This window comes from Erythrobacter litoralis, from assembly GCF_001719165.1.
In the GTDB taxonomy this organism is placed as follows: Bacteria; Pseudomonadota; Alphaproteobacteria; order Sphingomonadales; family Sphingomonadaceae; genus Erythrobacter; species Erythrobacter litoralis.
This window is the reverse complement of sequence record NZ_CP017057.1, coordinates 2238013-2351012: the sequence shown is the minus strand read 5'-3', so window position 1 is coordinate 2351012 and position 113000 is coordinate 2238013. Positions and strand designations below refer to the sequence as shown.

Below are 113000 nucleotides of genomic sequence, written 5' to 3'. Positions count from 1 at the left end.
CAGACACGACCGCTCCTGGTGCACCCGCGCCGCCGGAAGATCCCTTCGACCAGATCGTCGACGCGCCCTTCGACGCAGCGCTCGAGGAGCGCTATCTCGTCTATGCGCTCTCGACGATCACCGCGCGCTCGCTTCCTGACCTGCGCGATGGCCTCAAACCGGTCCATCGCCGCCTGCTGTGGGCGATGCGCCAGCTGGCTTTGCGTCCAGACAGCGCCTTCAAGAAATCCGCGCGCGTCGTCGGCGACGTGGTCGGCAAGTATCACCCGCATGGCGATGTCGCCGCCTATGATGCGATGGTCCGCCTCGCCCAGCCGTTTTCGCTGCGTTACCCGCTGGTCGAGGGGCAGGGCAATTTCGGCAATATCGACGGCGATAACGCGGCCGCCTACCGCTACACCGAGGTGCGGCTGACCAAGACCGCGATGGAACTGATGGCGGGCCTCGACGAAGGCACGGTCACGTTCCTGCCGACCTATAACGGTGAGGAACACGAGCCTGAACTGATGCCCGGCCTGTTCCCGAACCTGCTCGCCAACGGGGCAAGCGGGATCGCGGTCGGCATGGCGACCAACATCCCTTCGCACAATGTCGCCGAGATCATCGACGCCACGCTCGAGCTTATCGACAACCCCCATGTCGAGCATGCCCGGCTGATGGAGTTGTTCGCCGGACCGGATTTCCCCACGGGCGGCCAGATCGTCGACAGCCCCGAGACGATTTCGGAGGCCTATGCCACCGGGCGCGGTTCGTTCCGGGTGCGGGGCGTCTTCCGTGCGCCCGAGTCCGAGAACGTGGCCGACCGCGAGGCCGGGATCGAGCGGCTGGGCGGCGGGCAATGGCAGCTCGTCATTTCGGAAATCCCGTTCCAGGTCGCCAAGGGCAAGCTGATCGAGCAGATCGCAGCGACCATCGCCGATCGGAAGCTCCCCATCCTCGAAGACGTGCGCGATGAAAGCGACGAGGACATCCGCATCGTTCTCGTGCCCAAAAGCCGCAATGTCGATCCCGACCTGCTCAAGGAAAGCGTCTTCAAGCTGACCGATCTCGAGACGCGCTTCGGGCTCAACCTCAACGTCCTCGATGCGAACCGCACCCCGATGGTGATGGGGCTCAAGGAACTGCTCGGCCACTGGGTCGCCGCGCAGATCGAGATTCTCCAGCGCCGCGCGCGCCACCGGCTCGACCAGATCGAAAAACGCCTCGAACTGGTCGAGGGCTACATCATCGCCTTCCTCAATCTCGACCGGGTGATCGAGATCATCCGCACCGAGGACGAGCCCAAGCCGGTCATGATGGCGGAATTCTCGCTCACCGACCGCCAGGCCGAGGCGATCCTGAATATGCGGCTGCGGTCCTTGCGCAAGCTTGAGGAAATGCAGCTCAGACAGGAAAAGGACGAGCTGCTGGCCGAACAGGACGACCTTACCAAGCTGCTGGAAAGCCCGGCCCGCCAGCGCACGCGCCTCAAGAAGGACCTGCGAAGCCTGCGCAAGGACTATGCCGAGAACACTGCGCTGGGCGCGCGCCGCACGCGGATCGAGGAAGCGGCGCCCGCGGTCGAATTCAGCATGGACGCGATGATCGAGAAGGAGCCGATCACCGTCATCCTGTCTCAGAAGGGCTGGATCCGTGCGGCCAAGGGTCACGTCCCGCTCGACCAGGAATTCAAGTACAAGGAAGGCGACGCGCTCGCCTTCATTGCGCATGCCCAGACCACCGACAAGCTGCTGATCGCAGGCAGCGACGGGCGCTTCTACACGCTGGGCTGCGACAAGCTGCCCGGCGCGCGCGGCTTCGGCGAACCGGTGCGGACCATGATCGACCTCGAGGCGGAAAGCTCGATCGCCAAGATGCTCGTCCATAAAGCAGGTGGAAAGCTCCTGCTGGCGGCATCGAGCGGGAAGGGGTTCCTAGCGAAGAGCGACGATCTGCTGGCCGAGACCCGCAAGGGCCGGCAGGTCGTGAATCTCAAGGGTGGGGCGAAACTCCAGGTGGTCCGGCAGGTGGCCGAGGGGCACGATCACGTCGCCGCCGTGGGCGACAATCGCAAGCTCATCGTGTTCAACATCGAGGAAATGCCCGAAATGGCGCGCGGACAGGGCGTTCAGCTGCAGCGCTACCGCGACGGAGGGTTGTCGGATGCGACGACTTTCCGGTTCGAGGAGGGCCTGAGCTGGACGATGGGCGGCTCGCAGGGGCGCACGCGGACGGAAAGCGACATCTGGCAATGGAAGGTCGCCCGCGGCGCAGCAGGGCGGATGCCGCCGCAGGGCTTCCCCAAGGACAACCGGTTCGATTGAGGAGGCGCGTGGGGTTTTGCGGCTGCTGCAGCCGGTCAGCGCTTCTCGCGAACCCGCCAACCGAAAAGGGCCGGCAGGATTGCTCCTGCCGGCCCTTCTTCATCCGACCAAACGGTACGAAAGGTCAGGCTCAGCCGCCGTGTGCGGCAGCCATGATGTCGGAATAGTTGGCGCGCGCCATGATCGTGCCTTCCTCGTCGACCCACATCAGGTTGCGCGGCAGGCTGATCAGTTCTTCCTCGACCTTGACGACGATGACTTCGCCTTCGTTCTCGATCGTCTCGACAAGCCCGAGCGGCTGTTCGTCGGCAGTCACGATCGGCGCGCCCACGACGAGAAGTTCGGCGAGCTTAGCCATCGCTTCGGCTTCGGCCTTGGCGAGTTCGGCCTTGCGCGCTTCCTCGGCGGCCTTCGCCTGCGCGACCTGCTGCGCCATCATGCCGTCGATCTGCTGCTTCGTCGCTTCGACGCGGAAACCCATGTCGCCCGCATCGTTGATCGCGCGTTCGGCGATTGCGCCGCGCGGCAGGGGCGCCTTGTAGGTGCCGGTGTCGACCGTGACGGTGCCTTCGTCGGTCACGGTGACCGTGCCGATCGGGTTGCCGTCATTGCCGTAGATCGTATCGCCCACGTCCTGCGCGGAAGCCGCGATCGGGGTCGCCGCCATGGCGGTGGCCAGGAAAGCCAGCTTGGCAAGTTTCATCTGAGATTACTCCGTTCTTCAGTTCATCGAGACGCCGCCGCAAGGAGCGGGCGACGCGGGCCGGACACGCGGCACCAAGCGGGAGGGATCAGGGCAGCGAAGCCCCGGACCGAGCCAGGTGCGAATGGATGCGCGCGAAAGCTAAATGTGCAAAACGCGCAAGCGGTTCCCTAGGGAAAAACGACGTGTGTGACAACACGATCGACCCGGTAACGCTTTTGACCTCACGGGCATGAAGCGGCGCTGAACGCGTTTTCAATCGCTTAACCGATTTCCTCGGCAAGGATCTGACGCACCCGCGCAGCATCCGGAAAATCCTCCGCAATCCAGCGTCGCTCGACCGATTGAAGAATTTTTGCAACTTGCGGCCCCGCGGCAACACCCTGGGCGACGATTTCGCCGCCCTTTAGTGGGAAGACAGGTGGCTCCCAGGCCGCGATCGGGCGAGCATCCTCGCCAGACAGGAGCAGCCGGTCGATCGCGAAATGCGTGCCCGTGCGATAGGCGAGGGCGTGAATGCGATCGGCATCGTGATCGGCGCGTTCGGCCGCATTGACGATCCGCGCGCGCTGCGCCTTGGACAGGCGCAGCCGTGCGGCGACCGTTTCGGCCACATCGGGCGAGGGCGGCAGCAGCGCGGCCAGCCGGCGCAGCGGTTCCGGCGCGAAGCCCTGGTTGCGCTCGGCCGCGATCAGCCGCGCGAGTGCCGCGACGTGAACGGTGCATGCTTCAGGCAGGATCACGCCGAGAACGCTGCGCCGCTGCATCCGCTCGACCGTCCGGTGCGGGTCGGGCAGGGCGAGAAGGGCGAGCAGCTCGTTCGCGATCCGCTCGCGGCTGAGCCCCTTGAGCGTCGCGGCCATCTCGGCGCAGGCATTCTCCGCCGCCTCGTCCAGTTCCGCGCCGAAACGCGCCTGGAACCGGTAATAGCGCAGGATCCGCAGGTGATCCTCGGCGATGCGCTCGCGCGGTTCCCCGATGAAGCGCACGCGCCGTGCGCGCAGATCGTCAAAGCCGCCGAAGAAATCGTCGATCTCGAGCGTCAGCGGATGGGCATAGAGCGCATTGATCGTGAAATCGCGCCGCGCCGCGTCTTCCTGCCAGTCGCTGGCATAGCGAATCGTCGCGCGGCGCCCGTCGGTCGAGACGTCGTGGCGCAGGGTGGTCACCTCGACCGGGCCATCCTCGAGCAGCGCTGTGACCGTGCCATGCTCGATCCCTGTCGGCACGGTCCTGATCCCGGCCGCGGCGCAGCGCTCGATCACCGTTTCAGGAACGAGCACTGTCGCACAATCGACATCGTGCACGGCAACCCCCAGCAATCCGTCGCGCACCGCCCCGCCGACCCAGCGGATGTTCTCTGCACCGAGCGCGCGCGTCAGCGCCGCGAGGCCCGCTCGCTTGGTCCAGTCGGCATGTTCGAGAGTATGGTTCACCGGGTCCGTTTCCGCGCCGGACCGATCGCGGTCCGCCTCCTGTCATCTTCACGTTGCGTTACAAAAATATGTGCGCGCCTCACAAGCTTGTCCTCAGGATCACGCGCGCCCGGCATCCGGCAGGACCTCCGCTGCCGCGATCCGCCGGGCGAGATTGGCGATGATCGCGGCGGTCACCCCCCAGATGCGGAAGCCCGAATAATCCATCTCGAGATAGCGCCGCGTCGCTCCGCGCCAGAACACCTCGTTGATTGTCCACGCGCTTTCATCGAGCAGAAGGGCGAGCGGCGCTTCGAACCACGCCTCGACCTCGCTGGGATGCGGAACGAGCGGCAGGTCGGGCGGGATGACGGCGAGAACGGGGGTGACGATGAAGCCCGTCCCGGTCTGGTAGAGGTCCGTCTCCCCGATCACGCGCACCGCCTCGCGCGGCATGGCGAGTTCTTCCTCCGCCTCGCGCAGGGCGGCGGTGACCGCGTCCTCGCCCGGGTCGAGCTTGCCGCCGGGAAAGGCCACCTGGCCCGGATGATCGCGCATTCCGCGCGGGCGCTGGGTGAGGACGACGCCGGGCTCCTCGCGGTCGGTCACGGCGATGAGGACGGCGGCCGGCGTCGGATCGCCGGTGGCGAAGCGGGCATCGGAAAGAAGGTCGTTCACGGGGCGCTCGTGCCCCCGCGCGAGGCTCGTGGAAAGCCGCTCGAAAAGATCCCCCATGGTGCGCTTCAGGGCACCAGCGAGAAGATCGCGCCCTGGCTCGAGACGATCCATTCATCGCCATTCGTCTCGAGCGCGATTTCGGCAAGCTGGGTATAGGTCGAGCGGTTGAGCCGCGCCTCGCAGCCGCGCCGCACCATCAGGTAGAGCGCAGGGGTTTCCGGATCGCCCGCGGCGCGCAGCGGATTGTCGGGCCCGGCCACGACCAGTTCGTCGGTGTTGAGGCGGAAGGCGATCTCGCCCTCCTTGAGCGCGCAGTCGACCGCAATGAAGGCGGCATCGTCGACCTCGATCGCCAGCTTCTCGAACGGGGTCATGAGCCAGTGCTGGCCGGTACTGTCGCGGGTAAGCAGCCCCGAAAAGGCGCGCACCATTGCGGGCCGGGTTATCGGACCGCCTTCGTGATACCAGGTCCCGTCGGCGGCGATACGCATCTCGCTCTCGCCGAGTTTTTCGGGCGCCCAGTTTTCGACCGGCGGGATCTTGCGGGAGGCAACCTGATCGGCGATTTCGGCGAGGGTGAGTTCGGCGAGGTAGGGGGGAGGTTCGTAAGGCATGATGGGGAAATGCGTTGCCAGATCGGCGCGTTCCCGTGAAGGGGAGTCCTTCGTTCGCTCGCTCCCATTCGCAGGCGCGTTTTCCCTGGTGCTTGCGGCGGTTGCACCTCCGGTCAGCCGCTTCCTAGTCGGTGTCGCGCGCCTGTCCGGGCCACGGCCCAAGCATCCCCTCCGCCGGCATCGCGGCAAGCGCCGCGCCGCGTGCGAGCAGCCGTTCCTGTTCATAGGGGCCGGAGCAGCGCCAGCCTTTCGTATGCGCGTTCGTGAAGCCCCAGCGGCCGTAATAGTCCTCATCGCCGATCAGGACCTGCGGGAAGCTTGCCCCGGTCCCGCCGGCGAGCCTTGCCTCGGCGTTGAGCATCGCCGCCATCAACCCCTTGCCGAAACCCTCGCCCTGCCGTTCGGGCAGGACCGCGACCGGCCCCACCATGACGAGCGGCACCGGCCGGCCGTCGGGCGTGACGAGCGCGACGGGCCAGCACTGTATCGTCGCGACCAGCATTTCCTCCTCGTCGAGCGCTGCGAAGCTGAGCGCGTCGAGCGCCTCCATGCCCGCCCTTATGCGATAGGCGGTGCGCGCATGGCGGCCCTCGCCGAAGGCACGGTCGAGCAGGTCCTCGACCATGGCGGGCGGGACCGCGGAAAGCGGGATCAAGGTGGCGCTTTCGCCGGTCATTCGATGATGCCGATCAGCGCGGGGTGAGCTTCAGCAACCGGCCATCTTCGCCGTCTTCGGCGATCCAGACCGCGCCGTCGGGGCCTTCCTCGATCGATCGCAGACGGCTGCCCATGTCGTAGCGGGCGGTCTCGCGCGCCGTATCACCTTCGAGCGTCACGTGGATGATCGCCTTGGTCTTCAGCCCGGCGATGAGCGCATCTCCCCGCCAGCCTTCGAACATCTCGCCGGAATGGATGATCATGTCGCCCGGCGCGATGACGGGGGTCCAATGGACTTCCGGCTTGGCGAAGCCGTCATCCGGACTGTGATCGGGGATCGGCGATCCGTTGTAATTGATGCCGAAGGAGCGCTCCGGCCAGCCGTAATTGGCGCCGCGTTCGACCAAGTTGAGTTCATCGCCGCCCTTCGGACCGTGCTCCGTTTCCCACAAGCGGCCTTCGGCGTCGAAATCCATGCCGAGGATGTTGCGATGGCCCCACGACCAGGTTTCGTCCGGCACGCCTTCGCGGTCCGCGAGGGGATTGCCTTCGGCGGGCGTGCCGTCGAGATTCAGCCGCACGATCGTGCCGAGCGTGTTCGAGAGGTCCTGCGCAGGCGTCTGCTTCTGCCGGTCGCCGCTCGCGACGAAGAGATGCCGGCCATCGGGCGAAACCTGGATGCGGTGCGAATAGTGACCGCGCCCCGTCACTTTCGGCGCCTGCCTCCAGATCACCTCGAAGCCCTGGATCGAGCAATTGTCGGTCGCGTTGCAATCGAGCTTGCCCCGGCCCAGCGCCGCACCGCGCGTATCGCCTTCGCCCGCTTCGGCGAAGGAGAGGTAGATCGTGCGGCCGGTGAGGTTCGTGTCGGCCTCGCCCGGCAGGAAGGCGATGTCGCCCAGTCCGCCCTGGCCGCCGTAATCGACCGCCGGCACGCCCGAGACGGTGCCGATCTCGCCTGTCGCAGTGTCCATGACCTTGAGGCTGCCGCCCTGCTCGGTCACGAACAGAACGCCCGTACCCGGCGCGAATTCGATTGCCCACGGTTCCTCGAACACCGCCATGACTTCGCTCGTGAAGGGGCGTTCCCCGCTTTCGCCGGCGGTCTGGACGGCGCTATCCCCGGAATCCGCCTGCGCGCAGCTTGCGAGAGCGAGCGCGGGGAGAGACAATGCGACGGCGATTGGGTTCAGGCATTTCATGGATACGATAACTCCCCAAAACTGCATGCGTGCCGAGAACGTTGCGACCGATATCGTCATCGGCGTGGATGAGGCCGGACGCGGGCCGCTTGCCGGGCCGGTCGTCGCGGCCGCGGTGGTGCTGTGCGAGCCGATACCGACAGGGCTCGACGATTCCAAGAAACTTGTGCCGGCACGCCGGGCCGAACTCGATCATGTGATCCGCGCGCATTGCCTCTGGGAAGTGGCGGTGGTGGAACCCGAGGAGATCGACCGGATCAATATCTTCATGGCGACCATGGAGGCGATGACCCGCTGCGTCGCGCAATTGTGCGCCGCGGTGGAGCATGCGCCGCGCGAGGTGCTGATCGACGGCAATATGACGCCCCATGGCCGCTGCTCCGGATGGAACTGGCCCGCCCGCCCGATCGTCGGCGGGGATGCGATCGAGCCTTGCATCAGCGCCGCCTCGATCATCGCGAAGGAATGGCGCGACCGGCTGATGATCGAGGCTGCGAAGCGACACCCGGCCTATGGATGGGAGCGCAACAAGGGCTATGGAACGGCCGAACACCGCGAGGCGTTGCGCCTTCATGGTCCGAGCCCGCTTCACCGACGATCCTTTGCGCCGGTCGCGCAGGCAAACCTTCTCTAGGCACTCAGATTGGGCTAGGCGCCCGTTCTCATGATCGAGGCCACTGTCTATTCAATCGTAGGGCTCGTGGGGCTTGCAGTCGGCGGCGAACTGCTGGTGCGCGGGGCCGTCGGGATCGCGCAGAAGCTGGGCGTGTCGACCCTCTTCACCGGACTTGTCATCGTTGGTTTCGCGACTTCGATGCCCGAAATGGTCGCGAGCGTGCAGGCTGCCCTCTCGGGCTCGCCCGAGATCGCCTGGGGCAACATAGTCGGCTCCAACCTTGCGAACACGCTGCTGATCCTCGGCATTTCCGCGCTGGTCGCGCCGATCGTGTTGATCGGCACCGGGCGGCGCGACGCGGTGACGGCGCTCGGTCTCACGCTGGTCCTGTGGGCGCTCGTACTGTCGGGGCTCGGCGCGCGCTGGATCGGGTTCGCCTTCCTGGCGGGGATCATCGCCTACATCGTTTGGCGCTACCGCCATCCGGGAAATTCGCCGCCTGACAGCGAGGTCGACGCGGCACCGGTTCGAACATGGCTCGCCATGCTGCTTTTCTTGGGCGGGCTCGGCATCCTCGTCGCGGGCGGTAATGCGCTCGTCTACGGAGCGATCGAACTGGCGACGATCCTGGAAGTGCCCGAGACCGTGATCGGGCTGACCGTGGTCGCGGTCGGCACGTCACTGCCCGAACTGGCCGCATCGATCGCCGCTGCGCTACGCGGCAAGGCGGGCCTTGCGCTGGGCAATGTGGTGGGATCGAACATCTACAACATCCTTCTGATCGGCGGGGCGACCATGAGCATCGCTCCGTTCCCGCTTCCCGCCGAGCTCGCCGGGGTGCAGATGGCGCTGCTCACCGCGAGCGCCGTGGTCCTGCTCGCGCTGTTGTGGCGCGCGAAGCGGATCGGGCGTCTCCTGGGCGCGCTTCTGGTCGCGGCTTTCGCCGGGAACGTGGTGCTGGTCTTCAGCTAGGCTGCGGTGCTGCTCGTGGCCGCGGGGGCGAATGCCTTGGCCGCCAATTGTTCGAGATATTCGCGCGCCCAGCGTTCGGCGGCGTCGGGATCGCTCGGCATCCCGCCTTCGGCCTCGGCCGCCGCGCCCAGTTCGTCGCGGCTGTTGACGCGCGGGAAGCGGACCTCGGGCACCGCGACACCGAGAAAGGCGCAGAGCGGCTCCCAGCCCAATTTGGGGTGGAAGACGAGCAGCCGGTCCGCCGGCAGGGTGTCGATCACCTCTTGGTTCCGCCGCGCATACCAGTCGGTCATGAAGGCGCGGTCGGTGATGTCGCCGCCGCCGAAATGGCCAAAGATCACCCTCTCCATCATCTCGCCCATCGGCGTTCCCACGAGGCTAGCCTGCATCATCGGCGAGAAGATCGTCTCGCTCACCGATTCGAACCAGCTGTCGGGATCGCGCGTCGTCAGCACGACTTTTGCGTTCGGGCAATGGGCCGCGAGTTCGCGCCAGTAGCCGGCCGAGGGATAGTCGCTGCACGCGCGGAAACCGTCGAAGATCGCATCCCAGTCGGGATTGCCGCGAGCGGCCTCAATCCATAGCGGCACCTGCCGCCGCCCGTCGGCGAAGACCTCGGTCATGTGGTGGCACGGCCCGAAGCCGAGCTTCTCGAGCGCGAATTTCATCGACAGCGTGGCGTTCCGGCCGAGGCCGGCCGCAATGACTTCAAGCGTCATGGTTCAAATCCCCTCATTTCGAACCGACCCGTCCTCCTGCCCTCCTGCCATGTCTTGGCCAGGGGGCCGAGTCCTTTCCGCAACACCACCCCATCTGGAGTCCCTGCCGCAGGTGCGGACTCCATATCTTGTGGCGGTCCCGTTTCGTTCTCAGCAGCTCACTTTTCCTTAACCATGATCGCGCAGGATTTACCGGGTTGACGGGGAGTCCGCTTGGACTCATGCCTGTGGATAACTCTGCATCCAAGGCACCGGGGAGACGAAAATTGGGCGTGATCGAGACGGCGAGAATGCGCGCGAAAACGGGTCAAAAGGCCCGCGAGGCAATGCGCGCCGATCTGCCGCTAGGCACGATCCTCGCCGGCGACTGCATTGAGGCGATGCGCTCACTGCCCGACAGTTCGATCGATTGCGTCTTCGCGGACCCGCCCTACAATCTTCAGCTCGGCGGCGGTCTCAGCCGCCCGGACGGGAGCCATGTTGATGCGGTGACGGACGAGTGGGACCGGTTCGACAGTTTCCGCGCCTATGACGATTTCACCCGCGCCTGGCTGACCGAGGCGCGTCGTGTGCTCAAGCCCGACGGATCGCTGTGGGTGATCGGATCTTATCACAACATCTACCGCGTCGGCGCGATCCTCCAGGATACGGGCTTTTGGATCCTCAATGACATTATCTGGCGCAAGACCAATCCGATGCCGAACTTCAAGGGCACCCGCTTCACCAATGCGCACGAAACGCTGATCTGGGCGAGCATGGGCGAGAAAGCGCGCTACCGCTTCAATTACCGCGCGATGAAGACCCTCAATGACGAGCTCCAGATGCGCAGCGACTGGGTGATCCCGATTTGCGCCGGGGGGGAACGGCTCAAGGAAAACGGCAAGAAGGCGCATCCCACGCAGAAGCCCGAGGCGCTGCTCTACCGCGTGCTGCTTGCCACAACGGAGAAGGGCGATGTCGTGCTCGATCCGTTCTTCGGCACCGGCACGACCGGGGCGGTGGCCAAACGCCTTGGCCGGAACTGGATCGGCTGCGAGCGCGAGAGCCTCTATCGCGAGATCGCTCTGAAACGGATCGAAAAGGAATTGCCGCTCGACGAGAGCGCGCTCGAGACCATGCAGTCCAAGAAATCCGCGCCCCGGGTCGCCTTCGGGACGTTGGTGGAAACCGGATTGATCGCGCCCGGTACGAAGGTGTTCGACAAGAAACATCGCTGGGTCGCGATCGTCCGGGCCGATGGGTCGCTCGATTGCAAAGGGCAGGTCGGCTCGATCCATGGCCTTGGCAAGGACCTACAGGGCGCGCCGTCATGCAATGGTTGGAGCTTCTGGCATTACGAGAAAGGCCACGAGATCGTACCCATCGATGCTGCGCGCCAGCTTTACCTGCTTGCTGCGGAGGATTGAACCAAGCGCTCCTTTTTCGTTCATACGTAATGACAAACGAGCCGTAAAAACGGTCTGCCGCCGTGTGACAACATCTCATCGCAAGTGACAGCGTCCGTTCAGCGTTTCCATCCGTTACTGTGTGCTGCCGTCGGATCGGCCCCCTCGATCCCATGCGGCGCATCAATGATGAGAGGAAACCAATGACAAGCATCACCAGGTTCACCGCCGTTCCCGCTGCGGCAGTCGCCCTCGCGCTGGTCCCCGCTGCCGCGCAGGCGGAAGGACCCTATGTCGGCGTTTCGGGCGGCATCGCGCTCCCCGAGGACAGCAGCAATGCGGGCGAATTCAACAGCGCCGTTCCCGCCACCGATGATTTTGACGAGATCCCGGCCGGCACGACGCTTGGCTGGGACACCGAATTCGACAACGGCTTCGCAATCGGCGGACAGGTCGGCTACGCTTTCGACAGCGGGTTGAGGGTCGAACTCGAAGGCGCGTACACACAGTATGATGTCGATACCCACTCGGGTCTGACGGTGGGCGGCGCGAACATCGATGGCGTCGATGTTGCCGTCCTCACTCGCGGCGCGCCCGATTCGGCCAATCCGACAGTCGGTGCGGTCATTGCGGACGGGCAGGGTGAAGTCACCAATTTCGGCCTTTTCGGAAACGTCTTCTACGACATCGAGACCGGCAGCGCTTTCAAGCCCTATGTCGGTGCCGGTCTGGGATACCAGTGGGTCGACGTTGAATACGTCCCATCGGGTGTAGATGTCGGCAATGACGATGACGGGGTTTTCGCCTATCAGCTGATGGCTGGAGCGAGCTTCAAGCTGACCGATACCGTCGATCTGTTTGGCCAGTACACTTATCGCGGCAGCTTCGAGGACGCGGACATCCCGCTCAACCTCGTCCCCGCGACGCTTGGGGTCGAAAGTTCCCAGTCTGTCGTTTCGGCCGGCCTGCGCTTCGGCTTCTAACGCCGCGGCTCTCCGTACAATCCTAAGAGGGGCTGTCCGCACCGCCGGGCGGCCCCCTTTTTGTGGGTCTTATGCGACAGTGCAAAGTCGCGCGCGCAGGGCTGTCCACGTCCGTGCCGAGCGGCTAAAGCCCGCGCCATGGCTGACGTCTATCTTTACCCCATCACGCTCGCCTCTGGCCCCCAGGCCGAAGCCGGCGAGCACGGGCCGGGCGCGATCCGGCTAGGCGGTTCGATGGCCTATGCGAGCCGGTTCGCGCTTGTCCTGCGCGAGGACGGCCGGGTGATCGATCGGCGCGTCTTCAGCGTCGCCGAGGCCGAGCGCGCCCTCGATGGGCTCGGTCCGCTCGAAGAGGTCGAAGCGCGCCGTCAATGGGCCAATCTCGCGCGAGTCCATGCCCCGATCCGGGCGGACGAACGGGTCATCCGGCTCGACCAGCCGCAGGTCATGGGTGTACTCAACGTCACGCCCGACAGTTTCAGCGATGGCGGGGCCTATCACGACAAGGAGGACGAGGGCCGCGCCCACGCTGCCGCCATGCTTGAAGCCGGCGCGGCGATCATCGATATCGGTGGGGAAAGCACCCGTCCGGGTGCGGAGGCGACGTTCGAGACCGAGGAGATCGAGCGAGTCGTGCCCGCAGTGCGTTATTGCGCGGCTATGGGCGCCGCGATCAGCGTCGATTCGCGCCGTGCGGGCGTGATCGAACAGGCGCTCGCGGCAGGCGCGCATATCGCCAACGATGTCTCGGCCCTGCGCTACGATCCGCGCAGCAGCGAGGTGATCGAATCCTATGGCTGCCCGGTTGTGCTGATGCACGCGCCCGGCACCGGCGAGGATTTGCACAGTGGCGGAGGTTACGAAGACGTGGTGAGCGAGGTGTTCGATTTTCTCCGGCTCGCCCGCGACAAGGCGATCGCGGGCGGCATCGCCGAGGGGAACATCGTACTCGATCCAGGCATCGGCTTTGGCAAATCGCTCGCCGACAATCTCGCTCTCCTCAATGCCTTCCCACTTTTCCACGCGCTCGGCTCGCCCATCCTGGTGGGCGTCAGCCGCAAGCGCATGATCGGCGCGCTCTCCAATGAGGAAGGCCCGAAGGACCGGCTCGCCGGGTCTATCGCGCTCGCGGTCAGGGCGATGGAGGCAGGCGTGCACATCCTGCGCGTCCACGACGTCGCAGAAACGGTTCAGGCGCGCAATGTATGGCGCGGGCTGCGGGACGCGGCATTGACCGATTTCAGCCAGTTGCCTCCGCTTTCCTGAAAGCCCATTGCGCGCTGTCGCAATTGCGTCATGGAGCCCGGGCAAGCACCCTTTCCCTACATTCATGACAAGGAACACGCCATGCGCCTTCCCCTGCTTCTCGCCGCGGTCGGAACCGCCGCAATCGCCTCCATCGCCCCGCTTTCGGCCAATCCGGAGGTGGAGCTTGCGGCCGAGGACATGCTCGCGCCCTATTACGCCAAGCTCGAACGCGAACTCGACCTGCCGGTCGCGCCTGCCGGGGCGGGGCTGGCTGAGGATACGGTGCTGACCCGGATCGGGGTGGGCAGCTGCAACCACCAGAGCCGCTCGCAGCACATGTGGGCGAAGATCGCGGCGGCGGACCCGCAGCTTTTCCTGTTCATCGGCGACAATAATTACGGCGACAATGGCTGGGAAGGCGACGCCGCGCTAGGATCCTTGCGGGCCGCCTATGCTAAGCAGGCCGAAACGCCCGAACTGGCCACCTTCCGCAAGGCCGTGCCGATGATGGCTGCGTGGGACGACCACGATTACGGCTTCAACGATGCGGGTGCGAGCTTCACTCCGCGGCGCTGGTCGGAAACGCTTTTCGAGACTTTCTGGGGCTCCACCGAGGAGGTCCGCTCGCGCCCCGGGATCTACGACTCGCGCATCGTGGGCGAAGAGGGTCGGCGCACGCAGATCATCCTGCTCGACACCCGCTTCTTCCGCTCCGATCTCGAGGCAATGCCCTATTCGGAGACCCGCCCGCCGCTCGGCCCCTATGTGCCGAGCACCGACCCCGACAAGACCATGCTGGGCGAACAGCAGTGGAAATGGCTCGAGGCGGAGCTCGCGAAACCGGCCAATTTCCGGATCGTGGCGAGCTCGATCCAGGTGCTGACCGATGCGCATGACTACGAGGCGTGGGAGAACCTGCCGCTTGAACGCGCCAAGCTATATCGCCTGCTTGCAGGGCGCGAGGAAAGCGGGCTGGTGCTGCTTTCGGGCGACCGGCACGCGGGGGGGATCTACACCGATACGCCGGATGAGACCGGCGGCGAGCAGCTTTGGGAGCTGACCAGTTCCTCGCTCAACCTCGCCTTCAATAACACGGCGAGCAATACTGCGCGCGAACCCGATCCGAAACGGCTCACCGATTTCATCTCGGAGGAGAATTTCGGGCTGGTCGATATCGACTGGGCTGGCCGCACATTCACCATGACCCTGCGCGGGAACCAGGGCGAGGAGCGCGTGAGCCGGACGGTAAGCTGGTAGCCAGCCTAGAGCGTGTAGCCGCCGTCCGATACCATCACGTGACCCGTGACGTTGGCGGCGGCGTCGCTCAGGAGGAACAGGATCGTCTCGGCCATTTCCGCGGAACTCGCGAACCGGCCCGAAGGCGTGGTCTTCGCCATCGCCTTCAGGGTCGCCTCGCGCCCATGCGCCTCGACCGAGCGCTTGAAGTCCTCGGAGGAATCCCAGATCGCGGTGTCGACGCCGCCCGGCGCGATCGCGTTGACGCGGATATTCTGCGCCGCGCCCTCAACCGCGGCGATGCGCGCCATGTGGGCGACGGCGGCTTTCGACACGCCATAGGGGCCGATGCCAGGAACGGGCTTGAGGCCGGTGGTCGAGGAGATGACCACTGCGCTTCCGCCTTTTCCGCGCATCGCCCGCATCGCGGTGGAAAGCGTGAGGAAGGACCCGTCGAGATTGACTTCCATGACCCGCCGCCAGGCCGCGAGGTCAAGCTCCATGAGCGCTCCGCCCGCGCCGATTCCGGCATTGACGATCGCGTGGTCGAGCCCGGCGAGGTCTTCTTCGAGATCAGCCCAGAGCAGCGGGTCGGCGACGCTACCGATGATCGGCACAACTTCGGATCGGCCGAGAGCTAGCCCGTCCAACCCTCCGGCGTCGATGTCGTTCAGGAACAGCTTCGCAGCCCCGCGCGCGGCGAGCGCCTGCGCACATGCCGCGCCGATGCCCGATGCGGCCCCGGTCACGAGCGCGCTGCGCCCCTCGAAATCCCGTCGTGTGTCGTCCATGCCCGAGGCGCTAGTGCGGAGGCGCGTAGCGATCAAGCGGCCCGTTCAGGCGGCGTTATCGATGCCGAGGTCCGAGAGCTTGCGATAGAGCGTGGAGCGCCCGATGCCGAGCCGGCGCGCAACCTCGGTCATGCGCCCGCGATAATGCCCGATGGCAAGCCGGATCACGTCCGCCTCGATCTCCTCGAGTGGGCGCAGATTGCCGTCTTCGGTATAGAGCATCACGCCTGCGCCTTCGTGGAAGGCAGGGGCCGGAGCTTCGCCGCGATCGCCGACCACTTCGGACAATTGCGGAAAGTTTTCCGCCGTCAGCGTCTCGCTCTCGCAATAGACGGCGGCGCGGAACAGCACCGATTGCAGCTGGCGGACATTGCCCGGCCATTCATAGGCCGCGAGCAGCGACAGCGCGCTGTCCGAGACGGACAGGTGGAGGAGCCCGGGCTGTTCGCCGATCCGGGCGAGGAAATGACGCGTGAGAGCGGGGATGTCGCTCGTGCGTTCGCGAAGGGGAGGCAGCACGATGCGGGTTGCCGACAGCCGCCGCGCAAGATCTGCGTCGAACGCTCCTTCCTCGACCAGCGCGGCGAGGGAGACGTTGCACGCGACCAGCAGGCGCATGTCGATCCGGTAGCCATAGCTCGCCCCCACCGGGCGCACGATCCCGCTTTCCAGCGCTTCGCAAAGGCGCTGCTGGACGTGGCGGGGCAGGCGGTCGACCTCGTCGAGGACCAGAGTGCCACCGTCGCAATGCTGAAGCGCACCGATCTGGCGGTCGAAGGCGCCGGGGAAGGCGCCGGGTTCATGCCCGAACAGGACCGATTCGAGAGATCCGGGCGGAATGCTCGCGACATTGACGATCCTCAGCGCCTCCTTGGTGCGCGGGCTTGCCGAATGCATCGCGCGGATCAGCATTTCCTTGCCAGTCCCGCTTTCGCCCTCGATCAGCGCATGGCCTTGCCCGCGCGCGGCCTTGGCGGCCTGGGCGAGAGCGGTGCGAAAACCGGGCGCGGTGCCGATCATCGCGTCGAAATCGAGATTGGCACCCATCTTCTCGGTCAGGGGGGCGAGCTCATCGCGCTGGCTTTCGCGCTTGGTCACGGCGCGCAGCGCTTCCATGAGCCGGTCGGGAGAGACGGGCTTGACCAGATAATCGCTCGCGCCCGCGCGCATCGCCTCGACCGCGAGCACGGGCGAGGCACTGGTGGTCAGCATCAGGATCGGCAAAGCGGGGCGGCGCTCCTTCAGCGCGGCGATGAGCGCGCAGGCATCGTCGCCCGGCACCCACTGGTCGAGCAGGATCGCGGAAAGCTGCATCCCCTCGCGCGTGCCGAGCGTCGCGATCGCGGTTTCCGCATCCGGCGCGACGATCGTGCGCCAGCCATTGCGCGCGGCGATTGCGGAAATCAGCCTGCTCTGCGCCGGTTCGTCGTCGATCAGCATGACGAGGCGCGGTGCCTCGGTATCCGCGCGCACCGTGTCGGCGGCCGGATCCAAGCGGTCGGCGTCAGCTGCGGACTGTTCGTCCGAATCCGGGATGACCTTTTCCGACATCGGCGCGCGTTCGAGCTCCCTCATCGCCCCGGAAAGACCGTCCCGAGGTGAAACGTCCAACCGCCTTAAGAGCAGTGGGTAAAGACTGGATTAAGCCTGTTCGAACGACGACGATGATCGCAATGGAGCGCTGGAAAGCGGCGATCAGTGAGACGCGGGCTTGAGCGCGGGCACAGGCTCGGATAACGCCGGGCCTATCACTTTTCACGGCAACCTTTTGCCGCGATCATCGTTAGGCACCTTCAAGGGGAAACTTTGCAAATGGCAACGCACGACATGGACAAGGCGCGCTCGACCTATGAGTCGTTCATGACCGCGCTCAAATGGGCTGTCCCGGTCATTGCCCTCATCACCCTGTTCGTCGTCTCGCTCATCGCCGGGTAGAGCCGGGAAAATCGCCGAAATCTCTGGGGGGCATTAGTGAAGATCGCAGTCCTGAAAGAACGCGCCGCGGGCGAAACGCGAGTCGCCGCGACACCGGAAACGGTGAAGAAGTTCATCGGCCTCGGCAACGAGGTCGCCGTTGAGAAGGGGGCGGGCGCCTCCGCCTCGATCACGGACGAGGCCTATGGCGAAGCCGGCGCGGTTCTGGGCGATGCTGCCGGATGCGTGAAAGGCGCGGACATCGTGCTTGGCGTCCAGGCCCCCGACGTGGCGCTGCTTTCGGGTGCAAAGCCGGGCGCGTGGGTCGCGGCGCTGTTCGATCCGTTCCAGCAGAACGACCGCGTCGAGGCTTACGCCAAGGCCGGGCTCGAGGCGCTGTCGATGGAATTCATGCCGCGCATCACCCGCGCGCAGTCGATGGACGTGCTCTCCAGCCAGTCGAACCTCGCCGGATACAAGGCGGTGCTCGCGACGGCGGACGAATATGGCCGCGCCTTCCCGATGATGATGACGGCGGCCGGCACGGTGCAGGCGGCGCGCTGTTTCGTCATGGGCGTGGGTGTCGCAGGCCTCCAGGCGATCGCGACCGCCAAGCGCCTCGGCGCGCAGGTTTCGGCGACCGACGTGCGGCCCGAAACCGCCGAACAGATCACCTCGCTGGGCGCTAAGGCGATCTTCGCAGAGGGGCTCGAGGCAGCGGGCGAAGGTGGCTATGCCGCCGAACTGACCGACGAACAGAAAGCGAAGCAGGCCGAACTGGTCAGCGAACACATCGCCAAGCAGGATCTCGTCATCACCACGGCCCTCATCCCGGGGCGCAAGGCGCCGGTGCTGGTCACCGACGCGCAGATCGCGACGATGAAGCCGGGCAGCGTGATCTTCGACCTCGCGGTTGCGCAGGGCGGCAATGTCGAAGGCTCGAAGCCCGACGAGGTGGTCGTGAAGCACGGCGTCAAGATCATGGGCTATTCGAATACCCCCGCGCACCTTCCCGCCGATGCCTCGGCGCTGTTCGCGCGCAACCATTTCAACTTCCTCTCCGCCTTCTGGGACAAGGAAGCGGGCGCACCGATGCTCGACGAGGAGATCGGCGACGCGATCCGCCTGACCAAGGGCGGCGAAGTGGTGAATGCGAGGTTGAAGGGGTAAAGCTCAACCCCGCCCCGCCGGGATCGTGCGGGGCGGCCGATCAATCGAAGACAATAGCGGGCCAGGTGCCGGACAGGGGCAACTCAATGGACTTCATCTCAATCCTATCGATCTTCGTGCTGGCGTGCTTCGTCGGCTATTACGTGGTGTGGTCGGTCACCCCGGCGCTGCACACCCCGCTGATGGCGGTGACGAACGCGATCTCCTCGGTGATCGTGGTCGGCGCGCTGATCGCGAGCGCCGAAGCGGGGAGCGATCTTGCCAAATATCTTGGCCTTGCGGGCGTGGTCTTGGCGAGCGTCAACATCTTCGGCGGCTTCGCCGTGACCGAGCGCATGCTCGCCATGTACAAGAAGAAGGAGAAGTGAGGATGGGTCGCCTGCTTTCCTCCTTCGGTGTCGCCGCTCTCGCCGCGTTCGCTGCTGCTCCCGCCCATGCCGCCACCGCGGCCGAGGGCGTGCCCGCATGGGTTCCGCTCGCCTATCTCGTCGCGGGCGTTTTCTTCATCCTCGCGCTGCGCGGGCTTTCGCATCCCTCGACCAGCCGGGCGGGCAACCGCAACGGCATGATCGGGATGGTGATCGCGGTCGCGACCACCCTCGTCACCCATGACCTTGCAAACATCGTCGAGATCGTGATCGCCATCGCCATCGGCGGCGCGATCGGCTTCGTCATCGCGCGGCGCATCGCCATGACCGCGATGCCCGAATTGGTCGCGGGCTTTCACAGCCTTGTCGGCATGGCCGCGGTGCTGGTCGGTTTCGCGGCATGGCTCAATCCCGGGGCTTTCGGGATCCTCGATCCGAACGATCAGATCCTGGTCGTCAGCAGGATCGAACTCGGCCTCGGCATCGCGATCGGGGCGATCACATTCTCGGGCTCGGTCATCGCCTTCCTGAAACTGTCCGGCCGGATGAGCGGGTCGCCGATCCTGCTTCCCGCGCGGCACTTCATCAATCTGGGCACGCTCGTCGCCATTCTCGTGCTGATCGGGCTTTATGCCGTCTCACCCGAAGGCGCTGCGGGCGAAGGCTGGATGATCCTCGTGATCGCCGCTCTCGCCTTTCTCATCGGATTCCTGCTGATCATCCCGATCGGCGGGGCGGACATGCCGGTCGTGGTCTCGATGCTGAACTCCTATTCGGGCTGGGCCGCGGCGGCGATGGGCTTCACCCTCGGCAATACCGCGATGATCATCACCGGCGCTCTGGTTGGGTCGTCGGGCGCGATCCTCTCCTACATCATGTGCCGGGCGATGAATCGCAGCTTCATCTCGGTCATCGCAGGCGGTTTCGGTGCGGACGACAGCGGCGGCGGCAGCGGTGAAGCGCGCGAACAGCGCCCCTACAAGCAGGGCAGCGCCGACGATGCCGCCTTCATGCTCGAACAGGCGGAAAAGGTCATCATCATCCCCGGCTACGGCATGGCGGTGGCGCAGGCGCAGCACGCGCTGCGCGAAATGGCCGAACTGCTCGAGGAAAAGGGCGTCGAGGTCAAATATGCGATCCACCCGGTCGCGGGCCGCATGCCGGGCCACATGAACGTCCTGCTCGCCGAGGCGAGCGTCGATTATGACAAAGTGTTCGAACTGGAGGACATCAATTCCGAATTCGCCAACTGCGACGTCGCCTTCATCATCGGCGCGAACGATGTCGTGAACCCGGCGGCCAAGACCGACAAGTCCTCACCGATCTACGGCATGCCGGTATTCGACGTGGACAAGGCCAAGCAGGTCTTCTTCATCAAGCGTTCGATGGGCGGCGTCGGTTATGCCGGGGTCGACAACGACGTGTTCTACATGAACCAGACGACCATGCTGCTGTCGGACGCGAAGAAGATGGTCGAGGAAATCGTCAAGGCGCTGGACTGACATGACGGGCGAGGGAGGAGAGGGAGCACGCCCCGGGCGCCTCGTCGCGATCCTCCTCGCCATCATCATCATCGCCGCCGGGGCGTGGTTCGTCCTGCGCGACGACGGTCTGCTCGAACAGGTGACCGCCGAGCGGGTCGAGGATGCGCTCGTCGCGAATGGCATGCCCGAGCCCATGGCCCAATGCATGGGTGGGCGTCTCGTCGACCGGCTCACGATCCAGCAATTGCGCAGGCTCGAACGCCTCGCGCCCGAAGCGGGCGAGACCGCCGTGCCGCGTTCGGTCCGCGATGCACTGGACCGGCTCCGGCGGGTCGACGATCCCGAAGCGGTCGAGACGCTCGCGACCACGGCGGCGGGCTGCGGGATGGAATTGCTGCGCGAGCGCTTCTGAAGCCTTGCCTCGGCCCGGTCCCTCGCGCAGACTGACGCATACGGAGGGACCACCATGATCCGACATACACTCGCCGCCGCCTTGCTCGCCTGCGCCGCCGTACCGGGCGCGGCCCATGCCGAGACCGCCGACCCGATCGGCGATCGTGTCGGGACCGAATTCATGGTCTTCGAGGCGGAAACCAGCGAGGCGGCAGAGGCGCATTTCCTGCGCGGCCTCGCGCTCCTCCACAATTTCGAATACGGGCGCGCCGCCGCCGACTTCCGCAAGGCGCAGGAGGCCGATCCGGATTTCGCCATGGCCTATTGGGGCGAGGCGATGACGCACAACCACCCCTTGTGGGAAGAGCAGGGCCGCGACGCGGCGCGCGCCATCCTCGCCCGGCTCGCGCCGACCGCACAGGCCCGAGCGGCGAAGGCCCGGTCCCCGCGCGAGGCGGCATGGCTCGATGCGGTCGAGACGCTCTATGGCGAAGAGGGGACAAAGGAGGAGCGCGACCTCGCCTATCTATCCAGGATGCGCGCCATGCTGGCAGACTATCCGGACGACATCGATGTGCGCGCCTTTACCGGGCTTGCCGTGCTCGGCTCATCGCATGGCGGGCGGCAGGTGCCGATCTACATGGAGGCAGCGGGCATTCTCGAACCGGGCTTCATGACGCACCAGCAGCATCCGGGCATCCTCCACTACCTCATTCATTCCTATGACGATCCCATCCACGCCCCGCTTGGCGAGCGCATGGCCGAACGCTACGCGACGGTCGCGCCCGATGCGGGGCATGCCCAGCACATGGTGAGCCACATCTTCCACGCGCTCGCCGATTGGGAGGCGTCCGAGGAGGCCAATGTGAAGGCCGCTGCCGTGGTCGACCGCGAATTCGCCGCCAAGGGGTGGGGGCAGTACCATTGCGGACATTACAATGAATGGCTGGTCTACGCTCAGGCGCAGCAGGGCAAGGACGTCAGCGGCCGGGTCGAGGCGTGCCGGGAGCAGGCCGGAAAGGAACTCGCGGCCGATCGTCGTCCCGCAACGACGATCGCTCCGCGTTCGGCGGCGACAAGCTTCGCGAGGATCGCGCTCTATGCCGGTACGACGAGCGGATATTGGGCGGACGCGCTCGACTGGCCCGAGGACCAGTTTCTGCGCCCGCAATTCCTGATGGCCAATGCGCGGCTCCTGCAGGCGCGCGGGGATGCGCACGGCGCTGCGCGGGCTCTTGCGGACATGCGGCGCGTGCACGATCGGATCGCGGCCGCGCTTCCCGGCGAACTGCCGAACGAGACGGGCCTTGGCCCGTGGAACGAGCGCGGGATCGCGCAGGGCGAGGCTATCGTGATGCTTGCATCGGGCGATACGCAAGCAGGCCTGGCGGCCCTTCGCGCGGCGGCAGAAGCGGAAGCCGCGCTGCCCGTCGTCTTCGGCCCGCCGATGATCGCCAAACCGAGCTACGAAGTGCTGGGCGAGGAACTGCTTGCGCGCGGGCGACGCGAAGAAGCCGCCGAGGCGTTCCGCCGCTCGCTCGAATTCGCGCCGGGTCGGCTGGGTTCGCTGAAAGGTCTCGAGGCAGCGACAAGCGATTGATACGCCTTGTCATCGCTGCCCCCGATAGGCCAGATAGGCGGATTGGAGGGAGAGAGACGATGATGAGAATTGCCCTGGGTGCGCTGCTTCTTGCCAGCACCGCCCCGCTTGCCGCCGAAACCCATACGATCAGCCCCGGCGAAGGCGCGCAGGAGCGCCTCCAGGAAGCGCTGATCCTTGCCGAGCCGGGAGACGAGATCTTTCTCGAGGCGGGGCGCTATGTCCTTACCGACGGGCTCAGCCTCGATGTCGAGGGCGTGACGGTGCGCGGGGCCGGACCGGCGCAGAGCGTGCTCGATTTCACGACTCAGCAGGGCGCGGGCGAGGGGCTTCTCGTCACCAGCGACAACGTGACCCTGCGCGATTTCGCGCTCGAAAACCCCAAGGGGGACGGGATCAAGTCGAAGGGCGCGGACAATATCGTCTATCACCGCATCCGAGTGACCTGGACCGGCGGGCCGAAGCCGGAAAACGGCGCCTACGGCATCTACCCTGTCGAAAGCACCGGCGTCCTCGTCAGCCATTCCGAAGTTTCGGGCGCGTCGGATGCCGGCATCTATGTCGGCCAGTCGAAGAAGATCACCGTGCGCAATTCCATCGCCACCGACAATGTCGCCGGGATCGAGATCGAGAACAGCCGCGATGCGATCGTCACCGACAATTACGTCACCCGCAACACGGGCGGAATCCTCGTGTTCGACCTGCCCGGCCTGCCGGTCATGGGCGGGGGCAACGTGCTGGTGAAGAACAATCTCGTCTCGGGCAACAACACGCCCAATTTCGCCCCGCCCGGCAATATCGTGGGCGGCGTGCCGCGCGGCACCGGCATCATGGTGATGGCGAACGAGAAGGTCTGGATCGAGAACAACGTGGTGATGGACAATCCCACCGCGCCCTTCATGGTCATCGCCTATACGCAAGGGTTCGACGATGCGCGCTACAATCCCTATCCGCGCGAGGTCGTGATTGCCGACAATACCGTCGATGCGGGCGCGACCGATCCCGACCTTCCCGGCGGGGAGATGCTGCTCGCGGCGTTCGGCGGGACGCTGCCGCCGCTGGTGACCGATGGGTTGTCCGATCCCGAAAGCGATGATCTGCCCGCGCTCGCGGCGCATCCCGACATCGCCGGCTGGTCGCTCGGCCTGTCGCGCCAGGGCCAGTCGCTAGCCGAAGCGCAGCCCGCGCCGTTCGCCGCACCGGCCTATACGCCGCCCTGGGACATGGGCGATATCGGCGCCCCGGCCGAACTCGAAGCGCGGCTGAAGTGAAACGCGGCGCGGCCTTGCTTGCGGCCGGGGCGCTCGCGCTTGCGGGGGCGGTGGGCCATTCGGCCGCGCACGCACCCGCCGGCGTCAGCGATGCGGCCGTCATGGAAGGCTTGCCGCGCGCGCTTTCGGAATACGGTTTTTTCGCCGATCTCCCCGCGCAGGAGCCCGCCGCCCGGGTCGTCGGATATTCGCTCAACACGCCGCTCTGGTCGGACGGGGCGGACAAGCTGCGCTTCGTCTACGTGCCCGAGGGCGCGGAGCTCGAGCCGGGCGGGGAAGGCCTGCTGCGCTTCCCGGTCGGCTCCGCCATCGTCAAGACCTTCGCTTTTGGGGAAGGCGAAGCGCGCCGTCTGATCGAGACCCGGGTGCTGCTGCACCGGGCCGATGGCTGGCTGGCGCTGCCCTATCTCTGGAACGATGACCAAACCGATGCCCGGCTCGCGCTTGCGGGCGGACGGTTGCCGATCACGACGCCCGAAGGCGAGACGATCAGTTACCGCGTGCCGAACAAGAACCAGTGCAAGACCTGCCATTCCAAGGACGGGGCGGTGATCCCGATCGGGCCCAAGGCACGCAACCTGTCCGCCGAATGGCTGGCCGGCATGGAGCGCAGGGACATGCTCACCACCATGCCGGCCGTGCACGATACGCTGCCCGAATGGAGCGCGCGCGGCAGCGAGGACACTGCAGCGCTGGCCCGGGCCTATCTCGACGTCAATTGCGCGCATTGCCACCAGCCGGGCGGGGCGGCGTCGAATTCCGGGCTGGACCTCAGATGGGAGCAGGACGAGGCTCATGCCATCGGCATCGGCAAGCCTCCGGTCGCCGCCGGGCGCGGGGCAGGGGGGCTTCTCGTCAGCATCGCCCCGGGCGATCCCGACGCCTCGATCCTCGCCTACCGCATGCAATCGGCGGAACCCGGCATCGCCATGCCTGAACTCGGCAAGGAAACCGTCGACCACGCAGGCGTCGCGATCGTGCGCCGCTGGATTTCGGAGATGCCTTCGCAATGAAATGGGTCATCCGCATCGCGCTCGCGCTTGTCGCGGTGCTCGTCATCCCTTTCCTGATCTTCCGCACGCCCGATACCGACGCGCAGGCGATGCGTGCCAAATATGGCGGCGAACCGTCGCAATTCGTGGAGATCGGCGACGGGACGGTGGTCCATCTGCGTGACACAGGCCCGCGCGGTGCGCTCCCCATCATGCTGCTGCACGGGTCGAATTCGGACCTTCATACCTGGGACGAATGGGCTGCCGGGCTTGAGGAGGATTACCGCGTCATCCGCTTCGACCAGGTCGGCCATGGCCTGACGGGCCCTGATCCCAACGCCGATTACAGCCGCGCCAATTACGCTGAGGACATGCGCGAAGTCGCCGATCGCCTCGGCCTCGACAGGTTCGTCATCGGCGGCAATTCGATGGGCGGCAAGCATGCGATGGCTTTCGCCTCGACCTATCCCGAGCGGGTGCTCGGCCTCATTCTCGTCGATGCGAGCGGCGGGCCGATGCTGCGCGAGGAGATCGCAAAAGAGGAAGAGGATGACGGCGGGAGCGGCAATATCGGTTTTGCCATAGCGCAGATGCCCGGGATCAACCGCATCGTCGAACAGGTGACCCCGCGCTCGCTGATCGAAAGCAGCCTTGAACAGAGCGTCTCGGTCGGCTCGGTCGTGACCGAGGAGATGATCGACCGTTACTGGGAATTGCTGCGCTATCCCGGCAATCGCCGCGCTACGCTCAGGCGTTTCTCGGGCTCGTACGATCCGCTGACCGAAGCCGAAATCGCCGGTATCGACGCGCCCGCGCTGATCATCTGGGGCGAGGAGGACCGCTTGATCCCGCTCGCCGCCGGACGCTGGCTCGACCGGGTCATGCTGCAAACCACGCTCGTCAGTTATGAGGGCGTTGGCCACCTGCCGCAAAAGGAAGTGCCCCAGCGCAGTCTCGAAGACGTGCGCGAGTGGCTCGACAACCGCGCATTCACCACGCAAGACGCGAAATAGGCACGCATAACCGCATGCTATGGACTGTTCTTGCGCTTCCTCGCTAAACGTCGAGGCGAAGAACAGGCGAAACGGATGATGGCTTTGCGCAAACTCGGATTGATCGGCGGAATGAGCTGGGTGTCGACGGGCATCTACTACGACCGCATAAATCGCATCGTCCAGAAACGCGCCGCACCCATGGCGAGCGCGCCGCTGTTCATCGAAAGCCTCGATTTCGCCCAGCTTTACGCCCTGCGCGAGGAGAATGACTGGAAACGAGCGACGGAAGTGCTGGTGGACAGTGCCAAGCGGCTCGAGGGGGCGGGTGCCGAAGGGATCATCATCGGCGCCAATTCGATGCACAAGGTCTATGACGATGTCGCCGCCGCAGTCGACGTTCCGATCCTGCACATCGCCGATTATGTCGGCCGGACGCTCAAGCGGTCGGGCCACTCCAGCGCCGCGCTGATCGGTACGCGCAACGTCATGACCGAAAGCTTCTATCGCAAGCGGCTCGTCGCGCACGGCATCGACCTGCTGCCGCCCGACATGGACAATGTCCAGATGCTCGATCAGATCATCTATGACGAGCTGATGGTCGGCAAGGTCAGCCGCGATGCCCAGCGCAAGATGAAGACGATGATAACGGCAAAGTCTCAGGAAGGCGCCGATGCGATCGTGCTCGCCTGCACCGAGCTCAATCTCGTGGTCGACATCGACGCCAATGTCCTGCCGGTGTTCGATTCGACCCGGATTCATTGCGAGGCGGCGGCCGACTGGGTGCTCGATCAGGAACTTGTCGACTGACCGGCGGCTGGTCGCCGAATTCGCACGCCCCGCCGCATCGCCCAATTGCGCGTGGTGCAAGTGCGAAGGCGCGCCCCTAATTGCAGCTCAGAACTTCGTCACACAATTGTAACGACAAGTTCCGGGTCTTCGGGTCGCACCGATGGCCCAGAGCCGAATGGCTCTTGGGGCCGCTCTCCATCCCCCCCAATGCACCCGGGGAGTGGCCCCTTTCCCCCCTTTTCCGCCTCGTCCGGCCTTAGTTGCCGATCTGTTCCCGTTGAGCCGCGCGCCGTGCTGACCTAAGCGCGAGGGCGTGATGACGCGCGCGCCCTATGCAGCCGACCCGCATGCCCATGGGGGGCGCGAATGGACCGGACGCCCGGGCGATGAAGCGCCGCGGGCCGAACAGCGCGGACCCCGCACCGATTTCCAGCGCGACCGTGACCGGATCATCCATTCGATGAGCTTCCGGCGCCTCAAGTCAAAGACACAGGTTTTCATCGCGCCAGAAGGCGATCATTACCGCACCCGCCTTACCCACAGTCTCGAGGTCGCGCAGATCGGCCGGGTCATCGCCCGCGCTCTCGGCCTCGACGAAGACCTGACCGAGGCGCTGTGCCTTGCTCACGATCTCGGCCACCCGCCCTTCGGCCATGCGGGCGAGGCGGCGCTGTCGGCCGCGATGCTGCGTCATGGCGGCTTCTGCCACAACGCGCAGGCGCTGCGCACGGTGATGCGGATCGAAAGCCCTTATCCCGAGCATGAGGGGCTGAACCTGACATGGGACCTGCTCGAAGGGCTCGCCAAGCACAATGGCCCGGTAACCGCGCCGAACTGGGCGCTGGCCGAACTCGACGAGGCCTTTCCGCTCGATCTCGGCACCTGGCCCTCGCTCGAGGCGCAGGTCGCGGCAGTGTCGGACGACATCGCCTATGACAACCACGACATCGACGATGGCCTGCGCGCAGGTTTCCTCGATCTCGACGATCTCCTGAAGCTCGATTTCCTCGCCGAGCAGTGGCGCAGCGTCGAGAAGCGCTTTCCCGACGCGCCGCGCGAAAGGCTGCAGCGCGAATTGGTGCGTGACCAGATCGGACTGATGGTGAACGACGTGATCGAACACACCCGCGCACAGGTGCAGGGCGTGGGCTCCGTCGCCGAAGTGCGCGAGGCCGGGCGTCAGCTCGCCGGTTTCTCCCCCGCGATGGCCGAAAACGAGCGGCGTCTCAAAAGCTTCATGTACGACAAGCTCTATTACCACCCGGACCAGATCGCCGCCGCCGAGCGTGCGCGCGATGTCGTCGCCCGGCTGGTTGCGGCCTATTCCCAGGATTCGAGCCTCATGCCCGAGGAATGGCAGGCCCGCCTACCCGAGCGCGAGCCGCATCGCAGCCGCGTGATCACCGATTTCATCGCCGGGATGAGCGATCGTTTCGCGATCCGGGCCTGCGCCGAGATATACGGCGAACGCCCGCTGGGGCTGACCAATGTCTGAGGCGACTAGGCCATGAACCGCCCCTTGCGCTCCGAAGCCGACGGGTCGGCGCCTCGTTCCGGTCCGGTGCGGCTGGCTCTTGTGGGCGCGACCGGGCTGATCGGCAGCCGCCTGATCGAGATATCCAGCGCCGGCGAGGATTGCCGCATCGTCGGCATCGCCCGGCGCGAGGTTCCGCTGCCCAAGGGCGCGCGGGTCGAGGTGTTCGTTGCCGAGCCGGACAAGTGGGGCGAGGTGTTCGAGGCGGTTCGCCCGCGCGCGCTGATCTCGGCACTCGGCACGACATGGAAGAAGGCGGGGCGGGACGAGGCCGCCTTTCGCGCCGTCGATCAGGACCTGATCGTCGCCACCGCAAAGGCCGCGCAGGCGGCAGGCGTGCCCAACATGGTGCTCGTCAGCGCGGCCGGGGCCGATGCGCGCTCGAAGAATTTCTACCTGCGGGTCAAGGGCGAGACCGAGGGCCTCGTCTCCAAGATCGGCTTCAAGCGGCTCGATATCCTTCGCCCGGGGCTCCTGCGGGGCGAACGCGGGGGCGACCGTCGCCTGCTCGAACGCCTCGCGATCATGGCAAGCCCGGTGACCGATCCGCTCCTGCCGGCAAAGTGGGCGCCGTTCCGTTCGATCGACGCGGATATCGTCGCCGAAGCCGCGCTGTTCCTTGCCCAGAGGCGCGCGCAGGGGCGTTTCACCCATGACAACGAAGCGATGAAGCGTGCCGCCCGCGAATGGCGCGCGAAGCGCAGCTGAGAGGAGAGAGCATGGATTGGTCAGCGATCTTCAACGCCGTCAACCTGCTGGCGCTGATTGCGTGGGTGGCGCTGATCGTGCTGCCGCGCTGGCCGGCCCTGCTATCGGGCGTCCTTTATCTCGGCATCGGCCTGCTTTGCCTCATCTATGCCGTCACCATGATCGGGGTGGTAAGCGGTTTGATCCCCAATCCCGAAGCGGGCGGGGCCGATTTCACCTCGATCGAAGGCGTGCAGGCGATTTTCGCGACCCGCGCGGGCGTGACGATCGGCTGGACGCATTACCTCGCCTTCGACCTTTTCGTCGGCCTGTGGATCGCGCGCGATGCCGATGCCAAGGCCGTGTCGCGGCTGTTGCAGGCGCCGATCCTGCTCGCGACCTTTCTCGCCGGGCCGCTGGGCTTGCTGATCTGGCTGTTCGTGCGCGAGCCGGCTGCACGAAAGACCGGGCGTTTCCGCTAGTCATCTAGGCGGTGGACCTCGCCCGCGGGCCGTGCTTAACCGATGGCCTGTGACCAAGCTGGGAGAGAGCACGGGCATGGCGCGAGAAACCCATCACGATTATTTCACCTTCGACGAGATCCTGACCTTCTGGGCGAAAGAGCGCCCCGACGGACCTGCCTTCGAACAGGAGGGCCGGGTAACGAGCTTCGCCGAAACCGACGACCTGACGAAGCGCCTCATCACGCTTTTCCGAGAGCGCGGAGTGGGCAAGGGCGACCGGATCGCCTGGCTCGGCAAGAATGCGGACATGTATTTCCTGCTCTATCTCGCCGCGGCGAGAGTCGGTGCGGTGATGGTGCCGATCGGCTGGCGGCTCGCCCCGCCGGAGATCGCCTATATCCTCGAGGATACGGGGGCCAAGCTGCTGTTTGCGGGCGCCGAATTCGTCGAGACGGCGAGCAGGGTGGCCGGCGACGTGCCGATGAAACCGCAGGTGATCGAGGCCGAGGCCGCGCGGCGCGAGGCGGCGGCGCTCCCGCCTGCGACCTACGAGGCGCCGGGTCCGGACGAGGCGGTGCTGCAGCTCTATACTTCGGGCACGACCGGCAATCCAAAGGGCGCGGTGCTTTCCAATCGCAATCTCCTTGGCCTGCGCAATCCCGGCAACGAAGCGGGGCTCGACTGGAACTATTACGAGCCGGGCGACTGCATGCTGATCGCCATGCCGTGTGCTCATATCGGTGGAACGGGCCTGATGAACATCGCGGTCGCCAACGGCGTGCGCAGCCTCGTCCAGGCCGAATTCACCCCTGTCGGCGTGCTCGAGGCGATCGAGAACGGGGCGACCCACATGTTCATCGTGCCCGCCGCCCTGCAGATGGTGGTCCAGCATCCACGCGCGGGGGAAACCGATTTCACGCACCTGCGCTATCTGATGTACGGGGCCGCGCCGATGCCGCTCGAACTGCTCAAGCAGGCAGTACGGACCATGCCGGGCACGAAGTTCCTGCAGGCCTATGGCATGACCGAGACCTCGGGCACGATCTCGATCCTGCCGCCCGAGGATCACAGCCTTGAAGGCAATGAGCGCATGCGCTCTGCTGGCAAGGCCGTGCCCGGCGCCGAGATCGAGGTGCGCGGACCGGACAACAGCGAATTGCCACGCGGGCAAATCGGCGAGGTGTGCATCAAGTCGCCCTCCAACACCGCAGGCTATTGGAAATTGCCCGATGCGACCGCGAAGACCATCGACCCGGACGGCTGGCTCCATACCGGCGATGCGGGGATCATGGACGAGGACGGCTATGTCTACATCCAGGACCGGATCAAGGACATGATCATCTCAGGCGGAGAGAACGTCTATCCGGCCGAGGTCGAGAACGCGATTTTCGGCCACCCCGCCATTGCAGAGGTCGCCGTGATCGGCGTGCCGAGCGCGAAGTGGGGCGAGGAGGTCAAGGCCTGCGTCGTCCCGAAGCCGGGCGCCGAGATCGAAGAGGCGGAGGTCATCGCCTATGCGCGCGAACGCATCGCCGCGTTCAAGGTCCCCAAGAGCGTCGACATCATCCCCGAAATGCCGCGCAATCCGTCGGGCAAGATCCTGCGCCGCCAGCTGCGCGCGCCCTATTGGGAAGGCCAGGAACGCCAGGTTTCGTGACGGTGAAGCAGCACGCCCCCGCCACGCAGCGCAATCGCGAGCCGATCGCGCAGGTGCTTGCCCGCGAATTGCCGGAAAGCGGGCGCGTGCTCGAAATCGCGGCGGGGACGGGCGAGCATGCGGTGTTCCTTGCGGGGCGTTTTCCCGCGCTCGAATGGCTACCGAGCGATCCGAGCGAGGACGCGCTCGCCTCTATCGCTGCCTATCGGGACGATTATCCGGGCAGCAATCTCGCCGCGCCGGTCATGCTCGATGCCTCTGCGCGAGACTGGCCGGTCGAAAGCGCCGAGGCGATCCTTTGCGTCAACATGGTGCATATCAGCCCGTGGGAAGCGAGCACCGGGCTGTTCGATGGCGCCGCGCGGGTGCTCGACACGGGAGCGCCGCTGATCCTTTACGGTCCCTATTTCGAACCGGACGTCGAGCCGGCCCCCTCCAATCTCGACTTCGACCGGTCATTGAAGGCGCGCGACCCGCGCTGGGGCATTCGCGATCTTGCCGAGATCGACCGGCTGGCAGCGCGCAGCGGCTTTACCCGCACCGCGCGCCGCGCAATGCCGGCGAACAACCTCACGCTCGTCTATCGGCGGCGCTAGGCGTTCAGTCGATCGCGCGCTTGCCGGCCCGGCCGACCGACTTGATGTCGTCGCCCAGGCCATCGACGGTGTTGCAGGCGCCGGTAGCAGCGAGCAGCGCGCCCAGCAGGGCGACGCTCAGGAGCTTCAGTTTCATGGGTTCGACCTCATCGATGCTTTGGGGGGGAATCTGCCGTGGAAATTGGCATCATGGGCGGGAAAGGCAACAAAAAAGGCTCGCCGGTCGGGCGAGCCCCTTTCGTCGATTGCGGGAAAATCAGATTTCCTCTTCGACCTCGTTCGAAGCGGATTCGAGATCTTCGCCCGCGCCTTCGACGGTGTTGCAGGCAGCTGCGGCAAGGGTCAGCGTGCTCGCGGCAATGGCGATGAATGTCTTGCGGATCATGATTTCTGCTCCTTTTCTTTGCACATCGGATCAAGAAATCAGGAAAAGCGCCGTTCCGAAACTGCGACGGGGCGCGCGCGAGAGCGGGCGAGTTGCCTTTCTCGCCATGCTATGAGCGCGCCCGCGGCGATGATGAGCGGGGCCCCGATCCACAGGCTCGCAGGCGCGGCGCGGCCGAAGACCTGCCAGCCATAGAACGTCGCCCAGAGCAGCGATGTGTAGTCCATCAGCAGGATCACCGCCGCCGAACCGAACCGCAGGGAAGTGGTGAGCAATATCTGCGCCAGCGCCCCGCACAGCGCCATCGCGAGGATGATCCCCCATGTCCCGGCATCGTGTGCGCTGGAGACAAAGGGCAGGGCGAGCGCCATCAGCGGTGCGGTGATGGCGGAAAACCAGAACACGATGCTCCACGGGCTTTCGGTCGTGTTGAGGTCCTGCACCTGAAAACTGATGAGCGCGACGAGGAAAGCCGCGATAAGCCCCACCCCAGCCCCCCACGGATCGATCGCGCTGCCCTCGGCTAACCCGAAGCCGGGAGAGGTGATGACGATCACGCCCGCAAATCCCAGCGCCACCGCCCCCCAGCGGTAGAGCCCGACCTTCTCGCCGAACAGCAGGACCGAGATCATCACCGCGAAGAAAGGCGCTGTGAAGCTGATCGCGGTCGCTTCGGGCAGGGGAAGCAGCATGACCGCGCCATAGACGAACATCATTCCGGTTATGCCATAGGCCGCGCGGCGGGCATGGGCTCCGATCCGTTGCGTGCGAACGGTCGAAAGCCGCCCCCAGACCGCAAGCAGTCCCCCCACCGCGACCACGGTCAACGCCTGCCGCCAGAATATCAGTTCGAGAAGATGCGCGCCGCGTTCGCCAGCGAGCTTGACCAGCATGCCCATGGTCGCGAGCACGGCTGCGGTCGCGAGGCGGACGGCAAGCGCGAGCAGCGGGCGGGGGCGGGCGATCGAGCCATCCATCGCTGCGCGACTTAGGCCCCCCATGGGATTGCGCAAGCGCCGAGCGCGCCTAAATGCTGGGCCGACCGCCCGGAGCGACCGCCATGATCGACCTTTTTCACCGCCTGCTGCTTGCGAGCGACGCCACGCTGATGGCTCTTGGCGGCCTCGCCCTCTGGCTGATCGCCGGCTTTGCTGCGCTGATGGAGCGCCGGAGGGTAAGGAAACGCCCGATCGACAGGCTCGAGGCGGTCGGCTGGATGCCGTGGACGCCGATCTTCGTCGGCTGCGCGATCATCGGCGGCGGCATGCTTTCTATGAGCGCGCCGGTGGTGCTGGGCGAATTGTTGTAGCGGGCAGGCAAGCCCGGCCTCGACACGATCCGGTGGCAAAGCCTCCGCAAGGGCGACCGGCCCGCCGACCTTGTCAGAGGCAGGCTTCCAGATACGCCTGGTCGAACCCGAACTGCCGCGCCTTTTCCAGCGTGTAGGGGCGCAGGCCCGACGAGCGGAATTCGCCGAGGATCTTCCCGTCCTCGCTCTCGTCTAGGTATTCGAACTTGAAGAGTTCCTGCGTCACGATCACGTCGCCTTCCATCCCGATCACCTCGGTGATGTTGGTGGTGCGGCGCGAACCGTCGCGCAGGCGCTTGACCTGCACGATCAGGTCGACCGATTCGGCGATCTGGCGCGAAATGGCTTCCTTGGGGATCTTGATGTCGCCCATCAGGATCATGTTCTCCATACGGCCAAGGCATTCGCGCGGGCTGTTGGCGTGGAGCGTACACATCGAGCCGTCGTGACCGGTGTTCATCGCGGCCAGAAGGTCGAAACATTCCGCACCGCGAATTTCGCCCAGGATGATGCGGTCAGGACGCATACGCAGGGCGTTCTTCACGAGGTCGCCGATGGTGATCGCGCCCTGGCCTTCGAGGTTCGGCGGGCGGGTTTCCAATGGCAGCCAGTGCGGCTGCTGCAGGCGCAATTCCGCCGCGTCCTCGATCGTGAGAACGCGCTCACCCGGGTCGATCATCTTCGACAGAGCGTTGAGCATGGTCGTCTTACCCGAACCCGTACCGCCCGAGATGACGATGTTCATCCGGCACGCGCCCGCGATCTTGAGCGCGGTACACATCTTCTCGCTCATCGATCCGAATTCCTTGAGCATATCCAAGGTGATCGGCTTTTCGGAGAACTTACGAATCGAGATCGCGGTGCCGCGCAGGGAAAGCGGCGGAACGATCACGTTGACACGGCTGCCGTCCTTCAAGCGGGCGTCGGCGAGCGGGGTCGTCTGGTCCACGCGGCGGCCGACCTGGTTCACGATGCGCTGCGCGATCTGGAACAGGTGCTGTTCGTCGCGGAAGCGGATCGGGGCGAGCACAAGCTTGCCCTTCTTTTCGATGTAGGTCTGGTCCGGACCGTTGACCATGATGTCGGACACGTCCGGGTCGTTGAGCAATTCCTCGAGCGGACCGAAGCCCAGCAGCTCGTCGATCAGCACCTTTTCGAGCGCGAACTGTTCGCGCCGGTTGAGCGTGACCTTGAGCTCGGCCAGCACTTCCATGATGATCGGGCGGAATTCCTCGGAGAGCTCCTCCTTGGAAAGCGTCGCCGCCGCTTCGGGATCGACACGCTCGAGCAGGCGCGGGAGCACCTGTTCCTTGATCTTGTGGACGCTGGCCTCGAAGCCGCCGACTTCGGAATCGGAATTGTGGACAGCGTTCATGCGCTCGGCGAGACGATCCATCGCGTCCGAGGTCGAGCCGCCCCTCGGCGCGCTGGCCTGCGCCGTTTTTGGCGCTTCGGGCACGGCGGGCTTTTCCTCGCCCGGAAGCGGCGGGAATTGGTCGCCGCCCTGCGGTTCGTTGGGGCGTCCGCCCCCCTTCATCGGCCGGGCCACCCCGAAAGCGGGCCGTCCACCGGGCTTAATGCCCCCGCCGCCCTTCTTGCCGAATGCGCTCATCTTGAAGCCCCCGAGGCCTAGTCCTGTCGTTTCCGTGCGCGCCGTACCGGCTGGCAAAGCGCGCCTCTCGAAACGCAGTCAATAATTGGGAAACCTTATCTTTTTCCTAAAGCGCGCCGTCGCTGCGCTGCCGAGCCGGCCTTCACGCCTGCGCTTCGGGGACGAGCGCGAGGGGCGTATAGGGTTTGGTAAACACTTTCTTGATAGGCCATCTTTGACGCGCGCGGCGCGGGGGCTGTGACCGCCGGCTCGACGCATGGGACGGTATGCCAGGCAAGAGGGGACCAGGAGACGTGCAAGTGATCAAGCGCACCTATGTCGATGCCATGCAGGGCCTCGGGACCCTGCCGCAGCTCGAAAGGCTCGTGCGCCCCGGCCCGCAGGACGATCCCTATGGCTGGAGGCGCTGGTTCGCCTCGCTCTTCGCGATCTACGAGACGGACCGGATGATCGGGCTCGACCTGCCGTGGTGGAACGTGGCGGCGACCCGCGAGATTGCCGATTTTCTCAAGGCGCGGCCCGCAGCGCGGGTGTTCGAATATGGTTCGGGCGCGAGCACGGTGTGGCTCGCGCGGCGCGCAGGCGAGGTGGTCACGGTCGAGCATGACGAGGCGTGGCTGCGCCGGTTCGAGCGCCAGACCGGGGGCTACCCCAACGTGACCCTGCTCCACCGCGCGATCGGCGAGGGACCGCAGGCCTACGTCGGCGCGATCGAGGAAGTGGGGGGCCAATTCGACCTCATCGTCGTCGACGGGCGCCACCGCGCAGCCTGCCTTGCCCAGGCGATCCCGCATCTCGCGCGCGGCGGTATCGTGCTATTCGACGATTCGGGCCGGTCGCGCTATCGCGCCGCGATCGAGCATTGCGGGCTTGTTGAGCGGCATCATCACGGGCGTTCCTACTGCGTGCCCTATCGCGACCATACCAGCCTTCTCACCAATGGGCCTTTCTAGGTTCCTGCCGAAGCGCGATTCCCGGCTGGTGCGCTGGGGCGGCCATGCCCTGCTTGCGCTGGCGCTGGTCTATTGCGGACTGGCGATCGCGCGGCTTGGCATGGACGAGGTGCTGGCGAGCCTGCCTCCGCAGGCCTGGGGGATCGCCCTTGGCACGGGTGCGGCCTACGGCCTCGCGCTCGCGCTGCTCGCGTTCGGCTGGGGCGGTATGGCCGGGGAGACGGGAGCGGCGCGGCTATCCCTCGCCGAAAAGCTCGCGATCTATGCGCCGGGCGTCATCGCGAAATATATTCCCGGTTCGGTGTTCCAGTACGGATCCCGCCAGCTGCTCGGCGCGCGCTTCGGCCTGACGCACACGGCAATGCTGCGCGCGAGCGTGACCGAAGCGGGCCTCCACCTGCCTGCCGCGCTGCTTTGCGCAGGTGCGCTGATGGCCGGAGCGGAGGCCTTCGGGCTCGCCGCCATCGCCGCGCTCGGCGTGCTGCTGCTGGCGGCGGGGACGGGGGCAGCGGTCCGGGCGGCGGGGTTCCAGCTTGCCTTCTTTGCCCTGTTCGCGCTGCTCGCGGCGCTGCTCGCCGGAGCCGCCCTCGGCGCGGGTGAGCCGTTTCGCCTGGCGGGCGTGTTCATGCTGGCCTGGGTCGCGGGGTTCGTCGTGCCGGTCGCGCCAGGCGGGCTCGGCGTGCGCGAATCCGTGCTCCTGGCGCTCGCCGCGCCGGTCGAGCCGGTCGGGGCCACCATCGTCGCCTTCGCCGTGCTGTCCCGCTTTGCGACCTCGCTCGGCGATACAGGCTTCGGGCTTGCGGGCTATGGCGTGCTGTTTGCGCGCCGCTCGAACAGGCAGGCGTCTTCGTAGCAATCGGACCGCGCGAAGGCGGGATCGCGCTCCATTTTCGCGGCCAGCGCGTCGTAACTGCCGGGATGCAGAGCGCGCGAGAGATAGACCCAGTCGATATCCTCCGGGATCGCCAGGGCATCGCCCACGAACCAGGCCTGCGAAAGGGCGATGGAGGGCGCAGCGGCGGCGTAATCGGTCGCGCGTTCGGAATTGGGAACCGGTCGACCGGCGAAGATGGCCGACCAGTTGTCCACTCCGCGCGGATCGCCCACCAGCGGCTTTTCGGGATATTGCCAGACGAGCTCGTGCGGCTCGCTGAGCGCCCGCAGGGCGGCGAGCACGGCGCGATCCTGCGCCGGCACGACGACCGTGTGGACATCGCCGAAATTAGCTTTCCAGCGAAGCGAGGAATAGATGCTCGGCAAGGCAAGGACGGCGAGCGCGGTACAGATCGCGGCGGGCAGCACCCGGCCGAGGCGGTGCCGTGTCCGCAGCCGTTCCAGCAGCAGCGCGCCCAGCGTCAGCGCGGCGAGCGAGAAGGGCATCTTGCTGCGGACGAAGATCTCCGCGGCGGGCCTTTCGGGAAGCAGGATCTGGCTGCCTGCAACAGCGAGGATCGTCGCGACGAGGAGCCCGTAGGCCGCGATCATCGCGTGGCGTTCGCGCGCGTCCTCCGCCCGCAGGCGCGGAAGGAAGGGAAGGACGAGGAACAGCGGAACCCCCGCCAGCGCAAAGGCCTTGGACAGGGCGAGCAGGGCGAGCAGCCAGTCCGGGCGCGGATCGACCGCGTCGGTCAGCAGCGGGCTCTCGATCGCAGAGGCCGGATTGCCGACCTGCAGGACGCTGAGCACCAGCACGAGGGTGCCCGCCGCGACCACCATCAGCGCAAGCTCGGGCACGGCCGCGAGCCTTCCGGCGTAAAGCCGCGAAAGGCCATAGGCGAGCAGGTAGATCGCGCCGAGCAGGGTCGAGATCGCCAGCAGCGCGGCCAGCCCCGCCAGAGCGAGAAGGCGGCTTGCGCCCGCCTCGGCGCGCGTATCGGGGGCATCGAGCAGAATCCAGGCAGCGATCAGCGCGGTCGCCAGCGCGTGCTGGGGAATGACCTGGCTCGTCTCTAGCAGCCCGGAACCGTGCGGAGTGAGCCCGCTCGACAGGAACGCCTCGAGCGACCCCCCGCCGACGAGGTAGATCAGGAAGCCCGCCGGGGCGAGGACGATCAGCGCGGCGAGCGTGTATCCGAGCGCGCGCGCCCGGGAAGGCACGACGATCCGGGCGAGGGCGTAAAGCAGGAGTCCGAGCAGGACCGAGACGACGGCGTTCATGGTGGAAAGCGCGGCCCACGGTTCGGCCCCGAGGTCCGCCGCGGCGCCGGGCAGGATGTAGCTCAGCCAGTAGTAGTGAAGCGGCCCCGCGCCGCCGAAAATGTCCCGCGCCGGCAGGCCGAGCCCGGCGAGCGCGTGGACATGGCCCATGTGCTTGAACCAGTCGGCATTGTACCAGCTGTGCACCATCAGGGCGCCCTCGCCGGTCTCGCGGATGGCAAGCGATATCGACGCGAGGCCGAAGACCACGAGGACCGCGGACACCACCGCCCCGCGCCACTCGAACCCCGGGTTGCCGCCGCGGCGAAGGTCGCCCCCGCGCCATGCAGCTGCCGCGACACTCGCGGCGAGCGCGACCGGGACCAGCGTGCTCGCGGGGAGCCTGACGCCTAACAGCTTTTCCGCGAGGATGCCGAGCAGTCCGGTCGCGAGCAGCATCGCGGCGAGCGAAGCCGTGCACGATGCCGCCGCGACGCCGGGCGTTGTGGCCCGGCCCCACACCAGGAGCAGGCCCGGCGTCAACGCGAGTGCCGCGATCGCCCCGGTCAGCAACACGGAAAGGATCACGCGCCGAACCTCTTACCAAACAGCATTAACGTTATCTTTCCTTTCCCGCCGTACCTCCCCCATGGACACCAATTCAGGGGGTAAGCGCGCAATGTCCTTTGCAGGCAGGATCGATCCAGTAGCCGGTGGCGCCATCGATTGCAGCTTCGTCATCCCGTTTTTCAACGAGCGCGAGAGCCTCGAAATCCTCTACCACGAAATCGCCGGGGAATGCGCCCGGCTCGATCTTCGCATCGAGTTCGTCTTCGTAGACGACGGCAGCACCGATGGCGGGCGCGAGGTGATCGACCGGCTCGCCGCCGCCGACGAGCGCATTTCGCTCGTCCGCTTCCGCCGCAATTTCGGCAAGTCCGCCGCGCTTTCGGCCGGTTTCCGCGAGGCCGCGGGCGATGTCGTGTTCACCATGGATGCGGACCTGCAGGACAATCCGTGCGAGATCGGCAATTTCCTCAGCGCGCTCGAGCAAGGCCATGATTGCGTCACAGGGTGGAAGCAGGTGCGCAACGATCCGCTCGACAAGACGCTGCCTTCCAAACTCTTCAACGGCGCGGTGAACAAGGCGTTCGGGCTGTCGATCAACGATCACAATTGCGGCTTCAAGGCCTATCGCCGCGAGCTGCTGGGCGAGCTCGAAATGTACGGCGAACTGCATCGCTTCGTGCCCGCCCTGCTGCATGCGCGCGGCTACCGGGTCGGCCAGATTGCGGTCGAACACCGCGCGCGGCGCTTCGGCAAGTCGAAATTCGGGACCAAGCGGCTGATTAAGGGCGCGCTCGATCTCATGACGGTGTGGTTGACGACCCGCTATGCCGCGCGCCCGCTGCACCTGTTCGGAGGAGGCGGCCTCGCGCTTTCGGCGCTCGGCTTTGCGATCCTTGGCTATCTCAGCGTGCTGTGGGTGCTCGGCCTGGGTCCGATCGGCGACCGACCGCTCCTGATGCTGGGGATGCTGCTGGTCCTGTTCGGCGGGCAGATGATCTCGGTCGGCCTCGTCGCCGAAGTGATCCTGCGGCGCACAATCGGCGAGCGCGACAAGTATTCCATCGCCGAGCGTTTGGGCTCGATCCAGCGCCGCGAGCTTCAGCACGAGGTCGAGCGGCAGATCGCGCGATAGCCACCGAAGGGCTACGCATTGCGGGCTTTCCACAGGCCGACGCCTCGCATAACGGGGCGGCGTGACGAATGACGGAAAAACGGGTCTCGCCTATGCGGTGAGCGGGTTTGCGCTGCTTTCGGTGGGCGATGCGGTGGTCAAGTCGATAGCCCCGGACTGGCCCGCCTTCGCGGTCGCGGCGCTGCGCTTCAGCCTCGGCGCGCTGGGGCTTGCGGCGCTGCTGCTGCGCTCGGAAGGGCCGCGCGCCTTTCGCCCGACCCATCCGTGGCTCCAGCTTGCGCGCGGGGCCTGCCTCGCGCTGGCCTCGGTCGCGTTCTTCTCGGCGATCTACATCATGCCGCTCGCCGAGGCGATGGCGATCGCCTTCCTCGCGCCCGTCCTGACGCAGGCGCTCGCCGGGCCGCTGCTGGGCGAGAGGGTGCACCCGTCGGTCTATCTCGTCTCGCTGGTGGCGCTGGCCGGTGTCGCGATCATCCTGCGGCCCAATCTCGCCGAGCTCGGCCTTGCTGCGCTCCTGCCGCTCGTCTCGGCGACCTTCTTCGCGCTGCTGATGATCACCAACCGGGCGAGCGCGGGGCAGGGCAGCGCCTTGTCGATGCAGGTCTACGTGGCCGGGATCTGCGCGCCGATCCTGATCGTGCTCGCAGCGGGGGCAAAGTTTTCGGGTGTGCCCGCGCTCGATTTCGGCTGGCCCGAATGGCATGTTGTTGCCCGCTGCGCGATCGTCGCGGTCACCGCGAGCAGCGCGCACTGGCTGGTCTATATCGGGACGGCGAAGGCCGGGGCCTCTACGATCGCGCCTGCGATCTACGTCCAGATGCTGGTCGCGGTGGCGATGGGCTGGTGGTGGTTCGACAATGTGCCGGACGGCTACACGCTCGCGGGAGCCTCCCTGATCATCGCAGCGGGGCTTTACCTGTGGCGTTCGGGCGCGCGCCGCGGATAGGTGCCCTGCGAACCGGCCGGGCTTGCCGAGGCGATGCAAGACGTTAGACCGGCACGCGAATCGACAGCGCCAATGGGCGGGTGGGCTACCCGCGAGGCTTTAAGGGGTGAGAGCGAATGTGCGGCATCATGGGTATCGTCAGCAACGAGCCGGTCGCCGAACGGCTGCTCGATGGCCTGAGGCGCATGGAATATCGCGGCTATGACAGCGCCGGTATCTGCACCTTGCACGAAGGCGCACTGGTGCGCCGCCGGGCCGAGGGCAAGCTCGCCAATCTCGCCCGTGTGCTCGGCGAGGAACCCGCGCCCGGCAATACGGGCATCGCCCATACCCGCTGGGCGACGCATGGCGCGCCGACCGCGACCAATGCCCACCCGCACGCGACGGGCGAAGTGGCGATCGTCCACAACGGCATCATCGAGAATTACAAGGAATTGCGCAGCCAGCTCGCCGCAGAAGGCCGCACCTTCGAAAGCGAGACCGACAGCGAGGTGGTCGCGCACCTGATCTCCAGCCGCATCGAGACGGGAATGGACCCGATCGATGCGGTGAAGGACGTTCTGCCGCGGCTGCGCGGGGCCTTTGCCCTCGCCATCGCGTTCCGCAGCCATCCGGACCTCCTCATCGGCGCCCGGCTCGGATCGCCGCTGGTCGTCGGATACGGCCCCGAGGGCGAGGAAGCGGAAATGTATCTCGGCTCCGACGCGCTCGCGCTCGCGCCGCTGACGCAGCGCATCTCCTATCTCGAGGAAGGCGACTGGGTCGTGATCGGGCGCACCGGGGCACAGGTCTTCGATGTCGAGAACAACCCGGTGGAGCGCGAAATCCGCGCCTCCGGAGCCTCGGCGGCGGCAGTCGAGAAGGGCAATTACCGCCATTTCATGCTCAAGGAGATTTTCGAGCAGCCGACCGTCGTCGCGCAGACGCTCGGCTCCTACCTGCGGCGCGAGGACAATACGGTCGCGCTGCCGCAGTTCGATTTCGACCTTTCGGGCGTGAAGCGGCTCACCATCGTTGCCTGCGGCACGTCCTTCTATGCCGGAATGGTCGCGAAATACTGGATCGAACGCTTCGCCCGCCTGCCGGTCGACATCGATGTCGCGAGCGAATTCCGCTACCGCGAGCCGGTGCTGGAGGAGGGCGGGCTTGCCCTGTTCATCTCGCAGAGCGGGGAGACTGCCGACACGCTCGCAGCCCTGCGCCATTGCCGCGAACAGGGCCAGACGATCGGCGTCGTCGTCAACGTGCCGACCAGCACGATGGCGCGCGAGGCCGACCTGCTGCTGCCCACCCATGCTGGGCCGGAGATCGGCGTCGCCTCGACCAAGGCCTTCACCTGCCAGCTTGCCGTTCTTGCCGCGCTTGCCGCACACATGGCGGTGAAGAAAGGCCATTTCACCCGCGAGGAGGAGCGCGAGGTCGTCGGCCACCTGCTCGAGGCACCGGCCGCATTGAACGCCGCGCTCGATCACGACGACGATATCGCCGCCATGGCTCCGCTGATCGCCCCGGCGCGCGACGTGCTTTATCTGGGGCGCGGGCAGGATTACCCGCTCGCGCTCGAAGGCGCGCTGAAGCTCAAGGAAATCAGCTATATACACGCGGAAGGCTATGCCAGCGGGGAGATGAAGCACGGCCCCATCGCGCTGATCGACGACGACGTGCCGGTCGTGGTGATCGCGCCGTCGGGCCCGCTGTTCGAAAAGACCGTCTCGAACATGGAGGAAGTGCGCGCGCGCGGCGGGCAGGTGGTGCTGATATCGGATGCAGAAGGTCTCGCCGAAGCGGGCGAGGGCTGTCTCGCCACGATCGAGATGCCGGTGGTCCACCCGCTGATCGCGCCGCTGGTCTATGCGATACCGGTCCAATTGCTCGCCTATCACGTGGCCGTGGTGAAGGGCACGGACGTCGACCAGCCGCGCAATCTCGCGAAATCGGTGACGGTGGAGTGACCCGCGACCGGCGCGATCAGCCTGTAGGAAGACAAAAAAGATTTTCCGGTTACAATAAAGATCTTCCATTTTCGCTTTTGCGACAAAAAAGATCTTCCGAAAACTCTGACGCTGCATGCCGCAGGAATCCTGAGGTTTTGGACAATTTGGGCCAGATGGAGGCCCCAAAAATCGTGCTTACCTGATCGTAAATTTGCCTCCTTTCTCGCGCGCTTTCTCGCGCGCGCGTGCGCAAGCGCTCGCACGCGCGCGAGGCGCTCAGTGATGTCAGGCTGGGCATGAGTGCGCGCTGACCGATCCTCGGCCCGGCGCTCTGAGCCTCGTGGTCGTACAGGCTTCGCCGAAGGTGCGGCCGCCATTCTGTTGGAGGCCCCGGCGAATGCATCAACGCGTCTGCCCTGCTGGACAGGACTGTTGTTATCCCGTCCCTTGAGCTGCCGCTCGTTCAGACTGCTCCTTTCGGCAGCTGTGCGCCCCATTCCGGTAATTGCGGCTCGCCAAGCGATCGCCTGAAAGCTGACAAGGTTACCAGCTTCGCCGAATGGCTGGGTAGGGACATTTCAGACATTCCTAGCGGCGTCGTTGATCCTCCGGTTACTACCAGAACTGCCGTTCGTGCGTTTGCCTGCGCGTCCCAATCGATATCTTGCGTTGTACCGCGTCCTGACAGTCCGCTTGTGATTTGCGATTGTCGGAAAGGCTCTGCACACTTCGACACGCCGACCCGCTGAGGCGCCTACGTCATTGTTGGGGCGAGCCGCCGTTTTTCGCGTTCGAGATGGAGGCCGACGGGAAGGCAGATCGCAATCATCCCCGCCATGATTGCCCCGCTGATCGGTTCAGCGATCACGAAACTGATCAGGAGCGCAAGGTTGATTATCAAGACGAGCGCAGGAAGAATCGGGTGCCCTCGCGCGCGGTAGGGCCGCGCCATGTCGGGGCGGCGGATTCGCAGAGCGAAATAGGAGAGGATATAGAGGCAGGCGGCAAACAGCGTCATCGCCCCCATCAGTCGGAATGCAAACACGTATCCGCCGGTGAAGATCAACGGGATCGAGAAGAGTGTGCCGACCGCGAGGGCCACGGTCGGAGTGCCACCGCGATTGACCTGCAACGCCGACTTCAAGAACAGTCCATCTTCGGCGAGCCCGTAGAGCACCCGCGGGGTCGACATGATGCATCCGTTGAGCGTGATCAGCGCCATCAGCGTTGCCAAAAGCGCCACGAAAACGCCGCCCCACTCGCCTGCAACCTGGCCGATGACCGCAGCCATTGGGAGTTGCGATGAGCGCAAGACATCGAAATCGAGCGCCGAAATCAGGCTCCAGTTAACCAACAGGTAGATTGCCATGACAGCGACAGCCGCCTGAAACAGCGAACGCGGGATGTTGTGCCCTGGGTTCTTGTCCTCTCCGGCGAAATAGATCGAGGTGTACCACCCGTCATAGACCGCAACGATAAACTGGAGGCCTAGCAGAATCGTGAAGAGGGAGATCGGCTCTGCGGTCGGCGCGCTTTGGGCGACAGCCGTTTCGGCACCGCGCTCGAGAGGAAACAGCAAGGCGACCACAACCACCGCCAAAAGCAATCCGATCTTGAGCGCCGTCCCCACGATCTGGACCCAGCGCCCTTCCTCGACCCCGAACCAGTTGAGCGCAGTCATCAGTAGCAGGATCGCCAGCGCGCTCCATTGGGCGTTATCGGCAACAAAGGGCAAGATCGTGCCCAGAAAATCGGCTGCGGCGATGCTAAGCACCGCATTGACCACGACAAAGGCGCTCCACATCGTCCAGCCGACCAGCAAGCCCATCGAATTCCCCAGCCCTTCGTGAACCGGGATGTAATGGCCGCCCGAACGCGGGATCGCAGAGGAAATTTCCGCTGCGACATTGCACGACAGCAGCACATAGATGCCCCCAACCAGCCACAGAACCAACACGATTGTGGGATCGGGAACCATGTTGGCGATTTCGCCGGGCGCGCGCATGATCCCGGTGCCAATAACCGTGCCAACGCACACCGCGATAGCAAAGGGTAGGCCGAGACGCTTTTGAAGCTGGCCGGTCGGGACTGACGTGCTCATGCGAACTTGCCTTCGAATTCGACGGTCCCGGCTTCCGCTTGCTGCGGGCAGGTGTCAGGTTTCAGCAAGAGGGTCAGCAAGCCGGCGACAAAGATCATCACCGCGCTCGCGCCGAACATTGCCTGCCATCCGCCCATGTCTTCGAGCAGAGGCAGCAGAGCCGCACCGATCATGAAACCCAGCGGCACGATCGCCGCGAACAGGGCAAAGGAGAGTGCCGCGGCTTCCTTTGCCGTAGCCCGCATCATGATGACGAGGTTGGCCAGATAGAAAAGAAACAGCGGGACATTCTTGATGAAGAACCACGCGACATACAGCCGATCATCGGCCCACAGGGTTTCGTCGATCAGGTAAACGCTCATCACGGGCAAAGCGATTACACCTGACCAGAGGGCGATCCGCCCTGCCCCGAACCGGTCGACCATCCATCCCCCGAACGTGAGACACAGGAGTCGCCACCAACTCGGTCGACTCCCCGTTGGCCGCGAGCCAGGTGGGCATGGCGTAGAAGAAAATCCCCTGCGGAAAGCCTTACGCGAGGTAGAGCAGGGTTCCAAGCAGCAGGCGGAGCCGCGAACTGTCAGCAAAGGCGGGAAGGGCGAGGCGCGTATCTCGGCTGATGACGGCTCCGGCGCTCATGCTACGACGTCCTGAGCGCGGCGCAGTGCTGGCAGTTCGCTATAAGTCAGGCCGCGCCACAGCCATTCGAGCGGACCCATGCTGTAGCGGCTGAGCCACAGCGGGCTGATGACAAGCTGCACCGCCCAGATCGCGAACACGACATAATAGAGCTCGTGCCGTTCAAGCTGACCGAAATAGCCCAGCCCGACGAACAAGATAGCGCAGACCAGCGAATGCGTCAGGTAGTTGGTGAACGCCATTCGCCCGACGCTGGCAAGTGCGTGCTGGAACAGCGGAAAGATGCCCCAACGCGCGATCAGCAGAAGCAGGCCAAGATGCCCCGCCGTCATCGGGAGCCTTCCAAGGTCATAGGTGATCTGGGATTGGCTCATCGCCAGTAGGCCGAAGCCGCCCTCGATAATCAGCCGGGTCTCGAGCACATTGACCGTCAGGCCCACCCCGTATCCGATCACAACGAGCGCAAGATAGAACCGGGTTGATCGCTCCAGCGTGAAGACCCCGGCCTTGAACAGCGCCATGCCAATCAGCATCATGCTGAAGATGTCGAAGAACCAGCGATAGAAATACCAGCTTTCCGCGTGGACCGTTTCTGCGGCGACCTGAGCGAAGGCTGTTGCGTAGCTCTGCGTGCGCTGCTCGACATAATCCCGCTGCGCCTCCGGCGAAGGGCTGTATTCGGCGAGCGCGCCTTCCCACTTTTTGGCCAACGCCTGCTGCGCCGGATCAAGCTGCGCCCCTGCCATCTGCGAGGCCTCGTAAGCCTCGTGATAACGCATCAAATCGGCGTTGTCCTTCGCGTTCCAAAGCGCGCTTGCCAGCATTCCGGCGATTCCCATGATCAGGAGCGCGCGGACACCGAGCTTGCGAAACGGGAACACCACCAGCGCGGTCAGCCCGTAAAAATAGAGAATGTCGCCGCTCCACAGGAGGATAAAGCCGTTCACCATGCCAAATAATATCAGCCACAGGTTCCGGCGGGCGTAGATGTCGCCGACATCGCTGCGCCCCTTGGCTTCGAGGCGTGAGGTGAACAGGATGATGCCTGCCCCGAACAACATCGAGAACAAGCCGCGCTGCGTGCCTTCGAACCCAATCTGGATGATCATCCACGAGAGGAGGTTGACCCCCTCCGCACCCCCGGCATTCATCGGATTGCTATAGGCGTGCGGCAGGCCGAAGCCGGTGATATTCATCAGCAGGATGCCGAACAGCGCTGCCCCGCGCACGAAATCGAGCGCGACGATGCGTTCTGCTGTCGGCCCGGTTTTCGGTGTGTCGGGCGTCGCCTGCCCGGAGCCGATCGGAGGTGCTACACTGGCTGCGATGGCCATGCTTCATCCTTTGCGTTAGATCGTCGGCGATTGGCGAATTGAAGCGTCCAGCTTGCCCCGCCCGCGCCGAGAGTCTTCAAACCCGGGCGGGATGGTCACCATCCGGCTTTAGATGCCTGTCGTCAGAGAATGCGGTCAACCGGTCGGACCGTCAAAAAAGCGTCAATTCGTGCCAGGTTCGGTTTCCGTGCTCATCAGTCCGAACAGGGCAGCCGGATGGATGCACTGGCAGGAGATTTTCATGATCAGTTCGGTTCAGATTGTCGAGGTCGTCGCGAGCGCGATGAAGGGATCAAAAGGATCAGAAAAGGTTTTGCGGAGCCCCTCTCGGCTTGCCGTTCCGTCCGACTAAACATCGGTGTGCACTTCACACCCACCTCTGGTCATGAGCACGGCAAGTGCGCGATCCTGAAAGCGACATTGCGGCTTTGGGCGAAATCAGACGCTCATTTTAGCGAACGTGAACGACTGACATTGGGTCGGGGCCAGCGGTAAGCAATGATTGGTCGGGGACGGCAGCTTCCCTGTGTCCAGCCCCAAAACCGGCCAGTCCGCTACCGGCCCATTCTCTGCCGGTCTGCAACGCGCCCCAGTGCGGTCATTCCAAACTCAAAGGCTCGATCCCGAAAGCCGCCGTCCATTCGCGTGCTGCGGGATCTAGCCGCTGAGTTTCCAGACCTCGCTTCGAGGCTGAAGGCCATGGCCGAGGCGACTGTCGACCTGCTGCCTGTCACGCGCGAGAACTGGTATCACCGCGATCAACGCGGAAGCTGGTCGATCAAGGCAGTACTCCCGACCATCGCGTCGGAGCTAGATTGCGGCGCGCTCGAGGTGAAGGACGGGGGCGACGCTCAGGGCGCCTGGCTCGAAGCGGCCAACCCCGCCTGCGATCCGCTACGACGCAACGCGCTCGAGAAAGCTCTCAAGGTCTATTGCGCACGAGATACTTGGGCGATGGTCGCGGTGGCGAGGGCCTTAATCGGCAGCAATTTAAAGCCGTGACGCCCGCAGGCGCTGCATTACCAAAAAAAGCGAAACGCGCGGAGCCGGTGGCTAAATGAGGGGCGAGCCGCTCGCGCACCGGCGCCGGGACGGCGTGTGCCCCGTCATGCAGCGCGCTGGCGCGGGACTGGCGGATCGAGGCGGAAAGCAGGGGGGCGAGCGCCCCGTTCGTGCCCTGCGCGAGGAAATCCGGCGGGACCGCGCATCCGTCTACGGCGGCAAGGCTGCACGAACCCAGATAAAGCCCGGCAAGCAGCGCGGCGGGGGCAGGCCGGAAGCGGCGGCGGGAATTCCTGCGGGATCGCACAGCGGCGGCCTGCACGGCTTGCGGTCCGGTCCTGCCGGACCCCGCCGCGCGCAGCCGTTTTGCGCGCCTCATCCTTCGTCTGGCGGCAGGCAGGCTTCGTCGAACGATCGCTTGCCCTCGAAAGCCGCTGCGGGCAGTCCCACGCCATCGCAACCGGGGAAATCCACATGATCCATCTCATCGCCGCCATCGCGCTCGGCACTGCCTCCACTCTCGCGCTCGCCGCCGCGCCGCTCGCCGCGCAGGAAACCGCCGAAGCACTTGCCACGCCCGACTGGGTCGAGACCAGCAACGCCTACACTGCCGAAGTGGTGGAGATGCAGGCAGAGTTCTTCCCGACCAGAGCGTCCTCGGCGGGCTACGAGGAATACGACGCCCTCGTGAACGACATGTCGCTCGACCGCGACGAACGCTACCTCGCCGCCGCGCGTGCGCTGGTCGCGCGGTTCGAAGCGGCCAAGGCGCGCGAGAGCAATGCCTATGTCCGGCAGGACCTGCAGATCCTGATCGATTCGCTCGAACTCGACATCGAGGGGATCGAGCTCGGCAACCGGTTGACGCTCGAATTCAACGAGGTCCCGCAGGCGATGTTCGGCACGATCGGCCAGCTCCTATCCGACCAGACCGCGCCCTCACGCCGCGGCAAGGCGCTCGAACTGCTGGAGCGCTACACTGGGACCTACCCCGGCACCGAGCCGATGACCGAGCTGGCCAAGGCACGTTTCGCGGCGAGCCGGGGCGAGGGCAAGATCGGGCCGTACCGGGTCGAGGTGGAGGAATCGATCGCCAAGATCCCGACCTTCGTCGAGGGCATCCGCGAGCTTTTCGCCAAGTACGAGATCGAGGGCGCGGAAGAATCGCTCGACGCGATGGAGCGCCAGCTCACCGAGTACGGCGAATGGACCCGTACCAACGTTCTGCCTGCGAGCCGCACCGAGGCGCGCCTTCCCGAGGAACTCTATGCGCTCAACCTCAAGCGCGTGGGGATCGACCAGGATCCGCGCGCGCTGATGAGCGAAGCGCGGCGCGGATTCTACGAACTGCGCGCGCAGATGGAGGCGCTCGCCCCGCAGATCGCGGCCAAATACGGCTGGGAGGAAACCGACATGGCCTCGGTCATGGCGGGCCTCAAGGCGATGACCGTGCCCAGTGACGAGATCGAGGACTTCTACCGCGAGGTGAACCGCAAGCTCGAGGCTGAAATCCGCGCCAACGACATCGTTTCGCTGCCCGACACCGAATTGCAGATGCGCGTCGCCTCGGTCGCCGAAAGCGCCGCCCAGCCCGCCCCGCACATGCGCCCGCCGCGGCTGGTCGGCAACACCGGCGAACAGGGCACTTTCGTCCTCACCGTCGGCAATCCGACCGCGGGGCCGGAAGACCGCTACGACGATTTCAACTTCCCCGCCGCGAGCTGGACCCTGAGCGCGCACGAGGCGCGGCCCGGCCACGAAATGCAGTTCGCAGCCCTCGTCGAACAGGGCGTCAGTCTCGCCCGGCTGCTCTATGCCTTCAACAGCGTCAACGTCGAAGGCTGGGCGCTCTATGCCGAGGCCGAGATGCTCCCGCACGAGCCCATCGAGGGCCAGTTCATTGCGCTCCAGTTCCGCCTGCTGCGCACCGCGCGCGCGTTCCTCGACCCCGCGCTCAACCTCGGCCTCACCACGCGCGAGGAAGCCGAGCGCGTGCTGCGCGAGGAGGCGCTGTTCTCGCCCGGCATGACCAAGCAGGAACTCGACCGCTACCAGTTCCGGATGCCGGGGCAGGCGGGGTCCTATTACTACGGCTATCGCAAGCTCATCGAGCTGCGGGTGGAGACCGAGCTCGCGCTGGGCGAGGATTTCGACGAGATGGCGTTCAACAATTTCCTGCTGAGCCAGGGGGTCATCCCGCTCGAATTGATCGCGAAGGCGGTGCGCGAGGAATTCATCCCCGCCCAGCGCGGCGGCTGACCACCCGCGCCTCGCTGGCCCGGAGCGCGCGAACGTGCCATGAACTTCTCCGGGCCCGCGCGAGCGAGGGAAGAGGGGAGAGGGACATCAGGTTCGCGCGTTACGTCATCGCTTTGCTCGGGGTGCTCGCCGCGCTTCTGGTCGGGGCGCGTGAGGCGCTGGTGCTGCGCGATGTCGCGGTGCTCGACGTTTAGGGCGAGGAGGCGCGGCTCGAGAAAGGCCGCTTGGTCTTCGTCGAGGACGAGACTATCGCGCGCATCGCCGCCGCCTTTGCCGGCCAATTGACCAGCAGCAAAATTCTGGCTGCCGACTATACCCGGAAGGCTGCAATTTCCCAGAACCGGGTTGCGGCCATAGTGGCGCGAAGCGACTGATAGAATGTAATAAAATCAGATTCTGATGACCCGGACAAACGGAAAGACTTTATTGTCCTAAAGTGTGGGGACGCATCCCCATGTTCTGCTTTTGGTCCGGGTGAGGCGGCGAAAATGGAAAAACTATAATGTCAGAGGGTGGGGCTGAAGCCCCGGATTCGCGTAAGAAAATGGAAGATCTTTTTTGTCTCACAACAAGCCTGTAGGAGGACAATAAAGTCTTTCCGTTGCCAATTAAGTTTTTCCGTTTTTGGGGTTTGAGACAATAAAGTCTTTCCGAAATTTCTGCCGCTGAAAGCCTCGGAAACCCGCTGTTTTTTGGGCGATTCCGGCGTTTTGGCATCCTTGGAAGCGATGCTTACCTGTTCGTAAAATTGCCTCGTTTCTCGCGTGCGCGTGCGTGTGCGAAAGCGCGCGCACGCGCGCGAGGCTCTCATTGATGTCTGGCTGGGCATGAGTGCGCGCTGACCGATCCTCGGCCCGGCGCTCTGAGCCTCGTGGTCGTACAGGCTTCGCCGAAGGTGCGGCCGCCATTCTGTTGGAGGCCCCGGCGAATGCATCAACGCGTCTGCCCTGCTGGACAGGACTGTTGTTATCCCGTCCCTTGAGCTGCCGCTCGTTCAGACTGCTCCTTTCGGCAGCTGTGCGCCCTATTCGAGCCATAGCGCGCAGATTTTTGACTGCCTGATAGCGGACATTCTCCGTGGCCATTCCGGCCAAGGAGAAGAAAGATGGGAAATACGAAGTATGATCCGCGCCCCGCGAACCGCGTGCCGTGGAATGCGGGCACTCAGGTAGGACCGAAGCGGCCGCTCACTCAAAAACAGATATGGGCGATCCGCTTCTTCCTCGATCGCGAGGAACGACTGCGAGACCGAGCGCTGTTCGACCTCGCAATCGACAGCAAGCTTCGAGGCTGCGATCTCGTTGCGCTGAAGATCGGTGACCTGGTTTCAGGATGCGAAGTCCGGGAACGTGCCAGCGTCGTGCAGCGAAAGACTGGTCGCCCGGTCCAGTTTGAGATCGCGAGCGACGCGCGCGGTAGCCTTCTTGCCTGGCTCGAGCGGCGAGGCGGATCGGTCGCTGACTACGCGTTCCCGAGCCGTATCGACTGTTCGCGGCATCTGAGCACGCGGCAATATGCCCGGCTCGTCGATGAGTGGGTCGCAGCGATCGGTCTCAAGGTCAGCGAATACGGCACGCACTCGATGCGCCGGACCAAGGCCTCGATTATCTACAAGGCGACAGGCAATCTGCGAGCGATCCAGATTCTGCTCGGCCATTCCAAGATCGAGAACACCGTCCGGTATCTTGGTGTCGATATAGAGGATGCGCTCACTCTCGCGGAGAAGACTGAGATTTGATCGTCATTGCCGCCGGCCTTCCAGAGGTCGGCGGCAAGCTCAAGCAACCGAATGTCCGCATTGAGGAGCGCTCAGATTAGCCCTCGATGTCTTGTCGTGGGTGGTGAACCGACCTTGTGTCAGATAGAAACTAATCGATCTAACTGATGCCGATTTCTAGACTCAAAGGAGTTTAGCTTGATCGATTTTGTGCTGTTTCTCGGTGCAGCGTTATCGCCTTCATTCACATACGCGAACGAAGAGCGGGGCAACTATGAGGCCGACGTCTTTCGAGTTGATCAGGACGGAGGGCCTCAAGCGACAGTCGAAGATCTCATCCGAGAAGAGCCTGACACATCCGATCGCGAGGTCTTATCGATTCAACCCGGACCGGATGACGACAAAATCACAATCACCCTTCTGAACGGCAATGACGGTCAAGTTAAGACAGCATACTTCTACCGGATGGACCTTCCGCGCGAAGAGAATAGCTGGATATGCGCCTCCTGTCGGTCAGGTTTTAGGAGTATAACAGTCCAATGGGTCGGTCTGCTAGCGGGGGGCAGACAGAGCGCTCCAAACGGCTCAGAATGGGTGGAATTCGGAACGGCGGCTTTGGGCTCAAACCATCTGAAATCGAATTCATTCCACTGTGCGACGCTAATACGATGTCGTCGCACGGAGGATGATCTCAGCCAGCACGGCGCAGGAAGGCGGTAAACTTGCCCCCCTCCACCTTATTCGGAGCGTCACGAAAGCCCGCAGCCGTCATCTCTAGCCCGGCCCCTCGTAGGCGATCACGCAATGCGTCTCCTCGCACTTCTCCTTTGGCGCCCTTCATTGCATCAGGCACCACGCGGCCTTCGACACGGCACAAAGTAGCTGCGCAATGGACCTGGACCGAGCGGACGCCATCGACGAGAGTGAAAAACGCCAAGGCGCGCAGTTCGGCGGGAGCCGCCCAATCACTGTCACGCGTTTCTGCGTCGAAACGAGTTTGAAAAGGATCTAGCGCAGATACACCGCGCGAAACGCTCGCTTCCGATCCTACTGGTTCGGAAATTTCCTGAGTCGAAGTAGAAGCATTCTGCACGCCCACGACGGCGAGAGCGATGGCAGCAACAGTGATGAACATGATGATGAGACTCCTTGGTTGTTGGCGAGCCATTATGGCTGCGCCAGGCGTCTCCGGCTCTGCATCAGGCATCGCGACGCTCGAAACCCCAGTTTCCTTGTCCCAATTTTCTTGTGCAGCCAGATGGCGGGCCAGTTCGCGGCTGCTGGCGGCACCCGTTTTGCGGCGCGCCTCGCGCAGCCTTTCGTTGACTGCGTTTACTGACAGGTTGAGCTCCGTCGCGATGGATTTCGCAGTATGACCCTCAGCCAACATTGCCAGCACTTCGCGCTCAGATGGGCTGATCGGGGGCGATGAATCTGATTTTGGCGACGGCATAAAGCAATCATTGCCGCTAGATGCGACCGGTGCAAGGGTCGATGAAACACTGAGCTTTCGGTGCCGCCCTGGTTTTGATCTAGCAGTTGAACAGCCTTCACTTTTGAAAAGTTTTGTATGTCACCTTGGCCATTTGCGGCATCCGAAATGGGGTCGGTTTGAGAATTTCGGCTTCTGGCGAACAACCCGTTGAAGCTGTCCGGCAGGTTTCAGGATCGGGGCGGCTGCCCGCTCATGACCGCTCATGGGTAGTGAGCGGACATCTCTCACCGGCTAGTGGACTGCATTTTCCGTTTGCTCCAAACATTGACAGGCCACGGATCCAAGAAGGGGGAAGCCATCATGTTGAGACGTTGCCTGAAAGCTTTATGTATCGCGCCGCTTTATCTGGCTTTGGCCGCGTGCTGGATCTCGCAAGAGCCGATACTTAACGACAGCAACGCCTCAGATATTCCTTTTGAGGGAACCTTTGCGAGCGGGGACAATCCGCAAGAGGTGGCGACCATCTCCAAAGGCGCAGGTATGGCCTACGAGATCGGGGCGGACGGCAGGTCCGAAAGCTTTTATTTCATGGAAGTCAGCCCGGAATGGTTCGTCTTCCAGTTCTCCGACCCAGTGAAGGAAGAAAAAGAGATACGCTATGGCTCTGAGGAAGGGCAAAAAGGGAAACGTAAACCGACCGGAATTTCAGGCTATCAGTTCATTCGCTGGCGTGATGGCAGGATCGAGACAATCGAACCGGTGTGCACCAAAGAGGTCGCGGCGGTTGAAGGCGTAAAGGGAGATGAGAAAGTCTGTTCCTTCGAAACATTCGAGCAGCTCAAAGGGAGCGCCAAGATATTTGCAGCAGCAGTGGATGCGGGCGAAATTCAAGCGAAAGTCGATAAGGTTCTTGTATCGGTGGCCAACTGAGCTTCGCAGCGCGCATGGCGTCAGCTCCGTTGCCCGTCCGCCAAGGGGTCGTTTGCGGTCAGTCCGCTTCGATTTTCGTTAGCGGTCGGTCCGCTTTTGGGCTGGCAGAACCTTAGAGCAGACGAAACTTGTTCATCGCGTCGCTGATGCGCGAAGGGACCCTTAGGATGCAAGTGGCGGACCGCTTCATGGTGTATATTGCGGTGGCGGATTGGATGAGCGTCCTCTAGCTCGTCTTTCAAGATTGGAGTTCCCTGTGACCAGCTTCACTCAGACTGCCTGGCAGGCCAATCTGCCGCTCTTCGAAACCACCCGCGACATGCCTTTTAACCGCGAGCTTGCCGAAGGCGTGCTACCGCCGGAGAAGTTTCGGCACTACATCATCCAGGATGCGCATTACCTCGAAGGCTTCGCGCGCAGCTTGGCGTTCGTAGCCGCGAAAGGCTGGGATGCGGATCATATCGTTCAGTTCGCCAAGGCAGCCGAAGTGACGATTATCGTCGAGCGCGAGCTGCATGCCGACTATTTCGAGCGGTTCGGCGTATCCCCGCAAGACTTTGCGTCCGCTGAGCTCAGCCAAGTCTGCAATCACTATGTGAGCTATCTTCAGGCAACCTGCGCGCAGGCGCCGTTCGAAGTGGGGCTAGCCGCGCTCCTACCTTGCTTCTGGATTTACCGCGAAGTGGGCAGAGCGATTCACGAAAGCGCCGCTACAAATAACTCCTACAGCGCCTGGATCGAAACCTATGCGGGCGAAGACTTCTCAGAAGCCGTCGATGCGGTCATTGCGACGCTCGACAGCGTGGCCGCCCGATGCTCTGCGCGCAGTATCGAGAGGATGCACCTGGCCTATCGCCGTTCAGCTCAGCTCGAATGGATGTTCTGGGACAGCGCAGACCGATTGGAGAGCTGGCCGCTTTGATGCGCGAAGCGCTCAAGGTCTTGTTGATCGAGGCGGCGCGCTCGGGCCGAACGCTAATCTATGCCGAGGTAGCGAAATCACTTCAGCTTCAGCCGCCGCATACGATTCACAAGACCGCGCTTCTGATCGAAGACCTAATGCGCAGCCAAGCTGCCGGCAGTGAATCGCAGCTTGCAAGTTTTGTGGTGTCGAAAGCGCGAGCCGGATTGCCCGCGCCAGGCTTCTTCATTGTGACCCGGGAGCTTGGGCTCTATGACGGCGCGGATGAGGGAGCCGAGGCATACGCCTTTGTAGAAGCGGAACGCAAACGTTGCCTTGAGCAGTTCTAATCGGTCGAGAGAGGCTTCCGCCTTGCCCAAGACGACAAGAGACTCCGCCAATCTGGCTTGACAGCGTTTAGGCTTTTCTTCAGCTTTTGTCAGGGATCGAATCCGGAGTTGCATTGCCGCAGCCTTACCCTGCGACCAAGGCTATTACGCTATGCTTTAAGATTCAGCGCGCTGGCGAGAAACGGTACAAGCGCGCAACCATCTTGAAGCAGCGAGCCAAGCCTTCAGTAGATTGGCATGATGTAATTCTGTTGTTGCATCCCGGCGAAAAACTGGGAGACTGCCCGTGTCATTTCAAATCGAAACCACAGAGGTCAATCCCCCCGACTGGACCAGTAGTCTGACTTATCAAAGCAAGGCTACCTCGAGACCGACGCCCGGCGATTTGCGCGAACTTGCCTGGAAAGCGCGGCAGCGTAACCGTAGCCTCGGCGTCACCGGCATGTTGCTTTACGACAAGGGGCGGTTCTTTCAGACACTCGAAGGTCCGCCAAAAAGTCTGAGCGTGCTGTGGCAGTCGATCAACGAGGATCGACGTCACAGCCATATCGAGATACTGAGCGAGCACATCGTTCCCGCCCAACTCTTTGGTGGCTGGGATTTGCTCAGCTATCATGCCGACGAGGAACCTTTTCACAAAGTCGATAAGATCAAGCCACAGCACGGGCTAACCTCGCAGGTGCCCGCTCTTATGGAACTGGTGCTCAACGGCGATGATCTTGGCATCAATGCCTTTGTCGCTTCTGCGGCCGAGCAAGGGTGGTCTGGCGATGCAATCATTACCCATCTAATCGAGCCAACCGCTCGGGCGCTCGGAGATGCTTGGCTGTCGGACGACTGTTCCGAAGTCGATCTGACGATTGGGCTGAGCATGCTCCAACTCGCTGGCCATGCCGTTAGGCACGCTCCAACCCCGCAATCGCTCAGGCAGCGACGATACAGCATCATGCTGGCGACGGCTCCTGGAGAGCCGCATGCGCTTGGTACCTCGCTCCTGGCGGACCTCTTCACGGATGCAGGTTGGCACGTTGACATGGCGTTTCCCGACAGCGACCAGGCGCTCGCCAACCAGCTCGCCTCACAAAAGCCAGACGCGCTTGATATCGGACTGTCTGATGCTCTGCCGCGCCAGCAGAAGCTCAAATTACTGCGCCAGACGGTTGAACGCAGCCGGTTTGCATCGCCCGATCACTTAACAGTCGTGTCGGTAGGAGGGCGACTATTCGCCGACGCAGCGGCCACCGCCGAGAGTGTGGGCGCAGATCACGCGCGAAAAACTGCTTCCGGCTCAACTATCCGGATCGCCGAATTGATTCGGCAGAAACGACAGCTACCTCGTTAACGAGAGAGAATTTTCGCTGCGCGTACGCAGACCTTATGCATGTTCGATACGCTATGAGGGGTGCCCGCCTTGCGGCGATGGGTCTCGTATGTCTCGCGCAGTAACTTGAATAGTCTGAGACTGGGCCGTTTCCCGACTGCGGGTCCCGGATCAGATCGCGAGCGTCTCCTCGTCGCCTTCGCCGAGCGCGATGATGCGCCCCTCCTTCACGAAGAACTTGCCGAGCGAAGTCTCGAACATGATCGGTCGGACGGCGCGAACGCCGTCGCCCTCCCACCAGCGAAAGTCGCCCTCCCACCAGCGAAAGTAGATGCCAAGCATGACGCTGTCGCCCGGCGCGATCGTGCGTTTGCGGCAATTGAAGCTCCAGCTTTCGCCGTCAATCGCGAGCGCGCTGGCCGCGAGGCGCTCAAGCCGCGTGAGGCCCGCCATGGTGTTCTTGAAATACAGCGTCGCTTCGGTCGGACAGAGCGAGAGGATCCGCTCCTCGGACCCTGAATTGGTGAAGCGGAAATCGTAGCGATGCCAGAGGCTATTTTGCGCATCGCGCCGCACCCGGTCGACGAACTCGACGGTCACGTCCGGCACCGAAGCCGAAACGGGCGACAACGCGAGTGCTGCAGCACCGACTATTCCGAAGACCATCATCCTGCCTCCTCATGCCTGTGGCTGAACAGCCTGCCAAAAGCACCTTAATCCCGGCTGAATTCGGGATCCTGACAGAATGCAGTCGCGGCGGAGCAACCCGCCGCCTGAAAAGATCAAAGCGTTAAGGATAGGCCCGGTATAATAACCCAAGCCGACCCCGAGAGCGGACATCACTTGGTTTGTATAAGAGCTATGAGCGAAGGCCCTTGCTCTGCCACCTGAAAACTGGACCATTTCTGGTTAGAGTTTTCTGCCGTAGGTTTCCTTGGCTGGGTGAGGAGTTGCGGCATGAAGGCATCGAAGTTCACGGACGCCCAGAAGGCGTTCGTCGTAAAACAGGGCGAGGAAGGAACGCCTGTGGCGGAGATCTGCCGCAAGGCAGGGATTAGCCAGGCGACCTACTTCAACTGGAAGAAGAAATACGCGGGGCTGATGCCGTCTGAGATGCGCAGACTGCGTGAGCTGGAGGATGAGAACAGTCGGCTGAAGAAGATCGTCGCCGATCTGACGCTTGATCGCGAGATGCTGCAGGATGTTATCAAGCGAAAGCTCTGAGGCCGGATCGCAAGCGCGAGATTATCGACGCGGTTCGGCAGGACTGGCAGGTTACGATCCGCAGGGCATGTTCGGCTTTGCATTTTGATCGTTCGACCTACCACTACCAGTCCCGCCGGACCGATCCGGCCTTTCTGAAGAAGCGCATCAAGGAGATCTGCGAGACGCACGTCCGCTATGGCTACCGGCGGGTCTATTACATCCTTCGCCGCGACGGTTGGGTCGTGAACATGAAGAAGGTCTATCGGCTTTACAGGGAGTTGGGCCTGCAGCTGCGCAACAAAACGCCCAAGTGACGGGTCAAAGCGAAGCTGCGCGAGGACCGTGCTCCTGCCATCCGGCCGAACGATGTATGGGCGATGGACTTCGTGCACGACCAGCTGGCAACGGGTCGCAAGTTGCGCATCCTGACGGTGGTCGACACCTACTCCCGACTATCGCCGGTGGTCGATCCTCGGTTCAGCTATCGTGGCGAAGACGTCGTCGCGACGCTGGACCGGGCGTGCCGAAAGATCGGTTATCCCAAGACGATCAGGGTGGACAATGGCAGCGAGTTCATCTCGAGGGACATGGATCTGTGGGCTTACCAGCGCGGTGTGATCCTCGACTTCTCCCGCCCTGGCAAGCCGACAGACAATGCGTTCATCGAGGCGTTCAACAGCAAGCTGCGCAGCGAATGCCTGAACGCGCACTGGTTCCTGAACCTGCAAGACGCTTGCGAAAAGCTGGAGGCGTGGCGTAGACACTACAACGAAGAGCGACCGCTCAGCGCGATCGGGAATATACCCCCGATCATGCTGGCAAACTCAGCCGGTGAGACCGGCCCGCCGGACCTGAGCAAGGCGGAAAACTCCAGACCCGAGTGGTCCAACGTTGGGTAGCAGTGCAAACGGCCCAAGGCTCTACTCCTAGCTGGTAGAAACTTCGGGCTCAGACCACCTCCTATTCTGTGTTTGTTCCGTACGAGACTGCGAAAATCGAAAAACTATATTGTCAGAGGGTAGGGCGGGAAGCTGGGATTCGCATGAAAAAACGGAAGATCTTTTCTGTCTCACAACAAGCCCGGCCTCGCATCGCGCAGGCGGTAGAAGATTCCGCTTTCGTCATATCCTGTCAGTTCGAGCACTCCGCTGACCACAAACACCTTGCGTTCGTCGGTAGGGAAGGGCGTGCTCGCGATCACCTCGACGAACTGGTTGGGCGCCGCGTGGAAATGGAACGGGCAGCCGGGCGGATAGCCGAGCAGGACGAAGCGCTTCTGGGTCCGCTGAGCATCGAGCGGCATCATCCAGCCGGCGACCTTGATCCGCTTGCCCGCCAGCGCGCGCACCTGCTTGGTGAAGCGGGGCCTCGAAAGGATGTAGCCCTCATCGTCGAGCCGGGTGATCTCCTCGGTCGCCTCGAGCACTTTCCACGAGACGCCGCCCCTGGGCGTGCGCGCGGGCTGCCAAACGTCTTCGATCACGGGCCCGGTCTTTGGATCGGGCGCCTGGGCGCTCGTGACCGGGCCGAGGCTGAACGTCGCCATTGCGGCGAGGATGACCAGCGCGATGCGATGCATGATGTCCTCCAGTCGGTCGCCTTGATCCATGGGTGTCAGCTCCGTGCGAGGATGCGCGCGGCATCCACGCGGTAGATGCGCAGCGCCGGAATCAGCGCTGCGAGCGCGCCGAGGCCCAGCACCGCCGCCACCAGCAGCAATTCCTCCGGCAGGGGGTGCCACGCGGCAAGCCCCAGGTTGCCCAGTGTCGCGAAATTCGCCCGCGCCGCCGCGATGAGGCAATGCGCCGCGAACCATCCGAGCGCCGCGCCGAGAACAGCCGTGACCACGCCTTCGAGAAGCACCGTGGCGAAGACCTGCATCCGGCTCGCCCCCATGACGCGCAGCAGGGCGAGGTCGCCCTCGCGGCTGCGGACCATGTTGAGGAGCGCGACGAAGATTGCGAGCCCGCCGGTCACCGCGAGCAGCCAGCCCAGCACCCGCACGCCTTCGAGGCTCGCGCCGAGCAGGTCGAGCAGGCGGGCCGTCTCGCTCGCCGGGACGGCGGCCTGCATCGCGGTCTGCCGGTTGACCAGCGCGGGAATGCGAAGCGCGCCCGCGGCGTTGCGGTAGGTGACGAGAAGCGCGGTGAGTTCGGCTTCCGGCGCGCGGGAAGTCATGGTGAGGGCGCTGCGCCTGCCCGGCTGGTCCGGTGCCCCGGCATCCCCTGCGGCGCTTTCATGATCGTGCGCGTGTTCGCTCTCCGGTCGGCCGTGCGCGATGCCGTGAACGTCCCATACGCTTTCATAGGGCGTCAGGACGAGCCGATCGACCACCGTGCCGGTCGGGACGAGCACGCCGACGGTTTCGAACGGGGCATGGCCGTGGCCCTGTTCCGCGTCCTGTTCGTCGGCAAGGCCGTGGCTGGAGACGAAGGCCTGTCCAGGCCCCGCTCCGGTCGCCCGCGCGACTTCCGATCCGAGGACGGCTTCCATCGGTTCATCGAAGGTGCTGCCGCTGGCCAGTTCTGCCCCGTAAAGCGCCATGAACGAGTCGTCCGTCCCGACGATCCGGTAGCCTGCGAAATTGTCGCCCAGCGCGATCGGGACCGCGCGCTCCACTGCCGGGTCGCGGCGCAGCAAGTCGAGGCTGTCCAGCGGGATGTTGCCGGTCGGCCGGTCGATATGGAACACGGCTGACAGGATCAGCTGGAGCGGCGACCCCTTGGCTCCAACGACGAGGTCGATCCCGCGCGCATCGCGCTCGAGCCGCTCACCCGCCTGGTGGCCGAATTGCAGCAGCAGGACGAGCAGCGCGACCGAAATTGCGAGCAGGGCCACGTTGAGCGCGCTCGTCAGCGGGCGGTCCTTGAGATAGGCGATCGCGAGCGAGATCATGCCGTGATCCGCCCTTCCTCTATCCTGCCGCGCTCGATCCGCAGCACCTTCTCGAAATGCGGCAGCAGCCGCTCGTCATGGGTCGCGATGAGAAGGCTCGCATGCGAGGCTTTGGCGGCATCGAGCAGCAGCCCTGCGACCCTGTGCGCATTGTCGCGGTCGAGCGCCGAGGTCGGCTCGTCCGCTATCAGCAGCTTCGGGCGCACAACCAGCGCGCGCGCGATCGCGGCCCGCTGCGCCTCGCCCTGGCTGAGCGCGAAGGGCCGGGCATGGGCGCGGTCGGCAATGCCGAGTTCGCGCAGCACGCTGTCGACAAGGGCGGGGTCGCGCCTTCCGGTCTGAAGCTTCTGGGCGAGCAGCAGATTGCCGCGCACGCTGAGCGCGGAGACGAGGCGCAGGGTCTGGAAGATGATCCCCATGTGCCGCTGCCGAACCCGGTCCGCGGCGGCGGCGGAGCGTGCAGGCGCGATCGCCTCTTCGCCCAGTTTCACCTCGCCCCGGTCCGGCGATTGCAGGCCGCAGACGATGTTGAGAAGGCTCGACTTGCCGGACCCCGACGCGCCGAGCAGCAGCGTGCGCGAACCCGGTGCGAGGTCGAAGGACACCTGTTCCAGCACCGGTCGGCCGTCATAGGAAAGGGCGACATCGCGGACGCAAAGGGTGGTCATGTTCGGTCGGCCGGTCTGGACGGGGCTAAGGTCGGTGGGGCTGCCGGGACGTCATGCCCGGCCGCGTTCGCGCAGGTTCAGCCAATGCGCGAGAATGAGAAGGCTGGCTCCGCCCGCGGTCATCGCCTGTTCCTGCCACTGCACCGCAACGAAAAGCGCGCCCGTCATGGCGCCAAGGGCAAAGAGGAGGAGCGGGCCTAGCCACCGGACGACGAGCGCCCGCGGACCGAGCACGCCGCCGCTTACCAGCACGACCGGCACCAGCAGTGCGGCATGGAACCACTCGGCCTGCGCCAGGGTGCCCAATGCGCTCGACGCGAGGACAGGAAGGAGCGCGAGCGCGACAGGGAGGGCAAGGCAATGGACGAGGCAGAGCCCGGAAAGGGCGATGCCGAAGCGATCGAACAGCGGGCTCGGGGCGGCGGGTTTCATGGCTCTCTTGCATATGGGTGAGAAGGGAACTAGGTAAATGTTACAACATCACATCTTGAACGCAAAGGCAATTGCCGTGACCGCCACGATCGCCCGAACCGCAGCTTTGGAAAGCCGTGCCCAAACCCTAGGCGCACCCTTGCGCGAAACGGGCGCCGCGATATCCACCGCTGCCGGGATACTCGGCGCGATCAGCGACGATGACTGCAATCTCGCCATCTGGCAGCGCAACTTGTTGATCGACTGGAGCGCGCTGATCGAAGGGAGCCCCCGGGATATCCGCTTCGACGCCTCGCGCGCCGACCTTGCGGCGCGTTTCGCTGCGGCGCTCGCCAGCCATGGATTCGGGGGACGCAATCTTCATCGTGCGCTTTGCTATGATGTCGCGCTTCTGGCCGAACGCTTCTGCGCGGTCATGGAAATCGAGGAACTGGAATTGCGGCTCGAAGTCGTGACGACCGATTCCTGCCGCAAGTTCCATGCCGATTACGTCGCCGCGCGGATGATCACGACCTATGTCGGGCCGGGCACGCAATGGCTCACGCGCGCAGACGCCGCGCGCGTGCGCGCCGGCAAAGAACCGCGCGCGATCAACCGGCTCGAACCCGGCGATGTCGGCATCTTCAAGGGCAAGCTTGCGACCGATCATCCGGCGATCCACCGCTCTCCCCCGATCGCGAGCGCCAGCGGCCCTCGACTGCTTCTGGTGCTCAACCGCACGGATCGCGGCTGAGAGCAAGGCGGATTGCCGGCGCTCGGGACCGCCTCACACGGCGAGCGCAGCAAGCGGCGGTTCGACGAATACCTTGCCGAACAGGCGCGCGGCCATGTCGCGCTGGGCGCTGGAAAGCGGTTCGCCCCCCGTGTGCAGCCGGATCCGGGCCAGCGCTGTCCGTGCCGTCCCCTCCAGCTGCAGACCGTCCTGCGCGATCGCTTCGATCATGCCGGGCGCAAGGACGAGATCGTCGATTTCGAGCGCGATCGCCTCGTGCACCGTCTCTGCCGCGCTCTCCGCGTTCCCCGCGCGCAGATAGATCGTCTGGCGGTTGCACAGGCCGAGCAGCAGGTCGACCACGAAGCCTGCATCGTGGTGCGTGCAGACCCGCGTCATCCGCGCGCCGCCGGAGGGCGTGGAAAGTTCGCATGAGAGGCGCGCAAGGGTGCTTTCGATGGCCCGACCGGCGAACGGATGAAGCCTTTCTGCATGCGGGGAAGCAGGCAGGAACAATCCGAGCAGCGCCTCGTCCGCCGAATGGAGCCCGGCGAGGCTTGCGGGGAGGCGGTCGCAATGGCGTTCGGTGCCGCCGCGCTCGTCGCACAGCATGATACCGGCCCGGCCGATGACCGGTTCGCCCGCCAGTTCCCGGCGCAGAGCGGCGAAAACGATCGCAGGCGAGGTGAAGATAGACGAAGCCGCCTATGGCGCAGGCCACGAAATCGATCGCCGCCTGAAAGCTCCCGCGCGGGGCGCAGCACAGCACGTCGCCGAGGCCAAGGCCGCTTTCGCGCAGCTCGAAGGCGGGCGAACGGCCCTGACGAAACCTTTGGCAAGCGAAGCATGACGCGCCGGTGCCGTGCACCGCCCGGGCGCGGTCAGGCGGCGCGGGCGAGATCTTCCTTCTCGCGGTAGAGCTCGACGATCTGCGCTTCGAGATTGGCGATCGTCTCGTCTTTCTGCGCGATCAGGCCTTCGCCGCGATGGAGCTCCTCCTTCTCGCGGTAGAGTTCGACGATCTGGGCTTCGAGATTGCACATCGTCTCGCGCATGGCGGCGGTTTCGGCGCCGTCGGCGGCTGCGGCCTGCTTTTCCTCGTACAGCGCAACCAGCTGCTGTTCGAGACTTTCGAGCGCTTCCTCCACCTGGGACGATCCTGTCAGTTGGGGGGACATGGGTGCACTCTCCTTTCGTTGGACATTTTCGCAATGTCGGCAGAAGTGATGGAACCGGCCGGTTAAGATCGAAGCGGAGGCCCTGCGGGGGAAAATACGGGGCCTTTGCGGATCGGCAGGCGCGGGTGGGAAGCAATGCCGATGCAAGGTGCGCGAACGCGCCCGGCGGGCGTAAGGGCCTGTGCCATCCCGCCTTTTCGACCGGTCGCAAAAAAGCAAAAAGCGCTGCCGCTTTACCGGCCTCTAACCTTTCGCGGTTAATCCCCGGCAGCGTGAGCGACCAGGCACACTCCCCCTCCCAGCCGGCGATTCCCGGACTGACGGCTGCGGCCGTGCTTGGCCTGTCGGGCCGGGGCGGGGCGGAGTGGGCGCGGCTGCGGGGTCTGCAATATTCGGCGCTCGCCGGACTCACCTTCCTGCGCTCCTATGCCCATGCCCTGTTCGCGGTGTTCGTGGCCGTGCTCTACCGCGACAGCGTCTCCTTCGCCTGGATCGCGCTGTGGATGGCGGCGCTCGCCTGGGTGCATTTGCGCGGAGCTGCCTTCGACCGCTCGCTCGGCGATGTCGCGCACCGCCGGATCACCACCCGCGAATTCTACCGCCAGACCATCACCCCGGCGCTGTCGGGCCTGCTGTGGGCGGCCGCCGTGGTCGGTTTCGGCCCGCAAGGGACGAGCGGCGAGTTCGGCGCGATGCTCTATATCCTCGCGATCCTGATCGCGGGCGGTGTGTTCTTCAACACCGCCGCCCCGCTCGGCGTGGTCGTCTTCTCGCTCATCGTCGGCACCGGCACGACCATCGCCCTCGCGATTGCCGGGGAATTCCTCACCATGACGGTCTCGATCGTATTCACCATCGTGTCGATCATCGGCGCGATCGAGACCGGGCGGCATTACCTCACGGCGCGCCTTGCCGAAACCGCGATCGCGGAAAAGGAGGAGGTCGTCTCGCTGCTGCTGCGCGAATTCGAGGAGAACGAGGCCGACTGGCTGTGGGAAGTCGACACCCAGCGCAGGCTGCGTTCGGTCTCTCCGCGCTTCGCCTTCGCGCTGGGCGCATCGCAGGCCGCGGTCACAGGCAAGCCGCTGCTCGAACTGGTCACCGGCGGGCGCTGGGGCGAGGGGCGCTTTCCCGAAAGCCTCCACGAACTCGCCGATAAGCTCAAGAACCGCGAGAATTTCTCGGCGCTGCTGGTCGAGGTCAGGATCAACGGGGAAAAGCGCTGGTGGGAGCTTTCGGGCACGCCGATGCGCGACGAGCGCGGTCGCTTCGACGGCTTTCGCGGGGTCGGCTCGGACGTCACCGAACAGCGCCAGTCCTCCGAGAAGATCGCCTATCTCGCGCGCTACGACACGCTTACCCAGCTGCCCAACCGCCTCCAGCTGACCGAGGCATTGGGCGAAGCATTGCGCGATGCCGAGAAATGGCGCTCGCGCTGCGCGCTGCTGATGGTCGATCTCGACCGGTTCAAGGCGGTCAACGATTCGCTCGGCCACATGACCGGGGACAAGCTGCTCGCGCAGGTTTCCTCGCGCCTCCAGGTCCTGATGAACGACGATCTGATGTGCGGCAGGCTGGGCGGCGACGAATTCGCCATCGTGATCCGCGATGCAAGCGAGAGCGAACGGGTCTGCGAAGTCGCGCGGCAGGTGATCGAGGCGCTGTCGGAGCCCTACCAGGTCGAACAGCACACGCTTTATGTCGGGGCGAGCGTCGGTTCGGCGATCGGTCCGCGCGACGGCAAGACGGTCGAGGAGCTGATGCGCAATGCCGACCTCGCGCTCTATCAGGCGAAGGATATCGGCGGGGGCGAACATTGCCGCTTCGAACCGGTCCTCCACGCATCGGCCGAGGAGCGGCGCCAGCTCGAAGATTCCCTGCGCAAGGCATTGGGGCTCGACGAATTCGTGCTCCATTACCAGCCGGTGGTCGATGCGCGCAGCGAGAACGTCGTCAGCTTCGAGGCGCTGGTGCGCTGGAATTCCTCCGAGCACGGTTTCGTCAGCCCGGGCAAGTTCATCCCCCTTGCCGAGGATACGCGCCTGATCGTGCCAATCGGCAAATGGGTCCTGCGCCAGGCCTGCATGGAAGCGCGCGAATGGCCCGAAGAGGTCAAGGTCAATGTCAACGTTTCGCCCGAACAGCTGCTGGAACCCGATTTCCACCAGGACGTGGTCGATGCGCTCGCCGCGAGCGGGCTCAGGCCCGAACGGCTCGAGGTCGAGGTGACCGAGAGCATCTTCCTGCGCGATGCGAGCATCGCCCGCAACGCGCTCGAACAGGTCATGGCGCTGGGCTGCTCGGTTGCACTGGACGATTTCGGGACCGGCTATTCGTCGCTGGGCTACCTCAGGAAGCTGAAGTTCTCGACGATCAAGGTGGATCGCACCTTCGTCCAGGGCGCGGCGCAGGGGGCCAATGAAAGCCCTCGCGATCATCAATGCAGTGGTCGCGATGCGAAAAGCCTCGACATGACCACCACGGCCGAGGGTGTCGAGACCGCCGAAGAGGCCGCGATGATCCGCAATCTGGGCTGCGACAAGATCCAGGGCTTCTATTTCGGCCGTCCGATGTCGAACGAGGAAGCCCGCCTCCTGTTCCGGACCCGGCGCCGGATCAGCGCCTAGGCCCTTGCGCACCTAAGCCTGCGCCTGCGAATCAGGGTCAGGCCGAGGCGAGTGCGCCGATCAGGTTCTCGAAGAATCGCCGCCCGTCCGGCCCGCCGAGCGAGGGGTGGCTCACCGGTTCGATCGCGCGTTCGGGATGCGGCATCATGCCAAGCACGCGGCCATTGGCGCTCAGCACGCCTGCAATGTCGCGGCGCGATCCGTTGCAGGTTTCGCCATAGCGCAAGGCGACGCGGCCTTCGCCCTCCAGCCGGTCGAGCGTGGCATCGTCGGCGAAGTAATTGCCGTCGTGGTGGGCGACGGGGATGCGGATCGTCTCGCCAGCCTCGAATCCGTGGGTGAAGATACTGTCGGTGTTTTCGACCGTCAGCGGGACGGTGCGGCAGATGAAGGTCTGGTTCGCATTGCGCATCAGCGCACCCGGCAGCAGGCCCGCTTCGGTCAGGACCTGAAAGCCGTTGCACACGCCGAGGACCGGCACGCCGCGTTCTGCTGCATCGATGACGGCGCGCAGGATCGGGCTTTTCGCCGCCATCGCGCCCGAACGCAGGTAATCGCCATAGGAAAAGCCGCCCGGAAGCGCGATCAGGTCGAGCCGCTCGGGCAGGCTCGCCTCGCCGTGCCAGATGCGGATCGCGGGTTCGCCGGAGACCTTCTCCAGCGCCACCGCCATGTCCCGGTCGCAGTTCGAGCCGGGGAAGGTGACGACCCCTGCGCGAAAGCCCATCAGCCCTGCTCCCCTGCACGTTCGATGACGTAATCCTCGATCACCATGTTGGCGAGGAGCTGTTCGCACATCTTCGCCAGCGTCTCGTCGGTGGTGCCGTCGGCGACTTCGAGTTCGATCATCCGGCCCACGCGCACGTCCTCGATGCCCGCGAAGCCGAGCCCGTCCAGTGCGTGGTGCACGGCGCGTCCCTGCGGATCGAGCACGCCGGGCTTGAGGCGGACGAGGATGCGGATTTTCATGGGCGGTTCCTGCGAATGTGGGTCTTGCGCGGTGCGCCTATAGCGAGGCTTGGGCGTCAGGGGGAGGGGGTTCCTCGCGGCTCTCCCCGGGATCGCGCCGGGATGGGACGCGCGCCGGGATGCTGACAGATGTAACCCCTTTGCCACAGGTGATACGGGAATGACCCGGAAATGCCGCTTTTGCGTCGTTTGTGCACCGCCGCATCTCGCCAGAATCGGGCAAATCTGCCAGCCCGCGGGCGTCACGTCCCTCTCTCCGTGACAAGCAAAGGGAATTTCCACCATGTCACAGCGTATTCCTTTCGTGCGCGCCCTCTGGGCCTCCACCAGCCTTATCGCGGCCGCCGGCATCGGGTTTGCCGCGCCCGCAGCCGCGCAGGACGACGAGACCGCGCAGAGCTCCGAAGGCGAATTGCCGACGATCATCGTCACCGCCAACCGGCGCGAGGAAAGCCTGCAGGACGTGGCCGTCTCCGCCGACATCCTCGACGAACAGCGCGTCAATCTCATCTTCTCGGGCGCTGCCGACACGACCGCGCTTGCCGGCGCTGCGCCCGGCCTCAATGTTGAAAGCTCGAACGGGCGCGTCGCGCCGCGGTTCTACATTCGCGGGCTGGGCAACACCGATTTCGACCTTGCCGCCTCGCAGCCGGTTTCGGTGATCCTCGATGAAATCGTGCTCGAGAACGTGACGCTCAAGAGCTTCCCGATCTTCGATGTCCAGCGCGTCGAAGTGCTGCGCGGGCCGCAGGGCACGCTGTTCGGTCGCAACACGCCGGCGGGCATCGTCAAGATCGAAACCGTCAAGCCCGGGTTCGAGCCCGACGTCCAGGCCGGTCTCAGCTTCGGTTCGCTCGACACGGCTTCGCTGACCGGCGCGGTCGGCGGGGCGATCGTGGAGGACAAGCTGGCCTTCCGCGTCTCGACCCAGTTCCAGCGCCCGCGGCGACTGGATCGACAACGGCTTCACCGGCGAGGAGAATGCGCTCGGCGGGTTCACCGATTTCGCCATTCGCGGCCAGCTGCTGTGGACGCCGGACGAACGCAGCGAGATCCTCGCCCAGGTCAATTTCCGCGATCTCGACGGGTCATCGACCTTCTTTCGCGCGAACGTTCTGTCGCCCGGCAGCAACGAGTTGAACCAGAACTATGACCGCGACACTGTGTTCTACGATGCGGGCGGCGGCAATCCGGCCGAGTACAACCAGTTCGGCGCGACGCTCAATGCGTCCTACGAATACGATTTCGCCACCCTCACCTCGATCACCAGCTACTGGACCAGCGAAGGCTTCAGCCGCGGCGATATCGACGGGGGCAATCTCGTGACGGGGCCGGGCTTCATCCCGTTCCCCTCCGACACGCAGGATTCGATCGATCTCGAACAGCTGACCCACGAAGTGCGCCTCGCCTCGAACGGCGACGGGCCTCTGTCCTGGCAGGTCGGCGGGTTCATCTTCGACAGCGATTTCGACGTGACGACCGTCGGCTTCACCTTTCCGCCGCCCGTCACCGTCAATCACACCAACACCGCCTGGGCGGTCTTCGGGCAGGCGAGCTACGAACTGACGGAGGCGCTGCGCGTGACCGCAGGGCTGCGCTACACCGACGACGAGAAGGACTTCTTCGTGCGCTCGGGCGCGCCGCTCCAGCCGGTCAGCGTGCAGGACGACAACATCGACTGGGACGTCAGCATCTTCGCCGACGTGACCGACACGACCAGCGTCTATGCCCGCGTCGCCAATGCGTTTCGCGCGCCGACCATCCAGGGCCGCGACGTCGCCTTCTTCGCCGCGCCTTCGGTCGCGCAGTCGGAGAACATCACCAGCTACGAGGCGGGCTTCAAGAGCGAGTTCGCCGACCGCAAGGTGCGGATCAACGGTTCGGCCTTCTACTACACGGTCGAGGACCCGCAGTTCACCGCCGTCGGCGGGGCGGGCAATCTCGTCCAGCTGATCAATGCGAATGAAGGCGAGGCCTGGGGCTTTGAATTCGACACCGCGTTCCAGCCGACCCCGAACATCACGCTGACGCTAGGGCTCGCCTATAACGACACGCAGATCAACGACGACAGCCTTGCCGTGGGCGTGTGCGCGCAATGCACCGTGCTCGACCCGCTCAATGCGAACGGCTTTGCGCTGGTGGACGGCAATCCATTCCCTAACGCACCCGAATGGAGCGGCGATTTCACCGCGCGCTATGGCGTTCCGGTGGGCAATTCGGGCGAATTCTTCATCTTCACCGACTGGATCTATCTCGGCGAGACGAACTTCTTCCTCTACGAAAGCGCCGAATTCAACGCCGACAGCCGGATCGAGGGCGGCCTTCGCATCGGCTATTCGGGCGGCGACGGCCAGTGGGAAGTCGCCCTGTTCGCGCGCAACATCACAAATGAGGACAACATCCTCGGCGCGGTCGACTTCAACAACCTTACCGCTTTCGTGAACGATCCGCGGGTGGTTGGCGTTTCCTTCGGGGTCGATTACTAAGGCGCCACAACGACACGGTTCCGGGCGTATCAAGCCCGGACCACTTCCAGAATGGGGGCGGGCAAGAGGCGACTTGCCGGCCCTTTTTTTGTGCTGCCCTTTCTGGTGGCGGCCTTGGCAGGCCCTGCCGGCGGTCAATCGCCCCTGGGCAGGACGAGGATTTCGACCGCGCCTGCCGGATCGAGCCAGCGCTCGGCCGCCGCCGCGATCTCCTGCGCGCCGATCCGCCCGAGCCGTTCGGGCACGGCAAGCCAGCGGTCGATCCGCTCGGGCTCGCTCTGGACGCGCCGCACGAGGTTCATCCAGCCGGTCAGCGTCTTGAGCGCGTTCTGGTAATCCTCGAGCAGCGGCCGCTTGGCCCGCTCGATCGTGTCGGCATCGATCTTTCCGGCTCGGAAATCCTCGACCACGCCGACAATCGCCGCGCGCGCAATGTCGACCGATGCGACATCTAGCGCGGCCTGGACCTGGAAAGTGCCGTAACCTTCATAGGTCCGGCTGGGTGAGGAGCTGGCGCCCGGCGAATAGGCCTCGCCCAGTTCCTCGCGCAGGCTATCGGTGAGCGCGATCCGAACCGCGCGGGCGAGCACCGCGAGGCGGAGCGCTTCCTCGTGGTCGGAATCGTCGGTGGTCGGCCATGTCAGGCGCACGAGCGCCTGGTCCGCCTCGCCCGCATGGGTCAGCACGCGCGGGCTCCGGTCTCTGGTGAAGGTCCGCTTGCGCGCCTCGGTCCGCTCGCGGAATGACGCCTCGCGCCGTGGCAGCGCGCCGAGCGTCGCCGCGACCGCTGCGATCGCCTCGTCCTCCTCGATATCGCCGACGATCGCGACCTCGATCGCCCCGCGTTCGAACCGGTCCGCGAGGACATCGAGCAGCTGGGCGAAATCCTTCGCCAGATAGGCCTCCTGCGGCTGCAGCGTGAAGCGCGGGTCGCCGTCCGACAGGATTCCGCCGATCGCGGTCCCCAGCGCACGCCCCGGAGTGGCGTCGAGACTGGCGAAATAGTTCTCGACCGAGCGGGCATAGCGCTCCTCGCCCTCGGGCCGGTAGCCAGGATCGGTCAGCAGCGCGGCGGCGAGCTGCAATTGCAGTTCGAGATCGCGCGGCGTCGTCCCTCCGGTGACGACGAAGCTGTCGCTCGCCGACGACACACCGAAGCTCACCGTGCGCCCGGCAAGGATCGTCGCGAGCTCGTCCTGGCTGTGCGCGCCGAGCCCGCGCCGGCCAGTGCGACGACCATGGCGGTGGCGAGCGGGTCCTCGACCGTCTCGAGCAATTGCCCGCCATCCACGGCGATGCGCACCTGCAGCCGGTCCTTGCGGATATCGGTGCGCCTGAGATTGAGCCGCACGCCGTTGTCGAAGGCAACGAGGCGGATGCCGAGCCGTTCGTCCACCCGGTCCTCGACCACGTTTCCGGGCTCGCCGAAATCCCCGTAGGCGAAGGCCAGCGCGCCGGCCTCGTCCGGCGGAGCGATGGGGAGCGCCATCGCCTCGGCAAAGGCGCCGCGCAGCGCGTCCTCTCCGCCTGAGGGGGCCGTGCGGCCCTCGACGCGGATCAGCGGCTCTTCGAGCGGGGCGGCATCCTCGATCAATGCGTCATGGACCGTCTCGGGCGTGATTCGCGCGGCGAGTTTCTCGAACAGAGCGAGCCGGAATTCAGGTTCGGTCGGGATCGTGCCGTCGTCGACCAGCCGCAGCGCGCCGCTGACATAGGCGGCATGGGTGCGCGTTTCAGCTGCGGGCTCGGCCATTCCAAGATCGAGAACACCGTCCGGTATCTTGGTGTCGATATAGAGGATGCGCTCACTCTCGCGGAGAAGACTGAGATTTGATCGTCATTGCCGCCGGCCTTCCAGAGGTCGGCGGCAAGCTCAAGCAACCGAATGTCCGCATTGAGGAGCGCTCAGATTAGCCCTCGATGTCTTGTCGTGGGTGGTGAACCGACCTTGTGTCAGATAGAAACTAATCGATCTAACTGATGCCGATTTCTAGACTCAAAGGAGTTTAGCTTGATCGATTTTGTGCTGTTTCTCGGTGCAGCGTTATCGCCTTCATTCACATACGCGAACGAAGAGCGGGGCAACTATGAGGCCGACGTCTTTCGAGTTGATCAGGACGGAGGGCCTCAAGCGACAGTCGAAGATCTCATCCGAGAAGAGCCTGACACATCCGATCGCGAGGTCTTATCGATTCAACCCGGACCGGATGACGACAAAATCACAATCACCCTTCTGAACGGCAATGACGGTCAAGTTAAGACAGCATACTTCTACCGGATGGACCTTCCGCGCGAAGAGAATAGCTGGATATGCGCCTCCTGTCGGTCAGGTTTTAGGAGTATAACAGTCCAATGGGTCGGTCTGCTAGCGGGGGGCAGACAGAGCGCTCCAAACGGCTCAGAATGGGTGGAATTCGGAACGGCGGCTTTGGGCTCAAACCATCTGAAATCGAATTCATTCCACTGTGCGACGCTAATACGATGTCGTCGCACGGAGGATGATCTCAGCCAGCACGGCGCAGGAAGGCGGTAAACTTGCCCCCCTCCACCTTATTCGGAGCGTCACGAAAGCCCGCAGCCGTCATCTCTAGCCCGGCCCCTCGTAGGCGATCACGCAATGCGTCTCCTCGCACTTCTCCTTTGGCGCCCTTCATTGCATCAGGCACCACGCGGCCTTCGACACGGCACAAAGTAGCTGCGCAATGGACCTGGACCGAGCGGACGCCATCGACGAGAGTGAAAAACGCCAAGGCGCGCAGTTCGGCGGGAGCCGCCCAATCACTGTCACGCGTTTCTGCGTCGAAACGAGTTTGAAAAGGATCTAGCGCAGATACACCGCGCGAAACGCTCGCTTCCGATCCTACTGGTTCGGAAATTTCCTGAGTCGAAGTAGAAGCATTCTGCACGCCCACGACGGCGAGAGCGATGCAGCAACAGTGATGAACATGATGATGAGACTCCTTGGTTGTTGGCGAGCCATTATGGCTGCGCCAGGCGTCTCCGGCTCTGCATCAGGCATCGCGACGCTCGAAACCCCAGTTTCCTTGTCCCAATTTTCTTGTGCAGCCAGATGGCGGGCCAGTTCGCGGCTGCTGGCGGCACCCGTTTTGCGGCGCGCCTCGCGCAGCCTTTCGTTGACTGCGTTTACTGACAGGTTGAGCTCCGTCGCGATGGATTTCGCAGTATGACCCTCAGCCAACATTGCCAGCACTTCGCGCTCAGATGGGCTGATCGGGGGCGATGAATCTGATTTTGGCGACGGCATAAAGCAATCATTGCCGCTAGATGCGACCGGTGCAAGGGTCGATGAAACACTGAGCTTTCGGTGCCGCCCTGGTTTTGATCTAGCAGTTGAACAGCCTTCACTTTTGAAAAGTTTTGTATGTCACCTTGGCCATTTGCGGCATCCGAAATGGGGTCGGTTTGAGAATTTCGGCTTCTGGCGAACAACCCGTTGAAGCTGTCCGGCAGGTTTCAGGATCGGGGCGGCTGCCCGCTCATGACCGCTCATGGGTAGTGAGCGGACATCTCTCACCGGCTAGTGGACTGCATTTTCCGTTTGCTCCAAACATTGACAGGCCACGGATCCAAGAAGGGGGAAGCCATCATGTTGAGACGTTGCCTGAAAGCTTTATGTATCGCGCCGCTTTATCTGGCTTTGGCCGCGTGCTGGATCTCGCAAGAGCCGATACTTAACGACAGCAACGCCTCAGATATTCCTTTTGAGGGAACCTTTGCGAGCGGGGACAATCCGCAAGAGGTGGCGACCATCTCCAAAGGCGCAGGTATGGCCTACGAGATCGGGGCGGACGGCAGGTCCGAAAGCTTTTATTTCATGGAAGTCAGCCCGGAATGGTTCGTCTTCCAGTTCTCCGACCCAGTGAAGGAAGAAAAAGAGATACGCTATGGCTCTGAGGAAGGGCAAAAAGGGAAACGTAAACCGACCGGAATTTCAGGCTATCAGTTCATTCGCTGGCGTGATGGCAGGATCGAGACAATCGAACCGGTGTGCACCAAAGAGGTCGCGGCGGTTGAAGGCGTAAAGGGAGATGAGAAAGTCTGTTCCTTCGAAACATTCGAGCAGCTCAAAGGGAGCGCCAAGATATTTGCAGCAGCAGTGGATGCGGGCGAAATTCAAGCGAAAGTCGATAAGGTTCTTGTATCGGTGGCCAACTGAGCTTCGCAGCGCGCATGGCGTCAGCTCCGTTGCCCGTCCGCCAAGGGGTCGTTTGCGGTCAGTCCGCTTCGATTTTCGTTAGCGGTCGGTCCGCTTTTGGGCTGGCAGAACCTTAGAGCAGACGAAACTTGTTCATCGCGTCGCTGATGCGCGAAGGGACCCTTAGGATGCAAGTGGCGGACCGCTTCATGGTGTATATTGCGGTGGCGGATTGGATGAGCGTCCTCTAGCTCGTCTTTCAAGATTGGAGTTCCCTGTGACCAGCTTCACTCAGACTGCCTGGCAGGCCAATCTGCCGCTCTTCGAAACCACCCGCGACATGCCTTTTAACCGCGAGCTTGCCGAAGGCGTGCTACCGCCGGAGAAGTTTCGGCACTACATCATCCAGGATGCGCATTACCTCGAAGGCTTCGCGCGCAGCTTGGCGTTCGTAGCCGCGAAAGGCTGGGATGCGGATCATATCGTTCAGTTCGCCAAGGCAGCCGAAGTGACGATTATCGTCGAGCGCGAGCTGCATGCCGACTATTTCGAGCGGTTCGGCGTATCCCCGCAAGACTTTGCGTCCGCTGAGCTCAGCCAAGTCTGCAATCACTATGTGAGCTATCTTCAGGCAACCTGCGCGCAGGCGCCGTTCGAAGTGGGGCTAGCCGCGCTCCTACCTTGCTTCTGGATTTACCGCGAAGTGGGCAGAGCGATTCACGAAAGCGCCGCTACAAATAACTCCTACAGCGCCTGGATCGAAACCTATGCGGGCGAAGACTTCTCAGAAGCCGTCGATGCGGTCATTGCGACGCTCGACAGCGTGGCCGCCCGATGCTCTGCGCGCAGTATCGAGAGGATGCACCTGGCCTATCGCCGTTCAGCTCAGCTCGAATGGATGTTCTGGGACAGCGCAGACCGATTGGAGAGCTGGCCGCTTTGATGCGCGAAGCGCTCAAGGTCTTGTTGATCGAGGCGGCGCGCTCGGGCCGAACGCTAATCTATGCCGAGGTAGCGAAATCACTTCAGCTTCAGCCGCCGCATACGATTCACAAGACCGCGCTTCTGATCGAAGACCTAATGCGCAGCCAAGCTGCCGGCAGTGAATCGCAGCTTGCAAGTTTTGTGGTGTCGAAAGCGCGAGCCGGATTGCCCGCGCCAGGCTTCTTCATTGTGACCCGGGAGCTTGGGCTCTATGACGGCGCGGATGAGGGAGCCGAGGCATACGCCTTTGTAGAAGCGGAACGCAAACGTTGCCTTGAGCAGTTCTAATCGGTCGAGAGAGGCTTCCGCCTTGCCCAAGACGACAAGAGACTCCGCCAATCTGGCTTGACAGCGTTTAGGCTTTTCTTCAGCTTTTGTCAGGGATCGAATCCGGAGTTGCATTGCCGCAGCCTTACCCTGCGACCAAGGCTATTACGCTATGCTTTAAGATTCAGCGCGCTGGCGAGAAACGGTACAAGCGCGCAACCATCTTGAAGCAGCGAGCCAAGCCTTCAGTAGATTGGCATGATGTAATTCTGTTGTTGCATCCCGGCGAAAAACTGGGAGACTGCCCGTGTCATTTCAAATCGAAACCACAGAGGTCAATCCCCCCGACTGGACCAGTAGTCTGACTTATCAAAGCAAGGCTACCTCGAGACCGACGCCCGGCGATTTGCGCGAACTTGCCTGGAAAGCGCGGCAGCGTAACCGTAGCCTCGGCGTCACCGGCATGTTGCTTTACGACAAGGGGCGGTTCTTTCAGACACTCGAAGGTCCGCCAAAAAGTCTGAGCGTGCTGTGGCAGTCGATCAACGAGGATCGACGTCACAGCCATATCGAGATACTGAGCGAGCACATCGTTCCCGCCCAACTCTTTGGTGGCTGGGATTTGCTCAGCTATCATGCCGACGAGGAACCTTTTCACAAAGTCGATAAGATCAAGCCACAGCACGGGCTAACCTCGCAGGTGCCCGCTCTTATGGAACTGGTGCTCAACGGCGATGATCTTGGCATCAATGCCTTTGTCGCTTCTGCGGCCGAGCAAGGGTGGTCTGGCGATGCAATCATTACCCATCTAATCGAGCCAACCGCTCGGGCGCTCGGAGATGCTTGGCTGTCGGACGACTGTTCCGAAGTCGATCTGACGATTGGGCTGAGCATGCTCCAACTCGCTGGCCATGCCGTTAGGCACGCTCCAACCCCGCAATCGCTCAGGCAGCGACGATACAGCATCATGCTGGCGACGGCTCCTGGAGAGCCGCATGCGCTTGGTACCTCGCTCCTGGCGGACCTCTTCACGGATGCAGGTTGGCACGTTGACATGGCGTTTCCCGACAGCGACCAGGCGCTCGCCAACCAGCTCGCCTCACAAAAGCCAGACGCGCTTGATATCGGACTGTCTGATGCTCTGCCGCGCCAGCAGAAGCTCAAATTACTGCGCCAGACGGTTGAACGCAGCCGGTTTGCATCGCCCGATCACTTAACAGTCGTGTCGGTAGGAGGGCGACTATTCGCCGACGCAGCGGCCACCGCCGAGAGTGTGGGCGCAGATCACGCGCGAAAAAACTGCTTCCGGCTCAACTATCCGGATCGCCGAATTGATTCGGCAGAAACGACAGCTACCTCGTTAACGAGAGAGAATTTTCGCTGCGCGTACGCAGACCTTATGCATGTTCGATACGCTATGAGGGGTGCCCGCCTTGCGGCGATGGGTCTCGTATGGTCTCGCGCAGTAACTTTGAATAGTCTGAGACTGGGCCGTTTCCCGACTGCGGGTCCCGGATCAGATCGCGAGCGTCTCCTCGTCGCCTTCGCCGAGCGCGATGATGCGCCCCTCCTTCACGAAGAACTTGCCGAGCGAAGTCTCGAACATGATCGGTCGGACGGCGCGAACGCCGTCGCCCTCCCACCAGCGAAAGTCGCCCTCCCACCAGCGAAAGTAGATGCCAAGCATGACGCTGTCGCCCGCGCGATCGTGCGTTTGCGGCAATTGAAGCTCCAGCTTTCGCCGTCAATCGCGAGCGCGCTGGCCGCGAGGCGCTCAAGCCGCGTGAGGCCCGCCATGGTGTTCTTGAAATACAGCGTCGCTTCGGTCGGACAGAGCGAGAGGATCCGCTCCTCGGACCCTGAATTGGTGAAGCGGAAATCGTAGCGATGCCAGAGGCTATTTTGCGCATCGCGCCGCACCCGGTCGACGAACTCGACGGTCACGTCCGGCACCGAAGCCGAAACGGGCGACAACGCGAGTGCTGCAGCACCGACTATTCCGAAGACCATCATCCTGCCTCCTCATGCCTGTGGCTGAACAGCCTGCCAAAAGCACCTTAATCCCGGCTGAATTCGGATCCTGACAGAATGCAGTCGCGGCGGAGCAACCCGCCGCCTGAAAAGATCAAAGCGTTAAGGATAGGCCCGGTATAATAACCCAAGCCGACCCCGAGAGCGGACATCACTTGGTTGTATAAGAGCTATGAGCGAAGGCCCTTGCTCTGCCACCTGAAAACTGGACCATTTCTGGTTAGAGTTTTCTGCCGTAGGTTTCCTTGGCTGGGTGAGGAGTTGCGGCATGAAGGCATCGAAGTTCACGGACGCCCAGAAGGCGTTCGTCGTAAAAACAGGGCGAGGAAGGAACGCCTGTGGCGGAGATCTGCCGCAAGGCAGGGATTAGCCAGGCGACCTACTTCAACTGGAAGAAGAAATACGCGGGGCTGATGCCGTCTGAGATGCGCAGACTGCGTGAGCTGGAGGATGAGAACAGTCGGCTGAAGAAGATCGTCGCCGATCTGACGCTTGATCGCGAGATGCTGCAGGATGTTATCAAGCGAAAGCTCTGAGGCCGGATCGCAAGCGCGAGATTATCGACGCGGTTCGGCAGGACTGGCAGGTTACGATCCGCAGGGCATGTTCGGCTTTGCATTTTGATCGTTCGACCTACCACTACCAGTCCCGCCGGACCGATCCGGCCTTTCTGAAGAAGCGCATCAAGGAGATCTGCGAGACGCACGTCCGCTATGGCTACCGGCGGGTCTATTACATCCTTCGCCGCGACGGTTGGGTCGTGAACATGAAGAAGGTCTATCGGCTTTACAGGGAGTTGGGCCTGCAGCTGCGCAACAAAACGCCAAGTGACGGGTCAAAGCGAAGCTGCGCGAGGACCGTGCTCCTGCCATCCGGCCGAACGATGTATGGGCGATGGACTTCGTGCACGACCAGCTGGCAACGGGTCGCAAGTTGCGCATCCTGACGGTGGTCGACACCTACTCCCGACTATCGCCGGTGGTCGATCCTCGGTTCAGCTATCGTGGCGAAGACGTCGTCGCGACGCTGGACCGGGCGTGCCGAAAGATCGGTTATCCCAAGACGATCAGGGTGGACAATGGCAGCGAGTTCATCTCGAGGACATGGATCTGTGGGCTTACCAGCGCGGTGTGATCCTCGACTTCTCCCGCCCTGGCAAGCCGACAGACAATGCGTTCATCGAGGCGTTCAACAGCAAGCTGCGCAGCGAATGCCTGAACGCGCACTGGTTCCTGAACCTGCAAGACGCTTGCGAAAAGCTGGAGGCGTGGCGTAGACACTACAACGAAGAGCGACCGCTCAGCGCGATCGGGAATATACCCCCGATCATGCTGGCAAACTCAGCCGGTGAGACCGGCCCGCCGGACCTGAGCAAGGCGGAAAACTCCAGACCCGAGTGGTCCAACGTTGGGTAGCAGTGCAAACGGCCCAAGGCTCTACTCCTAGCTGGTAGAAACTTCGGGCTCAGACCACCTCCTATTCTGTGTTTGTTCCGTACGAGACTGCGAAAATCGAAAAAACTATATTGTCAGAGGGTAGGGCGGGAAGCTGGGATTCGCATGAAAAAACGGAAGATCTTTTCTGTCTCACAACAAGCCCGGCCTCGCATCGCGCAGGCGGTAGAAGATTCCGCTTTCGTCATATCCTGTCAGTTCGAGCACTCCGCTGACCACAAACACCTTGCGTTCGTCGGTAGGGAAGGGCGTGCTCGCGATCACCTCGACGAACTGGTTGGGCGCCGCGTGGAAATGGAACGGGCAGCCGGGCGGATAGCCGAGCAGGACGAAGCGCTTCTGGGTCCGCTGAGCATCGAGCGGCATCATCCAGCCGGCGACCTTGATCCGCTTGCCCGCCAGCGCGCGCACCTGCTTGGTGAAGCGGGCCTCGAAAGGATGTAGCCCTCATCGTCGAGCCGGGTGATCTCCTCGGTCGCCTCGAGCACTTTCCACGAGACGCCGCCCCTGGGCGTGCGCGCGGGCTGCCAAACGTCTTCGATCACGGGCCCGGTCTTTGGATCGGGCGCCTGGGCGCTCGTGACCGGGCGAGGCTGAACGTCGCCATTGCGGCGAGGATGACCAGCGCGATGCGATGCATGATGTCCTCCAGTCGGTCGCCTTGATCCATGGGTGTCAGCTCCGTGCGAGGATGCGCGCGGCATCCACGCGGTAGATGCGCAGCGCCGGAATCAGCGCTGCGAGCGCGCCGAGGCCCAGCACCGCCGCCACCAGCAGCAATTCCTCCGGCAGGGGGTGCCACGCGGCAAGCCCCAGGTTGCCCAGTGTCGCGAAATTCGCCCGCGCCGCCGCGATGAGGCAATGCGCCGCGAACCATCCGAGCGCCGCGCCGAGAACAGCCGTGACCACGCCTTCGAGAAGCACCGTGGCGAAGACCTGCATCCGGCTCGCCCCCATGACGCGCAGCAGGGCGAGGTCGCCCTCGCGGCTGCGGACCATGTTGAGGAGCGCGACGAAGATTGCGAGCCCGCCGGTCACCGCGAGCAGCCAGCCCAGCACCCGCACGCCTTCGAGGCTCGCGCCGAGCAGGTCGAGCAGGCGGGCCGTCTCGCTCGCCGGGACGGCGGCCTGCATCGCGGTCTGCCGGTTGACCAGCGCGGGAATGCGAAGCGCGCCCGCGGCGTTGCGGTAGGTGACGAGAAGCGCGGTGAGTTCGGCTTCCGGCGCGCGGGAAGTCATGGTGAGGGCGCTGCGCCTGCCCGGCTGGTCCGGTGCCCCGGCATCCCCTGCGGCGCTTTCATGATCGTGCGCGTGTTCGCTCTCCGGTCGGCCGTGCGCGATGCCGTGAACGTCCCATACGCTTTCATAGGGCGTCAGGACGAGCCGATCGACCACCGTGCCGGTCGGGACGAGCACGCCGACGGTTTCGAACGGGGCATGGCCGTGGCCCTGTTCCGCGTCCTGTTCGTCGGCAAGGCCGTGGCTGGAGACGAAGGCCTGTCCAGGCCCCGCTCCGGTCGCCCGCGCGACTTCCGATCCGAGGACGGCTTCCATCGGTTCATCGAAGGTGCTGCCGCTGGCCAGTTCTGCCCCGTAAAGCGCCATGAACGAGTCGTCCGTCCCGACGATCCGGTAGCCTGCGAAATTGTCGCCCAGCGCGATCGGGACCGCGCGCTCCACTGCCGGGTCGCGGCGCAGCAAGTCGAGGCTGTCCAGCGGGATGTTGCCGGTCGGCCGGTCGATATGGAACACGGCTGACAGGATCAGCTGGAGCGGCGACCCCTTGGCTCCAACGACGAGGTCGATCCCGCGCGCATCGCGCTCGAGCCGCTCACCCGCCTGGTGGCCGAATTGCAGCAGCAGGACGAGCAGCGCGACCGAAATTGCGAGCAGGGCCACGTTGAGCGCGCTCGTCAGCGGGCGGTCCTTGAGATAGGCGATCGCGAGCGAGATCATGCCGTGATCCGCCCTTCCTCTATCCTGCCGCGCTCGATCCGCAGCACCTTCTCGAAATGCGGCAGCAGCCGCTCGTCATGGGTCGCGATGAGAAGGCTCGCATGCGAGGCTTTGGCGGCATCGAGCAGCAGCCCTGCGACCCTGTGCGCATTGTCGCGGTCGAGCGCCGAGGTCGGCTCGTCCGCTATCAGCAGCTTCGGGCGCACAACCAGCGCGCGCGCGATCGCGGCCCGCTGCGCCTCGCCCTGGCTGAGCGCGAAGGGCCGGGCATGGGCGCGGTCGGCAATGCCGAGTTCGCGCAGCACGCTGTCGACAAGGGCGGGGTCGCGCCTTCCGGTCTGAAGCTTCTGGGCGAGCAGCAGATTGCCGCGCACGCTGAGCGCGGAGACGAGGCGCAGGGTCTGGAAGATGATCCCCATGTGCCGCTGCCGAACCCGGTCCGCGGCGGCGGCGGAGCGTGCAGGCGCGATCGCCTCTTCGCCCAGTTTCACCTCGCCCCGGTCCGGCGATTGCAGGCCGCAGACGATGTTGAGAAGGCTCGACTTGCCGGACCCCGACGCGCCGAGCAGCAGCGTGCGCGAACCCGGTGCGAGGTCGAAGGACACCTGTTCCAGCACCGGTCGGCCGTCATAGGAAAGGGCGACATCGCGGACGCAAAGGGTGGTCATGTTCGGTCGGCCGGTCTGGACGGGGCTAAGGTCGGTGGGGCTGCCGGGACGTCATGCCCGGCCGCGTTCGCGCAGGTTCAGCCAATGCGCGAGAATGAGAAGGCTGGCTCCGCCCGCGGTCATCGCCTGTTCCTGCCACTGCACCGCAACGAAAAGCGCGCCCGTCATGGCGCCAAGGGCAAAGAGGAGGAGCGGGCCTAGCCACCGGACGACGAGCGCCCGCGGACCGAGCACGCCGCCGCTTACCAGCACGACCGGCACCAGCAGTGCGGCATGGAACCACTCGGCCTGCGCCAGGGTGCCCAATGCGCTCGACGCGAGGACAGGAAGGAGCGCGAGCGCGACAGGGAGGGCAAGGCAATGGACGAGGCAGAGCCCGGAAAGGGCGATGCCGAAGCGATCGAACAGCGGGCTCGGGGCGGCGGGTTTCATGGCTCTCTTGCATATGGGTGAGAAGGGAACTAGGTAAATGTTACAACATCACATCTTGAACGCAAAGGCAATTGCCGTGACCGCCACGATCGCCCGAACCGCAGCTTTGGAAAGCCGTGCCCAAACCCTAGGCGCACCCTTGCGCGAAACGGGCGCCGCGATATCCACCGCTGCCGGGATACTCGGCGCGATCAGCGACGATGACTGCAATCTCGCCATCTGGCAGCGCAACTTGTTGATCGACTGGAGCGCGCTGATCGAAGGGAGCCCCCGGGATATCCGCTTCGACGCCTCGCGCGCCGACCTTGCGGCGCGTTTCGCTGCGGCGCTCGCCAGCCATGGATTCGGGGGACGCAATCTTCATCGTGCGCTTTGCTATGATGTCGCGCTTCTGGCCGAACGCTTCTGCGCGGTCATGGAAATCGAGGAACTGGAATTGCGGCTCGAAGTCGTGACGACCGATTCCTGCCGCAAGTTCCATGCCGATTACGTCGCCGCGCGGATGATCACGACCTATGTCGGGCCGGGCACGCAATGGCTCACGCGCGCAGACGCCGCGCGCGTGCGCGCCGGCAAAGAACCGCGCGCGATCAACCGGCTCGAACCCGGCGATGTCGGCATCTTCAAGGGCAAGCTTGCGACCGATCATCCGGCGATCCACCGCTCTCCCCCGATCGCGAGCGCCAGCGGCCCTCGACTGCTTCTGGTGCTCAACCGCACGGATCGCGGCTGAGAGCAAGGCGGATTGCCGGCGCTCGGGACCGCCTCACACGGCGAGCGCAGCAAGCGGCGGTTCGACGAATACCTTGCCGAACAGGCGCGCGGCCATGTCGCGCTGGGCGCTGGAAAGCGGTTCGCCCCCCGTGTGCAGCCGGATCCGGGCCAGCGCTGTCCGTGCCGTCCCCTCCAGCTGCAGACCGTCCTGCGCGATCGCTTCGATCATGCCGGGCGCAAGGACGAGATCGTCGATTTCGAGCGCGATCGCCTCGTGCACCGTCTCTGCCGCGCTCTCCGCGTTCCCCGCGCGCAGATAGATCGTCTGGCGGTTGCACAGGCCGAGCAGCAGGTCGACCACGAAGCCTGCATCGTGGTGCGTGCAGACCCGCGTCATCCGCGCGCCGCCGGAGGGCGTGGAAAGTTCGCATGAGAGGCGCGCAAGGGTGCTTTCGATGGCCCGACCGGCGAACGGATGAAGCCTTTCTGCATGCGGGGAAGCAGGCAGGAACAATCCGAGCAGCGCCTCGTCCGCCGAATGGAGCCCGGCGAGGCTTGCGGGGAGGCGGTCGCAATGGCGTTCGGTGCCGCCGCGCTCGTCGCACAGCATGATACCGGCCCGGCCGATGACCGGTTCGCCCGCCAGTTCCCGGCGCAGAGCGGCGAAACGATCGCAGGCGAGGTGAAGATAGACGAAGCCGCCTATGGCGCAGGCCACGAAATCGATCGCCGCCTGAAAGCTCCCGCGCGGGGCGCAGCACAGCACGTCGCCGAGGCCAAGGCCGCTTTCGCGCAGCTCGAAGGCGGGCGAACGGCCCTGACGAAACCTTTGGCAAGCGAAGCATGACGCGCCGGTGCCGTGCACCGCCCGGGCGCGGTCAGGCGGCGCGGGCGAGATCTTCCTTCTCGCGGTAGAGCTCGACGATCTGCGCTTCGAGATTGGCGATCGTCTCGTCTTTCTGCGCGATCAGGCCTTCGCCGCGATGGAGCTCCTCCTTCTCGCGGTAGAGTTCGACGATCTGGGCTTCGAGATTGCACATCGTCTCGCGCATGGCGGCGGTTTCGGCGCCGTCGGCGGCTGCGGCCTGCTTTTCCTCGTACAGCGCAACCAGCTGCTGTTCGAGACTTTCGAGCGCTTCCTCCACCTGGGACGATCCTGTCAGTTGGGGGGACATGGGTGCACTCTCCTTTCGTTGGACATTTTCGCAATGTCGGCAGAAGTGATGGAACCGGCCGGTTAAGATCGAAGCGGAGGCCCTGCGGGGGAAAATACGGGGCCTTTGCGGATCGGCAGGCGCGGGTGGGAAGCAATGCCGATGCAAGGTGCGCGAACGCGCCCGGCGGGCGTAAGGGCCTGTGCCATCCCGCCTTTTCGACCGGTCGCAAAAAAGCAAAAAGCGCTGCCGCTTTACCGGCCTCTAACCTTTCGCGGTTAATCCCCGGCAGCGTGAGCGACCAGGCACACTCCCCCTCCCAGCCGGCGATTCCCGGACTGACGGCTGCGGCCGTGCTTGGCCTGTCGGGCCGGGGCGGGGCGGAGTGGGCGCGGCTGCGGGGTCTGCAATATTCGGCGCTCGCCGGACTCACCTTCCTGCGCTCCTATGCCCATGCCCTGTTCGCGGTGTTCGTGGCCGTGCTCTACCGCGACAGCGTCTCCTTCGCCTGGATCGCGCTGTGGATGGCGGCGCTCGCCTGGGTGCATTTGCGCGGAGCTGCCTTCGACCGCTCGCTCGGCGATGTCGCGCACCGCCGGATCACCACCCGCGAATTCTACCGCCAGACCATCACCCCGGCGCTGTCGGGCCTGCTGTGGGCGGCCGCCGTGGTCGGTTTCGGCCCGCAAGGGACGAGCGGCGAGTTCGGCGCGATGCTCTATATCCTCGCGATCCTGATCGCGGGCGGTGTGTTCTTCAACACCGCCGCCCCGCTCGGCGTGGTCGTCTTCTCGCTCATCGTCGGCACCGGCACGACCATCGCCCTCGCGATTGCCGGGGAATTCCTCACCATGACGGTCTCGATCGTATTCACCATCGTGTCGATCATCGGCGCGATCGAGACCGGGCGGCATTACCTCACGGCGCGCCTTGCCGAAACCGCGATCGCGGAAAAGGAGGAGGTCGTCTCGCTGCTGCTGCGCGAATTCGAGGAGAACGAGGCCGACTGGCTGTGGGAAGTCGACACCCAGCGCAGGCTGCGTTCGGTCTCTCCGCGCTTCGCCTTCGCGCTGGGCGCATCGCAGGCCGCGGTCACAGGCAAGCCGCTGCTCGAACTGGTCACCGGCGGGCGCTGGGGCGAGGGGCGCTTTCCCGAAAGCCTCCACGAACTCGCCGATAAGCTCAAGAACCGCGAGAATTTCTCGGCGCTGCTGGTCGAGGTCAGGATCAACGGGGAAAAGCGCTGGTGGGAGCTTTCGGGCACGCCGATGCGCGACGAGCGCGGTCGCTTCGACGGCTTTCGCGGGGTCGGCTCGGACGTCACCGAACAGCGCCAGTCCTCCGAGAAGATCGCCTATCTCGCGCGCTACGACACGCTTACCCAGCTGCCCAACCGCCTCCAGCTGACCGAGGCATTGGGCGAAGCATTGCGCGATGCCGAGAAATGGCGCTCGCGCTGCGCGCTGCTGATGGTCGATCTCGACCGGTTCAAGGCGGTCAACGATTCGCTCGGCCACATGACCGGGGACAAGCTGCTCGCGCAGGTTTCCTCGCGCCTCCAGGTCCTGATGAACGACGATCTGATGTGCGGCAGGCTGGGCGGCGACGAATTCGCCATCGTGATCCGCGATGCAAGCGAGAGCGAACGGGTCTGCGAAGTCGCGCGGCAGGTGATCGAGGCGCTGTCGGAGCCCTACCAGGTCGAACAGCACACGCTTTATGTCGGGGCGAGCGTCGGTTCGGCGATCGGTCCGCGCGACGGCAAGACGGTCGAGGAGCTGATGCGCAATGCCGACCTCGCGCTCTATCAGGCGAAGGATATCGGCGGGGGCGAACATTGCCGCTTCGAACCGGTCCTCCACGCATCGGCCGAGGAGCGGCGCCAGCTCGAAGATTCCCTGCGCAAGGCATTGGGGCTCGACGAATTCGTGCTCCATTACCAGCCGGTGGTCGATGCGCGCAGCGAGAACGTCGTCAGCTTCGAGGCGCTGGTGCGCTGGAATTCCTCCGAGCACGGTTTCGTCAGCCCGGGCAAGTTCATCCCCCTTGCCGAGGATACGCGCCTGATCGTGCCAATCGGCAAATGGGTCCTGCGCCAGGCCTGCATGGAAGCGCGCGAATGGCCCGAAGAGGTCAAGGTCAATGTCAACGTTTCGCCCGAACAGCTGCTGGAACCCGATTTCCACCAGGACGTGGTCGATGCGCTCGCCGCGAGCGGGCTCAGGCCCGAACGGCTCGAGGTCGAGGTGACCGAGAGCATCTTCCTGCGCGATGCGAGCATCGCCCGCAACGCGCTCGAACAGGTCATGGCGCTGGGCTGCTCGGTTGCACTGGACGATTTCGGGACCGGCTATTCGTCGCTGGGCTACCTCAGGAAGCTGAAGTTCTCGACGATCAAGGTGGATCGCACCTTCGTCCAGGGCGCGGCGCAGGGGGCCAATGAAAGCCTCGCGATCATCAATGCAGTGGTCGCGATGGCGAAAAGCCTCGACATGACCACCACGGCCGAGGGTGTCGAGACCGCCGAAGAGGCCGCGATGATCCGCAATCTGGGCTGCGACAAGATCCAGGGCTTCTATTTCGGCCGTCCGATGTCGAACGAGGAAGCCCGCCTCCTGTTCCGGACCCGGCGCCGGATCAGCGCCTAGGCCCTTGCGCACCTAAGCCTGCGCCTGCGAATCAGGGTCAGGCCGAGGCGAGTGCGCCGATCAGGTTCTCGAAGAATCGCCGCCCGTCCGGCCCGCCGAGCGAGGGGTGGCTCACCGGTTCGATCGCGCGTTCGGGATGCGGCATCATGCCAAGCACGCGGCCATTGGCGCTCAGCACGCCTGCAATGTCGCGGCGCGATCCGTTGCAGGTTTCGCCATAGCGCAAGGCGACGCGGCCTTCGCCCTCCAGCCGGTCGAGCGTGGCATCGTCGGCGAAGTAATTGCCGTCGTGGTGGGCGACGGGGATGCGGATCGTCTCGCCAGCCTCGAATCCGTGGGTGAAGATACTGTCGGTGTTTTCGACCGTCAGCGGGACGGTGCGGCAGATGAAGGTCTGGTTCGCATTGCGCATCAGCGCACCCGGCAGCAGGCCCGCTTCGGTCAGGACCTGAAAGCCGTTGCACACGCCGAGGACCGGCACGCCGCGTTCTGCTGCATCGATGACGGCGCGCAGGATCGGGCTTTTCGCCGCCATCGCGCCCGAACGCAGGTAATCGCCATAGGAAAAGCCGCCCGGAAGCGCGATCAGGTCGAGCCGCTCGGGCAGGCTCGCCTCGCCGTGCCAGATGCGGATCGCGGGTTCGCCGGAGACCTTCTCCAGCGCCACCGCCATGTCCCGGTCGCAGTTCGAGCCGGGGAAGGTGACGACCCCTGCGCGAAAGCCCATCAGCCCTGCTCCCCTGCACGTTCGATGACGTAATCCTCGATCACCATGTTGGCGAGGAGCTGTTCGCACATCTTCGCCAGCGTCTCGTCGGTGGTGCCGTCGGCGACTTCGAGTTCGATCATCCGGCCCACGCGCACGTCCTCGATGCCCGCGAAGCCGAGCCCGTCCAGTGCGTGGTGCACGGCGCGTCCCTGCGGATCGAGCACGCCGGGCTTGAGGCGGACGAGGATGCGGATTTTCATGGGCGGTTCCTGCGAATGTGGGTCTTGCGCGGTGCGCCTATAGCGAGGCTTGGGCGTCAGGGGGAGGGGGTTCCTCGCGGCTCTCCCCGGGATCGCGCCGGGATGGGACGCGCGCCGGGATGCTGACAGATGTAACCCCTTTGCCACAGGTGATACGGGAATGACCCGGAAATGCCGCTTTTGCGTCGTTTGTGCACCGCCGCATCTCGCCAGAATCGGGCAAATCTGCCAGCCCGCGGGCGTCACGTCCCTCTCTCCGTGACAAGCAAAGGGAATTTCCACCATGTCACAGCGTATTCCTTTCGTGCGCGCCCTCTGGGCCTCCACCAGCCTTATCGCGGCCGCCGGCATCGGGTTTGCCGCGCCCGCAGCCGCGCAGGACGACGAGACCGCGCAGAGCTCCGAAGGCGAATTGCCGACGATCATCGTCACCGCCAACCGGCGCGAGGAAAGCCTGCAGGACGTGGCCGTCTCCGCCGACATCCTCGACGAACAGCGCGTCAATCTCATCTTCTCGGGCGCTGCCGACACGACCGCGCTTGCCGGCGCTGCGCCCGGCCTCAATGTTGAAAGCTCGAACGGGCGCGTCGCGCCGCGGTTCTACATTCGCGGGCTGGGCAACACCGATTTCGACCTTGCCGCCTCGCAGCCGGTTTCGGTGATCCTCGATGAAATCGTGCTCGAGAACGTGACGCTCAAGAGCTTCCCGATCTTCGATGTCCAGCGCGTCGAAGTGCTGCGCGGGCCGCAGGGCACGCTGTTCGGTCGCAACACGCCGGCGGGCATCGTCAAGATCGAAACCGTCAAGCCCGGGTTCGAGCCCGACGTCCAGGCCGGTCTCAGCTTCGGTTCGCTCGACACGGCTTCGCTGACCGGCGCGGTCGGCGGGGCGATCGTGGAGGACAAGCTGGCCTTCCGCGTCTCGACCCAGTTCCAGCGCCGCGGCGACTGGATCGACAACGGCTTCACCGGCGAGGAGAATGCGCTCGGCGGGTTCACCGATTTCGCCATTCGCGGCCAGCTGCTGTGGACGCCGGACGAACGCAGCGAGATCCTCGCCCAGGTCAATTTCCGCGATCTCGACGGGTCATCGACCTTCTTTCGCGCGAACGTTCTGTCGCCCGGCAGCAACGAGTTGAACCAGAACTATGACCGCGACACTGTGTTCTACGATGCGGGCGGCGGCAATCCGGCCGAGTACAACCAGTTCGGCGCGACGCTCAATGCGTCCTACGAATACGATTTCGCCACCCTCACCTCGATCACCAGCTACTGGACCAGCGAAGGCTTCAGCCGCGGCGATATCGACGGGGGCAATCTCGTGACGGGGCCGGGCTTCATCCCGTTCCCCTCCGACACGCAGGATTCGATCGATCTCGAACAGCTGACCCACGAAGTGCGCCTCGCCTCGAACGGCGACGGGCCTCTGTCCTGGCAGGTCGGCGGGTTCATCTTCGACAGCGATTTCGACGTGACGACCGTCGGCTTCACCTTTCCGCCGCCCGTCACCGTCAATCACACCAACACCGCCTGGGCGGTCTTCGGGCAGGCGAGCTACGAACTGACGGAGGCGCTGCGCGTGACCGCAGGGCTGCGCTACACCGACGACGAGAAGGACTTCTTCGTGCGCTCGGGCGCGCCGCTCCAGCCGGTCAGCGTGCAGGACGACAACATCGACTGGGACGTCAGCATCTTCGCCGACGTGACCGACACGACCAGCGTCTATGCCCGCGTCGCCAATGCGTTTCGCGCGCCGACCATCCAGGGCCGCGACGTCGCCTTCTTCGCCGCGCCTTCGGTCGCGCAGTCGGAGAACATCACCAGCTACGAGGCGGGCTTCAAGAGCGAGTTCGCCGACCGCAAGGTGCGGATCAACGGTTCGGCCTTCTACTACACGGTCGAGGACCCGCAGTTCACCGCCGTCGGCGGGGCGGGCAATCTCGTCCAGCTGATCAATGCGAATGAAGGCGAGGCCTGGGGCTTTGAATTCGACACCGCGTTCCAGCCGACCCCGAACATCACGCTGACGCTAGGGCTCGCCTATAACGACACGCAGATCAACGACGACAGCCTTGCCGTGGGCGTGTGCGCGCAATGCACCGTGCTCGACCCGCTCAATGCGAACGGCTTTGCGCTGGTGGACGGCAATCCATTCCCTAACGCACCCGAATGGAGCGGCGATTTCACCGCGCGCTATGGCGTTCCGGTGGGCAATTCGGGCGAATTCTTCATCTTCACCGACTGGATCTATCTCGGCGAGACGAACTTCTTCCTCTACGAAAGCGCCGAATTCAACGCCGACAGCCGGATCGAGGGCGGCCTTCGCATCGGCTATTCGGGCGGCGACGGCCAGTGGGAAGTCGCCCTGTTCGCGCGCAACATCACAAATGAGGACAACATCCTCGGCGCGGTCGACTTCAACAACCTTACCGCTTTCGTGAACGATCCGCGGGTGGTTGGCGTTTCCTTCGGGGTCGATTACTAAGGCGCCACAACGACACGGTTCCGGGCGTATCAAGCCCGGACCACTTCCAGAATGGGGGCGGGCAAGAGGCGACTTGCCGGCCCCTTTTTTGTGCTGCCCTTTCTGGTGGCGGCCTTGGCAGGCCCTGCCGGCGGTCAATCGCCCCTGGGCAGGACGAGGATTTCGACCGCGCCTGCCGGATCGAGCCAGCGCTCGGCCGCCGCCGCGATCTCCTGCGCGCCGATCCGCCCGAGCCGTTCGGGCACGGCAAGCCAGCGGTCGATCCGCTCGGGCTCGCTCTGGACGCGCCGCACGAGGTTCATCCAGCCGGTCAGCGTCTTGAGCGCGTTCTGGTAATCCTCGAGCAGCGGCCGCTTGGCCCGCTCGATCGTGTCGGCATCGATCTTTCCGGCTCGGAAATCCTCGACCACGCCGACAATCGCCGCGCGCGCAATGTCGACCGATGCGACATCTAGCGCGGCCTGGACCTGGAAAGTGCCGTAACCTTCATAGGTCCGGCTGGGTGAGGAGCTGGCGCCCGGCGAATAGGCCTCGCCCAGTTCCTCGCGCAGGCTATCGGTGAGCGCGATCCGAACCGCGCGGGCGAGCACCGCGAGGCGGAGCGCTTCCTCGTGGTCGGAATCGTCGGTGGTCGGCCATGTCAGGCGCACGAGCGCCTGGTCCGCCTCGCCCGCATGGGTCAGCACGCGCGGGCTCCGGTCTCTGGTGAAGGTCCGCTTGCGCGCCTCGGTCCGCTCGCGGAATGACGCCTCGCGCCGTGGCAGCGCGCCGAGCGTCGCCGCGACCGCTGCGATCGCCTCGTCCTCCTCGATATCGCCGACGATCGCGACCTCGATCGCCCCGCGTTCGAACCGGTCCGCGAGGACATCGAGCAGCTGGGCGAAATCCTTCGCCAGATAGGCCTCCTGCGGCTGCAGCGTGAAGCGCGGGTCGCCGTCCGACAGGATTCCGCCGATCGCGGTCCCCAGCGCACGCCCCGGAGTGGCGTCGAGACTGGCGAAATAGTTCTCGACCGAGCGGGCATAGCGCTCCTCGCCCTCGGGCCGGTAGCCAGGATCGGTCAGCAGCGCGGCGGCGAGCTGCAATTGCAGTTCGAGATCGCGCGGCGTCGTCCCTCCGGTGACGACGAAGCTGTCGCTCGCCGACGACACACCGAAGCTCACCGTGCGCCCGGCAAGGATCGTCGCGAGCTCGTCCTGGCTGTGCGCGCCGAGCCCGCCGCCGGCCAGTGCGACGACCATGGCGGTGGCGAGCGGGTCCTCGACCGTCTCGAGCAATTGCCCGCCATCCACGGCGATGCGCACCTGCAGCCGGTCCTTGCGGATATCGGTGCGCCTGAGATTGAGCCGCACGCCGTTGTCGAAGGCAACGAGGCGGATGCCGAGCCGTTCGTCCACCCGGTCCTCGACCACGTTTCCGGGCTCGCCGAAATCCCCGTAGGCGAAGGCCAGCGCGCCGGCCTCGTCCGGCGGAGCGATGGGGAGCGCCATCGCCTCGGCAAAGGCGCCGCGCAGCGCGTCCTCTCCGCCTGAGGGGGCCGTGCGGCCCTCGACGCGGATCAGCGGCTCTTCGAGCGGGGCGGCATCCTCGATCAATGCGTCATGGACCGTCTCGGGCGTGATTCGCGCGGCGAGTTTCTCGAACAGAGCGAGCCGGAATTCAGGTTCGGTCGGGATCGTGCCGTCGTCGACCAGCCGCAGCGCGCCGCTGACATAGGCGGCATGGGTGCGCGTTTCAGCTGCGGCGGCGAGGTTCTGCAGTCCCGTGCGGCGGCCCGCCAGCTGCTCGTCGAGTTCGGCGCGCGTGAAGCCATGGGTCAGCGCTTCGTTCACGGCGCGCACCGCTGCCAGCATGCCTTCGCGCCATTGGCCGTCGGCGGTGTTCACGGTGAGGCTGGTGAGGCGCGCATCCTCGAACAGGTCGCCGGAGGAAAAGCGCGCCGAATTGAACGGCGCGTCGGCCCCGCGAGCGAGCGCGGCGAGGCGGCGATTGACGATGGAATAGCCGATCGATCGCAGGGTGGCCCGTTCGCGCGCGGCGAGCGTGTCCGCCTCGTCCTCGAAGGGGGAGAGGCGGGATAGGGCGACGCTTTCCGACAGCGCCGGGTCGATGTGGATGTCGGTCAACCCCTTGCGCGCCGCATCGACGGGGCCTGTGACCGGCTCTTCCGGCGCCGGGCCGCCCTGCCAGTCCGCGAACATCGCGCGGACCTTCGCTTCCATAAGCTCCACGGGATAGTCGCCGACCACGACCAGAACCGTGTTGGCGGGCACATAGGTCCGTTCGTAGAGCGCGCGGATGTCCGCTGCCCCCGCGCTTTCGAGCACCTCCAGCGTCCCGATCGGCAGGCGTTCGCCATAGCGCGCTGCGGGTGCGAGAAATTCGACCTCGTCCTCATAGGCCGACAGCGCATGGCCCGCCCGGTCGCGCCGTTCGGCGAGGATCACTCCGCGCTCGCGTTCGACCGCAGCCGGTGCAATCGTGAGTTCGCTCGCCGTCTCGCGCATCAGCATTAGCGCGGTGTCCAGCAGACCCTCGTCATTGCGCGGAAGGTCGAGCTTGTAGGTTACCGCCTCATAGCCGGTCGAAGCGTTCGTGTCCGCGCCGAAGGCAAGCCCTTCGCGTTCGAGCAGCCTGACCATCTCGCCCTCGGGCACGCCCGTCGACCCGTTGAAGGCCATGTGTTCGAGATAGTGCGACAGGCCGCGTTCGTCGGCGCGCTCTTCGAGCGAGCCCGATCCGATCCGCATGCGCACCAGCGCCGTGCCATCAGGCGTCGCGTTTTCGCGCAGGATATAGCGCATGCCATTGGGCAGCGTCCCGAAGACATAGCCAGCATCGACCGGCACGTCGCTGTCCTCGAACGCCCATCGGGGCGCGTCGGCGGGGGCCTCGCCGCCCGCCTGGGCCGGCGGGTCCTGCGCATGAAGCGGGACAAGGGCAGGCGGAACCAGCGCGAGCCAGAGCCCGGCGGCGAAAAGTCGCAATGTCGAAATCATGTGCAGTCGTGCGAGCCCCGATTGTTCCCTCTGTGCCGCCAGCCTAGCGGCCCGCAGCGCTTTGTCAGCCCCGCCGTGGCAAGGCAGGGCGATTGCCCCTCCCGAGGGCAGGCGGCGGCAGGCGCTTGCCGGGCGCCGGCAGCTTGCGTGCGACCCTTTGCCGGGCCGGGTTTGACTGCCTGCTGAACGGGCATTTCTGGGCCGGTCGGGGCTGCCCGTTTCGCGGGCAGCACCGATATTCGGGCCGGATGACACACCGCCCCGGGGGCGCGCCTCCTGATGCCATGCCCAAGGTGCGGGCAGGGCATCCGGCTGCCGCGAAAATGGGCAGGCGGGGCATTGCCTTCCGCGTGGGCATGGCATGGGCTGGCGTGGGCCGGGCCGCCCACGGCGAATCGCGCTGCACGCGAAAGCGGCAGGCCCCGGTCATGCGAGGAGGGCTGATCCGCGCGCGCCGGGGCGCCGCGACTATTTCTTGGGCGGGGTGCGCAGCCGCGAGCGGTGCGTCGACAGATCGAGCACTTCACCCGGTCCGTTTTCCTCGCCAGCGAGCAGGCCGAGCCGGCGGGCGACTTCGCGATAGGCCTCTTCCTCGCCGCCGAGATCGCGGCGAAAGCGGTCCTTGTCGAGCTTTTCGCCCGAATTCATGTCCCACAGACGGCAGCCGTCCGGGCTGATTTCGTCGGCGAGGATGACGCGGCTGTAATCGCCGTCATAGAGGCGCCCGAATTCGAGCTTGAAATCAACCAGCCGGATATCGATCGCGGCGAACATGCCGCACAGGAAATCGTTGATCCGGATCGCCATCGAGGAAATGTCGTGCATCTCCTCGTTCGAGGCCCAGTTGAAACAGGCGATGTGCTCTTCAGCGACCAGCGGATCGCCCAGCGCATCGTCCTTGTAATAATATTCGATCAGCGTGTGAGGGAGCGGTTCGCCTTCCTCGATCCCGAGACGCTTGGAAATCGATCCGGCCGCGACATTGCGCAGCACGACCTCGATCGGGATGATCTCGCACTGCCGGATCAATTGCTCGCGCATGTTGAGGCGGCGGATGAAATGGGTGGGGATGCCGATATGGGCGAGACGCGTGAAGACGTGTTCGCTGATGCGGTTGTTGATCACGCCCTTGCCGTTGATCGTGCCCTTCTTCTCGGCGTTGAAGGCGGTCGCATCATCCTTGAAATACTGGATGAGCGTGCCGGGCTCTGGCCCCTCATAGAGGATCTTGGCCTTGCCTTCGTAGATCTTGGTGCGGCGGGACATGATGGAATTATGGTGCCTCGCGTCAGGAGGGGAGTGGTGCCCAAGGGCGGAATCGAACCACCGACACTACGATTTTCAGTCGTATGCTCTACCAACTGAGCTACTTGGGCTTCCTACTCCGCGGCGACATGGAAAGCCATGCCGGCGAGCGAATGAGTGCGGGCCTATGGCGAACGGTGCGGCGCTTGGCAAGAGGGAAATCTCGGGGCCGGCACCGCAATGTCGGGCCGTCAGTCCTGCTCGTCCCAGTTATCCTGCGCGAGTTCGTCCGGGCTGGCCGGGCGACCGGGCACGGCATAGCCATCGCCGAACCACCGGGCGAGGTCGCGGTCCTTGCAGCGCTGCGAGCAGAACGGGCTGAAGTCGGGCCTGCGCGGCTTGCGGCAGATCGGGCAGGGGCGGTTCGGGCTCGTGGTCATGGGGCCACAAGTTGAGCACTCGGCGCCTCGAGTGCAAGGCCGGGATCGGTCTCCAGGCGCACGTCGCGCCCCGCGCGGCGGGCGAGCTCTTCGAGCCATTCGTCCGTTATCTTCGCCTTGAGCGCGGGATGCACCGTCAGCAGCGCCGCGCCCGCCCCTTCGAGCATTTCAGCCCGCCGCAGCGCCATGCGCGCGCACATGCCGACGCGGCTGGTCCAGAAGCGGTGGAGCAGCGAGGGGCCTTCGAGCCGCGCGACGATCTGCACGAAACCGAACCCGTTCATCGCTGTGCGTTCATGCGAAAACCCGCCCAGCGCCCCGCCCAACGCTTCATCCACTGCGCGCCGGTCGGCCTTGGCCTCGATCGAGGGAAAGTCGACGCCGATATTCCCGCCGATGTTGAACAGGCGGAGCGCGCGGGCGATCGCGGGGACCGCGGCAAGGGCGAGTTCGCGCGCTCCGCCCTCTCCATCGACATCGATCACGGTCATGGCCGGCGTCACCGAACACAGGACCTCGCCGCCCGGAAAGGCGATCGAGCCGCTTGAAGCGGCGGACCACGCATCTTCCCACAGCCCGGCTGGAAACCGGTGCACTCGGCGCGCATCGAGCGTGGGCCAGGGCGCTGCCTCGTTTTTGGGCACGCCATCGACCACCCGGCCCTGCGCCCGCTTGAGCCGGCCGCGCTCGGCGATCGCTGCCCGCGTGATGAGCACGGTGAGTTTTTCGCCTTCGGTGATTCCCCAGGGAAGCTGGTCGACGAGGATTTCGCGCCCGCATTCGGTCCGCGCCGTGCCGCGCCCCTTGCCCGCCCGCTTGGCGACGAGCTGCGCGGTGACGAACTCGCCCGTACGCATCTCGCCCGGCCACAGCAGTTTCGCATCCACAGCCTCGCCGTTTTCGATCAGCAGCGCGCGCCATTCGCCGATCCCGTCCTCGACCAGCCATTCGGACCCGCGATCAGGCAATTGCGAATCCCGCCGCCTTGAGCAGCGCCCGCGTTTCATAGAGCGGCAGACCCATCACGGAGGAATGGCTGCCCCGGATCCACTGGATCAGCCCTTCCGCCGCGCCCTGTATCGCGTAACCGCCAGCCTTGCCGTGCCATTCGCCGCCCGCGAGATAATCCGCGATCTCCTGCCCCGAAAGCGGCTTGAAGCGGACCACGTTCTCGCTCAGCCGTTCGCGCAGCGAGCCGTCGGGCGCGCGCAGGACCACGCTGGAGAGCACGGTGTGGCGGCGGCCCGAAAGCAGTTTGAGGCAGGCCTCGGCTTCCTCGCGCATTTCGGTCTTGGGCAGGATGCGGCGGCCCGCGGCGACGACCGTGTCGCCCGCCAGCACGAAGCCGGGCGCGTTCACGGCAAGCGCCTTTTTTCGTCCCATGCGCAGGGCATAGGCGCGCGGAAGCTCGCCCTTGAGCGGCGTTTCGTCGATATCGGCAGGCGTGACCGCATCGGGTTCGATCCCGAGCCGCGCGATCAGTTCGCGCCGCCGGGGCGAGGCCGATGCCAGCGTCAGGTGAAGCGCGCCCATCAGCGGGGCAGCGCGAACTTACTGCGGGCCGGGACCGCCGCGGCCCGGCATGAAGCGGTAGGTGATCCGCGCCTTGGTCAGGTCATACGGCGTCAGTTCGCACAGCACTTCGTCGCCGACGAGCACGCGGATGCGGTTCTTGCGCATCTTGCCCGCCGTGTGCCCGAGGACTTCATGGCCGTTTTCAAGCTCCACCCGGAACATCGCATTGGGCAGCAGCTCGACCACACGCCCGCGCATTTCGAGGAGTTCTTCTTTCGCCATGAATTTCCTTGCGTCCGTGTTGCAACGCACAATGCGTTCGTCGATGTGAGCGGCGCATTTAGCGATGCCCGGGACAAAAGGGAAGGGTCGTGCGTTACGGACGCATTCGCGCCGGGGGTGCGCGCTGCATCTCCCCACGCGCACTATCCGTAGGTTCAGGTGCAAAGCGTTACAATAGAAGCGCTTGTCCGATGCACCGTTCCGCTCAAGAGAGAGCCGCATGAAACGCTTTGCTTCCCCGCGCCCGCTTGTCCGGGCCGCCCTCTGCTCCTCTGCCGTATGGCTCTGGCTCGCCGCGATGCCGGCGGGCGCGCAGGAGGCGGAAGGGGAAAGCGACAGCGCCCGGGCGACCGAAGCTTCGTCCCAGGAGGCCGAAGACCAGACCTCCGGAGGAGGCGGTGAGATCATCGTGCGCGCCCAGCGCCTGCGCGGCCAGCTCGATGTCGAACAGGCCCCGCTGCTCGAACTCGACGAGGAAGCGATCGCGTCCGAAGGGGTCGCCTCGATCAGCGATCTCATCCAGCAGATCGAGGCCCGCACCGGATCGGCGCGCGGGCGCGGGGGCGAACGCCCGGTCGTGCTCGTCAACGGCATCCGCGTCGGCTCCTTCCGCGAATTCGCGCAATATCCGCCCGAGGCGCTCGCCCGGGTCGAGGTCTTCCCCGAAGAGGTCGCCCAGCGATTCGGCTTTCCGCCCGACCGCCGGGTCATCAATCTCATCCTCAAGGACAATTACGAAAACGCCGAGGTCGAGCTTGAATTCGAGGGGCCGAGCCGGGGCGGCTATTTCCAGACCGAGCAGGAGTTGGGTTACCTGCGCATCGCCGACGGCGGCCGGATCAACGCCAATTTCACCGCCAACGACCGCTCGCTGCTGACCGAGGCGGAGCGCGGGATCATCCAGACGCCCGGTTCGACCTCGGACCTCGCGACCGATCCCGACCAGGCGCAATTCCGCAGCCTGCTCGCCGACACGCGCTCCTTCGATGCCAATGTCAGCTATGCCAAGGCCTTCATCGACACTGGCGTCTCCGTCTCGGCCAACGTCAATTACGCGCGCAACGACAGCCGGGCGCAGAACGGGCTCAATCTCGTCACGCTGACCGGTCCGGGGGGCGAGAGCCTGACGCGCACCTTCGGCGAGGAGACACCGCTCACCCAGACCCGGGCGGAAGATTTCCTCAACGCCTCGGGTTCGCTGAACAAGCGGGTCAATGCCTTCCAGTATACCGGGACATTCGATGCGGGCTTTTCCGAACTCGAGCAGGTGATCGACCGCCGCTTCGACACCTCCGGGCTCGAAGCGCAGGCGCTGGCCGGCACTCTCGCGCTTGACGCAGAGCTGCCTCGCGCGGTGGACGGCGGCTTCGATGTCGCGAACACACGCGGCATCAACGCGACGACGCTGCACACGCTGAACGGCCCGCTCGCGGACCTTCCGGGCGGCGAGCTGATGGCGACCTTCGATGTCGGCTACGACTGGAACCGGGTCGAGGCTTCGGACACGCGCGGCAACCTGCCGGTGGACCTGACCCGCGGCGAAGTTTCCACGGGCGCGAACCTCGTCGTCCCGATCACCAGCCGCCGCCGGGGCTTCGCCGATGCGCTGGGGAGCTTCACGGTCAATCTCAATGCCGGGATCAACGACTTGTCGGATTTCGGCACGCTCGGGGACTATTCGGTCGGCCTCAACTGGGGCGTGACCGAAAGGCTCGAATTGTCGGCGACCTATGTCTACCGCGAGGTCGCGCCGGGGCTGCGCCAATTGGGCGATCCGCAGGTGCTTCAGCCCAACGTGCCCGTCTTCGACCTCGTCACGGGCGAGACCGTGCTCGCCGAGGTGCTGACCGGCGGCAATGCCGACCTTCCCGCCGAGACCCAGACCGACTGGCGCTTCCAGGCGAACTGGGAGCTGCCTTTCTGGGAGAACACCCGCTTCACCGTGGAATATATCCGCAACCGTTCGGACAACGTCACCAGCGGCTTCCCGCAGGTCACGCAGGCGATCGAGGCGGCCTTTCCCGACCGGATACAGCGCGATGCGAACGGGCGGCTGACCTTCATCGACCGGCGCGCCGTCAGCTTTGCCGAGACGCGTTCCGACCGGCTGCAATTCACGCTGGGGACGCGCGGGCGCTTTGGCCAGGACGAGGCGGAAGGCGGGCCTCCGGGCGCGCGCGGCGGCGGTGGTCGCGAAGGCGGGGGCGGCGGCAGCGGCGGGCCTTCGGGTGGTCCGCCGTCGGGAGCGTCGGGCGGCGACGAAGGAAGCGGCGGCGCGCCATCGGCGGGCCAACGCGAGCAGTTCATGGCCTTCCGCAACCGTCTGTGCGCCGATGACGGTGCCGAATGGCTCGCCGATCTCATCGCACGAATCGATGCGGGCGAGGACCTTTCGGCGGAAATCCCCGGCTTCGATGCTGACCGCTTCAAGGCGATGATCGCCCGCGCGCGCAGCGATGACGGGACCATCGACCCCGAACGCCTCGCCATGTTCCGGACACGCATCTGCGCGATCGACCCGGCCATGATGGGCGGTGCTTCGGGACCGCCTGCGGGCGGTGCTCCGGCGGCTCCGGGCGGCGGCGGCGGCGAGCGCAGCGCGCAATACGAAGCCTTCCGCGCGCGGCTGTGCGGCGATGACGGCATCGCGGCGCTGCGCGAACTGATCGCCAGGATCGATGCAGGAGAGGATGTCTCCGCCCTCCTGCCCGGTGTCGATCCCGCTTTCGTCAAGATGGGCATAGACCAGTCGCGCGGACCCGACGGGACCATCCCCGACGAAGTGCTCGAACGCTTCCGCACGCGCATGTGCCAGATGAGCGAGGACGGCGAGCAGGGCGGTCGTCCGGGCGGCGGGGGAGGCCCGGCCTTCAACCCGTTGGGCGGCGGCGGGCGGCCGAGCGGCTTTTTCTACTTCGCCAACCTCACCCACACGATCGAACTTGCCAACGAGATCCTGATCGCCCCCGGCGTGCCGGTTCTCGATCAGCTCGACGGGGATGCGACCGGGGCTTTCGGCTTCCCGCGCCATTCCTCGCGTCTCGAGGCGGGCGTGTTCGGCGAGGGCCTCGGCCTCCGCCTGTCGGGCCGGTACACGGGCGAGACCCGGTTGGACGGTTCGGGCCTGCCGGGCAGCACCGACCTGTTCTTCGGCGACATCGTGACCTTTGACCTGCGCATCTTCGCCAATGTCGACGAGCTGACGGGAAGCGAGGAGAAGTGGCTCGACAATGTCCGTGTGTCGCTGCGGGCGGACAACATCTTCGACGCTCAGCGCCGGGTGAGGGACGAGGCGGGCAATGTGCCGATCAATTACCAGCCGCTGCTGATCGATCCGACCGGCCTGTTCGTGGGGATCGACATAAGAAAGCTCTTCTAGCGTCCCTCGACCTGTCAGGAAGGGTTACAAACTCTCCCCGCAGGCGACCCCGCTCGCCCAGGCCCACTGGAAATTGTAACCGCCGAGCCAGCCGGTCACGTCCACCGCCTCGCCGATCGCGTAGAGGCCGGGGACGCGTTTCGCCTCCATCGTGCGCGAGGAAAGCTCGCCGGTGGAGATGCCGCCGATCGTCACCTCGGCCTTGGCGAAGCCTTCCGTGCCCGTCGGCGAAAAGCGCCATTCGGCGAGCCGCGCGCCCGCTTCGCGCAGCGCCGCGTCGGGGACATTGCCGAGTTCGCGTTCGATCCCCAGCCGGTCGGCCAGCGCATCGGCAAGCCGGTCGGGCAGGTGTTCGCGCAGGGCCGCGCGCACGCTCGCCCGCGGCCTGTCGCGCTTCATCTGGACGAGCCATTCGGCATCCTCCTGCGGGACGAATGTCACCGCGACTTCGGAGCCGGGCGTCCAGTAGGAGGAAACCTGGAGGATCACAGGGCCCGAAAGCCCATTGTGCGTGAACAGGGCCGCCTCATCGAAACTGCCCGCCCCGGCGCGCGCTCTCACGGGCGCGGAAACGCCCGACAGCTCGCGGAACAGGACATCCTCGCCGCCCAGCGTGAGCGGCACTAGGGCGGGGCGCGGCTCGACCACTTTCAGCCCGAATTGCCGCGCAAGATCGTAGGCGAAGCCGGTCGCGCCCATTCTCGGGATCGACGGCCCGCCGGTCGCGATGACGAGCGCGGGCGCGGCATAGCTTTCGCCCGAGGCGGAGACGGCGAATGTCTCCCCGTCCTTCACGACCGCGCTGACATCGGCGTCGCAGATCACCTCCACGCTGTCGGGACATTCGGCGATCAGCATGTCGACGATCGCCTTCGCCGATCCGTCGCAGAACAATTGCCCGAGCGTCTTTTCGTGCCACGCGATTGCGTGCCGTTCGACCAGTTCGATGAAATCGGCGGGCGTGTATCGGGCGAGCGCGCTCTTGGCGAAATGGGGATTGGCCGAAAGGTAATTGCCGGGCCCTGCGTGCAGATTGGTGAAATTGCACCGCCCGCCGCCCGAAATGAGGATCTTCTTGCCCGGCTTTGCCGCGCGTTCGAGCACCGCGACCCGCAGCCCCCGCTGGCCCGCGCGCGCGGCGCACATCAGGCCGGCGGCGCCCGCTCCCAGGATGATCGCGTCGTAATGCTTCATGCCAGGCGCGATAGGCCTCCGCGCACGCCCGTGCAAAGGGAAGAAAAAGGGCGGGACGAAGCGGCCGGGGGTCGCCGGATACCGCTTCGCCCCGCCAGATGCGCCGCCTCAGCCGGGGCCGTTTGGCAGAGGCGACGCGCAAGTCGGTCCGATCAGGGCCCTTTCGTCATGGTTGGGCCGCGGTAACCAGCTTGCCGAGCGTGTTCCATTCGTCGCGCGGGGACCAGTTGCGGTTCGCGCCGAGGAAGGAATGGTCGTCGAGTTCGAGCAGGCCGATGATGACCTCGGCGACGATGGTCGCGCCGACCGGGCCCAGCCCCTCGCCCTCATTGTCGCTGCCATTGCTCTCGGCCCGGCCGATCACCTCGGCCTCGGCAAGGAGATAGAGCCACAGCGGGATGCCGTCACGACCGAGATCGCCGTTCACCTGTGCGACCTTGTTGAGCACCTTTTCGATCTGCGCCTGCGGGCATCCCACCGCCTCGGCGATTTTTTCTCCCGCGGGCAGGAGGAAGGTGTTGCCGCGCAGCAGGTTGCGGGTGGCAAGCGACTTCTCCCGCGCCGGGGCACGCGGATCGATGAATGGCAGTTCGAGCAGGTCTCCGGCGAGCTTCGTGTCGAGCTTGAGCGCCCGTTCGACCTGGCGGTTTTCGGGCGTGAAGAGAAGTTCGTGCCAGTCCACCACCGCATCCGCATCGTTCAGCGGATCGAAACCGGAACCCAGCGTCGTGCCGAACAGCTCGAACTTGCCGCCGCCCTTCTGGGTCTGGATCTTCATCGGGATCATCGAATGGCCGAAACGATAGGCCGCGACCGAAAATTCGACCGGGATGAAGGGGACGGAGCCGCAATAGACCTTGCGCCCGCAGCCGAGAATCCGTTCGACCACGGGCAGGCCGCACATCGCGACGAGGAAATCGTGCACCACCGCCCATTGGTAATGCCAAGTGGTCACCCGCCGGGCCTCTTCGTAGAGCGAATGGCCGGTGAGACCCTCCTCGTCGTGGATCGTCTGGGCGACGAGATTGTGGAACCGGATGATGGCGAGCTGGATCTGGCTGATGATCCGGTTCTCGTCATTGCGCGGGTCGCCGATGATCGCGCGGCCATTGGGCGCGCGCAGCAGGTCGTTGTCGGGCATCCCCGCCTGACCCGGATTGTCGGCCCCCGTCAGCAGCTTGACGCCGGCGAAGGGGCCGGGATTGCCGTCCACGCGGTCCTGGTTGAACAGGTAGGGCTGCGCCTCCGGGCCGAGCCCGTAGATGCAGTCGAGATCGAGCGTTGGCGTTCGGACATTGGCGATCTCGCCGGGATTGTCGACGACGCTGTCGAAGGTGGTCGATGCATCGAGGGTGATGTCGTGATCGACGAACTGGCCGAAGAAGACCTGGCCGACCGCGACGCTGTCGGTGCGGTCGGCCTGGCTCTTGCCGTCCATCGGCCCGTCGATCGCTCCGATCGCCTCGAGGATTTCGGGCCGGGTATAGGCCGGGGCGAGTTCGGGGAACAGTCGGCCGAAGCGATCGTCGCGCTGGCCTGCCGAATATTGGCTCATGCGGCAAAAGGGCGATAATCCCTCCAGCGGCTTCATGCCATGATGTTCTGTAGTAGTCACTTGTCTGCCTCCCCTGTCAGTTACTGAAGTTAACTAAAAGTAAGGCAACCCGATTCCCTGTTTATTTAACATAGCTTGTCTTAAGCCGAATATAAGGCGAATCTATTGCGTCTTTACGTGCATTTTCGGAGACGAATACATGAATTCGATGCCAGCGCGCAAAAGAGCGGGCGATCGGCGGGCGGTTGGCGAAAGGCGCGCTGTGGCAATCGCGGCTCGACACCTTCCATCCCGTACGCTGGCGCCCTATCTCGAACCCCATGTCCCGAACCGAGGCCGGCACACCGCACGATCCGAGAGGGGCCGAGCGCTTCGATGAAAGCCGCGCGGCCTCCACGGTCGCGCGCGCCCAGCCCGATCTCGAAGCGGGTGTGAAGGCGATCCGCGAAATGGTGAAGGTGCTGCGGCCCGTGCCCGGCGTCTATCGCATGGTCGATGCGAGGGGCGGCGTGCTCTATGTCGGCAAGGCGCGGAGCCTGAAAGCGCGGGTGGCGAATTACACCCAGTGGAAGGCGCTGTCCGGGCGGCTCCAGCGGATGGTCAGCCAGACCCGCAGCATGGAAATCGTCACCACCAATTCGGAGGCCGAGGCGCTGCTGCTCGAAGCGCAGCTGATCAAGCGGTTCCGCCCGCCCTTCAACGTGCTTCTGCGCGACGACAAGAGCTTTCCCTTTATCCTGCTGCGTGCCGATCACACCTTTCCGCGCATCCACAAGCATCGCGGCGCGCGCCGGGCGAAGGGCAATTATTACGGCCCCTTCGCCAGCGCGGGGAGCGTCAACACGACATTGAACGCGCTGCAGAAACTGTTCCTGCTCAGAAGCTGCACCGACAGTTTCTTCAACAATCGCGACCGGCCCTGCCTGCTCTACCAGATCAAGCGTTGTTCGGCCCCTTGCGTCGGACGCATATCCGAGGAGGATTATGCCGGGCTGGTGCGGCAGGCGAAGGATTTCCTCGCGGGGAAATCGGGCGCGGTTCAGGCCGATCTCGAGAAGCAGATGGCGAAGGCGGCGGAGAACCTCGATTTCGAAACCGCCGCGATCCTGCGCGACCGGCTGCGCGCGGCGACCTTTATCCAGGGCTCGCAGGCGATCAATGCCAAGGCCGTGGGCGATGCCGACGTTTTCGCGCTGGCGGCCAAGGGCGGGCAGATCTGCGTGCAGGCCTTCTTCATTCGCGGCGGGCAGAACTGGGGCCACCGCGCCTTCTTCCCGCGCCATGTGAAGGAGGTCGAAGAGGCCGAAGTCCTGACCGATGTCATGCTGCAATTCTACGAGGAGGTTCCCCCGCCGCCGACCATCCTCGTCGACCGCGACCTGCCCGAGGCCGAGCTGATCGAGGCCGCGCTGTCGGAACTCGCGGAACGCAAGGTCGTGCTCTCGATCCCGCAACGCGGCGACCGGCGCAAGCTCATGGCGCAGGCGAGCCGCAATGCGGTCGAGGCGCTGGATAGGCGGCTGGCCGAGACGGGGACCAAGGCCAAGGTCCACCGCGAGCTTGCCGAATTCCTCGAACTCGAAGAGCCGCCGCAGCGCATCGAGATCTACGATAACAGCCATATCCAGGGCGCGAAGGCGGTCGGCGCGATGATCGTCGCCAGTCCCGAGGGTTTCGAGAAGTCGCAATATCGCAAGTTCAACATCCGCGAGGCGCAGTCGAACGACGATTTCGGCATGATGCGCGAGGTCATGCGCCGCCGCTTCCGCCGCTTCGCCGACGGGGAGGAGCCGGGTGAGGGTGCGAAGGGTCACCATGCCGTGCTGCCCGACCTCGTCCTGATCGACGGCGGCAAGGGCCAGCTATCGAGCGTCATGTCCGTGCTCGAGGAATTCGGCCTTGCCGAGGACGTGCCCGTGGTCGGCATCGCCAAGGGCCCGCATCACGGGCGCGAGGGCCGCGAGGTGTTCCATTTTCCCGACGGGCGCGAAAAGACCCTGCCGACCAATTCGCCGGTCCTGTTCTACGCCCAGCGGCTGCGCGATGAGGTCCACCGCTATGTCATCGGCGCACACCGGGCGAAGCGGTCCAAGGGGATCACAGCCAGCCCGCTGGACGAAATCCCCGGCATCGGCCCGGCAAGAAAGCGCGCGCTGCTGCTCCATTTCGGCACCGCGTCGAAGGTCCGCGCCGCCGCCCTAGAAGATCTTCGCCGCGCGCCAGGCGTGAGCGACAAGGTCGCGCGCACGGTCTACGATTTCTACCACGCCGGGGGCTGAAAGGCGCGCGATCGCTTGATCGTCGAGCAATCGGCCAATCGAGCTTCTCGATTCTCCGGATGCACGCATTTCTCCTGAATTTATTGCCGAGCCAAGGCTGTCAGGGTCGGAGCAATGTCCGAACCTCTCGCCCCTGCTGCGCGCATTTCAGAGGCCCCTCTTTCGGAGCCCTCCCTTTCCGACGTCCCTCTTTCGGAAGCTCCCCTTTCCAGCGCCATGCGCCTGCTTCAGGGCGCGATCGACCGTTTCGATGTCGAGGCCGCAGGCCGGCTCGGGCTCGGCCGGAACGACTGGCGCGCGCTGCGCCTGCTGGTCGAAGGCGGGGCGCAGGCCCCGCGCGATATCGGCGCGGCGCTTGGCCTTACCAGTGGCAGCGTGACGACGCTGATCGACCGGCTGGAGGCGCGCGGCCTCGTCCGGCGCGCGAGCGATCCGGCCGATCGCCGCGCTCTCATCGTCCATGCCCGCCCGCCCGCCGTGCCGTGCCGTCCGCGATGCCTACGCCCCGCTCGCCGCCGTCACGGGGCGCATCGCAGACCGGCTCGGGCGGGAACGCAGCGATGCCGCGACGAAGCAATTGCTGGGCCTTGCAAGGCTGGTGGAATGGGCACGCCAGGCCGAGCGCGGCTGACGCGGGGCCGGCTGTGCGCCCGTTCCAAATCCGGCGTCACGAATCCGGCGTCACAAATCCGGTGCATGAGACGGGGAGGCGAACTTGCGAAATCCGCAATGATTGGATATCCGCCCACCTCGCAAGCCGGACTGGCGGCTTGCCAGAGACAAAGATAAAAGCGGGAAGAGCGATGTTCGGCCTCAGGCTGGCATGGGTGCCATGCAAGAAGATGAGCCGTATCCTGCCGGGCGGGACTGTCGGGTTGTTCCGCAGCCAGCCGGCCTATGTCCGCGGCGATGTCTTCCTGCTGAGACACCCTGAACATGGTGAACTCGTCCGACAGATCTACGCCGTCGGGCGGAACGGGCGCTATTCGGTCGAGGTTATCAACAGCGATCAGCAGCGTGGCCTGGGCTTCATAGAGCCAGAATGGGTCCGCGCCGCGATGTTGTTCCGCGTGCTCTGACGCCTCAGGCCAGTGCCGTGCGCCGCCATTGCGCCGCGCGGTCGAGTTGGTCGTGTTCGACCCAGGTCGAGTGAACCCCGCTTGATATCTTGTGCGGCAATGCCATCCGGCAGATCGGCCCCTTCGCGATATCGCCCGCATCGAGAATCGCGCAGTGCGAGCTGCCGCTGTTCTCGTCGATGAGGAAGGTCACGAGATAGGCCTCGTCCTCCCGGGTGGCGCCCTTTTTCGGCACGATCGGGCTTTCGCTGGCATAGACGCCTTCGGGCAGGCGGTAGACATCTTCCTCGCCCGTCCGGGTGTCGTGGCGGACGAATCCGTTGAACAGGAACCAGCCCGGCCTGGTGGTGGTCGACCAGACATAGCGGCTCGGGCGCATCGCGAAGGCGGGGTTGATCATGCCGAATTCGACGATCCGGTCCGACAATCGCTCTTCCCGCGTCTCGCCCGTGGCGAGGTTGAAACGCCAGCGGTGCAGGCGGGACTGGAAGGAGTGTTCGTCGACATAGGCCATCATGTGGCTGTATTCGCCCGCTTCCTCGAGCGGGTCGGGCATCGGCTTGTCCTGGAAATAGCCCTCGAGCACGACCTCGTCGCCGTCTTCGTACGCGTTCGTCCAGTGCAGCACGTAGGTCGGCGCGGCCTCGAACCAGCGGATGTCCTCGGGTTCGCCGTGCCGCGGGATCAGGGCGAAGCGGGTAGGCACGCCCTCATGCAGCCGCGCGGCATGGATGCCGCGTTCGAGCAGCTTTTCATCCCAGAACAGTGGCATGTCGTTGAGGATCGACCAGTTTTTCGTGATCGCCATGTCGTGGGGCAGGCGCGGGCCGGCAAGCGGGACGGGCACGTAATGGACCAGCCGCCCCGACCGGTCGACCACGCCGTAATGCATGAAGGGCGGATGCTTTCCATAGTTGAAGAACATGAGCTCGCCCGTCTCCTCGTCCACCTTGGGATGGGCGGATACGCCGTCCAATGGACCCCACGGCGCCTTGCCGAGCGTCTCCAGCGTCACCGGATCGACCATCCACGCCTCGCCGCACTGGTAGAAGGTCGCATAGGCGATGCCGGCATGGACCACGATATCGGTCGAGCCGGTGTCCTTCAGCCCGCCATGCGCGCCGTAACCGGGGCGCAGGCTCGTGCCCGGCGGGTCCATCAGCCCGCCCCACAGGCTGCCCCCGGCGATCTGTTCCGCCTCGAAGCAATGGGTGCGCACGAAGCGGTTGCGATAGCTCGCGCGGCCGCCCGAAATGCTGACGGCATGGATCATCGCATCGCCGTCGAAGGGGTGGTGGCGGCCCAATGGCTGGTGCACCGGGTTTTCGGTGTTGCGCAGGTAAATCCCGTCCATGTCGGCCGGGATCTCGCCCTCGATCACCTCGAGTTCGGGAACGTCCACCTCCTCGTGACATGGGGTCCACGGACCCGACAGATAGGGGTGGTTCGACGGTTTCAGGCTGGCCCTGACGGGTTTGTGCCGGGTGATCTCCATGCGCTCTCTCCTCGTGCGCGAGCCTAGCGCAGCGCATACGGGTTGCAAGCGCCGCCGATGCGTGTTGCAAAGCGCGGCGTCCGCGGTGAAAATTGATCTTCGTCAAGGCAGCGCGCCCCTGGCGGGGGCACAAGCGGGGCATCTGGAGGGAGACAGGCTCATGAAATCGGTTCTGCTGCATATCGAAGGCGACAGCTGCATGGAGGCGCGCATGCAGGTCGCGCTCGACATTGCCCGTTCGTGCGACGCCCATATCACCTGCCTGCAGGCGGTCAGCTACGAGGTCTTCGCGCCGGGCGATTTCTATGGCTCGGCGCTTGCTGCCGCGATGCCCAAGATCAAGGAAGCGGCCGAGGAATTGCGCAGCGAGATCGAGAAGGATCTCGAAAACGAGGGCGTCTCGTTCGAATGGCGGTTCATGTACGGCATGGCCGAGACGCGCCTGCTCGAACAATCGGCGCTGCATGACGTGATCCTCGTCGGGCCGAACGATGTCGGCGAGGAAGGGCGCGGGCCGTCCGCCATGGTCGGCGAACTGGTGCTGAAGGCACCCGCGCCGGTGCTGGTCGTGCCCAAGGCGACCAAGCAGCTGAATGTGAGCGGCCCGGTGCTGGTCGCGTGGAACGGATCGAGCGAGGCCTGCGTCGCGCTGCGCGCCGCGGTGCCTCTGCTCAGGCACGCCTCCAAGGTCTATCTCGCCACCGTGTCGGAAGATTCCGAGCGCGAGCGGTTCGACTTCCCGCCCACCGAAGGCGGGAAATATCTCAGCCGCCACGGCATTTCGTCGGAGATCATCGAGATTCCGCGCGGGGAGGCGAAGATCTCCGACACGCTCTTCTCGGCGGCGCAGATGCGCGATTGCGGCTGGATGGTGATGGGTGCCTACGGTCATTCGCGGCTGGCCGAGATGCTGCTGGGCGGTGTCACGCGGCGGAGCCTGACCGACCCGCAGCTGCCGATCCTGCTGGCGCATTAGCTTATCTGCATCGCAGCCGCGATCCGGCTTCCTCGCCAGCGCCGGGGGTGCGCTGTCGCGCGTGCGGCCCGGGGAGGGGGGCTACTCGCCCTTCTTCGGGCGCCGCTTCCTCATCATGCCCTCCTGAGCGACGCTTGCCACCAGCCGCCCCTCGCGGTCGAAGATCCGCCCCCGGTTGAAGCCGCGGCCGCCGCCCGACCAGGGCGCATCGGTCGCATAGAGCAGCCATTCGTCCGCACGTGCTTCCCGGTGGAACCAGATCGCGTGATCGAGGCTCGCGCCGACAAGTTCGCCCCGCATCCACGACAGGCCATGCGGCAGCGCGCTCGTGCCCAGCAGCGTATAGTCGCTCGCATAGGTGATCACCGCGCGGTGAAGCAGCGGGTCGTCGGGGAGGGCCGCGACGGTGCGAAACCAGGTGTGGGCGCGAGGGCTCCGTGGCTCGCGGCTCATCCAGTGGAGCTGGTCCAATGTGCGCATCTCGATCGGGCGCGGACGCAGCATCACCGCGCGCTGCGCCTCGTCGAGCCGGTCGCCCATCGCCTCGGCGAGTTCGCGGCGGGTTGCGATGTCGGGCTTCAGCTCCTCCGGCCCGGCAACGTCGGGCATCGGCGCGTCGCAATGTTCGAGGCCGTCCTCGGGCGTCTGGAAACTGGCGGTGAGGTTCAGGATCGGGGTACACGACCCGTCCTCGTTCTCCTGCGCGGCGACGACGCGGCGATTGGCGAAGCTCCTTCCGTCGAAATCGCGCGCGATGCGGTATTCGATCCCCGAACCCTCGCGCCCGCCGCGCAGGAAATAGGCGTGGAGCGAATGGGCGACCTTGCCTGCAGGGATCGACCCCTGCGCCGCCATCAGCGCCTGTGCCAGCACCTGCCCGCCGAACACCCGGCCGACGCCGCCTTTCTGCGCGCGGCCGAGATAGACGTCGGCGGCGCGCTTCTCGACGCGAAGCAGCTGGACGAGACCGGCGACGAGATCTTCGGGAGAGGGCGTGTCGTTCATGGAGCCGGGCAATGCTGCGCCCGCGCGCCAAGGTCAAGCAGGCGCGTCAGCCGCGCGCGAAGAGCCTGCGCCATGCCCGCCAGGCGAGCGCCTTGCCCGGCGCGCGGTGCGGCCAGCGGCCGGGCGCCCTCGGAGAAAGCCCGATGCGCCGCACGAGACCGTTGAAGCAGCGCGCATCGCTTTCCCCATGGCTCCATTCGGAACGCCAGGTGATCGACAGCGAGACCGAGTTTTGTGGGCCATTGCGCACGAAATGGGGTGCCATGACGGGGACATGCACCGCCTCTCCGGGGCGCAGCGGGAACTGAAGTCCGTGTTCGAGGAAGGCGTCGTCCCATTCGAGTTCGCGCGGGCCGCCCAGGTGGTATTGTTCGTGCGCCTCGTCGGGGGCGAAACGGGGATCGCCCGCCGGGAACTGGGTCATCACCTTGGACCCTGCGACCTGCAGCAGGAGGTTGTGTTCGGGATCGAAGTGATAGGGCGTCACCGCATTCGGGCTCGAGATGAAGATGAAGGCCTGCGGGTCCATCACCTCGCCCGTCTTCGCCTCGATTTCGGAGGCGAGTTCGCCCAGCAGGTCCTGCAACAGCGCGGCGTAGGAGGGCACGCGTTCCACATTCTTGAGCACCGCCCAGCTGTTCGTGCGCGCGATCTTGAGGATGGTCTCGGTGATCGAAAGGCCCGTCGGGCCGGGCTTGCCCGCGACCCCCACGGGAACGTCGCCGCGATTGTATTCGACGCTTGCCGAAGGCAGCCGCGCTGCGAGTTCGGCCAGCGCCGGGATCTCGAGCAGCGGGTGGCGGGCAAGGCCGTGTTCGAGCCGGTGCGGCTGTTCGGGGTAATGCGCGGCGAAGACGCGCCGGGCCTTGTCGTCGAATACCGGCTGCACGCTCGGTTCGAAGCGGCGATAGGGTGCGTTCATTCGGGCCTCCCGGGGCGGATTATGCGGCGGCGATTTTCCCATCGCATCAGCGCACCATAGAGCGCTCTGCGCGGGCGACCGGCGATCGCGATGTTGTGGCTCGCCAGCGTGCGCTTCTCGCGCCACAGCCGCTCGATCATGGAATGGCCCTCGGCCGCGCAGCTGTCGGCCCATTCGATCCCGGGCCGTTCCATCAGGGCGAGGTTTTCGAGCTGCAGCAGCAGGCCGGGCGAAAAGCGCGCGAAGCGTTCATCGAAGGCAGTCTTGAAGCTGAACGCGGCGGGCGGGCAGAGGAAATTGGCGAGCATAGCGACCGGCGCTCCGTCGAGTCTCAGCGCGAGCCGTTCGAGCCGCCCAGCCGCAGCCGCGCCCGCCAGCGTTTCGGCGAAGAAGCCGGTCGTATCGGCATGGCTGGCGAGTGCCGAGCCGGCTTCGCCCTTCCACCCCGACGCTTCGAGCGCGAGGAATTCGCGGGTCCAGTGCGCGATGCGCTCGTCGCCTTCGCAGCGCTCGAAGGTGAGGTCGCCCAGTTCGGCGAGGCGCGCATGCTGGCGGCGCAGCTCCTTGCGTTTCTTGGCGGTCATCGAGATTTCGAGATAGGCCGCCGGGCCGGCATCCGAGGCGAGCATGGCGCGACTTTCGCGCCTCGCGAGCGTGCGCGCACGGCCCTGTTCGGCCAGCACCTCCTCCAGGGCTTCGCCGACCGGACCGCGTTCGGGCATCATCGGCACGTGCAGGAACAGCGCGCGCCGTGCCGAACGGTCGAAATGGGCGAAGAGCGCGCGCCAGAACGCATGCTCGAACCCGCGCGCGACGAGCGGCGTGCCGCAGAACGCATTGGCGTGGAGCCAGCCGGTCGCATGGGCCACAGGATAGCCGTAAGAACGCTGCGCCCGGACCACCGGGTAGAGCCCGCACAGCCTTTCGCCGATGAAGAAGGCCTTGATCGTCGCCCGGCCCGCCTTGCCCCAGCGGGCAAGGCCGGGCAGCAGGAACCACGGTTCGAGAAAGGGATTGGGCTCGGCCGCCTCGCGCGCGAGCATTTCCCACCTTGCGCGAAAGGACGGCTCGCCCAGCGCCGCTGGATCGATGATCGCGATGCGGGCAGGGGGGCGATCGGCGGCGGGCGCGCGCGTCTGCGCGGTCGCGGCCCCGCGCTCCCATGCCAGCCTTGGCGAATGCGCCATGTCCATCGCGTGATACCCGTCCCGTTTGCCACGTGCAGCGACAACCGCCGCATCGACAGCGCATCATGCCACGAGGCGGTCCGGCGCGCGCGGGCCGAGATGGGTGTTGTCCGCGAAAGGGACATTAGCGCGAGGGTAAGCTTAACCTCGCGCTAAACGCGGACCCAGCCGAACGCTGCGCCCGGCGGGGTCTGCCGTGCCTTCGCCCGGTCGCTCACTGCGCTCCGGCCAGCGCGGCGAGCAGGAGCAGGGCGACGATGTTGGTAATCTTGATCATCGGGTTCACCGCGGGACCCGCCGTGTCCTTGTAGGGATCGCCCACCGTGTCGCCTGTCACCGCGGCCTTGTGGGCTTCGGAGCCCTTGCCGCCGTGATGGCCGTCCTCGATGTATTTCTTGGCATTGTCCCACGCCCCGCCGCCTGCGGTCATGGAGAGCGCGACGAACAGCCCGCCCACGATCACGCCGAGCAGCAGCGCGCCCAGGGCGGCAAAGCCGTTCTCCTGCCCCGCAAGCGCCGTGATCACGAAATAGACCACGATCGGCGCAAGCACCGGTAGCAGCGAGGGCAGGATCATTTCCTTGATCGCGGCCTTCGTGACGAGATCGACCGTCCGGGCATAGTCGGGGCGGCTGGTCCCCGCCATGATCCCCGGATCACCCGCGAACTGTTCGCGCACGTCGGTGACGACGTCTCCGGCAGCGCGGCCGACCGCGGTCATCCCCATCGCGCCGAACAGGTAGGGCAGCAGCGCGCCCAGCAGCAGGCCGACGATGACGTAAGGGTTCTCGAGGCTGAAATCGACGTCCGCATCGGGAAAGAACTCGCCCAGATCCGCGGTGTAGGCCGCGAACAGGACGAGCGCTGCAAGCCCGGCGGAGCCGATCGCATAGCCTTTCGTCACCGCTTTGGTCGTGTTGCCGACCGCATCGAGGAGGTCGGTCTTCTCGCGCACGCTGTCATCGAGCCCCGCCATCTCGGCGATGCCGCCGGCATTGTCGGTGACAGGACCATAGGCATCGAGCGCCACGACCATCCCGGCCAGCGCCAGCATCGCGGTCGCGCCATAGGCAAGGCCGATCAGCCCGGCGAGCTGGTAGGCCCCGATGATCGCCGCGATGATCGCGAGCGTGGGCAGCGCGGTCGATTCAAGGCTGATCGCAAGGCCCTGGATCACGTTGGTGCCGTGGCCCGTTTCCGAGGCCTTGGCGATCGAGCGGACCGGGCGATAGGCGGTGCCGGTGTAATACTCGGTGATCCAGATGATGATGCCCGTCAGAGCCAGGCCGATGAGCGCGCATCCGAACAGGGCGGTCCCGGTAAACTCGACCATCGGCGCTTCGCCCAGCGTAGCGGTTTCACCGGCGGCCAGCGTCTGCGGGTTGAGCACCGTGCCCATGTCGATCCCGACGCCGCCCAGCGCATATTGCGTGACCAGCCAGATCAGCGGCACGGCGAGCACGGCGGTGACGATGAAGCCCTTGTACATGGCCCCCATCACGTTGGTCCCGCCTCCGAGCCTCACGAAATAGGTCCCGATGATCGAGGTGACGATGCACGCGCCCCCGATCAGCAGCGGCAATGCCATCAGCGGCAGCAGCAGGTCGCCGACATCGGGCAGCAGCAGCGCCGTCAGCACCATGGTCGCGCCGACCGTGACCACGTAGGTCTCGAACAGGTCGGCGGCCATCCCGGCGCAGTCTCCGACATTGTCGCCGACATTGTCCGCGATCACGGCGGGGTTGCGCGGGTCATCCTCGGGGATGCCCGCTTCGACCTTGCCGACAAGGTCGGCGCCGACATCGGCGGCCTTGGTGAAGATCCCGCCGCCCAGCCGCGCGAAGATCGAGATCAGCGAGGCTCCGAAAGCGAGGCCGACCAGCCCGTCGATCACGATCCGGTCATTGGGCGCAAGGCCGACGGGGCCGATCAGCACGGCAAAGAACACCGCGATG

The 113000-nt window shown here is 64.9% G+C and carries 104 protein-coding genes, 1 tRNA gene and 3 pseudogenes (2 of these 108 only partly in view); 56 read left to right on the top strand and 52 right to left on the bottom strand.

Going from position 1 to position 113000, the window contains the following annotated elements:
- Positions 1 to 2303, top strand: partial view of a DNA topoisomerase IV subunit A gene (gene parC, locus Ga0102493_RS11235; protein ID WP_034900476.1) — the 3' portion only. Its footprint begins 4 nt before the window's first position; the window shows 2303 of its 2307 coding nt (coding positions 5-2307); its start codon lies beyond the left edge, outside the window; the stop codon is at positions 2301 to 2303.
- Between the two features lie 130 nt (positions 2304 to 2433).
- Here parC and Ga0102493_RS11230 read toward each other — a convergent pair whose 3' ends face one another.
- From Ga0102493_RS11230 to Ga0102493_RS11205, 6 genes are all read right to left on the bottom strand, one after another.
- Positions 2434 to 3006, bottom strand: a complete 573-nt coding sequence (locus Ga0102493_RS11230) for a hypothetical protein (RefSeq protein ID WP_034900477.1) — start codon at positions 3004 to 3006, stop codon at positions 2434 to 2436.
- A 263-nt stretch (positions 3007 to 3269) separates the two neighbouring features.
- Entirely contained in the window at positions 3270 to 4442 is a 1173-nt protein-coding gene (locus Ga0102493_RS11225) for a CCA tRNA nucleotidyltransferase (RefSeq protein ID WP_034900479.1), read from the bottom strand.
- 99 nt (positions 4443 to 4541) lie between these two features.
- Positions 4542 to 5156: a CoA pyrophosphatase gene (locus Ga0102493_RS11220; protein WP_034900480.1), complete on the bottom strand. Its 615-nt coding sequence runs from the start codon at positions 5154 to 5156 to the stop codon at positions 4542 to 4544.
- An 8-nt stretch (positions 5157 to 5164) separates the two neighbouring features.
- Complete coding sequence (locus Ga0102493_RS11215; RefSeq protein ID WP_034900482.1) at positions 5165 to 5713, bottom strand: DUF1285 domain-containing protein; 549 nt, start codon at positions 5711 to 5713, stop codon at positions 5165 to 5167.
- Positions 5714 to 5837: 124 nt separating this feature from the next.
- Positions 5838 to 6389, bottom strand: a complete 552-nt coding sequence (locus tag Ga0102493_RS11210; protein WP_034900483.1) for a GNAT family N-acetyltransferase — start codon at positions 6387 to 6389, stop codon at positions 5838 to 5840.
- Positions 6390 to 6402: 13 nt separating this feature from the next.
- A complete protein-coding gene (locus Ga0102493_RS11205) occupies positions 6403 to 7572 on the bottom strand; it encodes a PQQ-dependent sugar dehydrogenase (protein ID WP_034900485.1) in 1170 nt (389 codons plus the stop codon).
- 25 nt (positions 7573 to 7597) lie between these two features.
- On the opposite strand from Ga0102493_RS11205, the gene Ga0102493_RS11200 reads away from it, so the two are divergent.
- The gene (locus Ga0102493_RS11200; protein WP_034900486.1) at positions 7598 to 8206 is read left to right on the top strand and encodes a ribonuclease HII; all 609 of its coding nucleotides are present in this window, start codon (positions 7598 to 7600) and stop codon (positions 8204 to 8206) included.
- Between the two features lie 30 nt (positions 8207 to 8236).
- Positions 8237 to 9160, top strand: a complete 924-nt coding sequence (locus Ga0102493_RS11195; protein ID WP_034900488.1) for a calcium/sodium antiporter — start codon at positions 8237 to 8239, stop codon at positions 9158 to 9160.
- Here Ga0102493_RS11195 and Ga0102493_RS11190 read toward each other — a convergent pair.
- Complete coding sequence (locus Ga0102493_RS11190; RefSeq protein ID WP_034900490.1) at positions 9157 to 9879, bottom strand: sulfotransferase family protein; 723 nt, start codon at positions 9877 to 9879, stop codon at positions 9157 to 9159. The genes Ga0102493_RS11195 and Ga0102493_RS11190 overlap by 4 nt on opposite strands.
- A 326-nt stretch (positions 9880 to 10205) precedes the next feature.
- Here Ga0102493_RS11190 and Ga0102493_RS11185 point away from each other — a divergent pair, with 326 nt between their 5' ends.
- The 4 genes from Ga0102493_RS11185 (at position 10206) to Ga0102493_RS11170 (ending at position 14752) form a co-directional block, all read left to right on the top strand.
- Positions 10206 to 11285: a site-specific DNA-methyltransferase gene (locus tag Ga0102493_RS11185; RefSeq protein WP_174544540.1), complete on the top strand. Its 1080-nt coding sequence runs from the start codon at positions 10206 to 10208 to the stop codon at positions 11283 to 11285.
- 182 nt (positions 11286 to 11467) lie between these two features.
- The gene (locus tag Ga0102493_RS11180; RefSeq protein WP_034900494.1) at positions 11468 to 12247 is read left to right on the top strand and encodes an outer membrane protein; all 780 of its coding nucleotides are present in this window, start codon (positions 11468 to 11470) and stop codon (positions 12245 to 12247) included.
- A gap of 138 nt (positions 12248 to 12385) precedes the next feature.
- Positions 12386 to 13513 (top strand): dihydropteroate synthase, encoded by a 1128-nt coding sequence (folP, locus tag Ga0102493_RS11175; RefSeq protein WP_034900495.1) that lies wholly within the window; start codon positions 12386 to 12388, stop codon positions 13511 to 13513.
- Positions 13514 to 13594: 81 nt separating this feature from the next.
- The gene (locus tag Ga0102493_RS11170) at positions 13595 to 14752 is read left to right on the top strand and encodes an alkaline phosphatase D family protein (protein ID WP_034900541.1); all 1158 of its coding nucleotides are present in this window, start codon (positions 13595 to 13597) and stop codon (positions 14750 to 14752) included.
- Between the two features lie 5 nt (positions 14753 to 14757).
- On the opposite strand, the gene Ga0102493_RS11165 is transcribed toward Ga0102493_RS11170, so the two are convergent.
- Both Ga0102493_RS11165 and Ga0102493_RS11160 read right to left on the bottom strand, forming a co-directional pair.
- Positions 14758 to 15522: an SDR family NAD(P)-dependent oxidoreductase gene (locus Ga0102493_RS11165; protein WP_034900497.1), complete on the bottom strand. Its 765-nt coding sequence runs from the start codon at positions 15520 to 15522 to the stop codon at positions 14758 to 14760.
- A 45-nt stretch (positions 15523 to 15567) separates the two neighbouring features.
- Positions 15568 to 16962, bottom strand: coding sequence for a sigma-54-dependent transcriptional regulator (locus Ga0102493_RS11160; protein WP_034900542.1), 1395 nt, complete (start codon positions 16960 to 16962; stop codon positions 15568 to 15570).
- 372 nt (positions 16963 to 17334) lie between these two features.
- On the opposite strand from Ga0102493_RS11160, the gene Ga0102493_RS16480 reads away from it, so the two are divergent.
- The 15 genes from Ga0102493_RS16480 to Ga0102493_RS11090 all read left to right on the top strand — a co-directional run bounded on the left by Ga0102493_RS16480 (position 17335) and on the right by Ga0102493_RS11090 (position 31436).
- Complete coding sequence (locus tag Ga0102493_RS16480; RefSeq protein WP_257784818.1) at positions 17335 to 17457, top strand: hypothetical protein; 123 nt, start codon at positions 17335 to 17337, stop codon at positions 17455 to 17457.
- A 36-nt stretch (positions 17458 to 17493) separates the two neighbouring features.
- A complete protein-coding gene (locus Ga0102493_RS11155; RefSeq protein WP_034900498.1) occupies positions 17494 to 18606 on the top strand; it encodes an NAD(P) transhydrogenase subunit alpha in 1113 nt (370 codons plus the stop codon).
- 86 nt (positions 18607 to 18692) lie between these two features.
- On the top strand, positions 18693 to 18974 hold the full coding sequence (locus Ga0102493_RS11150; RefSeq protein WP_034900499.1) for an NAD(P) transhydrogenase subunit alpha part 2: 282 nt from the start codon (positions 18693 to 18695) through the stop codon (positions 18972 to 18974).
- 2 nt (positions 18975 to 18976) lie between these two features.
- On the top strand, positions 18977 to 20476 hold the full coding sequence (locus tag Ga0102493_RS11145; protein ID WP_081845489.1) for an NAD(P)(+) transhydrogenase (Re/Si-specific) subunit beta: 1500 nt from the start codon (positions 18977 to 18979) through the stop codon (positions 20474 to 20476).
- A gap of 1 nt (position 20477) precedes the next feature.
- Positions 20478 to 20870: a hypothetical protein gene (locus tag Ga0102493_RS11140; protein WP_051697446.1), complete on the top strand. Its 393-nt coding sequence runs from the start codon at positions 20478 to 20480 to the stop codon at positions 20868 to 20870.
- A 54-nt stretch (positions 20871 to 20924) separates the two neighbouring features.
- Entirely contained in the window at positions 20925 to 22451 is a 1527-nt protein-coding gene (locus Ga0102493_RS11135) for a tetratricopeptide repeat protein (RefSeq protein WP_069297524.1), read from the top strand.
- A 59-nt stretch (positions 22452 to 22510) separates the two neighbouring features.
- Positions 22511 to 23722, top strand: a complete 1212-nt coding sequence (locus Ga0102493_RS11130; protein WP_034900503.1) for a parallel beta-helix domain-containing protein — start codon at positions 22511 to 22513, stop codon at positions 23720 to 23722.
- On the top strand, positions 23719 to 24735 hold the full coding sequence (locus Ga0102493_RS11125) for an SO2930 family diheme c-type cytochrome (protein WP_034900505.1): 1017 nt from the start codon (positions 23719 to 23721) through the stop codon (positions 24733 to 24735). The genes Ga0102493_RS11130 and Ga0102493_RS11125 overlap by 4 nt, the downstream gene beginning before the upstream one ends.
- Positions 24732 to 25727: an alpha/beta fold hydrolase gene (locus Ga0102493_RS11120; RefSeq protein WP_034900507.1), complete on the top strand. Its 996-nt coding sequence runs from the start codon at positions 24732 to 24734 to the stop codon at positions 25725 to 25727. The genes Ga0102493_RS11125 and Ga0102493_RS11120 overlap by 4 nt, the downstream gene beginning before the upstream one ends.
- A 111-nt stretch (positions 25728 to 25838) precedes the next feature.
- The gene (locus Ga0102493_RS11115; protein ID WP_236922211.1) at positions 25839 to 26516 is read left to right on the top strand and encodes an aspartate/glutamate racemase family protein; all 678 of its coding nucleotides are present in this window, start codon (positions 25839 to 25841) and stop codon (positions 26514 to 26516) included.
- A 298-nt stretch (positions 26517 to 26814) separates the two neighbouring features.
- The gene (locus tag Ga0102493_RS11110) at positions 26815 to 27993 is read left to right on the top strand and encodes a deoxyguanosinetriphosphate triphosphohydrolase (protein ID WP_034900509.1); all 1179 of its coding nucleotides are present in this window, start codon (positions 26815 to 26817) and stop codon (positions 27991 to 27993) included.
- Between the two features lie 12 nt (positions 27994 to 28005).
- Positions 28006 to 28740: an NAD(P)H-binding protein gene (locus tag Ga0102493_RS11105; RefSeq protein ID WP_051697449.1), complete on the top strand. Its 735-nt coding sequence runs from the start codon at positions 28006 to 28008 to the stop codon at positions 28738 to 28740.
- Positions 28741 to 28751: 11 nt separating this feature from the next.
- On the top strand, positions 28752 to 29201 hold the full coding sequence (locus tag Ga0102493_RS11100; RefSeq protein WP_034900551.1) for an ABA4-like family protein: 450 nt from the start codon (positions 28752 to 28754) through the stop codon (positions 29199 to 29201).
- A gap of 76 nt (positions 29202 to 29277) precedes the next feature.
- A complete protein-coding gene (locus Ga0102493_RS11095) occupies positions 29278 to 30840 on the top strand; it encodes a fatty acid--CoA ligase (protein ID WP_034900510.1) in 1563 nt (520 codons plus the stop codon).
- Positions 30837 to 31436 (top strand): DUF938 domain-containing protein, encoded by a 600-nt coding sequence (locus Ga0102493_RS11090; RefSeq protein ID WP_034900512.1) that lies wholly within the window; start codon positions 30837 to 30839, stop codon positions 31434 to 31436. The genes Ga0102493_RS11095 and Ga0102493_RS11090 overlap by 4 nt, the downstream gene beginning before the upstream one ends.
- Before the next feature lie 4 nt (positions 31437 to 31440).
- Here Ga0102493_RS11090 and Ga0102493_RS11085 read toward each other — a convergent pair whose 3' ends face one another.
- The 3 genes from Ga0102493_RS11085 to Ga0102493_RS11080 all read right to left on the bottom strand — a co-directional run bounded on the left by Ga0102493_RS11085 (position 31441) and on the right by Ga0102493_RS11080 (position 32798).
- Entirely contained in the window at positions 31441 to 31572 is a 132-nt protein-coding gene (locus Ga0102493_RS11085) for an entericidin EcnA/B family protein (protein WP_034900513.1), read from the bottom strand.
- Positions 31573 to 31692: 120 nt separating this feature from the next.
- Positions 31693 to 31821 carry an entericidin A/B family lipoprotein gene (locus Ga0102493_RS16220; RefSeq protein WP_150132460.1) on the bottom strand — a complete coding sequence of 43 codons (129 nt, stop codon included), beginning with the start codon at positions 31819 to 31821 and terminating at the stop codon, positions 31693 to 31695.
- 38 nt (positions 31822 to 31859) lie between these two features.
- Positions 31860 to 32798: a DMT family transporter gene (locus Ga0102493_RS11080; RefSeq protein ID WP_034900515.1), complete on the bottom strand. Its 939-nt coding sequence runs from the start codon at positions 32796 to 32798 to the stop codon at positions 31860 to 31862.
- A gap of 83 nt (positions 32799 to 32881) precedes the next feature.
- Here Ga0102493_RS11080 and Ga0102493_RS11075 point away from each other — a divergent pair, with 83 nt between their 5' ends.
- Positions 32882 to 33130 carry a hypothetical protein gene (locus Ga0102493_RS11075; RefSeq protein WP_034900516.1) on the top strand — a complete coding sequence of 83 codons (249 nt, stop codon included), beginning with the start codon at positions 32882 to 32884 and terminating at the stop codon, positions 33128 to 33130.
- A 73-nt stretch (positions 33131 to 33203) separates the two neighbouring features.
- On the opposite strand, the gene Ga0102493_RS11070 is transcribed toward Ga0102493_RS11075, so the two are convergent.
- Positions 33204 to 34742 carry a CpaF family protein gene (locus Ga0102493_RS11070; RefSeq protein WP_051697452.1) on the bottom strand — a complete coding sequence of 513 codons (1539 nt, stop codon included), beginning with the start codon at positions 34740 to 34742 and terminating at the stop codon, positions 33204 to 33206.
- 299 nt (positions 34743 to 35041) lie between these two features.
- On the opposite strand from Ga0102493_RS11070, the gene Ga0102493_RS11065 reads away from it, so the two are divergent.
- Both Ga0102493_RS11065 and Ga0102493_RS11060 read left to right on the top strand, forming a co-directional pair.
- Positions 35042 to 35695 (top strand): class I SAM-dependent methyltransferase, encoded by a 654-nt coding sequence (locus Ga0102493_RS11065; RefSeq protein ID WP_051697453.1) that lies wholly within the window; start codon positions 35042 to 35044, stop codon positions 35693 to 35695.
- Entirely contained in the window at positions 35682 to 36548 is an 867-nt protein-coding gene (locus Ga0102493_RS11060; RefSeq protein WP_034900521.1) for a hypothetical protein, read from the top strand. Before Ga0102493_RS11065 ends, Ga0102493_RS11060 begins: the two co-directional genes overlap by 14 nt.
- On the opposite strand, the gene Ga0102493_RS11055 is transcribed toward Ga0102493_RS11060, so the two are convergent.
- Positions 36500 to 38419 (bottom strand): hypothetical protein, encoded by a 1920-nt coding sequence (locus tag Ga0102493_RS11055; RefSeq protein ID WP_034900523.1) that lies wholly within the window; start codon positions 38417 to 38419, stop codon positions 36500 to 36502. The two genes, Ga0102493_RS11060 and Ga0102493_RS11055, sit on opposite strands and share 49 nt — an antisense overlap.
- 91 nt (positions 38420 to 38510) lie before the next feature.
- On the opposite strand from Ga0102493_RS11055, the gene Ga0102493_RS11050 reads away from it, so the two are divergent.
- The 3 genes from Ga0102493_RS11050 (at position 38511) to glmS (ending at position 42431) form a co-directional block, all read left to right on the top strand.
- A complete protein-coding gene (locus tag Ga0102493_RS11050; RefSeq protein WP_051697454.1) occupies positions 38511 to 39533 on the top strand; it encodes a glycosyltransferase family 2 protein in 1023 nt (340 codons plus the stop codon).
- Between the two features lie 61 nt (positions 39534 to 39594).
- Positions 39595 to 40479: a DMT family transporter gene (locus Ga0102493_RS11045; RefSeq protein ID WP_034900525.1), complete on the top strand. Its 885-nt coding sequence runs from the start codon at positions 39595 to 39597 to the stop codon at positions 40477 to 40479.
- Between the two features lie 116 nt (positions 40480 to 40595).
- Complete coding sequence (glmS, locus tag Ga0102493_RS11040) at positions 40596 to 42431, top strand: glutamine--fructose-6-phosphate transaminase (isomerizing) (RefSeq protein WP_034900526.1); 1836 nt, start codon at positions 40596 to 40598, stop codon at positions 42429 to 42431.
- A 736-nt stretch (positions 42432 to 43167) separates the two neighbouring features.
- Here the strand turns inward: glmS and Ga0102493_RS11035 are convergent.
- The 3 genes from Ga0102493_RS11035 to Ga0102493_RS11025 all read right to left on the bottom strand — a co-directional run bounded on the left by Ga0102493_RS11035 (position 43168) and on the right by Ga0102493_RS11025 (position 46487).
- A complete protein-coding gene (locus tag Ga0102493_RS11035) occupies positions 43168 to 44514 on the bottom strand; it encodes an APC family permease (RefSeq protein WP_081845491.1) in 1347 nt (448 codons plus the stop codon).
- The gene (locus Ga0102493_RS11030; protein WP_069297522.1) at positions 44511 to 44939 is read right to left on the bottom strand and encodes an MFS transporter; all 429 of its coding nucleotides are present in this window, start codon (positions 44937 to 44939) and stop codon (positions 44511 to 44513) included. Before Ga0102493_RS11030 ends, Ga0102493_RS11035 begins: the two co-directional genes overlap by 4 nt.
- Positions 44940 to 45149: 210 nt before the next feature.
- The gene (locus tag Ga0102493_RS11025; protein ID WP_051697455.1) at positions 45150 to 46487 is read right to left on the bottom strand and encodes a DUF418 domain-containing protein; all 1338 of its coding nucleotides are present in this window, start codon (positions 46485 to 46487) and stop codon (positions 45150 to 45152) included.
- A gap of 699 nt (positions 46488 to 47186) precedes the next feature.
- Here Ga0102493_RS11025 and Ga0102493_RS16635 point away from each other — a divergent pair.
- The 4 genes from Ga0102493_RS16635 to Ga0102493_RS11010 all read left to right on the top strand — a co-directional run bounded on the left by Ga0102493_RS16635 (position 47187) and on the right by Ga0102493_RS11010 (position 51486).
- Positions 47187 to 47489: a DUF2779 domain-containing protein gene (locus tag Ga0102493_RS16635; protein WP_236922210.1), complete on the top strand. Its 303-nt coding sequence runs from the start codon at positions 47187 to 47189 to the stop codon at positions 47487 to 47489.
- 474 nt (positions 47490 to 47963) lie between these two features.
- On the top strand, positions 47964 to 49748 hold the full coding sequence (locus Ga0102493_RS11015; protein ID WP_034900557.1) for a DUF885 domain-containing protein: 1785 nt from the start codon (positions 47964 to 47966) through the stop codon (positions 49746 to 49748).
- 224 nt (positions 49749 to 49972) lie between these two features.
- The gene (locus tag Ga0102493_RS16150) at positions 49973 to 50122 is read left to right on the top strand and encodes a hypothetical protein (RefSeq protein WP_161490060.1); all 150 of its coding nucleotides are present in this window, start codon (positions 49973 to 49975) and stop codon (positions 50120 to 50122) included.
- Between the two features lie 731 nt (positions 50123 to 50853).
- Positions 50854 to 51486 (top strand): tyrosine-type recombinase/integrase, encoded by a 633-nt coding sequence (locus Ga0102493_RS11010; protein WP_034900564.1) that lies wholly within the window; start codon positions 50854 to 50856, stop codon positions 51484 to 51486.
- Between the two features lie 670 nt (positions 51487 to 52156).
- Here the strand turns inward: Ga0102493_RS11010 and Ga0102493_RS11005 are convergent.
- Complete coding sequence (locus tag Ga0102493_RS11005) at positions 52157 to 52918, bottom strand: helix-turn-helix domain-containing protein (RefSeq protein WP_081845493.1); 762 nt, start codon at positions 52916 to 52918, stop codon at positions 52157 to 52159.
- Positions 52919 to 53260: 342 nt separating this feature from the next.
- Between Ga0102493_RS11005 and Ga0102493_RS11000 the strand changes: the two genes are divergently transcribed.
- The 4 genes from Ga0102493_RS11000 to Ga0102493_RS10985 all read left to right on the top strand — a co-directional run bounded on the left by Ga0102493_RS11000 (position 53261) and on the right by Ga0102493_RS10985 (position 56423).
- Positions 53261 to 53830 carry a hypothetical protein gene (locus tag Ga0102493_RS11000; RefSeq protein WP_034900566.1) on the top strand — a complete coding sequence of 190 codons (570 nt, stop codon included), beginning with the start codon at positions 53261 to 53263 and terminating at the stop codon, positions 53828 to 53830.
- A gap of 256 nt (positions 53831 to 54086) precedes the next feature.
- Positions 54087 to 54752 carry a thiaminase II gene (gene tenA / locus Ga0102493_RS10995; RefSeq protein ID WP_034900567.1) on the top strand — a complete coding sequence of 222 codons (666 nt, stop codon included), beginning with the start codon at positions 54087 to 54089 and terminating at the stop codon, positions 54750 to 54752.
- Complete coding sequence (locus Ga0102493_RS10990) at positions 54752 to 55081, top strand: hypothetical protein (protein WP_034900569.1); 330 nt, start codon at positions 54752 to 54754, stop codon at positions 55079 to 55081. Before tenA (Ga0102493_RS10995) ends, Ga0102493_RS10990 begins: the two co-directional genes overlap by 1 nt.
- 286 nt (positions 55082 to 55367) lie before the next feature.
- Positions 55368 to 56423 (top strand): BLUF domain-containing protein, encoded by a 1056-nt coding sequence (locus Ga0102493_RS10985; RefSeq protein WP_161490059.1) that lies wholly within the window; start codon positions 55368 to 55370, stop codon positions 56421 to 56423.
- A 150-nt stretch (positions 56424 to 56573) separates the two neighbouring features.
- Here Ga0102493_RS10985 and Ga0102493_RS10980 read toward each other — a convergent pair whose 3' ends face one another.
- Positions 56574 to 57071 (bottom strand): hypothetical protein, encoded by a 498-nt coding sequence (locus Ga0102493_RS10980; RefSeq protein WP_034900571.1) that lies wholly within the window; start codon positions 57069 to 57071, stop codon positions 56574 to 56576.
- 288 nt (positions 57072 to 57359) lie between these two features.
- Here Ga0102493_RS10980 and Ga0102493_RS10970 point away from each other — a divergent pair.
- Positions 57360 to 58507 (top strand): annotated as a pseudogene (locus Ga0102493_RS10970) (IS3 family transposase).
- Positions 58508 to 58677: 170 nt separating this feature from the next.
- Here Ga0102493_RS10970 and Ga0102493_RS10965 read toward each other — a convergent pair.
- From Ga0102493_RS10965 to Ga0102493_RS10950, 4 genes are read right to left on the bottom strand one after another with little or no spacing between them, the layout of a single operon-like run.
- Positions 58678 to 59217, bottom strand: a complete 540-nt coding sequence (locus Ga0102493_RS10965; RefSeq protein WP_236922209.1) for a DUF3299 domain-containing protein — start codon at positions 59215 to 59217, stop codon at positions 58678 to 58680.
- 5 nt (positions 59218 to 59222) lie between these two features.
- Positions 59223 to 60503 (bottom strand): ABC transporter permease, encoded by a 1281-nt coding sequence (locus Ga0102493_RS10960; protein WP_034900573.1) that lies wholly within the window; start codon positions 60501 to 60503, stop codon positions 59223 to 59225.
- Positions 60500 to 61171 (bottom strand): ABC transporter ATP-binding protein, encoded by a 672-nt coding sequence (locus tag Ga0102493_RS10955; RefSeq protein WP_034900575.1) that lies wholly within the window; start codon positions 61169 to 61171, stop codon positions 60500 to 60502. Before Ga0102493_RS10955 ends, Ga0102493_RS10960 begins: the two co-directional genes overlap by 4 nt.
- Before the next feature lie 51 nt (positions 61172 to 61222).
- Positions 61223 to 61603, bottom strand: a complete 381-nt coding sequence (locus tag Ga0102493_RS10950) for a MerC domain-containing protein (RefSeq protein ID WP_051697463.1) — start codon at positions 61601 to 61603, stop codon at positions 61223 to 61225.
- A 139-nt stretch (positions 61604 to 61742) separates the two neighbouring features.
- Between Ga0102493_RS10950 and Ga0102493_RS10945 the strand changes: the two genes are divergently transcribed.
- Positions 61743 to 62336, top strand: a complete 594-nt coding sequence (locus tag Ga0102493_RS10945) for a DUF1826 domain-containing protein (protein ID WP_051697466.1) — start codon at positions 61743 to 61745, stop codon at positions 62334 to 62336.
- Between the two features lie 33 nt (positions 62337 to 62369).
- On the opposite strand, the gene Ga0102493_RS10940 is transcribed toward Ga0102493_RS10945, so the two are convergent.
- The gene (locus Ga0102493_RS10940) at positions 62370 to 62927 is read right to left on the bottom strand and encodes an acyl-CoA synthetase family protein (RefSeq protein WP_069297519.1); all 558 of its coding nucleotides are present in this window, start codon (positions 62925 to 62927) and stop codon (positions 62370 to 62372) included.
- 16 nt (positions 62928 to 62943) lie between these two features.
- On the opposite strand from Ga0102493_RS10940, the gene Ga0102493_RS10935 reads away from it, so the two are divergent.
- Positions 62944 to 63165, top strand: a complete 222-nt coding sequence (locus Ga0102493_RS10935; protein WP_150132459.1) for a hypothetical protein — start codon at positions 62944 to 62946, stop codon at positions 63163 to 63165.
- A 31-nt stretch (positions 63166 to 63196) separates the two neighbouring features.
- Here Ga0102493_RS10935 and Ga0102493_RS10930 read toward each other — a convergent pair whose 3' ends face one another.
- Positions 63197 to 63493, bottom strand: coding sequence for a hypothetical protein (locus tag Ga0102493_RS10930; RefSeq protein WP_150132457.1), 297 nt, complete (start codon positions 63491 to 63493; stop codon positions 63197 to 63199).
- Positions 63494 to 63765: 272 nt separating this feature from the next.
- Between Ga0102493_RS10930 and Ga0102493_RS10925 the strand changes: the two genes are divergently transcribed.
- Positions 63766 to 66120: a putative bifunctional diguanylate cyclase/phosphodiesterase gene (locus tag Ga0102493_RS10925; RefSeq protein ID WP_069297517.1), complete on the top strand. Its 2355-nt coding sequence runs from the start codon at positions 63766 to 63768 to the stop codon at positions 66118 to 66120.
- A gap of 37 nt (positions 66121 to 66157) precedes the next feature.
- On the opposite strand, the gene purQ (Ga0102493_RS10920) is transcribed toward Ga0102493_RS10925, so the two are convergent.
- Positions 66158 to 66847: a phosphoribosylformylglycinamidine synthase subunit PurQ gene (gene purQ / locus Ga0102493_RS10920; protein ID WP_034900580.1), complete on the bottom strand. Its 690-nt coding sequence runs from the start codon at positions 66845 to 66847 to the stop codon at positions 66158 to 66160.
- Positions 66847 to 67089, bottom strand: coding sequence for a phosphoribosylformylglycinamidine synthase subunit PurS (gene purS, locus Ga0102493_RS10915; RefSeq protein ID WP_034900581.1), 243 nt, complete (start codon positions 67087 to 67089; stop codon positions 66847 to 66849). The genes purQ (Ga0102493_RS10920) and purS (Ga0102493_RS10915) overlap by 1 nt, the downstream gene beginning before the upstream one ends.
- A gap of 283 nt (positions 67090 to 67372) precedes the next feature.
- Between purS (Ga0102493_RS10915) and Ga0102493_RS16425 the strand changes: the two genes are divergently transcribed.
- Positions 67373 to 68242 carry a TonB-dependent receptor plug domain-containing protein gene (locus Ga0102493_RS16425; RefSeq protein WP_236922208.1) on the top strand — a complete coding sequence of 290 codons (870 nt, stop codon included), beginning with the start codon at positions 67373 to 67375 and terminating at the stop codon, positions 68240 to 68242.
- A complete protein-coding gene (locus Ga0102493_RS16420; protein WP_335661087.1) occupies positions 68142 to 69575 on the top strand; it encodes a TonB-dependent receptor in 1434 nt (477 codons plus the stop codon). The genes Ga0102493_RS16425 and Ga0102493_RS16420 overlap by 101 nt, the downstream gene beginning before the upstream one ends.
- Before the next feature lie 134 nt (positions 69576 to 69709).
- Here Ga0102493_RS16420 and Ga0102493_RS10905 read toward each other — a convergent pair whose 3' ends face one another.
- The 3 genes from Ga0102493_RS10905 to Ga0102493_RS15770 all read right to left on the bottom strand — a co-directional run bounded on the left by Ga0102493_RS10905 (position 69710) and on the right by Ga0102493_RS15770 (position 72840).
- Complete coding sequence (locus Ga0102493_RS10905; protein WP_069297516.1) at positions 69710 to 70738, bottom strand: M16 family metallopeptidase; 1029 nt, start codon at positions 70736 to 70738, stop codon at positions 69710 to 69712.
- Positions 70735 to 71328, bottom strand: a complete 594-nt coding sequence (locus Ga0102493_RS15950; RefSeq protein ID WP_069297515.1) for a hypothetical protein — start codon at positions 71326 to 71328, stop codon at positions 70735 to 70737. Before Ga0102493_RS15950 ends, Ga0102493_RS10905 begins: the two co-directional genes overlap by 4 nt.
- A 1107-nt stretch (positions 71329 to 72435) precedes the next feature.
- Positions 72436 to 72840, bottom strand: a complete 405-nt coding sequence (locus Ga0102493_RS15770) for a helix-turn-helix domain-containing protein (protein ID WP_083228523.1) — start codon at positions 72838 to 72840, stop codon at positions 72436 to 72438.
- A gap of 342 nt (positions 72841 to 73182) precedes the next feature.
- Between Ga0102493_RS15770 and Ga0102493_RS10895 the strand changes: the two genes are divergently transcribed.
- The 5 genes and pseudogenes from Ga0102493_RS10895 to Ga0102493_RS10865 all read left to right on the top strand — a co-directional run bounded on the left by Ga0102493_RS10895 (position 73183) and on the right by Ga0102493_RS10865 (position 78428).
- A complete protein-coding gene (locus Ga0102493_RS10895) occupies positions 73183 to 73752 on the top strand; it encodes a hypothetical protein (protein WP_034900566.1) in 570 nt (189 codons plus the stop codon).
- Between the two features lie 256 nt (positions 73753 to 74008).
- Entirely contained in the window at positions 74009 to 74674 is a 666-nt protein-coding gene (gene tenA, locus Ga0102493_RS10890; protein ID WP_034900567.1) for a thiaminase II, read from the top strand.
- On the top strand, positions 74674 to 75003 hold the full coding sequence (locus Ga0102493_RS10885; protein ID WP_034900569.1) for a hypothetical protein: 330 nt from the start codon (positions 74674 to 74676) through the stop codon (positions 75001 to 75003). Before tenA (Ga0102493_RS10890) ends, Ga0102493_RS10885 begins: the two co-directional genes overlap by 1 nt.
- A gap of 286 nt (positions 75004 to 75289) precedes the next feature.
- A complete protein-coding gene (locus tag Ga0102493_RS15765) occupies positions 75290 to 76867 on the top strand; it encodes a BLUF domain-containing protein (protein WP_161490058.1) in 1578 nt (525 codons plus the stop codon).
- Between the two features lie 414 nt (positions 76868 to 77281).
- Positions 77282 to 78428: pseudogene (locus tag Ga0102493_RS10865) on the top strand (IS3 family transposase).
- 171 nt (positions 78429 to 78599) lie between these two features.
- Here the strand turns inward: Ga0102493_RS10865 and Ga0102493_RS16415 are convergent.
- From Ga0102493_RS16415 to Ga0102493_RS10845, 4 genes are all read right to left on the bottom strand, one after another.
- Positions 78600 to 78878 carry a DUF3299 domain-containing protein gene (locus Ga0102493_RS16415; RefSeq protein ID WP_236922206.1) on the bottom strand — a complete coding sequence of 93 codons (279 nt, stop codon included), beginning with the start codon at positions 78876 to 78878 and terminating at the stop codon, positions 78600 to 78602.
- Positions 78879 to 79142: 264 nt separating this feature from the next.
- Positions 79143 to 80423 carry an ABC transporter permease gene (locus Ga0102493_RS10855; protein ID WP_034900573.1) on the bottom strand — a complete coding sequence of 427 codons (1281 nt, stop codon included), beginning with the start codon at positions 80421 to 80423 and terminating at the stop codon, positions 79143 to 79145.
- The gene (locus Ga0102493_RS10850) at positions 80420 to 81091 is read right to left on the bottom strand and encodes an ABC transporter ATP-binding protein (protein WP_034900575.1); all 672 of its coding nucleotides are present in this window, start codon (positions 81089 to 81091) and stop codon (positions 80420 to 80422) included. Before Ga0102493_RS10850 ends, Ga0102493_RS10855 begins: the two co-directional genes overlap by 4 nt.
- 51 nt (positions 81092 to 81142) lie before the next feature.
- Complete coding sequence (locus Ga0102493_RS10845) at positions 81143 to 81523, bottom strand: MerC domain-containing protein (RefSeq protein WP_051697463.1); 381 nt, start codon at positions 81521 to 81523, stop codon at positions 81143 to 81145.
- A 139-nt stretch (positions 81524 to 81662) separates the two neighbouring features.
- Here Ga0102493_RS10845 and Ga0102493_RS10840 point away from each other — a divergent pair, with 139 nt between their 5' ends.
- Complete coding sequence (locus tag Ga0102493_RS10840; protein ID WP_051697466.1) at positions 81663 to 82256, top strand: DUF1826 domain-containing protein; 594 nt, start codon at positions 81663 to 81665, stop codon at positions 82254 to 82256.
- 33 nt (positions 82257 to 82289) lie between these two features.
- Here Ga0102493_RS10840 and Ga0102493_RS10835 read toward each other — a convergent pair whose 3' ends face one another.
- On the bottom strand, positions 82290 to 83102 hold the full coding sequence (locus tag Ga0102493_RS10835) for an acyl-CoA synthetase family protein (protein WP_034900576.1): 813 nt from the start codon (positions 83100 to 83102) through the stop codon (positions 82290 to 82292).
- Between the two features lie 13 nt (positions 83103 to 83115).
- A complete protein-coding gene (locus Ga0102493_RS10830; protein WP_150132457.1) occupies positions 83116 to 83412 on the bottom strand; it encodes a hypothetical protein in 297 nt (98 codons plus the stop codon).
- Positions 83413 to 83684: 272 nt separating this feature from the next.
- Here Ga0102493_RS10830 and Ga0102493_RS10825 point away from each other — a divergent pair, with 272 nt between their 5' ends.
- The gene (locus tag Ga0102493_RS10825) at positions 83685 to 86039 is read left to right on the top strand and encodes a putative bifunctional diguanylate cyclase/phosphodiesterase (RefSeq protein WP_051697467.1); all 2355 of its coding nucleotides are present in this window, start codon (positions 83685 to 83687) and stop codon (positions 86037 to 86039) included.
- Positions 86040 to 86076: 37 nt separating this feature from the next.
- Here the strand turns inward: Ga0102493_RS10825 and purQ (Ga0102493_RS10820) are convergent, their stop codons facing one another.
- Entirely contained in the window at positions 86077 to 86766 is a 690-nt protein-coding gene (gene purQ, locus Ga0102493_RS10820) for a phosphoribosylformylglycinamidine synthase subunit PurQ (protein ID WP_034900580.1), read from the bottom strand.
- A complete protein-coding gene (purS, locus tag Ga0102493_RS10815; protein ID WP_034900581.1) occupies positions 86766 to 87008 on the bottom strand; it encodes a phosphoribosylformylglycinamidine synthase subunit PurS in 243 nt (80 codons plus the stop codon). The genes purQ (Ga0102493_RS10820) and purS (Ga0102493_RS10815) overlap by 1 nt, the downstream gene beginning before the upstream one ends.
- A 283-nt stretch (positions 87009 to 87291) precedes the next feature.
- On the opposite strand from purS (Ga0102493_RS10815), the gene Ga0102493_RS10810 reads away from it, so the two are divergent.
- Positions 87292 to 89493, top strand: coding sequence for a TonB-dependent receptor (locus Ga0102493_RS10810; protein WP_034900583.1), 2202 nt, complete (start codon positions 87292 to 87294; stop codon positions 89491 to 89493).
- A gap of 134 nt (positions 89494 to 89627) precedes the next feature.
- On the opposite strand, the gene Ga0102493_RS10805 is transcribed toward Ga0102493_RS10810, so the two are convergent.
- The 7 genes from Ga0102493_RS10805 to infA form a co-directional block, all read right to left on the bottom strand.
- A complete protein-coding gene (locus Ga0102493_RS10805; RefSeq protein ID WP_236922205.1) occupies positions 89628 to 92480 on the bottom strand; it encodes a M16 family metallopeptidase in 2853 nt (950 codons plus the stop codon).
- 480 nt (positions 92481 to 92960) lie between these two features.
- Complete coding sequence (purC, locus tag Ga0102493_RS10800; protein WP_034900586.1) at positions 92961 to 93758, bottom strand: phosphoribosylaminoimidazolesuccinocarboxamide synthase; 798 nt, start codon at positions 93756 to 93758, stop codon at positions 92961 to 92963.
- 34 nt (positions 93759 to 93792) lie between these two features.
- Positions 93793 to 93868 (bottom strand) — tRNA-Phe (locus tag Ga0102493_RS10795).
- A 120-nt stretch (positions 93869 to 93988) separates the two neighbouring features.
- Positions 93989 to 94177 carry a DNA gyrase inhibitor YacG gene (locus Ga0102493_RS10790; RefSeq protein ID WP_034900588.1) on the bottom strand — a complete coding sequence of 63 codons (189 nt, stop codon included), beginning with the start codon at positions 94175 to 94177 and terminating at the stop codon, positions 93989 to 93991.
- Positions 94174 to 95145 (bottom strand): ribonuclease E/G, encoded by a 972-nt coding sequence (locus Ga0102493_RS10785; RefSeq protein WP_034900589.1) that lies wholly within the window; start codon positions 95143 to 95145, stop codon positions 94174 to 94176. Before Ga0102493_RS10785 ends, Ga0102493_RS10790 begins: the two co-directional genes overlap by 4 nt.
- Positions 95138 to 95710, bottom strand: a complete 573-nt coding sequence (locus Ga0102493_RS10780) for a Maf family protein (protein ID WP_034900590.1) — start codon at positions 95708 to 95710, stop codon at positions 95138 to 95140. The genes Ga0102493_RS10785 and Ga0102493_RS10780 overlap by 8 nt, the downstream gene beginning before the upstream one ends.
- Before the next feature lie 18 nt (positions 95711 to 95728).
- A complete protein-coding gene (gene infA, locus Ga0102493_RS10775; RefSeq protein WP_007163491.1) occupies positions 95729 to 95974 on the bottom strand; it encodes a translation initiation factor IF-1 in 246 nt (81 codons plus the stop codon).
- 220 nt (positions 95975 to 96194) lie between these two features.
- On the opposite strand from infA, the gene Ga0102493_RS10770 reads away from it, so the two are divergent.
- A complete protein-coding gene (locus tag Ga0102493_RS10770) occupies positions 96195 to 99353 on the top strand; it encodes a TonB-dependent receptor (protein WP_069297512.1) in 3159 nt (1052 codons plus the stop codon).
- A gap of 24 nt (positions 99354 to 99377) precedes the next feature.
- Here Ga0102493_RS10770 and Ga0102493_RS10765 read toward each other — a convergent pair whose 3' ends face one another.
- Positions 99378 to 100547 (bottom strand): BaiN/RdsA family NAD(P)/FAD-dependent oxidoreductase, encoded by a 1170-nt coding sequence (locus Ga0102493_RS10765; RefSeq protein ID WP_034900593.1) that lies wholly within the window; start codon positions 100545 to 100547, stop codon positions 99378 to 99380.
- A gap of 166 nt (positions 100548 to 100713) precedes the next feature.
- The gene (locus tag Ga0102493_RS10760; protein ID WP_236922204.1) at positions 100714 to 102102 is read right to left on the bottom strand and encodes a peroxidase family protein; all 1389 of its coding nucleotides are present in this window, start codon (positions 102100 to 102102) and stop codon (positions 100714 to 100716) included.
- A 320-nt stretch (positions 102103 to 102422) separates the two neighbouring features.
- Here Ga0102493_RS10760 and uvrC point away from each other — a divergent pair, with 320 nt between their 5' ends.
- The 4 genes and pseudogenes from uvrC (at position 102423) to Ga0102493_RS10745 (ending at position 105460) form a co-directional block, all read left to right on the top strand.
- Positions 102423 to 104381 (top strand): excinuclease ABC subunit UvrC, encoded by a 1959-nt coding sequence (gene uvrC, locus Ga0102493_RS10755; RefSeq protein WP_034900594.1) that lies wholly within the window; start codon positions 102423 to 102425, stop codon positions 104379 to 104381.
- A gap of 114 nt (positions 104382 to 104495) precedes the next feature.
- A pseudogene (locus tag Ga0102493_RS16630) lies at positions 104496 to 104780 on the top strand (hypothetical protein); the annotation flags it as partial.
- Positions 104781 to 104841: 61 nt separating this feature from the next.
- A complete protein-coding gene (locus tag Ga0102493_RS16405; protein WP_236922203.1) occupies positions 104842 to 105012 on the top strand; it encodes a hypothetical protein in 171 nt (56 codons plus the stop codon).
- A 172-nt stretch (positions 105013 to 105184) separates the two neighbouring features.
- A complete protein-coding gene (locus Ga0102493_RS10745; protein ID WP_034900597.1) occupies positions 105185 to 105460 on the top strand; it encodes a hypothetical protein in 276 nt (91 codons plus the stop codon).
- Between the two features lie 4 nt (positions 105461 to 105464).
- Here Ga0102493_RS10745 and Ga0102493_RS10740 read toward each other — a convergent pair whose 3' ends face one another.
- Positions 105465 to 106955, bottom strand: a complete 1491-nt coding sequence (locus Ga0102493_RS10740; RefSeq protein WP_034900599.1) for a carotenoid oxygenase family protein — start codon at positions 106953 to 106955, stop codon at positions 105465 to 105467.
- A 160-nt stretch (positions 106956 to 107115) separates the two neighbouring features.
- Between Ga0102493_RS10740 and Ga0102493_RS10735 the strand changes: the two genes are divergently transcribed.
- The gene (locus Ga0102493_RS10735) at positions 107116 to 107931 is read left to right on the top strand and encodes a universal stress protein (RefSeq protein WP_034900601.1); all 816 of its coding nucleotides are present in this window, start codon (positions 107116 to 107118) and stop codon (positions 107929 to 107931) included.
- Between the two features lie 81 nt (positions 107932 to 108012).
- Here the strand turns inward: Ga0102493_RS10735 and Ga0102493_RS10730 are convergent, their stop codons facing one another.
- The 4 genes from Ga0102493_RS10730 to Ga0102493_RS10715 form a co-directional block, all read right to left on the bottom strand.
- Complete coding sequence (locus tag Ga0102493_RS10730) at positions 108013 to 108936, bottom strand: acyl-CoA thioesterase (RefSeq protein WP_034900603.1); 924 nt, start codon at positions 108934 to 108936, stop codon at positions 108013 to 108015.
- A 46-nt stretch (positions 108937 to 108982) separates the two neighbouring features.
- The gene (locus tag Ga0102493_RS10725; protein ID WP_051697475.1) at positions 108983 to 109858 is read right to left on the bottom strand and encodes a cupin domain-containing protein; all 876 of its coding nucleotides are present in this window, start codon (positions 109856 to 109858) and stop codon (positions 108983 to 108985) included.
- Entirely contained in the window at positions 109855 to 111045 is a 1191-nt protein-coding gene (locus Ga0102493_RS10720) for a GNAT family N-acetyltransferase (protein ID WP_236922202.1), read from the bottom strand. The genes Ga0102493_RS10725 and Ga0102493_RS10720 overlap by 4 nt, the downstream gene beginning before the upstream one ends.
- A gap of 214 nt (positions 111046 to 111259) precedes the next feature.
- Positions 111260 to 113000: the 3' portion of a sodium-translocating pyrophosphatase gene (locus Ga0102493_RS10715; protein ID WP_034900632.1), read on the bottom strand. The gene runs 413 nt beyond the window's last position; 1741 of the gene's 2154 nt are visible here — the last part of the coding sequence; its start codon lies off the right edge, out of view; its stop codon occupies positions 111260 to 111262.

Coding starts and splice junctions, on each gene's coding strand:
- Ga0102493_RS10845 (WP_051697463.1), bottom strand. CDS start 81,523: ATGAAACCCGCCGCCCCGAGCCCGCTGTTCGATCGCTTCGGCATCGCC.
- Ga0102493_RS11190 (WP_034900490.1), bottom strand. CDS start 9,879: ATGACGCTTGAAGTCATTGCGGCCGGCCTCGGCCGGAACGCCACGCTG.
- Ga0102493_RS10720 (WP_236922202.1), bottom strand. CDS start 111,045: ATGGCGCATTCGCCAAGGCTGGCATGGGAGCGCGGGGCCGCGACCGCG.
- Ga0102493_RS15950 (WP_069297515.1), bottom strand. CDS start 71,328: ATGGCCGAGCCCGCAGCTGAAACGCGCACCCATGCCGCCTATGTCAGC.
- Ga0102493_RS10950 (WP_051697463.1), bottom strand. CDS start 61,603: ATGAAACCCGCCGCCCCGAGCCCGCTGTTCGATCGCTTCGGCATCGCC.
- glmS (WP_034900526.1), top strand. CDS start 40,596: ATGTGCGGCATCATGGGTATCGTCAGCAACGAGCCGGTCGCCGAACGG.
- Ga0102493_RS11140 (WP_051697446.1), top strand. CDS start 20,478: ATGACGGGCGAGGGAGGAGAGGGAGCACGCCCCGGGCGCCTCGTCGCG.
- Ga0102493_RS16220 (WP_150132460.1), bottom strand. CDS start 31,821: ATGATCCGCAAGACATTCATCGCCATTGCCGCGAGCACGCTGACCCTT.
- Ga0102493_RS11145 (WP_081845489.1), top strand. CDS start 18,977: ATGGGTCGCCTGCTTTCCTCCTTCGGTGTCGCCGCTCTCGCCGCGTTC.
- Ga0102493_RS10730 (WP_034900603.1), bottom strand. CDS start 108,936: ATGAACGACACGCCCTCTCCCGAAGATCTCGTCGCCGGTCTCGTCCAG.
- Ga0102493_RS11015 (WP_034900557.1), top strand. CDS start 47,964: ATGATCCATCTCATCGCCGCCATCGCGCTCGGCACTGCCTCCACTCTC.
- purQ (WP_034900580.1), bottom strand. CDS start 66,847: ATGGGCTTTCGCGCAGGGGTCGTCACCTTCCCCGGCTCGAACTGCGAC.
- Ga0102493_RS11135 (WP_069297524.1), top strand. CDS start 20,925: ATGATCCGACATACACTCGCCGCCGCCTTGCTCGCCTGCGCCGCCGTA.
- Ga0102493_RS11085 (WP_034900513.1), bottom strand. CDS start 31,572: ATGAAACTGAAGCTCCTGAGCGTCGCCCTGCTGGGCGCGCTGCTCGCT.
- Ga0102493_RS11060 (WP_034900521.1), top strand. CDS start 35,682: ATGGGCCTTTCTAGGTTCCTGCCGAAGCGCGATTCCCGGCTGGTGCGC.
- Ga0102493_RS11150 (WP_034900499.1), top strand. CDS start 18,693: ATGGACTTCATCTCAATCCTATCGATCTTCGTGCTGGCGTGCTTCGTC.
- Ga0102493_RS10940 (WP_069297519.1), bottom strand. CDS start 62,927: ATGCTGTGCGACGAGCGCGGCGGCACCGAACGCCATTGCGACCGCCTC.
- Ga0102493_RS11105 (WP_051697449.1), top strand. CDS start 28,006: ATGAACCGCCCCTTGCGCTCCGAAGCCGACGGGTCGGCGCCTCGTTCC.
- Ga0102493_RS10780 (WP_034900590.1), bottom strand. CDS start 95,710: ATGGGCGCGCTTCACCTGACGCTGGCATCGGCCTCGCCCCGGCGGCGC.
- Ga0102493_RS10980 (WP_034900571.1), bottom strand. CDS start 57,071: ATGATGGTCTTCGGAATAGTCGGTGCTGCAGCACTCGCGTTGTCGCCC.
- Ga0102493_RS10735 (WP_034900601.1), top strand. CDS start 107,116: ATGAAATCGGTTCTGCTGCATATCGAAGGCGACAGCTGCATGGAGGCG.
- Ga0102493_RS10740 (WP_034900599.1), bottom strand. CDS start 106,955: ATGGAGATCACCCGGCACAAACCCGTCAGGGCCAGCCTGAAACCGTCG.
- Ga0102493_RS10965 (WP_236922209.1), bottom strand. CDS start 59,217: ATGGATCAAGGCGACCGACTGGAGGACATCATGCATCGCATCGCGCTG.
- Ga0102493_RS10935 (WP_150132459.1), top strand. CDS start 62,944: ATGACCGGTTCGCCCGCCAGTTCCCGGCGCAGAGCGGCGAAAACGATC.
- Ga0102493_RS11195 (WP_034900488.1), top strand. CDS start 8,237: ATGATCGAGGCCACTGTCTATTCAATCGTAGGGCTCGTGGGGCTTGCA.
- Ga0102493_RS11215 (WP_034900482.1), bottom strand. CDS start 5,713: ATGCCTTACGAACCTCCCCCCTACCTCGCCGAACTCACCCTCGCCGAA.
- Ga0102493_RS16405 (WP_236922203.1), top strand. CDS start 104,842: ATGCCCGCCCGCCCGCCGTGCCGTGCCGTCCGCGATGCCTACGCCCCG.
- Ga0102493_RS10990 (WP_034900569.1), top strand. CDS start 54,752: ATGCGCGAAGCGCTCAAGGTCTTGTTGATCGAGGCGGCGCGCTCGGGC.
- purS (WP_034900581.1), bottom strand. CDS start 87,008: ATGAAAATCCGCATCCTCGTCCGCCTCAAGCCCGGCGTGCTCGATCCG.
- Ga0102493_RS11005 (WP_081845493.1), bottom strand. CDS start 52,918: ATGCCGTCGCCAAAATCAGATTCATCGCCCCCGATCAGCCCATCTGAG.
- Ga0102493_RS16425 (WP_236922208.1), top strand. CDS start 67,373: ATGTCACAGCGTATTCCTTTCGTGCGCGCCCTCTGGGCCTCCACCAGC.
- Ga0102493_RS11185 (WP_174544540.1), top strand. CDS start 10,206: ATGCGCGCCGATCTGCCGCTAGGCACGATCCTCGCCGGCGACTGCATT.
- Ga0102493_RS10885 (WP_034900569.1), top strand. CDS start 74,674: ATGCGCGAAGCGCTCAAGGTCTTGTTGATCGAGGCGGCGCGCTCGGGC.
- Ga0102493_RS10760 (WP_236922204.1), bottom strand. CDS start 102,102: ATGAGCCAATATTCGGCAGGCCAGCGCGACGATCGCTTCGGCCGACTG.
- Ga0102493_RS11120 (WP_034900507.1), top strand. CDS start 24,732: ATGAAATGGGTCATCCGCATCGCGCTCGCGCTTGTCGCGGTGCTCGTC.
- Ga0102493_RS11200 (WP_034900486.1), top strand. CDS start 7,598: ATGCGTGCCGAGAACGTTGCGACCGATATCGTCATCGGCGTGGATGAG.
- Ga0102493_RS11170 (WP_034900541.1), top strand. CDS start 13,595: ATGCGCCTTCCCCTGCTTCTCGCCGCGGTCGGAACCGCCGCAATCGCC.
- Ga0102493_RS11095 (WP_034900510.1), top strand. CDS start 29,278: ATGGCGCGAGAAACCCATCACGATTATTTCACCTTCGACGAGATCCTG.
- Ga0102493_RS10810 (WP_034900583.1), top strand. CDS start 87,292: ATGTCACAGCGTATTCCTTTCGTGCGCGCCCTCTGGGCCTCCACCAGC.
- Ga0102493_RS11050 (WP_051697454.1), top strand. CDS start 38,511: ATGTCCTTTGCAGGCAGGATCGATCCAGTAGCCGGTGGCGCCATCGAT.
- Ga0102493_RS11205 (WP_034900485.1), bottom strand. CDS start 7,572: ATGAAATGCCTGAACCCAATCGCCGTCGCATTGTCTCTCCCCGCGCTC.
- Ga0102493_RS10850 (WP_034900575.1), bottom strand. CDS start 81,091: ATGACCACCCTTTGCGTCCGCGATGTCGCCCTTTCCTATGACGGCCGA.
- Ga0102493_RS11075 (WP_034900516.1), top strand. CDS start 32,882: ATGATCGACCTTTTTCACCGCCTGCTGCTTGCGAGCGACGCCACGCTG.
- Ga0102493_RS10855 (WP_034900573.1), bottom strand. CDS start 80,423: ATGATCTCGCTCGCGATCGCCTATCTCAAGGACCGCCCGCTGACGAGC.
- Ga0102493_RS11110 (WP_034900509.1), top strand. CDS start 26,815: ATGACGCGCGCGCCCTATGCAGCCGACCCGCATGCCCATGGGGGGCGC.
- Ga0102493_RS11130 (WP_034900503.1), top strand. CDS start 22,511: ATGATGAGAATTGCCCTGGGTGCGCTGCTTCTTGCCAGCACCGCCCCG.
- Ga0102493_RS11165 (WP_034900497.1), bottom strand. CDS start 15,522: ATGGACGACACACGACGGGATTTCGAGGGGCGCAGCGCGCTCGTGACC.
- infA (WP_007163491.1), bottom strand. CDS start 95,974: ATGGCGAAAGAAGAACTCCTCGAAATGCGCGGGCGTGTGGTCGAGCTG.
- Ga0102493_RS15770 (WP_083228523.1), bottom strand. CDS start 72,840: ATGCCGTCGCCAAAATCAGATTCATCGCCCCCGATCAGCCCATCTGAG.
- Ga0102493_RS11210 (WP_034900483.1), bottom strand. CDS start 6,389: ATGACCGGCGAAAGCGCCACCTTGATCCCGCTTTCCGCGGTCCCGCCC.
- Ga0102493_RS11030 (WP_069297522.1), bottom strand. CDS start 44,939: ATGGTCGACCGGTTCGGGGCAGGGCGGATCGCCCTCTGGTCAGGTGTA.
- Ga0102493_RS11000 (WP_034900566.1), top strand. CDS start 53,261: ATGTTGAGACGTTGCCTGAAAGCTTTATGTATCGCGCCGCTTTATCTG.
- Ga0102493_RS10725 (WP_051697475.1), bottom strand. CDS start 109,858: ATGAACGCACCCTATCGCCGCTTCGAACCGAGCGTGCAGCCGGTATTC.
- Ga0102493_RS11220 (WP_034900480.1), bottom strand. CDS start 5,156: ATGGGGGATCTTTTCGAGCGGCTTTCCACGAGCCTCGCGCGGGGGCAC.
- Ga0102493_RS16480 (WP_257784818.1), top strand. CDS start 17,335: ATGGCAACGCACGACATGGACAAGGCGCGCTCGACCTATGAGTCGTTC.
- Ga0102493_RS11080 (WP_034900515.1), bottom strand. CDS start 32,798: ATGGATGGCTCGATCGCCCGCCCCCGCCCGCTGCTCGCGCTTGCCGTC.
- Ga0102493_RS11115 (WP_236922211.1), top strand. CDS start 25,839: ATGAGCTGGGTGTCGACGGGCATCTACTACGACCGCATAAATCGCATC.
- purC (WP_034900586.1), bottom strand. CDS start 93,758: ATGTCCCGCCGCACCAAGATCTACGAAGGCAAGGCCAAGATCCTCTAT.
- Ga0102493_RS10830 (WP_150132457.1), bottom strand. CDS start 83,412: ATGTCCCCCCAACTGACAGGATCGTCCCAGGTGGAGGAAGCGCTCGAA.
- Ga0102493_RS16635 (WP_236922210.1), top strand. CDS start 47,187: ATGGCCGAGGCGACTGTCGACCTGCTGCCTGTCACGCGCGAGAACTGG.
- Ga0102493_RS11025 (WP_051697455.1), bottom strand. CDS start 46,487: ATGGCCATCGCAGCCAGTGTAGCACCTCCGATCGGCTCCGGGCAGGCG.
- Ga0102493_RS11035 (WP_081845491.1), bottom strand. CDS start 44,514: ATGAGCACGTCAGTCCCGACCGGCCAGCTTCAAAAGCGTCTCGGCCTA.
- Ga0102493_RS10895 (WP_034900566.1), top strand. CDS start 73,183: ATGTTGAGACGTTGCCTGAAAGCTTTATGTATCGCGCCGCTTTATCTG.
- Ga0102493_RS10790 (WP_034900588.1), bottom strand. CDS start 94,177: ATGACCACGAGCCCGAACCGCCCCTGCCCGATCTGCCGCAAGCCGCGC.
- uvrC (WP_034900594.1), top strand. CDS start 102,423: ATGTCCCGAACCGAGGCCGGCACACCGCACGATCCGAGAGGGGCCGAG.
- Ga0102493_RS10765 (WP_034900593.1), bottom strand. CDS start 100,547: ATGAAGCATTACGACGCGATCATCCTGGGAGCGGGCGCCGCCGGCCTG.
- Ga0102493_RS10960 (WP_034900573.1), bottom strand. CDS start 60,503: ATGATCTCGCTCGCGATCGCCTATCTCAAGGACCGCCCGCTGACGAGC.
- Ga0102493_RS10930 (WP_150132457.1), bottom strand. CDS start 63,493: ATGTCCCCCCAACTGACAGGATCGTCCCAGGTGGAGGAAGCGCTCGAA.
- Ga0102493_RS10770 (WP_069297512.1), top strand. CDS start 96,195: ATGAAACGCTTTGCTTCCCCGCGCCCGCTTGTCCGGGCCGCCCTCTGC.
- purQ (WP_034900580.1), bottom strand. CDS start 86,766: ATGGGCTTTCGCGCAGGGGTCGTCACCTTCCCCGGCTCGAACTGCGAC.
- purS (WP_034900581.1), bottom strand. CDS start 67,089: ATGAAAATCCGCATCCTCGTCCGCCTCAAGCCCGGCGTGCTCGATCCG.
- folP (WP_034900495.1), top strand. CDS start 12,386: ATGGCTGACGTCTATCTTTACCCCATCACGCTCGCCTCTGGCCCCCAG.
- Ga0102493_RS10745 (WP_034900597.1), top strand. CDS start 105,185: ATGTTCGGCCTCAGGCTGGCATGGGTGCCATGCAAGAAGATGAGCCGT.
- Ga0102493_RS11180 (WP_034900494.1), top strand. CDS start 11,468: ATGACAAGCATCACCAGGTTCACCGCCGTTCCCGCTGCGGCAGTCGCC.
- Ga0102493_RS11160 (WP_034900542.1), bottom strand. CDS start 16,962: ATGCTGATCGACGACGAACCGGCGCAGAGCAGGCTGATTTCCGCAATC.
- Ga0102493_RS11230 (WP_034900477.1), bottom strand. CDS start 3,006: ATGAAACTTGCCAAGCTGGCTTTCCTGGCCACCGCCATGGCGGCGACC.
- Ga0102493_RS11010 (WP_034900564.1), top strand. CDS start 50,854: ATGGGAAATACGAAGTATGATCCGCGCCCCGCGAACCGCGTGCCGTGG.
- Ga0102493_RS10955 (WP_034900575.1), bottom strand. CDS start 61,171: ATGACCACCCTTTGCGTCCGCGATGTCGCCCTTTCCTATGACGGCCGA.
- Ga0102493_RS11100 (WP_034900551.1), top strand. CDS start 28,752: ATGGATTGGTCAGCGATCTTCAACGCCGTCAACCTGCTGGCGCTGATT.
- Ga0102493_RS11070 (WP_051697452.1), bottom strand. CDS start 34,742: ATGAGCGCATTCGGCAAGAAGGGCGGCGGGGGCATTAAGCCCGGTGGA.